The organism is Anaerostipes stercorihominis, from assembly GCF_057535655.1.
The window spans coordinates 1-80,999 of record NZ_BAAJCL010000013.1 but is presented as its reverse complement, the minus strand read 5'-3'; the positions used below and the strand labels follow the sequence as shown (position 1 = coordinate 80,999).

Annotated in this window: 85 protein-coding genes, 4 tRNA genes, 1 rRNA gene and 1 riboswitch; of the genes, 66 read left to right on the top strand and 24 right to left on the bottom strand. The window is 40.5% G+C overall.

The window, feature by feature from the left end; genetic code table 11:
• From AC27EF_RS11295 to AC27EF_RS11275, 5 genes are all read left to right on the top strand, one after another.
• Positions 1–156: ribosomal RNA gene (locus AC27EF_RS11295) — 23S ribosomal RNA — on the top strand; the annotation flags it as partial.
• 69 nt (positions 157–225) lie between these two features.
• Positions 226–298: transfer RNA gene (locus AC27EF_RS11290), tRNA-Asn, on the top strand.
• A 148-nt stretch (positions 299–446) separates the two neighbouring features.
• Positions 447–518, top strand: a tRNA-Glu gene (locus AC27EF_RS11285).
• Positions 519–552: 34 nt separating this feature from the next.
• A tRNA-Cys gene (locus tag AC27EF_RS11280) sits at positions 553–623 on the top strand.
• A gap of 43 nt (positions 624–666) precedes the next feature.
• Positions 667–740 (top strand) — tRNA-Met (locus AC27EF_RS11275).
• A 264-nt stretch (positions 741–1,004) separates the two neighbouring features.
• On the opposite strand, the gene gdhA is transcribed toward AC27EF_RS11275, so the two are convergent.
• On the bottom strand, positions 1,005–2,339 hold the full coding sequence (gene gdhA, locus AC27EF_RS11270; protein ID WP_487110866.1) for an NADP-specific glutamate dehydrogenase: 1,335 nt from the start codon (positions 2,337–2,339) through the stop codon (positions 1,005–1,007).
• 174 nt (positions 2,340–2,513) lie between these two features.
• Here gdhA and AC27EF_RS11265 point away from each other — a divergent pair, with 174 nt between their 5' ends.
• From AC27EF_RS11265 to AC27EF_RS11195, 15 genes are all read left to right on the top strand, one after another.
• Positions 2,514–3,221, top strand: coding sequence for a glycosyltransferase family 2 protein (locus AC27EF_RS11265; RefSeq protein ID WP_487110864.1), 708 nt, complete (start codon positions 2,514–2,516; stop codon positions 3,219–3,221).
• Between the two features lie 263 nt (positions 3,222–3,484).
• Positions 3,485–6,067: a YfhO family protein gene (locus tag AC27EF_RS11260; RefSeq protein ID WP_487110863.1), complete on the top strand. Its 2,583-nt coding sequence runs from the start codon at positions 3,485–3,487 to the stop codon at positions 6,065–6,067.
• Between the two features lie 130 nt (positions 6,068–6,197).
• Positions 6,198–7,055, top strand: a complete 858-nt coding sequence (locus AC27EF_RS11255; RefSeq protein WP_487110862.1) for a DUF1002 domain-containing protein — start codon at positions 6,198–6,200, stop codon at positions 7,053–7,055.
• 70 nt (positions 7,056–7,125) lie between these two features.
• Complete coding sequence (locus AC27EF_RS11250; protein WP_487110860.1) at positions 7,126–7,392, top strand: pro-sigmaK processing inhibitor BofA family protein; 267 nt, start codon at positions 7,126–7,128, stop codon at positions 7,390–7,392.
• A gap of 85 nt (positions 7,393–7,477) precedes the next feature.
• The gene (locus tag AC27EF_RS11245; protein WP_487110859.1) at positions 7,478–7,981 is read left to right on the top strand and encodes an A24 family peptidase; all 504 of its coding nucleotides are present in this window, start codon (positions 7,478–7,480) and stop codon (positions 7,979–7,981) included.
• The gene (locus AC27EF_RS11240) at positions 7,978–8,811 is read left to right on the top strand and encodes a hypothetical protein (RefSeq protein ID WP_487110858.1); all 834 of its coding nucleotides are present in this window, start codon (positions 7,978–7,980) and stop codon (positions 8,809–8,811) included. The genes AC27EF_RS11245 and AC27EF_RS11240 overlap by 4 nt, the downstream gene beginning before the upstream one ends.
• Positions 8,812–8,816: 5 nt before the next feature.
• Positions 8,817–10,052, top strand: a complete 1,236-nt coding sequence (locus AC27EF_RS11235) for a TadA family conjugal transfer-associated ATPase (protein ID WP_487110857.1) — start codon at positions 8,817–8,819, stop codon at positions 10,050–10,052.
• Positions 9,991–10,749, top strand: a complete 759-nt coding sequence (locus tag AC27EF_RS11230) for a type II secretion system F family protein (protein WP_487110856.1) — start codon at positions 9,991–9,993, stop codon at positions 10,747–10,749. Before AC27EF_RS11235 ends, AC27EF_RS11230 begins: the two co-directional genes overlap by 62 nt.
• Positions 10,739–12,067: a type II secretion system F family protein gene (locus AC27EF_RS11225; protein ID WP_487110855.1), complete on the top strand. Its 1,329-nt coding sequence runs from the start codon at positions 10,739–10,741 to the stop codon at positions 12,065–12,067. Before AC27EF_RS11230 ends, AC27EF_RS11225 begins: the two co-directional genes overlap by 11 nt.
• A gap of 15 nt (positions 12,068–12,082) precedes the next feature.
• Entirely contained in the window at positions 12,083–12,244 is a 162-nt protein-coding gene (locus AC27EF_RS11220) for a Flp1 family type IVb pilin (protein WP_487110854.1), read from the top strand.
• A complete protein-coding gene (locus AC27EF_RS11215) occupies positions 12,241–13,710 on the top strand; it encodes a DUF5702 domain-containing protein (protein ID WP_487110852.1) in 1,470 nt (489 codons plus the stop codon). The genes AC27EF_RS11220 and AC27EF_RS11215 overlap by 4 nt, the downstream gene beginning before the upstream one ends.
• Positions 13,711–13,814: 104 nt before the next feature.
• Positions 13,815–14,579, top strand: a complete 765-nt coding sequence (locus tag AC27EF_RS11210; protein WP_487110851.1) for a TadE/TadG family type IV pilus assembly protein — start codon at positions 13,815–13,817, stop codon at positions 14,577–14,579.
• Positions 14,558–15,082 carry a hypothetical protein gene (locus AC27EF_RS11205; protein WP_487110850.1) on the top strand — a complete coding sequence of 175 codons (525 nt, stop codon included), beginning with the start codon at positions 14,558–14,560 and terminating at the stop codon, positions 15,080–15,082. The genes AC27EF_RS11210 and AC27EF_RS11205 overlap by 22 nt, the downstream gene beginning before the upstream one ends.
• Positions 15,063–16,253, top strand: a complete 1,191-nt coding sequence (locus AC27EF_RS11200; protein WP_487110849.1) for a DUF6382 and FHA domain-containing protein — start codon at positions 15,063–15,065, stop codon at positions 16,251–16,253. The genes AC27EF_RS11205 and AC27EF_RS11200 overlap by 20 nt, the downstream gene beginning before the upstream one ends.
• Positions 16,254–16,305: 52 nt before the next feature.
• On the top strand, positions 16,306–17,253 hold the full coding sequence (locus tag AC27EF_RS11195; protein WP_487110848.1) for a rhomboid family intramembrane serine protease: 948 nt from the start codon (positions 16,306–16,308) through the stop codon (positions 17,251–17,253).
• On the opposite strand, the gene AC27EF_RS11190 is transcribed toward AC27EF_RS11195, so the two are convergent.
• Positions 17,204–17,893 carry a sensor histidine kinase gene (locus AC27EF_RS11190; protein WP_487110846.1) on the bottom strand — a complete coding sequence of 230 codons (690 nt, stop codon included), beginning with the start codon at positions 17,891–17,893 and terminating at the stop codon, positions 17,204–17,206. The genes AC27EF_RS11195 and AC27EF_RS11190 overlap by 50 nt on opposite strands.
• Positions 17,894–18,073: 180 nt before the next feature.
• Here AC27EF_RS11190 and dnaX point away from each other — a divergent pair, with 180 nt between their 5' ends.
• The 14 genes from dnaX to dinD all read left to right on the top strand — a co-directional run bounded on the left by dnaX (position 18,074) and on the right by dinD (position 32,520).
• Positions 18,074–19,675, top strand: coding sequence for a DNA polymerase III subunit gamma/tau (gene dnaX / locus AC27EF_RS11185; RefSeq protein WP_487110845.1), 1,602 nt, complete (start codon positions 18,074–18,076; stop codon positions 19,673–19,675).
• 50 nt (positions 19,676–19,725) lie between these two features.
• Complete coding sequence (locus tag AC27EF_RS11180; RefSeq protein ID WP_487110844.1) at positions 19,726–20,079, top strand: YbaB/EbfC family nucleoid-associated protein; 354 nt, start codon at positions 19,726–19,728, stop codon at positions 20,077–20,079.
• 9 nt (positions 20,080–20,088) lie between these two features.
• Positions 20,089–20,685: a recombination mediator RecR gene (gene recR / locus AC27EF_RS11175; protein WP_487110843.1), complete on the top strand. Its 597-nt coding sequence runs from the start codon at positions 20,089–20,091 to the stop codon at positions 20,683–20,685.
• Between the two features lie 336 nt (positions 20,686–21,021).
• The gene (locus AC27EF_RS11170) at positions 21,022–21,438 is read left to right on the top strand and encodes an HIT family protein (RefSeq protein ID WP_487110842.1); all 417 of its coding nucleotides are present in this window, start codon (positions 21,022–21,024) and stop codon (positions 21,436–21,438) included.
• 9 nt (positions 21,439–21,447) lie between these two features.
• Positions 21,448–22,044 (top strand): flavin reductase family protein, encoded by a 597-nt coding sequence (locus tag AC27EF_RS11165; protein WP_487110840.1) that lies wholly within the window; start codon positions 21,448–21,450, stop codon positions 22,042–22,044.
• Positions 22,025–22,528: a shikimate kinase gene (locus tag AC27EF_RS11160; RefSeq protein ID WP_487110839.1), complete on the top strand. Its 504-nt coding sequence runs from the start codon at positions 22,025–22,027 to the stop codon at positions 22,526–22,528. The genes AC27EF_RS11165 and AC27EF_RS11160 overlap by 20 nt, the downstream gene beginning before the upstream one ends.
• Positions 22,529–22,626: 98 nt before the next feature.
• Positions 22,627–23,922 (top strand): UDP-N-acetylglucosamine 1-carboxyvinyltransferase, encoded by a 1,296-nt coding sequence (gene murA, locus AC27EF_RS11155; protein ID WP_487110869.1) that lies wholly within the window; start codon positions 22,627–22,629, stop codon positions 23,920–23,922.
• A 20-nt stretch (positions 23,923–23,942) separates the two neighbouring features.
• Complete coding sequence (locus AC27EF_RS11150) at positions 23,943–24,581, top strand: phosphate-starvation-inducible PsiE family protein (protein ID WP_487110838.1); 639 nt, start codon at positions 23,943–23,945, stop codon at positions 24,579–24,581.
• A 111-nt stretch (positions 24,582–24,692) separates the two neighbouring features.
• Positions 24,693–25,877: a methionine adenosyltransferase gene (gene metK, locus AC27EF_RS11145; RefSeq protein WP_487110837.1), complete on the top strand. Its 1,185-nt coding sequence runs from the start codon at positions 24,693–24,695 to the stop codon at positions 25,875–25,877.
• An 87-nt stretch (positions 25,878–25,964) separates the two neighbouring features.
• Entirely contained in the window at positions 25,965–27,512 is a 1,548-nt protein-coding gene (gene guaA, locus AC27EF_RS11140; protein WP_487110836.1) for a glutamine-hydrolyzing GMP synthase, read from the top strand.
• Between the two features lie 216 nt (positions 27,513–27,728).
• Entirely contained in the window at positions 27,729–27,881 is a 153-nt protein-coding gene (locus tag AC27EF_RS11135; protein ID WP_487110835.1) for a DUF6591 domain-containing protein, read from the top strand.
• Positions 27,882–28,064: 183 nt separating this feature from the next.
• Positions 28,065–29,369, top strand: a complete 1,305-nt coding sequence (locus AC27EF_RS11130) for an RNA-dependent RNA polymerase family protein (protein ID WP_487110834.1) — start codon at positions 28,065–28,067, stop codon at positions 29,367–29,369.
• A gap of 146 nt (positions 29,370–29,515) precedes the next feature.
• Complete coding sequence (locus tag AC27EF_RS11125; RefSeq protein ID WP_487110833.1) at positions 29,516–31,561, top strand: RNA-directed DNA polymerase; 2,046 nt, start codon at positions 29,516–29,518, stop codon at positions 31,559–31,561.
• A gap of 98 nt (positions 31,562–31,659) precedes the next feature.
• Entirely contained in the window at positions 31,660–32,520 is an 861-nt protein-coding gene (dinD, locus tag AC27EF_RS11120) for a DNA damage-inducible protein D (RefSeq protein WP_487110832.1), read from the top strand.
• Between the two features lie 50 nt (positions 32,521–32,570).
• Here dinD and AC27EF_RS11115 read toward each other — a convergent pair whose 3' ends face one another.
• Both AC27EF_RS11115 and AC27EF_RS11110 read right to left on the bottom strand, forming a co-directional pair.
• Positions 32,571–32,948, bottom strand: a complete 378-nt coding sequence (locus AC27EF_RS11115) for a TnpV protein (protein ID WP_487110831.1) — start codon at positions 32,946–32,948, stop codon at positions 32,571–32,573.
• A gap of 440 nt (positions 32,949–33,388) precedes the next feature.
• A complete protein-coding gene (locus AC27EF_RS11110; RefSeq protein ID WP_487110830.1) occupies positions 33,389–33,838 on the bottom strand; it encodes a helix-turn-helix domain-containing protein in 450 nt (149 codons plus the stop codon).
• 327 nt (positions 33,839–34,165) lie between these two features.
• Between AC27EF_RS11110 and AC27EF_RS11105 the strand changes: the two genes are divergently transcribed.
• The 7 genes from AC27EF_RS11105 to AC27EF_RS11075 all read left to right on the top strand — a co-directional run bounded on the left by AC27EF_RS11105 (position 34,166) and on the right by AC27EF_RS11075 (position 41,172).
• A complete protein-coding gene (locus AC27EF_RS11105) occupies positions 34,166–36,055 on the top strand; it encodes a BglG family transcription antiterminator (RefSeq protein ID WP_487110829.1) in 1,890 nt (629 codons plus the stop codon).
• A 260-nt stretch (positions 36,056–36,315) separates the two neighbouring features.
• Positions 36,316–37,236: a phosphotriesterase family protein gene (locus tag AC27EF_RS11100; RefSeq protein WP_487110828.1), complete on the top strand. Its 921-nt coding sequence runs from the start codon at positions 36,316–36,318 to the stop codon at positions 37,234–37,236.
• A gap of 55 nt (positions 37,237–37,291) precedes the next feature.
• The gene (locus AC27EF_RS11095; protein WP_487110827.1) at positions 37,292–37,744 is read left to right on the top strand and encodes a PTS sugar transporter subunit IIA; all 453 of its coding nucleotides are present in this window, start codon (positions 37,292–37,294) and stop codon (positions 37,742–37,744) included.
• Between the two features lie 12 nt (positions 37,745–37,756).
• Positions 37,757–38,047 carry a PTS sugar transporter subunit IIB gene (locus tag AC27EF_RS11090; RefSeq protein WP_487110826.1) on the top strand — a complete coding sequence of 97 codons (291 nt, stop codon included), beginning with the start codon at positions 37,757–37,759 and terminating at the stop codon, positions 38,045–38,047.
• A 16-nt stretch (positions 38,048–38,063) separates the two neighbouring features.
• Positions 38,064–39,329, top strand: coding sequence for a PTS galactitol transporter subunit IIC (locus AC27EF_RS11085; RefSeq protein WP_487110825.1), 1,266 nt, complete (start codon positions 38,064–38,066; stop codon positions 39,327–39,329).
• A gap of 50 nt (positions 39,330–39,379) precedes the next feature.
• The gene (gene dgoD, locus AC27EF_RS11080; RefSeq protein WP_487110824.1) at positions 39,380–40,525 is read left to right on the top strand and encodes a galactonate dehydratase; all 1,146 of its coding nucleotides are present in this window, start codon (positions 39,380–39,382) and stop codon (positions 40,523–40,525) included.
• A 14-nt stretch (positions 40,526–40,539) separates the two neighbouring features.
• Positions 40,540–41,172, top strand: coding sequence for a bifunctional 4-hydroxy-2-oxoglutarate aldolase/2-dehydro-3-deoxy-phosphogluconate aldolase (locus AC27EF_RS11075; RefSeq protein WP_487110823.1), 633 nt, complete (start codon positions 40,540–40,542; stop codon positions 41,170–41,172).
• Between the two features lie 7 nt (positions 41,173–41,179).
• On the opposite strand, the gene AC27EF_RS11070 is transcribed toward AC27EF_RS11075, so the two are convergent.
• From AC27EF_RS11070 to AC27EF_RS11055, 4 genes are all read right to left on the bottom strand, one after another.
• Entirely contained in the window at positions 41,180–42,064 is an 885-nt protein-coding gene (locus AC27EF_RS11070; RefSeq protein WP_487110822.1) for a metallophosphoesterase, read from the bottom strand.
• Positions 42,061–42,969 carry a DUF4474 domain-containing protein gene (locus AC27EF_RS11065; protein WP_487110821.1) on the bottom strand — a complete coding sequence of 303 codons (909 nt, stop codon included), beginning with the start codon at positions 42,967–42,969 and terminating at the stop codon, positions 42,061–42,063. The genes AC27EF_RS11070 and AC27EF_RS11065 overlap by 4 nt, the downstream gene beginning before the upstream one ends.
• A gap of 127 nt (positions 42,970–43,096) precedes the next feature.
• A complete protein-coding gene (locus AC27EF_RS11060; protein WP_487110820.1) occupies positions 43,097–43,837 on the bottom strand; it encodes a peptidylprolyl isomerase in 741 nt (246 codons plus the stop codon).
• Between the two features lie 77 nt (positions 43,838–43,914).
• A complete protein-coding gene (locus AC27EF_RS11055; RefSeq protein WP_487110819.1) occupies positions 43,915–44,484 on the bottom strand; it encodes a uracil-DNA glycosylase in 570 nt (189 codons plus the stop codon).
• 144 nt (positions 44,485–44,628) lie between these two features.
• On the opposite strand from AC27EF_RS11055, the gene AC27EF_RS11050 reads away from it, so the two are divergent.
• Positions 44,629–45,054, top strand: a complete 426-nt coding sequence (locus AC27EF_RS11050; RefSeq protein ID WP_487110818.1) for a 2-thiouracil desulfurase family protein — start codon at positions 44,629–44,631, stop codon at positions 45,052–45,054.
• Positions 45,055–45,091: 37 nt separating this feature from the next.
• Here the strand turns inward: AC27EF_RS11050 and AC27EF_RS11045 are convergent, their stop codons facing one another.
• From AC27EF_RS11045 to AC27EF_RS11035, 3 genes are all read right to left on the bottom strand, one after another.
• Entirely contained in the window at positions 45,092–45,274 is a 183-nt protein-coding gene (locus tag AC27EF_RS11045) for a hypothetical protein (RefSeq protein WP_487110817.1), read from the bottom strand.
• 75 nt (positions 45,275–45,349) lie between these two features.
• Positions 45,350–45,823, bottom strand: a complete 474-nt coding sequence (locus AC27EF_RS11040; RefSeq protein ID WP_487110816.1) for a diguanylate cyclase domain-containing protein — start codon at positions 45,821–45,823, stop codon at positions 45,350–45,352.
• 183 nt (positions 45,824–46,006) lie between these two features.
• The gene (locus AC27EF_RS11035) at positions 46,007–46,258 is read right to left on the bottom strand and encodes a hypothetical protein (protein ID WP_487110815.1); all 252 of its coding nucleotides are present in this window, start codon (positions 46,256–46,258) and stop codon (positions 46,007–46,009) included.
• Between the two features lie 300 nt (positions 46,259–46,558).
• On the opposite strand from AC27EF_RS11035, the gene AC27EF_RS11030 reads away from it, so the two are divergent.
• From AC27EF_RS11030 to AC27EF_RS11020, 3 genes are read left to right on the top strand one after another with little or no spacing between them, the layout of a single operon-like run.
• Entirely contained in the window at positions 46,559–47,386 is an 828-nt protein-coding gene (locus tag AC27EF_RS11030) for a flavodoxin family protein (protein WP_487110814.1), read from the top strand.
• Between the two features lie 21 nt (positions 47,387–47,407).
• On the top strand, positions 47,408–47,845 hold the full coding sequence (locus tag AC27EF_RS11025; protein ID WP_487110813.1) for an allophanate hydrolase-related protein: 438 nt from the start codon (positions 47,408–47,410) through the stop codon (positions 47,843–47,845).
• Entirely contained in the window at positions 47,829–48,248 is a 420-nt protein-coding gene (locus tag AC27EF_RS11020; protein WP_487110812.1) for a GNAT family N-acetyltransferase, read from the top strand. The genes AC27EF_RS11025 and AC27EF_RS11020 overlap by 17 nt, the downstream gene beginning before the upstream one ends.
• 7 nt (positions 48,249–48,255) lie before the next feature.
• On the opposite strand, the gene bioB is transcribed toward AC27EF_RS11020, so the two are convergent.
• Positions 48,256–49,230 carry a biotin synthase BioB gene (bioB, locus tag AC27EF_RS11015; protein ID WP_487110811.1) on the bottom strand — a complete coding sequence of 325 codons (975 nt, stop codon included), beginning with the start codon at positions 49,228–49,230 and terminating at the stop codon, positions 48,256–48,258.
• 209 nt (positions 49,231–49,439) lie between these two features.
• Between bioB and AC27EF_RS11010 the strand changes: the two genes are divergently transcribed.
• The 5 genes from AC27EF_RS11010 to AC27EF_RS10990 all read left to right on the top strand — a co-directional run bounded on the left by AC27EF_RS11010 (position 49,440) and on the right by AC27EF_RS10990 (position 52,349).
• Complete coding sequence (locus tag AC27EF_RS11010) at positions 49,440–49,880, top strand: Hsp20/alpha crystallin family protein (RefSeq protein WP_487110810.1); 441 nt, start codon at positions 49,440–49,442, stop codon at positions 49,878–49,880.
• 72 nt (positions 49,881–49,952) lie between these two features.
• On the top strand, positions 49,953–50,909 hold the full coding sequence (locus AC27EF_RS11005) for a DnaJ C-terminal domain-containing protein (protein WP_487110809.1): 957 nt from the start codon (positions 49,953–49,955) through the stop codon (positions 50,907–50,909).
• A 58-nt stretch (positions 50,910–50,967) separates the two neighbouring features.
• Positions 50,968–51,339, top strand: coding sequence for a fluoride efflux transporter CrcB (gene crcB, locus AC27EF_RS11000; RefSeq protein WP_487110808.1), 372 nt, complete (start codon positions 50,968–50,970; stop codon positions 51,337–51,339).
• Between the two features lie 44 nt (positions 51,340–51,383).
• Positions 51,384–51,767 (top strand): Rossmann-fold NAD(P)-binding domain-containing protein, encoded by a 384-nt coding sequence (locus tag AC27EF_RS10995; protein WP_487110807.1) that lies wholly within the window; start codon positions 51,384–51,386, stop codon positions 51,765–51,767.
• Between the two features lie 15 nt (positions 51,768–51,782).
• Positions 51,783–52,349, top strand: a complete 567-nt coding sequence (locus tag AC27EF_RS10990) for a D-2-hydroxyacid dehydrogenase (protein ID WP_487110806.1) — start codon at positions 51,783–51,785, stop codon at positions 52,347–52,349.
• Positions 52,350–52,367: 18 nt separating this feature from the next.
• On the opposite strand, the gene AC27EF_RS10985 is transcribed toward AC27EF_RS10990, so the two are convergent.
• The 3 genes from AC27EF_RS10985 to AC27EF_RS10975 form a co-directional block, all read right to left on the bottom strand.
• A complete protein-coding gene (locus tag AC27EF_RS10985; protein ID WP_487110805.1) occupies positions 52,368–53,405 on the bottom strand; it encodes a phosphatidylinositol-specific phospholipase C/glycerophosphodiester phosphodiesterase family protein in 1,038 nt (345 codons plus the stop codon).
• Positions 53,406–53,467: 62 nt separating this feature from the next.
• Positions 53,468–54,091, bottom strand: a complete 624-nt coding sequence (locus AC27EF_RS10980; protein ID WP_487110804.1) for a TIGR01906 family membrane protein — start codon at positions 54,089–54,091, stop codon at positions 53,468–53,470.
• A gap of 91 nt (positions 54,092–54,182) precedes the next feature.
• Positions 54,183–54,614, bottom strand: coding sequence for a TspO/MBR family protein (locus tag AC27EF_RS10975; protein WP_487110868.1), 432 nt, complete (start codon positions 54,612–54,614; stop codon positions 54,183–54,185).
• A gap of 86 nt (positions 54,615–54,700) precedes the next feature.
• Here AC27EF_RS10975 and AC27EF_RS10970 point away from each other — a divergent pair, with 86 nt between their 5' ends.
• Genes AC27EF_RS10970 through AC27EF_RS10960 form a run of 3 tightly spaced genes read left to right on the top strand, consistent with a single transcriptional unit; the run spans position 54,701 to position 57,854 of the window.
• Entirely contained in the window at positions 54,701–55,324 is a 624-nt protein-coding gene (locus tag AC27EF_RS10970; protein ID WP_487110803.1) for a hypothetical protein, read from the top strand.
• Positions 55,324–56,979, top strand: a complete 1,656-nt coding sequence (ade, locus tag AC27EF_RS10965; protein ID WP_487110867.1) for an adenine deaminase — start codon at positions 55,324–55,326, stop codon at positions 56,977–56,979. The genes AC27EF_RS10970 and ade overlap by 1 nt, the downstream gene beginning before the upstream one ends.
• A gap of 29 nt (positions 56,980–57,008) precedes the next feature.
• Entirely contained in the window at positions 57,009–57,854 is an 846-nt protein-coding gene (locus AC27EF_RS10960; RefSeq protein WP_487110802.1) for a polysaccharide deacetylase family protein, read from the top strand.
• Positions 57,855–57,951: 97 nt separating this feature from the next.
• Here AC27EF_RS10960 and AC27EF_RS10955 read toward each other — a convergent pair whose 3' ends face one another.
• The 4 genes from AC27EF_RS10955 to AC27EF_RS10940 all read right to left on the bottom strand — a co-directional run bounded on the left by AC27EF_RS10955 (position 57,952) and on the right by AC27EF_RS10940 (position 64,072).
• Positions 57,952–59,685, bottom strand: a complete 1,734-nt coding sequence (locus AC27EF_RS10955; protein ID WP_487110801.1) for an ABC transporter ATP-binding protein — start codon at positions 59,683–59,685, stop codon at positions 57,952–57,954.
• 101 nt (positions 59,686–59,786) lie between these two features.
• A complete protein-coding gene (gene pflB / locus AC27EF_RS10950) occupies positions 59,787–62,018 on the bottom strand; it encodes a formate C-acetyltransferase (protein WP_487110800.1) in 2,232 nt (743 codons plus the stop codon).
• The gene (gene pflA / locus AC27EF_RS10945; protein WP_487110799.1) at positions 62,012–62,731 is read right to left on the bottom strand and encodes a pyruvate formate-lyase-activating protein; all 720 of its coding nucleotides are present in this window, start codon (positions 62,729–62,731) and stop codon (positions 62,012–62,014) included. The genes pflB and pflA overlap by 7 nt, the downstream gene beginning before the upstream one ends.
• A 173-nt stretch (positions 62,732–62,904) precedes the next feature.
• Positions 62,905–62,987, bottom strand: a riboswitch (ZMP/ZTP riboswitch).
• Between the two features lie 110 nt (positions 62,988–63,097).
• The gene (locus tag AC27EF_RS10940; protein ID WP_487110798.1) at positions 63,098–64,072 is read right to left on the bottom strand and encodes a diguanylate cyclase; all 975 of its coding nucleotides are present in this window, start codon (positions 64,070–64,072) and stop codon (positions 63,098–63,100) included.
• 174 nt (positions 64,073–64,246) lie between these two features.
• On the opposite strand from AC27EF_RS10940, the gene AC27EF_RS10935 reads away from it, so the two are divergent.
• Both AC27EF_RS10935 and spoIIR read left to right on the top strand, forming a co-directional pair.
• Complete coding sequence (locus AC27EF_RS10935) at positions 64,247–65,746, top strand: Na+/H+ antiporter NhaC family protein (RefSeq protein ID WP_487110797.1); 1,500 nt, start codon at positions 64,247–64,249, stop codon at positions 65,744–65,746.
• 93 nt (positions 65,747–65,839) lie between these two features.
• Entirely contained in the window at positions 65,840–66,427 is a 588-nt protein-coding gene (gene spoIIR, locus AC27EF_RS10930) for a stage II sporulation protein R (RefSeq protein WP_487110796.1), read from the top strand.
• Positions 66,428–66,487: 60 nt separating this feature from the next.
• Here the strand turns inward: spoIIR and AC27EF_RS10925 are convergent, their stop codons facing one another.
• The 3 genes from AC27EF_RS10925 to AC27EF_RS10915 form a co-directional block, all read right to left on the bottom strand.
• Positions 66,488–67,033: a class I SAM-dependent methyltransferase gene (locus AC27EF_RS10925; protein WP_487110795.1), complete on the bottom strand. Its 546-nt coding sequence runs from the start codon at positions 67,031–67,033 to the stop codon at positions 66,488–66,490.
• A 116-nt stretch (positions 67,034–67,149) separates the two neighbouring features.
• The gene (locus AC27EF_RS10920) at positions 67,150–68,481 is read right to left on the bottom strand and encodes an MATE family efflux transporter (RefSeq protein WP_487110794.1); all 1,332 of its coding nucleotides are present in this window, start codon (positions 68,479–68,481) and stop codon (positions 67,150–67,152) included.
• Positions 68,471–68,932, bottom strand: a complete 462-nt coding sequence (locus AC27EF_RS10915; RefSeq protein WP_487110793.1) for a MarR family winged helix-turn-helix transcriptional regulator — start codon at positions 68,930–68,932, stop codon at positions 68,471–68,473. Before AC27EF_RS10915 ends, AC27EF_RS10920 begins: the two co-directional genes overlap by 11 nt.
• 173 nt (positions 68,933–69,105) lie before the next feature.
• Here AC27EF_RS10915 and AC27EF_RS10910 point away from each other — a divergent pair, with 173 nt between their 5' ends.
• On the top strand, positions 69,106–69,999 hold the full coding sequence (locus AC27EF_RS10910; RefSeq protein WP_487110792.1) for a DMT family transporter: 894 nt from the start codon (positions 69,106–69,108) through the stop codon (positions 69,997–69,999).
• Positions 70,000–70,011: 12 nt separating this feature from the next.
• On the opposite strand, the gene AC27EF_RS10905 is transcribed toward AC27EF_RS10910, so the two are convergent.
• Positions 70,012–72,333: a transcriptional regulator gene (locus AC27EF_RS10905; RefSeq protein WP_487110791.1), complete on the bottom strand. Its 2,322-nt coding sequence runs from the start codon at positions 72,331–72,333 to the stop codon at positions 70,012–70,014.
• Between the two features lie 280 nt (positions 72,334–72,613).
• Between AC27EF_RS10905 and AC27EF_RS10900 the strand changes: the two genes are divergently transcribed.
• The 10 genes from AC27EF_RS10900 (at position 72,614) to AC27EF_RS10855 (ending at position 79,321) form a co-directional block, all read left to right on the top strand.
• Complete coding sequence (locus AC27EF_RS10900) at positions 72,614–73,009, top strand: PTS sugar transporter subunit IIA (protein WP_487110790.1); 396 nt, start codon at positions 72,614–72,616, stop codon at positions 73,007–73,009.
• A gap of 30 nt (positions 73,010–73,039) precedes the next feature.
• Entirely contained in the window at positions 73,040–73,519 is a 480-nt protein-coding gene (locus AC27EF_RS10895; RefSeq protein ID WP_487110789.1) for a PTS sugar transporter subunit IIB, read from the top strand.
• Between the two features lie 16 nt (positions 73,520–73,535).
• Positions 73,536–74,300 carry a PTS mannose/fructose/sorbose/N-acetylgalactosamine transporter subunit IIC gene (locus AC27EF_RS10890; RefSeq protein ID WP_487110788.1) on the top strand — a complete coding sequence of 255 codons (765 nt, stop codon included), beginning with the start codon at positions 73,536–73,538 and terminating at the stop codon, positions 74,298–74,300.
• Between the two features lie 9 nt (positions 74,301–74,309).
• Positions 74,310–75,134: a PTS system mannose/fructose/sorbose family transporter subunit IID gene (locus tag AC27EF_RS10885; protein WP_487110787.1), complete on the top strand. Its 825-nt coding sequence runs from the start codon at positions 74,310–74,312 to the stop codon at positions 75,132–75,134.
• Positions 75,135–75,148: 14 nt separating this feature from the next.
• A complete protein-coding gene (locus tag AC27EF_RS10880) occupies positions 75,149–76,021 on the top strand; it encodes a ChbG/HpnK family deacetylase (RefSeq protein ID WP_487110786.1) in 873 nt (290 codons plus the stop codon).
• Positions 75,936–76,568, top strand: a complete 633-nt coding sequence (locus AC27EF_RS10875; RefSeq protein ID WP_487110785.1) for a beta/alpha barrel domain-containing protein — start codon at positions 75,936–75,938, stop codon at positions 76,566–76,568. Before AC27EF_RS10880 ends, AC27EF_RS10875 begins: the two co-directional genes overlap by 86 nt.
• A 5-nt stretch (positions 76,569–76,573) precedes the next feature.
• Complete coding sequence (locus AC27EF_RS10870) at positions 76,574–77,512, top strand: phosphoglycerate dehydrogenase (RefSeq protein WP_487110784.1); 939 nt, start codon at positions 76,574–76,576, stop codon at positions 77,510–77,512.
• Between the two features lie 200 nt (positions 77,513–77,712).
• Positions 77,713–78,141, top strand: coding sequence for a RelA/SpoT-related domain-containing protein (locus AC27EF_RS10865; protein WP_487110783.1), 429 nt, complete (start codon positions 77,713–77,715; stop codon positions 78,139–78,141).
• A complete protein-coding gene (locus tag AC27EF_RS10860; RefSeq protein ID WP_487110782.1) occupies positions 78,087–78,206 on the top strand; it encodes a RelA/SpoT-related domain-containing protein in 120 nt (39 codons plus the stop codon). The genes AC27EF_RS10865 and AC27EF_RS10860 overlap by 55 nt, the downstream gene beginning before the upstream one ends.
• 212 nt (positions 78,207–78,418) lie before the next feature.
• On the top strand, positions 78,419–79,321 hold the full coding sequence (locus tag AC27EF_RS10855) for an NlpC/P60 family protein (RefSeq protein ID WP_487110781.1): 903 nt from the start codon (positions 78,419–78,421) through the stop codon (positions 79,319–79,321).
• Positions 79,322–79,512: 191 nt separating this feature from the next.
• Here AC27EF_RS10855 and AC27EF_RS10850 read toward each other — a convergent pair whose 3' ends face one another.
• Entirely contained in the window at positions 79,513–80,877 is a 1,365-nt protein-coding gene (locus AC27EF_RS10850) for an NCS2 family permease (RefSeq protein WP_487110780.1), read from the bottom strand.
• Positions 80,878–80,999: the final 122 nt, after the last annotated feature.

Here is an 80,999-nt window from a genome sequence, read left to right as displayed (position 1 = left end):
GCTGAAGGCATCTAAGCGTGAAGCCCCCCTAAAGATAAGATTTCCCATAGAGTAATCTAGTAAGACCCCTTGAAGACGACGAGGTAGATAGGGCAGAGGTGGAAGTACAGTAATGTATGGAGCTGACTGTTACTAATCGGTCGAGGCTTTAACCAAAGAAGGTTTGTGAAGGAGAGAGATGTAGGAAAGATTTTGTATGATGTTTTGAAGGTACACAGGAAATAATCCTCGATAGCTCAGTTGGTAGAGCACACGGCTGTTAACCGTGCTGTCGCTGGTTCGAGCCCGGCTCGGGGAGCTTGGAAGCACTTAGTGAGAAGGAACAGGATGTGAACTTCGAGGTGAGTGCGAAAGCCACACGGAACCTTAACGAGTATGAGCGGAAGCGAAGTATGAGTTTAGTTGACGGGTGTATGGCGGAGCAGAAGCCTCCGTTAATGAAAGAAGGCTCCATGGTCAAGTGGTTAAGACACCGCCCTTTCACGGCGGTAACACGGGTTCAAATCCCGTTGGAGTCATATTTTTTTAGAAATGGCATATAATAAACTATGTGGCGCCGTAGCCAAGTGGTAAGGCATGGGACTGCAACTCCCTGATCACCAGTTCAAATCTGGTCGGCGCCTTAAAAGAAACACGTATTTAGTGTTTCCTTTTATAATTTTATAGCGCGGGGTGGAGCAGTCTGGTAGCTCGTCGGGCTCATAACCCGAAGGTCGTTGGTTCAAATCCGGCCCCCGCAATGAAAGAAGACTTTAGGTGAAATATCTAAAGTCTTTTTATAATATAGGAAGTTTGTACTGGAGTTGGGGGGGGGAGCAATCTGTGCGGCACTGGATGTAAACTCATCTGTACCTCGCTGATAAGAATCAAGAACTCTTGATTAGATTCCAATCAATGAGAGTAATTCAGAAAGCGGAGAATCTCAAAAGAGATATCTCCGCTCTTACTACATACACATGACATTATTTTAAGATTCCGTCCCGAAGGAAGAAAATTTTTAAGGATTAAACAATACCCTGAGCTGTCATTGCGTCAACAACTTTTTCAAATCCTGCAATGTTTGCACCGGCTACATAATTTCCTTCCATTCCATAGCGTTTTGCAGCATCATCAAGGTTATGGAAAATATTTACCATAATGTTTTGTAATTTTCCGTCAACTTCTTCAAAAGTCCAGCTTAATCTTTCACTGTTCTGAGACATTTCCAAAGCGGATGTAGCAACACCTCCGGCATTTGCAGCTTTACCAGGGGCAAATAAGATATTGTTTGCCTGTAAGTATTCAGTAGCATCCAAGGTTGTCGGCATATTCGCTCCTTCTGCAACTGCGTAGCATCCGTTTGCTACCAATGTCTTAGCATCTTCCAGATTTAATTCGTTCTGTGTAGCACATGGAAGTGCAACATCAACAGGAACGGTCCATACACCTTTTCCTTCATGGTATTCAGCACTTGGACGTGCAGCTGCATATTCTGTTAAGCGTGCACGTTTTACTTCTTTTACTTCTTTTAATAAATCAACGTCAATTCCGTCTTTGTCATAAATCCATCCTGTGGAATCAGAAACGGTTACAACTTTTGCACCAAGCTGCTGAGCTTTTTGTGTTGCATAGATTGCAACATTACCGGAACCTGACACGGCAACAGTAGCTCCGTTTAGGCTCTTTCCATTGCATTTTAACATCTCATCGGTTAAATAGAGAAGACCGTATCCGGTAGCTTCAGTACGGGCTAAAGATCCGCCGTAAGATAATCCCTTTCCGGTTAAGACTCCTTCATAAAGACCGCGGATTCTCTTATATTGACCGAACATATAACCAATTTCTCTTGCACCTGTTCCGATGTCACCAGCTGGTACGTCTGTGTCGGCGCCAATGTATTTACAAAGTTCTGTCATAAAACTCTGGCAGAATGCCATGATTTCACGGTCGGATTTTCCTTTCGGATCAAAATCAGATCCACCTTTTCCACCGCCAATCGGGAGACCTGTTAATGAATTTTTAAAGATTTGTTCAAAACCAAGGAATTTAATAATTCCGAGATTTACAGAAGGGTGAAGTCTTAAACCACCTTTGTATGGTCCGATAGCGCTGTTAAATTGCACACGATATCCGGTATTAACATGAACCTGTCCTTGATCATCAACCCAAGGTACGCGGAATTTGAACTGACGCTCTGGATTTACAAGGCGTTCCAGCAAAGCATCTTTTCTGAAAGCATCCTCATTTGCTTCCACAACAACTCTTAATGATTCTAAAACTTCTTTCACAGCCTGATGGAATTCAGGCTCAGCAGGATTCTGGGCAACCACTGCATCAATGACTTCATCTACGTATGACATTCTTATTTCCTCCTTAAGTCATATAAATATGTAATAATATAGCAGACCGCAGAAAAAATTCTACGAAAAAAAGGCGCAAAAAGGGTACGGGAAATACACTTTTGTAGACGCCTTTGTCTTAGCATTATTATATAGGATATGTTATAATATTACAAGTATGAAAGGAAAGAAATTATGATATCAGTGGCACTTGCTTTTTATAATGGGAAAAAATATATCGAAGAACAAGTAAATTCTATTTTAAAAAATTTGAGAGATGATGATGAGTTGGTAATTTCGATTGATGATGACAGTGATGGCTCCAGAGAAATATTAAGGAATTTAGCGCGGGAAGATTACAGAATTCATCTAATCAAGGGTCCAGGAACCGGAGTCGTGGAAAATTTTCAGAATGCATTGTCACATTGCCGGGGAGAGATTGTTTTTTTAGCGGATCAAGACGATGTGTGGAAAGAGAACAAGGCAGAAACGGTAAAAAAGATGTTTCAAGATCCGAGGGTGACGGCAGTTGTTCATAATGCGGAAATTGTAGATGAGAATTTGTACTCTATGGGACAGACGACGTTTCAGTGGAGAGACAGCGGCGCAGGTTTCTGGAAAAATATAAAGAAAAATTCTTATATTGGCTGCTGTATGGCGATTCGCAAAAGCATATTGAAGAAGCTTTTGCCGATTCCGGAAAATGTCTGGATTCACGATCAATGGATGGGACTTTTGGCAGAACAGCTTGGCAGTGTTGTATTTTTGGAGGATAAGCTGCTTCTCTACCGGAGACATGGGGAAAATGTGACGGGATTAAGACGGGGGTCCCTGCTCTCCATGATAAACAAGAGGTACCATATGGTGACTGAAATTAAAAAAAGAGTGCGGGAGTGGAGATAGATTTTCAATGGCACTTAACATCTCATGCAGTTTTGGAAAGAAAAATGTCTGCATGGGATGTTTTTTATAATATTGGGAAAGTTCTGACTTTCCTATGTTATAAAACGCTCCGCGGGATGTATACGATGTGCAGAGAAGAGCCCTTAAACATTGACAGTGGACTTGTCTATTTTGTTCTGGTAAGATAGACCATAATTCGATATATTATGAAATAATAAAATGCTATGATAAATCTGATATTTTGTATAAAGGAGTAAAATTTAATGTTAGATCATATAAAAAATCTCTGCCGTACTCATAAATTTTTGATTGGCGCATTTCTCCTTCCAATGTTGGTGATGGAGTTGATTGCGTTTATGATGAAAGTAGAACCGTTTGGAAGTCAGTCATTTTTGATTGTGGACGCACTGCATCAATATCTTCCGTTCTTTGCAGATTATCAGGAAAAACTTCAGTCTGCGGACTCTCTTTTTTATTCTTTTCACGGAGGTCTTGGCTATAATTTCTGGGGGCTGTGGGCATATTATCTGGCAAGCCCAATGAACTTAATCATTGCATTTTGTTCCAAAGAAATGCTGAATATGGTACTGAGCCATCTTTTTATTATGAAAATTGCACTTTGCTGCTTTACGGCGGCATTCTATTTTAGAAAAAAACGGGGTAAAGATGAATTTTCCGTCATTGCTTTTGGAATGGCTTATGGATTCAGCAGTTATATTGTTGGCTACAGCTGGAACATTATGTGGATGGAAGTCATGATTTTGCTGCCGGTGATTTTGTACGGTTTTGAGAAGTTGATGAGGGAGCGGGATGGAAGGGTATATTGTTTGGCATTATTTTTGTCTCTCTGGTGCAATTTCTATATGTCGTATATGACCTGTCTTTTCCTCATCCTATGGTACATATTCTATGAGCATGAGACGAAACTTGACTTTGTAAAAAATGGAATTCGGTTTGCAGCGTATTCGCTGCTGTCCGCAGCGATGGCAGCTGTAGTGCTGATTTCTGCTTATCTTGGAATTATGCAGACATCCTCCGCAAAACTTGAGTTTCCGAAAGAAGTGTGGTATGGAACTTTTGGAGATTTGTTTTCCCGGCATTTCTTAGGGACAACCCCTCTGGCAATGTCTGTAGACGATGGAGAAATTAATCTATACTGCGGAGTGTTAACTGTGATGCTGGCTGTGTTTTATTTTACACTGCGGGAAATTCGATGGTCTGTAAAAATTCGCAGATTGCTGCTTTTGGCATTTTTGTTTTTAAGTTTCAATATGCCGGTATTGGGATATATCTGGCATGGTTTTCATAATCAATATGGAATTCCCAATCGATATGCCTATTTGTATATTTTTTTTCTATTAATGACGGCATATGAGGGATATTGTATTCTTGTACGAAAAGGGAGAACCTATGCATGGAAGTTTTATGCAAGCTGCGCAATCATGTGCATCTTTATGATTGGTACAGTTCTCACTTCGCAAGAGAAATTGGAGACGTATACAATCTGCGCAACAGCAGCGGCAATTGCAATTTATACGGGAATTTTTTTACTGTACAGCAAAAAGGTACTTGGGAAAAAAATGTTTACAAGGATGTTATGCATCTTCTTGTCAGGAGAAATGATAATTATGGCCGCGGCGGGCTTTAAAGAAAATGATACGGTGGATGTGGACGAGTATTTTCAGGATACGAAATCCATTGCCAGATTAAAAGAGCTCTATCAGAAAGATATCTCCGACCGTTCAGAGCTGGTAAGTGGTCGAATGTTGGATGAAAGTATCTGGCATACTTTAAATTGTATGACTTTGTTTGGATCTACAGCTCAGGGAACGGTTGTGGATATGATGGATCAGTTAGGTTTCTATACCGGTGTGAATGAGTATCTATACGAAGGGGCAACTCCTCTTACAAATCAGCTATTCTCTGTAAAATACCAGATTTATCGTCCGCAGGATTCCAGGCTTACGCCATTTCGTCCGTTGGATACGGCGGGCAATGTAACAATATATAAAAATCCATACCAGGCTGGAGTTGGCTATGGCGTGAGCTCTGAAATTGAACACTGGAATTATCAGGATTATAACCCTTTTTATGTACAAAATGATTTTGTTCAAAAAGCATATGGAATTGATGGATTGTTCCGTATGATTCAGACAAAACGACCGGAATTATCAGATTGTAAGATAACATCAGATAATGGAGACGGGGAATATGTTTTTGAAAATACATCGGCTCGTGCGGATAATATGGTTTTTACAATCAAATCCACAAAGGAGCGGGAAATGTATCTGCATTTTGATGGGAGTCAGGTAGAGAATACAGTCATTGAAAAAAATGGCGAACAAATGCTGACAGGGCGTTTAAACTCTCAAATTTTGTATTTGGGAAGACTGAAAAAAGGGGATGAAATTCAAATAAAATTGCAGCTTAAGCAAGACGATGTAATGTCGGGGGTAGTTCGACTCACTGCGGCAGAGTTAAATGAAGATGTCATGGCAGATCTTGTGGGAGCGATGGAAGCTCAGGTTTTCCGGCTTAAAAAAAGTGAGAGTTCCAAAATTCAGGGGACGATTTCAATGAAAAGGAGCGGCACACTGTTTTTCGGAATTCCTTATGATAAAGGATGGGAAGTTTTTGTAGATGGAAAAAAAGTTACGACTCACGCTTTGGGAAATGCTTTTTTAACAGTAAAGCTTACCAAAGGAAACCATGACGTGAGGCTTTCTTATACTCCCCCAGGCTTTTGGGAAGGCGCTGCAATCAGTTTTGTAGGATTTGTGATTTTTTTGTTGCTTTTGTATTTTTTCCGTAAGAAAAAAATAAGGAAATTGCAGAGAAATCCTTAGAAAAAATATGATACACTGATCAGAGAGTCACTCAAAAAAATGAACAGGATGATCGGAGAAGCTCGTTCCGTTCAAAGAGCTATACACTTGTGAGTGTCTCAGAAAGTATAAAAAATCGGAGGAAATGAACATGAGAAAAATATGGGCAAGAGTCATGGCGCTGGGATTATGTGCCGCAATGACCTTATCAGCAGTGACGGTCAAAGCGGACAGCGTTCAGGAAAAGTATCTGGCATTGGGCGCTGATCTAAAAAGTTCTGAAAAACAGAAGGTGTTGGAATTGTTGGGTGTGGAGGATACTGACAGTTATCATGTAATTAAAGTAACAAATAAAGAAGAACATGAATATCTGGATGATTATTTGTCAAAGAGTGTGATCGGCTCCAGAGCGCTTTCTTCTGTGACAGTAGAAAAGACCAGTGAGGGAAGTGGGGTGGATGTTTCGACAGAAAACATTACATACTGCACTTCCGGAATGTATCGCAATGCACTGGTAACAGCCGGAATTGAAAATGCGGATGTAAAGGTTGCGGGACCATTTAATATATCCGGTACGGCTGCATTGGTCGGAGTGATGAAAGCATATGAAGAAATGACCGGAAAAGAGATTCCTGAAAAAAGTAAGGATGCGGCGACAGACGAGTTGATTACAACCGGAGAAGTCGCAGAAAACATTGGTTCGGAAGATGCAGAGAAATTAATTGCAGATGTGAAACAGAAAGTTGCAGAAGAAAATTTGACAACACCTGCGGAAATTCAAGGTGCCATTGAAGAATCTGCCAAGGACCTGAACATTAAATTATCCGATGAAGATCGCGAGAAAATTCAAAGCTTGATGGATAAGATTTCAGAATTGGATTTAAATGTAGATCAGCTCAAGGAGCAGGCGAAGGCCATCTATGATAAATTGGGCGGGTCCGAAGGAATTATGGATAAGATCGGAAAATTTTTCCAAGGCATTTTTGACTGGTTTTCAAATTTATTTTAGTTGACGAGATTAATCTAATAAGAATATCCCTTTTTATGAATCATAAGATTACATAAGGAGGGATTTTTTTATGGAACAAAATCAAATGCTGTTTTATATTATGGCAATTGGCTGTACGGTGTGTATTATGATTGGAATTGTAAAGAAACCGGCGTATTTGATGGTACTTGCTGTAAGAGGATTTTTATGTTCTCTGATCATTTATGGAATTCATATTTTTTGTGCGAGGAATGGAGTGAATGCCCCGGTAGATTTAAATTTTCTTTCCATTGGAACAGGAGCGCTTTTAGGAATGCCCGGTGTGATTGTTCTATATGTAGTGAGTATTTTTGTATAGTGTATTATTTTAATAAATTTAGAAAAATAACTAGACAAAAGAAGAAAATAATTGTAAAATAATGTAAGAAAAGGGAGGGAGATACATGAAATTATGGATCATGTTGTATTTAACAGCTGCAGTTTTCTATGACTGGCGAGACTTTAGAATTCCCAACAAGCTCAATGGGGTTGGTGCGGTTTTTACATTTTTCCTTGGAATTTTAAATGGAATGGATGTTGTAGAGATGGCAGTTGGGGGAGGAATCCCCCTTATAATCTGCGGGTTCTTATTTTATATCGGATGTCTCGGAGGCGGTGATGTAAAGCTGCTGATGGTTTGCGGTATTTCTGTAGGATGGAAGATTTTCCATCTTCTGTTTTTATCTTTTATGTGGAATGGCATATACGCCATCCTTTTCTTATGGAAGCGGAAAAGCTTTCGTCTTCGATTCACTCGTTTTTTTCACTATGTAACCAATTGTGTTTATAAGAAAAAGCTTTTGTCCTATGAGTCGTTGGAAAAAGATTTTTCCAAGGAAGCAATGATTCATTTTTCGCTGGGAATCTGGCTTGCTTATGGGACATGCATATGGGAGAGAGTATTATGAGGGATATATCCGTTGGAATTTTTCATAAAGACTACCAGTATGGAAAGCGATTGATGGAGTATTTAAATCATCAAAAAGAATTTCCGATGACTGCATGGTTTGCCTCAGATGAGAAACAATTTTTTGATACAGAGAAAGAAAGGCAGTTTCATTGTTTGGTTTTGGCGGAGGGCGTGGATGATCAGGGAAGATCCCCGGTTTGCAGAATTGGCAGAAATGCAGGATCTGTGAACGGGCATTGTCAAAGCGGCAGAGACATTGCGAAGAAAATCTATGACTGTCTCCAGATTAAAAGAGAGGGGAAGGATATGATCGTAGGAGTATACTCTCCGCTGAGCAGGTATCAGGTTTCCCAGTTTGCACAACGGTTTGCGGGAGAGCGCGGGTTTGCTTATTTTGGAATGCAGGCGTATGGACATTGGACGGAAATCTGTACTGCGGATGAGTTGCTGTTGCTTTACATAAAAGAGCGGAATGAGACGGTGATACAATATTTTCTGGATCATCAGAGCGCAATGGGAGAATGCAGCGGATACCCGGCAGTTGGATGCTATTTGGACTATCGGGCAGTGTCATTGGAGGATTATCGGTGGTTTTTTGAGCGGCTGAAAGAGGAGCAAATTTCTGTGTTGTTCGATATAGGAGCAGCCTGCCCGCCAAAACTTGGGTTTTTAGGGCTATTTGATAAAATATACATTCCTCTGATGAAAGGAGACAGAGCATCGTCGGAATATGTACAATTTAAAGATCAGATGAAACGGCATGGAATCTGGTATCAGACGACGTGGGAGGAGGTAATACTTGCAGCAAAAGAAACAGGAAAGGAATAGGAAGAATGAAAAAAGAGCTGATAAAACAAAGAGTAATGCAGCGGCTGGATTTCTCCAGAGAGATAACAGATGACCAGCTGAAAGAAATTATTCAAGATGAAGTCATAAAGCTTTCTCATAGTCAGCCTTTGCTGCTGGCAGACAAAATTCAGCTGAATCAGGAAGTTTTTTATGCGCTGCGCAGGCTTGATATTTTGCAGGATCTTTTGGAGGACGATTCGATTACAGAGATTATGATCAATGGCTATCAGAATATTTTTGTGGAGAGAGGAGGGAAACTTTTTCGGTATCCCGGAAAGTTTTCAGATAGTGAAAAGCTCTATCAGGTAATTCAGCAGGTGGCATCGGGGGCCAATCGGATGGTAAATGAACGAAATCCGATTGTTGATTCCAGATTGGAAGATGGTTCAAGGGTCAATATCATTTTGCCTCCGATTTCGATTGATGGGGCGACAATGACAATCCGCAAATTTGCCAAAGAACCAATGACGCTGGAATGGCTGTATCAGCGGCAGGCATTTCAAAAGGAAATTGGGGAATATTTAAAGATTCTGGTCAAAGGAAGATATAATATTTTCATTTCAGGAGGGACCGGGAGCGGTAAGACGACCTTGCTGAACGGACTGTCCAACTGTATTCCGAAGGATGAAAGAATCATTACCATTGAAGATTCCGCAGAGCTGAAATTAAATGGGATAGATAATTTGGTGCGTTTAGAAATGCGCAGTGCCAATGCGGCAGGAGAGAATCAGATCGATATGAAAGATCTGATCAAAGCAGCGCTTCGCTCCAGACCGGATCGAATTATCGTTGGAGAAGTGCGGGGAGAGGAAGCATTGTCAATGCTAAATGCCATGAATACCGGACATGACGGCAGTATTTCCACCGGACATGCCAACAGCAGTCTGGATATGTTAAAACGAATTGAGACCATGGTGTTCATGGGCGCTGATATGCCGGTGGACGCTATTCGCGGTCAAATGGCGTCTGCCATTGATATTATTGTACATTTGGGAAGGACCGCCGACGGCAGCAGAAAGCTCATGGAAATTACTGAAATTACGGGAATGTCCGGAAAACAAATAGCAGTGCATCCGTTGTTTGCAATGGATGAAAATGAGGAACTTCAAATGAAGGGGACCTTGACACATCAAAAAAAATTAAAGGAGTATGGTCAATATGAGGCATATCAAAAGCTTATGGGGAAAATTAAGATGGGAAGTGAAGCATTGGGTCAATGAGAAAAAAGATTTGTTTCTGGGACTGCTCTACGGATGGGGAATTTGCTGGCTGTTTTTCGATCGAATATGGCTTCTTCCATTTATGCTACCGATTCTGGTACCATGGATGAAGCATAGAAGAAGGAAGAGAAGACAAAAAGAACAAGAGCAGCTTCGCAGGGAATTTCGTGAAATGATGATATCTGTGAGAAACAGTCTTTCGGCAGGATATTCTCTTGAAAATGCTTTAAAAACATCCAGAGAAGATTTAAAGGTGTTTCAGGGGGAAGGACTTCTGGAAAAAGAACTGAATGTGTTGATTGTTTCGTTGAAAATAAATGAACCTGTGGAACAATTACTTCAAAATATGGCAGAAAGAATTGATTTAGAAGAATTGTATCAATTTGCCGAAATTGTGTCGATTGTGAAAAAAACAGGGGGGAATTTAATCGAGATCATTGGAAAAACTGTCGATCATCTGAATCAGGCAATGCAGATAAAGGAGGAAATTCAGACGATGATAGCGGCAAAACAGATGGAGAAAAGGATAATGTCTGTTATGCCGTACATGATATTAGCTTATGTAAGAATCGCCAATCCGGAATATTTTCAGGTGCTTTATGAAAGTCTTTTTGGGATTGTGCTGGCAGCTGCGGCGTTGGTTTGTTTGTGCGGTGCCAACCTGTGGGCAGAAAGGGTGGTTGAAATTGAAATTTAGCTGGATGAAAAAAATTGTGGACAGGCTTCCAGAAGAAATTAAGCGGAATCGTGAAAAACAAATTGCCAGCAGCTTTCTTGGAACAAGAGAGGAATTAAGAAAGAAGACAGAGGATAGTTTGTTGGCACAAGTAAAACTGGTGTTGGCAGCGACAGTGATTTTTCTGATCTTGTTGGCAGCGCTGCTGATCTTTCATTTTACGAGAGACCGCAGTATTGTCATTACCAGAAACCAAAGGGGAGAAGGAGAGAAGGAAGAGCAGGTGAAGATTCAGACCGATGATGGGGAACAAACCTATCAATTGCGTGTGCGGCCAAGAGGATATTCTGAGAGTGAAATTTCTACTGCTTTAAAAAAGGCAGAAAACTATATAACAACACATTTAAAAGGTGAAAATCAGTCCTTAAATCAAGTAAAAGAGAAGCTCTATATGCCGGAATCAATTCCAAAAGAGAATATTACGGTACGGTGGGGGAGTGAAGACCCTACGGTGATAGATGAAACCGGAAATGTGTTTTCAAAAAACGTAAAGCGGCCAATGATTGTCTACGTCCATGCAAAAATGGAATGTCAGGGAAAAGAAAAAATTTTAAAGATGCCTGTTTGTGTGGTGCCGGGAGCAGCGAAAAAAGTAGTTTCAGAAAGGGAAAAAGTGATCCGGGAACTGAAAAAAATGGAACGTGAAAGTATTACAGAAGAAACATTTGTAATTTCTGAATCTGTCAAGGGCACAGCGGTTCATTCTGTCAAACAGGAGAATCAGATACCGGCGGTAGTTTTTATTGGAAGTTCTTTGATTGTGCTTCTTTGGTATCGAGAGAGCGAGAAATATAAAAAGCAGAGTCAAAAGGTATTGGAAGATTCCAGACAAGAATATCCGCATATTATTACGCAAATGATTTTATTTCTCGGAACAGGGATGAGTGTGCCGGCGGCTTTGTCAGCAATATACGAAGAATATCGGCGGAAATGCAGAAAGGGAAATCAAAGAAAAATGTTTGTCTATGAGGAACTTGAAAAAACCTGCCGACAGATTTCCTTTGGAGTTTCACAGACAGAAGCGTTTACACAGATGGGAAAAGCTCTTTCGCTTTCTTCTTATCAGAAGTTATCGGTTCTCTTGGTGCAGAGCATTACAAGAGGGGCCAAAGATCTTTTTTTACAGCTGGAGCAGGAGGAAGAAGGGGCATTTTTTCAGAGAAAGGAAGATGCAAAAAGAAAGGGGGAGGAGGCAAGCACAAAATTATTGGCGCCTATGATGATAATGCTGGTTGTTATTTTGGCATTATTAATGTTTCCGGCATTGTCTGCATTCTGACAGGGAGGTATTGCAATGATGAGATTTTTAAAAGATGAATCAGGGATGGGTGTTGTTGAAGTTATTTTAATTATTGTGGTGTTGATCGGCTTGGTAATTATTTTTCAGACACAGATTAAAACGGTAGTAAATAATATCTTTAAAACAATCACATCCAAGACGGGGCAGGTGAAATGATTCGGGATGAACGGGGCAGTATGACAGCATTTCTTTCCATGTTGTTTCTGGTATTTCTTCTTTTAATCAGTGTATGTATGGAAGGTATTTATCTGTATGTGGGAAGAGGGAAAGCTATGGGAGCCTGTATGGCCGGGCTTTCCCATACCAGAGGAAACTATCAAAAAGAATTGGAGAAACGCTATCATATTTATGCTTTGGATCCCAGATATCAAAAAAAGATGGCTGGTGACTTTCAGGAGAAAATAAAAGAAAGTCTGGAGGAAAGCAAAGATTCTTTTACTTTTCAGGTTGGAGCTTCCCAAGCTTCAAAATTTATAAATTTAACAGAGCAGAGGGGGGAAGTTTTAAAATATCAGATTGGACAGCTTATGAAATATGAGGCGGGAACCGACATCATGAAATTTTGGAAGTCAAAATTAACGGACGTTCAGAAAATGGGAGAGAATGTATCAGAGGTTCAGGATCAAATGAAAAAGAGCGAAATTCAGGCAGAGCAACAAAAGAAAGAAGAAAAGGACGCGTTAAAGCATAAAGAGGAGGCAAGCGCCGCCAAGACGAAAGGAAAGGACCCGAGGAAGGGCTTGATGTCAATGCTGAGGGAGGGATCGGTTTCGCTGGTGATGGGGGACCAAAAAGTATCCGATCAGAAAATCCGAATTGTGTATGGGAAAAGAGATACAACGAAAACAAAGCTATGGAACTTTATGAGCAGAAAAGAAACCGATCGCCAGATGCAAGAAGTAAAACAGGTATCCTCTGGAACAAGGCTTACAACGGAGCTACCTTCAATACTTTACAGTTTAAAATATTTTCATAATCTGACGGATGAGAAAGACAAAGAAGGACTCCGATATGAGGTGGAATACTTGATTGCGGGGAAGGATACGGAGAAAGAATGTCTGGGAATTGTATTCTGGAAAATGATTGGTTTGAGATTTTTAACGAATCTATCTTATGTGTACCAAAATCCGACGAAAGAAAAAGAGGCAGCACTTCTGGCGGCATCCATTCTTGGAGTTACCGGGATTCCGCCGCTGATCTCTCTGGCAAAAAATTTGCTTTTGGCAGCGCTGGCTTATGGAGAATCCATTATGGATGTACGGAATCTGGCAGAGGGGAAGAAGGTTCCGTTTCAAAAGAATGCTTCCACATGGCAAATGGAATTTTCCGGGCTGGCAACGCTGACCGGCAGACAAAAAACCGTGCAGCAAGGTATGGATTACGAAGATTATCTTTTTTTGCTTTTGATTATGCAGAGGGATAAAACCCAGAGATATTTTCGGATGCTGGATGTGATGGAACAAAATATCAGAATGCAGGTTTCGGACCTGAGACTGACACAATGTGCAGTATCTTATCAAATGACAATCAATATTGGGATCAGAAAGCTGGGATTCGGAGGACTTACCTTGCCGTTGGGAAACCATACCAACTGGAAGTTTCAAAGGACTGCATCATACTAAGAAGGAGGCAAAGAAAGATGTTCTCTTGTCAAAAATATTTCTCAATTAGGAAGGCAACCCAAGATGATACAAATGTGGCCGAAAATAAATTCAGGAGAGCATCTTTGTCTGCCTCTGAGGATGGAGCAATCACAATCGAAGCCAGCTTTATAACTCCGCTGTTTCTGATTGTTGTGTTGATGTTAACAACAGCAGGTGAAATTCTTATGATTCACGGACAGGTTGCACATGGCTTGGAAGAGGCAGCTAGACAGGCGGCTGTCAGTGAATATGGACGGAAAGCAAAAAAGTCGGGAGAGAAGGTTTTTGCTGAGATGAATGTGAAAACGGTATTTTTAGCATCAGTCAATCGAAACTTTCTTGACCGGTCTGCGTTATTAGGAGGAAGCAGGACCGCTGCTGCGGCAATAAAAATGACAAAAAATGCCAAGGATGAATATGTGGCGTCGGTAACCTATGTGATTAAAAAACAAATGCCGTTTTTATCCCCTTTGTCTGGAACATTTCAACAGAAGGTGCGCCAGAAATCAATGACGGGATATGTGCCGGATGGGGATGAGATAAAGGAAGGATCTGTTTATGTGACGCCACATCAAAGTGTATATCATAAAGATTTGGGCTGCACACATCTGGCATTGGATCTTTCTGTGGACCGGGAGGTTCAAAAATATTTAGAAGGAAAAAGTATTTACAGGGAATGTAAAAGGTGTGCACGCTATGAAAAGGATAAGATTACCTGTGTGTATGTTCCGAGGGAAGGAGATGCGTATCACACCGATCTTTCCTGCAGCGGTCTTAAGAGAACAGTGAGACAAGTGGATTTGAGTACATTAAAGGGGATGAAGCCATGCGAGAGATGCGGGAAATAGGCGGATATATGACGGTGGAAGTGAGTGCGGTTCTTCCTGTGGTTTTTATGGTACTCTGGCTGTTTTTAGGATATCTTTTTTATTTTATGAATTGTGGAATTACCCAGGGAATTATAGGAGAAATCATTCCAAAAGCGGCAGATGCAAAGATGAGCGGAGGAGATTATGAAACCGGAGAAATTTCTTACGGCGCTGTAAATAAGAAAAATATAGCCTCTCAGTTGCTTTCACAGCAGAAAAATGCAGATCAGAAAGCGGAAAAGGAAATCAGGCAATTACTTTCCAGACATTTATTTTTAGGAAGTGTCCGTGGGATTTCGGTAAAGTCGTCAGATTTCAAAGTGAAGGTTAAAATAGAAACGGAGCTTACAATTCCTGGAGCGGATTTTTTAAGTATGTTTGGGATTCAAATGTTTGTGTATGAAGGGGTATATCAGACAGAGGGACCATCAGAGATCGAAAAAATAAGGAGGTGGGCAGCCATTGAAGGAACAGTGGATTAGAGAGGGATTTTCTACCTATTACGTTGTAAAAAAAGAAAAGAGTTTAACATATGAGAAAGAAATTCTTTTGGAACACCCGCTGTCTTGTTTGCTGCCCTGCGAGTTCCGAATGGAAAATGAAGATGTTTTTTACTATTACGAAACGGGAATTTATACACTTTGGAAGGATAACATGAATCAGATGGATGGAAGGGAATTTTTTTATCAAATGATTTTGGCTTTTGAGCAGATGGAGTCCTATCTTCTGAATTTGGATCATGTAAAGTTGACAACAGATTTCGTATTTTTAAGAAAAAATGGGAAACCGGCGTTTTGTTATCTTCCGGAGTTTGAAGAAAATATTTTTGACCAGATGCGAAATTTTTTAGAAGACTCCATTAAATGCAATTCTCATAAAGAGCGGGCAGAGGTTCGCTTCTATTATGAATTTCATCAGTATCTGGTAAAAGAAAAACCAAATATGACGCAGTTAAAAGAATATTTGATGCCAAGGTTTGAGGAGGAATATGAAATTCAGGAAGAGAAAGCAGCAGAGTCATTGATGGAGTGCATCCCGCAGGAAGAAACCACGGTTTCACAAAGGTTTTGGAACAGAGATTTTGCCATCTGGGGTTTGTTCGGAATTGCCTTGATCATACTGGGGACGGCTGCCGGATATTTTTTAGGAAAAATTTTTGTTTATGGATGGTATTATCCTGTTATTGCAGGATTTTTTCTTTCTGTCACATTATTTTTTGTTGTGGGAGTGAATGGTGTCAGATGGTGGAAAAGAAAGAAGCGGTGCGAAGAGGAGATTCGAGATGCTTTTGGGGAAAGAGGGGATGTACAAACAGGGGAGAAAACCGTTCTTCTGGATCATCCTACGGTGTTATTGACAGAAAATGTGCTTGGAACGCTTGTTTTACAAAAAGATGGATCAGAGGAAACGATCAGTTTGGAAAATGAATTTGTGATCGGGAGTTCCAGGGAAGGAACCGATTATCAGTTGGATGAAATTGGGGTGAGCCGAAGGCATGTGAGGTTTTACCAGAAACAAGATGATGTGATCTGTGAAGATCTGCAGTCAACCAATGGGACCAGAGTGAATGGAAAGAAAATAAAAGAAGCAGTATTAAATGATGGAGATTGGATTCAGATCGGATTGGAACAATTCCAATTTCTGCGTCCATAGATTTTACTGGTTGTGGTATAATACTTTCAGGATCGAAAAACTGGAGGTTTGTATGTACCAAAAAATAGTGGAATTGCTTCGGATTCACGGATATGAAAAAATAGAAACCGCAATGGGTCCTTGTTATATAAAACATATGGGACATGAAACGAAGGGTGTATGGATGACGTTTGATCGACATCCTGACGGCAGCTTCGTAACGGAAGATGAAGTTTGGCAGGTGAAGCGAGGGATCAGAGCACAGATTGGCGGTCAGATTCCAATTCTGGTCTTGTTGCTGTCAGAGAAGAGACAGTCACAATTTTGGGATGAGGAAAATCAATTTGGGGAATTGTATGATCCCATTTCGACCATAATCTATCAAGAAAATTTCAGCGAAGGTTCCAAAGTGCTGAAAGAGAGAAAAAAACCTTCATGGTTTCAAAGGGCGGGGGCTTACAAGGCAACAATTTTTATATTTTTTGTCAATGCATTTGGATTTTTGTTATCCGAAATCTATGGGGATACAATTTATCATATGGGCGCCTGCGATGTATATCTGGTAAAAGAACTTCATGAGTACTATCGTCTTCTCACCTCTAATTATCTCCATTTTGGCTGGGATCATTTTTTTAATAATATGATAGCTTTCCTGCTGCTTGGTTCTGCTCTGGAGAAAATCATAGGGAGTTTTCGTTATATTGTTCTATATACCGGAGCTGGCATGATCGGAAGCGTCGTTTCCGTACTGTATTATGCCCGGGCGGGAGAATATGTTGTGTCGGCGGGCGCTTCCGGTGCCATTTTCGGAATTATGGGCGCATTGGCTGCGCTGCTTTTGTTCTGCCCCAAAGAGAGAAAAAATCTCAATAGCTCAGGAGTTTTTCTCTTGATTGCAGGAAGCTTCTATCATGGTCTGCAGAGTGCGGCAACGGATAATGCCGCACATGTTGGCGGGTGCATTGCCGGATTTATACTGGCAGTGGTTCTATACGTTCTCTGGCAGGGAAAACGAGAGTGAAAGTTGTTCCGTGATGGATGGCAGAATCCATATGAATTTTTACATGTAAATCGTCGGCAATTCTTTGGACCACAGATAATCCGACGCCATTGCCGCCGGGGGTAAAAGAAACGCCCTGGTAGAAAACTCTGGACTGTTGTTCCTTGGTCATTCCGATGCCGGTATCAGATAAATTCAGTACGACATGTCCTTGTTCTTTGCTTAAATGGATGGTAATATTTTTAGATGCCGAAGCGGTTTGCTTTCTCTGAATGGCATGAATCGCATTGGCAATTAAGTTGTGAAAAATTTGGAGAAGTTTTGGTTTTGCCCCGTAAACATAAAAAATACCAGGGGAATCGGCCTGAATTAGAAATTCGATATTTTCGTTTTGCAGGCGATGAGACCATGAAGACTGAATTTCTCCAATAAGCTCCATGAGATTGATCGGCTCCATTGCGGCAGACATGGTATCTTTTGGGGCAAGAAACTGATGGATCATCTCAAATAGGGAGGAGAAATCTTCTTTGACCTGAACCCAGTGAGGGTCTGTTTTTAAGAGATCATTGGTATTTTCTATATACTGAAGCTGTCCATAGATCAGCGTCAGTGAATTGTTTATCTCGTGTGAAAATGTGGAAAGTTCATAAGGCTTTTTCATTTTCTGCTCCTGTTCTGTGTGTTCAATATTTCATCTCGTTTATTTATTATGGAGAAAATATAAACAGACTGCAATAAAAATGGTGGGAAAAAGTTCGATGATTTTTTACAACGTTTTTTCTATACATTTCCCATGGAATTGTGTTACAATGAGACGATGAAATAGAAAGGGGTTTCTGTCATGTCTTATATGGCGTTGTACCGTAAGTTTCGACCGACAAATTTCGATGAAGTAAAAGGACAGGATCATATTGTCACGACACTGAAGAATCAGGTGCGAACCGGAAGAATCGGTCATGCTTATTTATTTTGCGGAACCAGAGGAACTGGAAAGACCACAGTGGCAAAGATTCTTGCCAAAGCAGTGAATTGTGAACATCCGGTAGATGGCGAACCGTGTGGGGAATGTGAAGTATGCAAATCAATTGCGGATGGCAGCTCAATGAATGTAATCGAAATTGATGCAGCCTCCAATAATGGTGTGGATAATATTCGCGAGATTAAGGAGCAGGTGCAGTATTCCCCGGCATCCGGGAAATATAAAGTATATATTATTGATGAGGTGCATATGCTTTCAATCGGAGCATTTAATGCATTGCTGAAGACCTTGGAAGAGCCGCCGGAATATGTTATTTTTATTTTGGCGACAACGGAAGTTCATAAGATTCCGATTACCATATTATCAAGGTGTCAGAGATACGATTTTCATCGTATTACCGCGGAGACAATCAAGAAACAGCTTTCAGATTTAATGGAACAGGAGCAGGTGACGGCACAGGAGAAGGCCCTGGAATATGTGGCAAGAATGGCAGATGGTTCCATGCGTGATGCGCTGAGTCTGTTAGATCAGTGTATTGCATTTTATCTTGGAGAAACACTGACCTATGATAATGTTTTGGAAGTTCTGGGAACTGTAGATATTCAGGTGTACAGTCATTTGCTGGATATGGTGCTGGAACAGGATATTATGGGAGTAATGGATTTGCTGGAAGAAGTGGCAAAACAGGGCAGAGAATGGTCGCAATTTGTCACTGACTTTTTGTGGTATTTGAGAAATCTTCTTTTGGCTGGGAAGGGAACTCGGGCAGAGGAAGCATTGGAGGTATCCACAGATCAGCTGAAGCTGCTTCAGGAAAAAGCAAAGACTGTGGAGGAAGCTTTGCTGATCCGATATATTAGAATTTTATCAGAGCTGTTGGAAAGGATTCGATATGCTACCTCAAAAAGAGTTTTAGTTGAAGTGGAACTTATGAAGCTCTGTAAACCACAAATGGAGACAGACTCCCATAGTCTTGCGGATCGGGTGCGCCAGTTAGAAAAGAAATTGGAACAGCTGGTTCAGACCGGAGTGCAAAGTCCCCAGCCTGTACAAGAAAGAGTTTCCAGGCAGCCGCGGACAGAAGATTCAGAGAAAAATACGATGGCTCAGCTTCATGAAAAATTTCCGCCAGCCAAGGTAGAAGAATTAACAAGTCTTGCAGAAAATTTTCGGGAAGTAAAAAGGAATTTATCGACTCAGATGAAGTGGTCTCTTCAAAAGGCCGTATTGACAGTCAATGAAGAGGGGACAGCGCTTCGCCTGATTTTCCCAAAAGAGATGAATATAGAGAGCGGATATTTTCTGGAGAAGCCGGAGCGTATTGAAATTCTGAAGCAGGAGTTGATGAGGCAGTCCGGAAGAGAAGTTGAACTGGAAGTTTGTGTTATGAATTCGGATCAGGAAGAACAGGATATGATCAATCTGGATTGCATTCATATGGAAGTGCAGATTGAAGATTCATAGAAGCATAGAGATATGAAATTTATAGTAAAAAGATTTAGGAGGAAAAGAAAATGGCAAAAAGAGGCGGCGGATTTCCGGGAATGGGCGGAAATATGAACCAGTTGATGAAGCAGGCACAGAAAATGCAGAAACAGATGGAAGACACAACAAAAGAATTGGAGGAAACGATGTACGAAGCTACAGCCGGAGGCGGTGTGGTAAAAGTTGTTGTTTCGGGCAAAAAAGAAGTGGTATCGGTTTCGCTGGAAGAAGAAGTTGTAGATCCTGATGATGTTGAGATGCTGGAAGATCTGATTGTGGCAGCAACCAACGAGGCTCTCCGCAAGATGGAGGAAGATTCCCAGGCAAAAATGGGCAAAATTACCGGAGGATTAGGAGGAATGGGCGGAGGATTCCCATTCTAGGGTAAAGGTATGGAGTATTACAGCAATCAAATAACCCAGTTAATTGAAGAATTGGGAAAGCTTCCGGGAATCGGGCCTAAGTCTGCCGGACGTCTGGCATTTCATATTATAAATTTGCCAAAAGATCAGGTAGAAAAACTATCCAATACAATTGTGAGCGCTAAAAATAATGTCCATTATTGTAAAGAATGCTGTACGCTGACAGATCAGGAAGTTTGTCCGATTTGTGCCAGCAGCAAGCGTGATCATAATACGATTATGGTTGTGGAAAATACCAGAGATTTAATGGCATATGAAAAGACAGGAAAATATGAAGGCGTCTATCATGTGCTGCATGGAGCGATATCCCCAATGCTTGGAATCGGACCGGATGATATTCGGCTGAAAGAACTGATGGCAAGACTTCAGGGAGATGTAAAGGAGCTGATCATTGCGACCAACTCAAGCCTGGAGGGGGAAACGACGGCGATGTATATTAGTAAGCTTGTAAAACCCACCGGGATTAAGGTCAGCAAGATTGCAAGCGGAGTTCCGGTTGGAGGAGATCTTGAGTACATTGATGAGGTGACTTTGCTGCGAGCATTGGAAGGAAGAACAGAAATATAAGAAACGCTCTGCAGGAATTTGCAGATAAAAAAGAAAGAACCGACTAGCTAGGTCGGTTCTTTCTTTTAAAACAATAAGGAGAGGATTTTCATCCTCAAGAGGGGTAGGATTTGAAAGTATTAACTACTTTACGAAAGATATTATAACACAAAAAATGTGTCTAAAATGTGAATTTTTTTAAAAAAGATAAAAAAATTTTAAAATTTCGCTAAGTTTATAAGAAGGAATGAAGGATTATGGGCATTTTCTTGAAAATAGCGAATAAATAAGATAAAATACTTCTAAACATCGGGCAAATGCTCCGGGAATCTAAGAATAGAAAGGAAGTTATCAGTTATGAAGAAAGAAGATTGTGTTTTTTGCAAAATTATAAATGAGGAAATACCGTCAAATACCATTTATGAAAATTCGGAATTTAAAGTGATTATGGATATTGCACCGGCAACAAAAGGGCATGTGCTGATCTTGCCAAAAGAGCATTTTAAAGATATTTATGAAATTGATGCAATCACTGCGGGGAAATTATTCCAACTGGCAACGGTTGTCGCAAGGGCATTGAAGGAGGTGCTTCATTGTGATGGAATGAATGTTCTTCAAAACAATGGACTGATTGCGGGACAGACAGTTTATCATTTTCATATGCATTTGATTCCGCGTTATGAAGGAGATACTGTCACTGTAAAATGGGAAGAGCATTCGATGGAAGATGTAGATATGGAACAGCTTCGTCAGGATATTCGGAAGGCACTTTAGGAGAATCAGATGGCAAAAATTTCATGGAAGCCAGGAAATATGATTTACCCGCTTCCGGCAGTGATGGTTACCTGTCGGGATCAGGGGACAGATAATATTATTACGATCGCCTGGACGGGAACCATTTGTACAAATCCGCCAATGACGTATATTTCAGTTCGTCCGGAAAGACATTCCTATGAGATGATCAAAAACAGCAGAGAATTTGTAATTAATCTGACCACAAAAGAGCTGGCCCGGGCTACAGATTTCTGCGGAGTGCGTTCCGGCAGAGATCTGGACAAATTTCAGGAAACGGGTCTCACCAGGGGAGAAGCACAGGTTGTCAATGCGCCGATTATTGCGGAAAGTCCTGTTCACATTGAATGCCGGGTGGATGAGATTCTTCCTCTTGGATCGCATCATATGTTTACGGCAAAAGTTGTGAATATCATGGTAGATGACATATATATGGAAGAGAACGGGAGATTTGCGCTGGAGAAAACAAATCCCTTGGTCTATTCTCACGGCGGTTATTTTGAAAGTGGAAAACAACTTGGTACATTCGGGTACTCGGTAAGGAAGAAAAAGAAGGGGAGACGGCAAAATGTCAGAAGGAAAAAATAACTATGTACTAATAGGAATGCCGGGAGCCGGAAAAAGTACGATAGGGGTGCTTCTTGCCAAAGCTCTCGGATATGAATTTATTGATACAGATCTGGTCATTCAGCAGAGAGAAGGAAAGCTGCTAAAAGAAATTATAGCGGAAAAAGGAAATGATGGCTTTAAAAAAATTGAGGAAACCGTAAATGCATCCGTTGAGGCGTATCAGTCGGTCATTGCGCCTGGAGGCAGCGCAATTTACAGTGAAAAAGCGATGAGACATTTCAAAGAAATCGGTAAGGTCATTTATTTAAAACTTAGTTTTGGATCTGTGAAGCATCGTCTTGGAAATTTGAAGGCAAGAGGAGTTGTCTTAAAGCAGGGGCAGACGTTGCGCGATCTGTATGATGAGCGTGTGCCGATTTATGAAGAATATGCGGATATTACAGTGGAACTGGACGATTTATCCATTGGAGACTCTCTAGAAAAAGTATTGGAAAACCTATAATCTTATGTTATAATGTAATCTGTATGATTTTAAATAATTGTTGATAATTTCAAAAGAAAATAAGGTTTTTTAATAATATAGATAAATTGAGGTGTATGATGGAACAATATGTCATTAAAGGTGGAACCCCGTTAGTAGGTGAAGTAGTCATCGGCGGAGCAAAGAATGCAGCATTGCCGATTTTGGCAGCAGCAGTTATGACAGATGGAAAGTGTATGATCGATAACATGCCGAATGTAAGAGATATTAATGTATTGCTTCAGGCAATGGAGGGAATTGGAGCAGAAATTGACAGAACCGGGACACATGAAGTCACAATCAGCGGAAAAGGAATTCATCCCGAATGTGATGTAGATAATGAGTTTATCCGAAAGATACGGGCATCCTATTATTTAATCGGAGCTTTACTTGGAAAATATAAAAGAGCAAGAGTTGCATTGCCGGGTGGATGTGAGATTGGAAGCCGCCCGATTGACCAGCATATCAAGGGATTTAAGATGCTGGGAGCAGAGATTGAGATTGAAAACGGAATGATCAGCGCAACTGCAGTGGAGCTTCATGGAAGTCATATTTACATGGATGTTGTGTCAGTAGGTGCGACGATCAATGTAATGATGGCAGCATCTCTGGCAAAAGGAAGTACGATTATTGAAAATGCGGCAAAAGAACCTCATGTGGTAGATGTTGCAAACTTTTTAAACAGTATGGGAGCTAAAATCCGAGGTGCCGGAACAGATGTGATTAAAATTAAAGGAGTAGAGCGGTTTGGAGACTGTCAATATTCTATTATTCCGGATCAGATTGAAGCAGGGACCTTTATGACTGCGGCAGTGGCAACAAAAGGTGATATTACCATTAAAAATGTAATTCCGAAGCATCTGGAGGCGATCAGCGCCAAACTTATGGAAATCGGCGCAGAAGTTGTGGAATTTGATGATGCTGTTCGAGTATCCGCAACAAAACGTCTGGAGTCTACAAATATTAAGACGCTGCCGTATCCGGGATTTCCGACAGATATGCAGCCGCAGATGGCGGTTACCCTGGCTCTTTCCAATGGGACCAGTGTGATATCTGAAAGTATTTTTGAAAATCGTTTCCGCTATGTAGATGAGCTCACCAAAATGGGGGCAACAATTCAGGTTGACGGAAGAACTGCGATTATTACAGGAGTCGAAGGTTTTACGGGAGCTGATGTTCATGCCCCGGATTTAAGAGCCGGAGCTGCTTTGGTCATTGCGGGATTATCGGCAAAAGGATATACGACAGTCAGTGAAATCGGATATATTTATCGTGGCTATGAAGAGTTTGAAAGGAAATTAAAACAACTGGGCGGAGAAATTCAGTTGATGAATGATGAAAAAGAGATTGCAAAATTTAAATTAAAAATAGGATGATACTAAGGAGAAATGCCTGAATGAGACAGTACTTGAAAAATGAAGTATTCAAAGTTTCCAAGTGGGTGGAATTGGTTTTATCAGTGATTATTACGATCGCAGTTATTGCCGGAACCATTTATTTATTAGAGGATTTGTTTGAACTCATTATGAACCACCCGGACTCAAAGGATATTTATCAATTTGTCGGTGTGGCATTTAATCTGGTGATTTGTATCGAATTTATTAAAATGCTTTGCAAGCACACGCCGGAAACTTTAATTGAGGTATTGATGTTTGCCATTGCCCGCCAGATGGTTGTAGAACACACAACACCTGTGGAAAATCTTCTGGTGATTTCAGCAATTGCAATTCTGTTTGCCATTAAAAAGTTTTTGTTTGGAAAGTTTGATGATGTCGACAAGACAATCTTTTTGCCTCATCAAAAAATTTCCAGCATTAACGAACTGGTTCATGTCAATATTCCGGAAGCATTTCCGGGGCAGACAATCGGAGATTTAATGTCAAAATGGGTTGAGGGACAGAATGAGCAGATTCAAGTGGGACTTTGCTACTTCTTTTTAGGGGGCGCTCTGAGGGTTGACAAAGTAAAAAATGAGAAAATCATGCAGATTGAAGTGATTCGGAGCAAACATGCACCGTTGATGCCAAAAGAGTAAAATTGGCCCGGAGGTCTTCGGGCTTCTTTTCGTCTCGTTAAGAAATTTCTTATTTTGATTTGCAATATAAATTCAAATCTAACGAAAGATATTTATGGAAAGGATAGCAAAATGGATAAGTTACTTTTTACATCAGAGTCTGTTACAGAAGGACATCCGGACAAAATTTGTGATCAGATTTCTGACGCGATCTTAGATGCATTGTTGGAACAAGATCCTATGAGCCGAGTAGCATGTGAGACGTGCACTACGACCGGAATTGTTATGGTTATGGGTGAGATTTCCACCAAAGCATACGTAGATATACAAAAAATTGTGCGTGACACGGTAAGAGAAATTGGTTATACAAGAGGAAAATATGGGTTTGACGCAGATACCTGTGGAGTTATGATTGCAATTGATGAACAGTCGGATGATATTGCCTTAGGCGTGGATCAGGCGCTGGAAGCTAAGGAAAATCAAATGACAGATGATGAAATTGAAGCCATTGGAGCTGGAGATCAGGGCATGATGTTTGGGTACGCAACCAATGAGACGGAAGAGTACATGCCATATCCGATTTCTTTAGCGCACAAATTGGCAAGGCAGTTAACAAAAGTCCGCAAAAATGCAACACTTCCTTATTTAAGACCGGATGGTAAAACTCAAGTAACCGTGGAATATGATGAAAACGGAAAACCAAGACGTCTGGATGCAGTTGTGCTGTCAACGCAGCATGATCCTGATGTGCAGCAGGATCAGATTCATGAGGATATTCAGCGGGAAGTATTTGACAAAATTCTTCCGGCACACATGGTAGATGAAAAAACGAAGTTTTTCATTAACCCGACAGGAAGATTTGTGATCGGAGGACCTCATGGCGACGCAGGATTAACGGGAAGAAAAATTATTGTAGATACGTATGGCGGGTATGCACGCCATGGCGGCGGAGCATTTTCCGGAAAAGACTGTACGAAGGTGGATCGTTCTGCAGCCTATGCAGCCCGCTATGTTGCCAAGAATATTGTGGCGGCAGGATTGGCAGAAAAATGTGAGATTCAGCTTTCTTATGCGATTGGCGTCGCTGAGCCGACATCTATTATGGTTGATACGTTTGGAACCGGAACGAAATCAAATCCGGAATTGGTTGATTTAATTCGCAGACATTTTGATTTAAGACCGGCAGGAATTATTAAGATGCTGGATCTTCGTAGACCGATTTACAAGCAGACTGCTGCTTATGGTCACTTTGGAAGAAATGATTTAGATCTTCCGTGGGAACGGTTGGATAAGGTTGCTTTGTTGAAAGAGTCATAAAATCAAAGGAAACCGAAATATTTTCGGCGGGATGAAAACCGCTGTTTAGAAAGACTCTAATATTACAAATGCTTAGGAGGAAAACGAGTGAAAAATGAGTTAGTGATTGTCATTGATTTTGGCGGGCAGTATAACCAGCTTGTTGCACGCCGTGTGCGTGAATGCAATGTATATTGTGAGATTTATTCATATAAGATTGATATTGAAAAAATTAAAGCTTTGAATCCAAAAGGAATTATTTTAACAGGAGGACCCAACAGCTGCTATGAAGCGGAATCTCCAACCTATTCCAGAGAATTATTTGAACTGGGAATTCCAGTTCTCGGCTTATGCTACGGCGCGCAGCTGATGCAGCATATTCTTGGCGGAAAAGTGGAAAAAGCAGATGTCCGGGAATATGGTAAAACAGAAGTTTTGATTGATAAGAAGGAATCACCGATTTTTACGGAGGTTTCTGAGAAAACAATCTGTTGGATGAGTCATTTTGATTATATCTCAAAGGTGGCACCCGGCTTTGAAATTACAGCACATACGGCAGATTGTCCGGTAGCATCAGCGGAGAATAGAAACGAAAACCTCTATGCAATTCAATTTCATCCGGAGGTTCTTCATACCGAAGAGGGAACAAAAATGTTGTCTAATTTTGTGATGAATGTCTGCGGATGCAAAGGGGATTGGCGAATGGATTCTTTTGTGGAAGAATCTATCAAAGCAATCCGAGAAAAAGTTGGAGATGGGAAAGTATTATGTGCATTGTCCGGAGGGGTTGATTCCTCAGTTGCAGCGGTTATGCTTTCTAAGGCAATTGGAAAACAGCTAACTTGTGTGTTTGTAGATCATGGGCTGCTTCGAAAAGATGAGGGAGACGAGGTGGAAGCTGTTTTTGGACCGGAGGGATCTTACGATTTGAACTTTATCCGCGTCAATGCCCAGCAGAGATATTATGATAAATTAAAAGGGGCAGAAGAACCGGAACAGAAACGAAAAATCATCGGAGAAGAGTTTATTCGTGTGTTTGAAGAAGAGGCCAAGAAAATCGGTGCAGTAGATTTCCTTGTACAGGGAACTATTTATCCGGACGTTGTGGAAAGTGGACTGGGCGGTGAATCTGCGGTGATTAAATCTCATCACAACGTGGGAGGATTACCGGAACATGTAGATTTTAAGGAAATTATTGAGCCTTTGCGTGATCTGTTTAAAGATGAGGTAAGAAAAGCCGGCTTGGAAATGGGATTGCCGGAGTATCTTGTATTTCGTCAGCCATTCCCGGGACCGGGCTTAGGAATCCGAATTATTGGAGAAGTGACGGAAGAGAAAGTAAAAATTGTTCAGGAAGCGGATGCAATTTATCGTGAAGAAATCGCCAATGCCGGTTTGGACCGAAGCATCGGACAATATTTTGCCGGACTAACAAATATGAGATCTGTCGGGGTTATGGGAGATGAGAGAACCTATGACTATGCAGTAGCGCTGCGGGCTGTGAATACGATTGACTTTATGACAGCTGAAGCGGCGGAAATACCATATGAAGTGCTGAACAAGGTTATGAGCAGAATCATAAATGAAGTCAGAGGAGTTAATCGGGTAATGTATGATCTGACCAGTAAGCCGCCAGGGACGATAGAGTTTGAATAATATATTAGAGCCAAGAAATGCCTATTTTACGGGCTTTCTTGGCTCTTTCTATGTCTGCTGACAATCAAATGACAATACTTTTTATTGCGCGTTGGATTGTTCTAAATTATTTAAATTGTTTTGTGCATCTGAATGATACTGAAGCCAATCCCATATACTGATACATTTTCTAAATGCAGAATCAGAGGTATTTTTAATTGTTTTATCGGTATTTAATTGGCTGATTATGCAAGTTATATGAGTAAATATGCTGATGTGGTAGAAGATTTTGAAGCGTGGGATGATGGAGAAATGAATACAGCGGAAACAGCATATTATTTGGATGTTCAGACACGAGTTAGCAAGAAACTTCTTGAAGTGGCAGAATGATTAATGGTTACGAATAACGATATATGATAGAATATTTTTTGCAAAAGCATCGGCGTACCGGTGCTTTTGTTCGTATTTGGATAAACGGACACTTGATTTTGTAAAAATTAGTAGAAATATATAAAAAGTGGTTGTAGAATAAGAAGTGAAATATTGGGATTGGAATAATACAGGGAAATACAGATGAAGAAAATATATGGCATAGTAAGGCGATTGGATTACACTTTGAGTGATGATGATGTCGCATTGATTTCAGAAGACTACACAGAGAAGATAAAGAAAGGTGAGTATGATTTTTCTTTATATAATAGTAGTTTGTTTACTCAAGGGAAGAAGAAGAGACAAATATATAGTTTTGATAGATTATCGTTGGAGAACGTAATCTGTCATTATTTGAAAAGAGAAATAGATAGAATTTTTGGAATTAAGTATGCCAGCAGAGGAAAGATAATTAATTTGCTTTTTAATACTATTCCTGTTATAAAGAATTTGAATGATTTTGTGATTATTCGGGCAGATTTCAAAAGTTTTTTTGATAGTGTATTAACACAGCATGTGTATGAGAGATATATTAAGAATTCGCTCATGGAAAGAAGAGATAAAGAGATTCTTCTGGATTATATAGAGGAGTTTAAATATTGCTATGCCGGTTTGTGTTTGTCAAATGGGATGACAGAAATCATATGTAGGGATTTTGATAAACATTTAAAGGCCAAACTTGAAAGATATGGCATGTTCTATTATGAACGTTATGTTGATGATATGCTTGTAATGCTAAATAGTTTTGTTTCAAAAGATATATTTATTAGGGTTGTTAATGAAGTTATTGCTGAAGTGTTTGGAAATTGTCCGGTTAGGTTAAGTACTGATCCAAATAAATTTACATATATTTCCAAAAGGAATTTAGTTCCATTTCAAAAATTTAATTTTTTGGGTTATGAATATGGAATAAAGTATGGAAATAATAAGTATAAATTTTGTTTCGGAATTACTGACAAAAAGAGAAAAAAGTATACAAATATTATAGAGAGAGCATTTGTTGAGTTTAAGAAAGATGGTAATGAGGAACTTTTTAGACAAAGATTAAAAATACATTCGTCAAGAGTTGTAATAGCTAGGAGTCTTGGAGGAAATACTTTTGAATGGCTGACAAAAGGCGTTGTTGCTAATTATAATGAATTGCGCTTTCATATGTTAGATTTGGATGGGCAAACTAAGAATTTTTTACAGAATACGTATATGAATCTGGTGGCAAAATACGGAATCGCATGTCCATATTTTTTAATAAATTCAAATACGGAATCTAGTATTTATAATATGTATTCGACAATGGAACGGAATCGAAGCATTGTGTTTGAAGAAAGTATAGGTGTTTCTAGAAGAGATCTTATAAAGTGGATTAAAAAAATTAATCCAAGTTATTCAGATGTCAACAAAAATTACTATCGGATAGTAGTTGAATATTTGAATATGCTAAAAGTAGAATAGCACCATTCTGGATAGAATGATGCTATTCCCATACAACGTAAAAACATAAGCTTTTACTTTGCACTGCTGACGTGTGTAATCCTTGCGGATTACGTGAACTCTATAAATGTTCAAAATAATTATGAATTATGATGGAGAAAATGTCAATGGATTTAAATAATATAAAACGGAATCAGTTGGATTATATTTTAACAGATATTTTACCAAATGAGCTATCTGAATTATTCTCTTTTAAATATTTTTATGATTTTTTATTAAACAAACGAAAAGATGTAAAAGAAATGATAGACAAAGTTATCAAAGCGAAGAACAAGAGTGCATCAGAACAAGTTTTGTTTTTAGGATCAATAAATTGGGCAACAATGCCGCTGAAATATACCATCATGAAGGGATTACATAGCAGTAGGGAGATTAGTCTGTTGCAACCAATGGCTGCAGTACAAATTTTTTTGTTTATCACAGCGTATCAAAAAGAACTGCTAAATATTTTAGAGCATAATTCGGTTTATTCGTTGAGATATCATCAGAGAAACAATGAATTGTATTATAAGAATAAAAATAAATCTGTAATTAAATATTTTGAGGAAGAAAGTAAAAAGGTGGGTAAAGATATAATTGAACAGACCGGAATGTTTTTTGATATCAAACCGTATAAATCTATTGCCTTATTTACATCTTCAGAGGAATGGTTTGTACTTAATAGTAAATATAAGTATTTTATTAGAACAGATTATAAGGCTTGCTTTGACAGCATATATACGCATACTTATACATGGTTGATAGGCAAGAATGTGAATGATACAAAAGAATTTAAAAATGTCAATATGTACGCTGCTATAGATAGAATATTGCAAAATATTAATGCGAGAACTTCTAATGGGATAGTAGTAGGGCCAGAGTTTTCGAGAATGATTGCAGAAATTATGCTACAAAGAATAGATATGAGTGTACATAGTATGCTTTTGAACATGGGAATTGTGGATGGTGAAAATTATAATGTGTATAGATATGTAGATGATATTTTTATTTTTGCCGAATCGGAAAAATTGGCAGAATTAGTTTTGGAAAAATACTCGGAGGTGTCAAGAAAATATTTATTAAGATTAAATGAAAGTAAACTAACCAAAAATCGAGTGCCATTTATTTTGGAAAATTGGTTGAACGAAACAAACTTATTTACAACTAGGGTAAGTAGTATCTTGTTTAATTCTAAGGATGAACAAAGGGAGATTATAGAAAGGATAGAAAAAGAGAAAATAGGAGATGAAAGTGAGCAAGTAGTTAAAGCATACATATTTAAGGATAACACATTTTATCTTACTAAGCGATCGTTAATGAATCAATTTAATGAATTGATATGTAAGCATGAAGAGAAAATTAAGACTATTGTTGCTTATTTAATGGGAATGTTTCTAAATAAAGTTAGTAAAAATAAAGAAAGTGTGAATATATTTCGGGGGAATGTTTCTTCGGGAACGATATTCAGTTTTTTGGATTTTTTGTTTTATATATACTCATTTTATCCAGATTATAATAACACACAGAGATTTTTATCAATATTAAGTTATATTAGAGATGAATACGATATCTTTGACGAAAGTAGTAAGTTACAGATGTTGATTAATAAGTATTCATTCATTTTTGAAAAAGCTAATATGAATGATATTGTTAATTTGATTTTGTTTTGTAAACAGGCGAAGATTGAAATTCCGTACACACAAGAATGTTTATTGGTAGAAGAATTAAGGGAAAAAGATGATCCTATTTTATGGGCTTCCTACTTAGTTTATGCGAGTTATAGTAAACGTTATTTTGAAGAAATACTTTTGGAAATTGAGAATTATATCAAAGAAAATATTGAAGCAATAATAGCTAAAGAAAATATTTATACATATAGAGAAGTTTGGTGGATTATTGTTTTTAACAAATCTCCTTATATAACAAGTGGTACGCAGGGATTGATAAATAATATCATAAGTGATTTACAAGTCAATATATCTGGAAATAAGCGGGCAGGCGATATTTGTGGCAATCTATTTGTTGAATTTTTGAAAACAAATTCAAAACAATTTTTCGAATGGAACATACAGGAGAAGGATTTTTTAAGACAAATTACTTTTAAAACTTACGAAAGGAGCATATTTAAAAATTACAAGGAAACATTAAATTTTATGGACTGGAATAGTATTTGATTCTTATTTTCTTTGAAAAAGATTCAAAATAATACATATGTTTAAAAAGGTGAATATTATTTTAGGTGTTTTGAAAAATGCTGTGAAAGGAGCTTGCAGTGAGACAATTAAAAGATAAAGAATATAAAAGGTTTGAAGACATAAAGCATATCAGAAATGACGGAACTGAATTTTGGTCAGCCAGAGAACTTGCTCCTGCATTAGAATATAATAAATGGGAAAATTTTCATAAGGTAATCAATCGAGCCATGATTGCCTGTGAAAACAGTGGTCATATTATTGCAGACGATTTTCCTGAGGTCAGGAAAATCGTAAGTGCCGGTGCAACAAGTAAACCGGTTAAGGATTATGAGCTTACTCGGTATGCGTGCTATTTGATTGTACAAAACGGAGATCCTCGCAAAGAAGTGATTGCTTTGGGACAGACATATTTTGCCATTCAAACATATCGGCAGGAGGTGGCAGATCATTTTAATGAACTGGATGAAGATAGAAGGCGTTTAGTTGTGCGTGGAGATATCAAACAGTGGAATCAGCTTCTAGCCGAAACAGCACATGATGCAGGAGTTATTACAAATGAGGAATTTGCGATTTTTCAAAATGCTGGATATATGGGACTGTACGGTGGTCTGGATGTTGACGATATACACAAGAGAAAAGGTTTAGATGTAGGGCAGAAAATTCTTGATTATATGGGAAGTACGGAACTTATTGCTAATCTGTTTAGAATATCGCAGACGGAAGAAAAATTGCGGAAAGATGAGATTACTGGTGCCAAAGCAGCGACAGCCACTCATTATAAGGTTGGTAAGGAAGTTCGAGGAGCTATCGAAAAAATAGGTGGCACAATGCCGGAAGATTTACCAACACCAGAAAAAAGCATTCAGCAGGTTGAAAAAGAACAGTTTGCTCGATTAAAGGCGAAAGCAAAGGCGGGAAAACTAATGCTGGATGAATAATTGTAGACCGGCACTAGGACTCTGCCAGTGCCGGTAATAAAAGAAAGTAGTTATGCGTATACGATTTCAGAAAGTACTATTTCTCTTGCTGAGGCTTGAATGTTATTCATAGCTTGAAGCCATTTAAGCCAGTCGGAAGATTTTAGCTGCTCAGTAATCCCTTGCTGTTCTGCCATTTGTTTTACGATTAAATCCATGCGATTAAGGGCGGCTTCATTTATATCAGCGAGGTGCTTTGTCAGAGTACCAGATAGGATCAAGTCCATATATAAAACGGGGTGATACTCCTTTAGATATGTTTTGCGGAGTGAACCGTATAATCCAATGGGATGAGTTTTGTTATCTTCTGGTAATTGCAAATTTGGGTAGTACATGCCATCTTCGGCAAGAATGTATTCAATGTTGTTTTCGATAAATCTTTCTTTCATAGAGTACCTCCATGGTTTACTTGTAAGCCACCAGAAAGGACTCACAATGAGTCATAAAAATCTGGCGGCAGTGAAAAGATTTCTGCGAGGGGAACAAAAAATTGTGGCTACATTTTGGCTACAAAAATATTATGAACGAAGAGGATTGTGCGTATAAATCATCATAAAACGGATAAAAAGCGCACTAACGATACACTTTAACGGCAATCATACAAATATAAAAGACGAGTTTGAATAGTGAAAAAATCTGAGAACTCGCATAAACAGGGCGTTTGAGGGGCGTCAAGGTTCTATTTGATAACAAAATGATAACACTGGCAATCATGCATGTATTCTTATGTGAGCCGGAGGTTATCAGGTAAATATTATTTTTGACCAACATAAAAAGGTCTTACCGAATTGAGTGAAATCAGTTTGGTAAGGTCTTTTTTGCTGGTTTTTTATTTTTTCATGTTGGGATAATTATACCGCCATTGGTCGTATTCTTCTTTCGTGATCTCCCCGGATTCCAGTTTTGCAGACTGTTCCTGCCATTCGTGGAACATATCAAACATAGAAAGGAAGGTGGTACCCTTGGTTTTATCAAGCCGCAGGCAGACTTCTCCGTCAATTTCTTCGATATACAGACCGTAGAGGTCTTCCAGTGCAAACAGCGTGTGCATGAGTCCTACATAGCTGTCAATATCCGGGACAGCCAGTGCATGGGGAGATACCTCGAAAATATCAGCCAGTGCATTGAGATATTTTTCTTTCGGGCTGCGTGCCCCTTTTTCGTACTGTGTAATACGGACATCTGCCTGCATATTGCTGGAGCCAAGCTGCTGTCCAAGGTACTCCTGCGTGAACCCATGTAGAAGTCTGAAATGATGGCTTCTTTCACCAATCGCCATAACTATCGCTCCTATCTGTTGTTGATAGAAAAAGTATAGAATTTTTATTTGCGGATGCTTGACTAATACAGAAATGTATAGTAAATACAAAGGAGGATTTATCAATGGAAAAGATGTGGACTATAGTCCACGTTTCAAATTGTAATAGTAATATCAAATATGTTATACAGGGTTACAGATCATACAGAGTATGGTGTGTAACCTTATTTCTTTTTTACCGGGCGTCCAAATAAATATTACCAATTGTTCTTCGTTCCAGGAATTGCTATAATAAAAACAGTGTACAATAGCTTTGTAAAGAGAGATATAGTGATGTTGGATGATAGAATGAAAAAAATTATCAGGGAATTATCGGATAAAGAATATGTAACGGCAGGAAATCTTGCAGAAATTTTGCGCTTGAATGAAAAGACCGTGCGCACGACAATTGGCAAAATGCGTAGTTCTTTAGAAGAATATGGGGTAAGAATTGAATCCAAAACCCGCAAAGGCTATCGTCTGGCAATCATTGATCAAAAGAAGTATCAAAGCTTTTTGAACGATAAAACATTTTTTGCAAAAACAGAGGTTCCAAACAGCTCACAGGAAAGAGAAATGTGGCTGCTGAACTATTTATTAAGCCAGAATAAATTTGTGCGAATTGATGACTTGTGCGAAATGCTGTATATTTCCAGATCTACTATGACCAATGATTTACGAAAGGTTGAAGATATTTTAAAAGTATATCACATGACACTGATACGACGCCCGAATTATGGGCTTCGTATTCAGGGAAATGAATTTGATATTCGCAATTGTATGATAGCACAATTAAAAGAGAATAAGTGGACCCGCAGAATAATGGATGCGGAAACTGGAAAATTGGAGTTGATACAGGAAATTCTTTTAAAAAGCATTCAGAATAAAAAGGTTTTCTTATCTACATCCATGATGCAGGAAATTGTCTATTGCATTTATATTTCAATGATGCGCTATGGGGAAAATTGTCAGATTCCCATTGGAAAGAATGAAGTCATTCATCGTATTTATGGGCCCTGTGTAGATGTGGCGGAGCATGTGGGGAAAGCATTGTCGGAAAAGTTAAAGACAGAGCTTTCCTATTCAGAAATATATTATCTTGCAATTCATATTGCGGCAAGAAGTGATTACAATGTATTAGAGGGAGAATTGGAATCCGGGATTATTAATCAGGCGAGAAAACAGGCAATGCAAATGTTGGATTGTGTCTATGATATCATGCATTTGGACATGCGTCAGGATTTATCGCTGCTTTATGACCTGATGATTTTTTTAATTCCAATGGATATACGCATGAGGTATGGAATCATTGCAAAAAATCCATTTGCAGAGGAAACAAAAAGAAAGTATTTTTTTGCATATAATGTTGCTTCTCAGGCAGTCATACCGTTAAAGAAAATGTATTTTCATGAAATTCCTGAAAATGAGATTGCTTATCTGACCAGTATTTTTGCGCTGTTCCTGGAGCAGAAAAACGATAAAAGGAAAAAGTATAATATCTTAGTGGTATGTGCAGAGAATATGAGCACATCAAAGCTGCTGGCATACCAGTACAAGAAAAAATTTAAAAAGTACGTGGATGAAGTGTATACTTGTGAAATGTATCATTTAGATTCTTTTGATTTCTCGAAAATTGATTATATTTTTTCCACCGTAGAGATCGACCGGATTTTGCCCAAACCGGTTCTGGGAGTGTCGGTGTTTTTAGAAGATGAAGAAGTGGATAAAATCAGTTCAATTTTAAAATTTAAGTCATCGGACACTTTGGTGAATGTGTACCATGAGGAATTATTTTTTGAGAATATAAAAGGAGAAACTAAAGAAGAGGTCTTATATGAAATTTGTCAAAGAATTCCGCGAAAGTATGGGATACCGGAAGATTTTTATGAGGGACTTCTGAGGAGAGAAGAAATTACGGGAACAGACCTGGCAAAATACGTGGCATTGCCGCATCCCTATGGAACAACTGCGCAGATCAGCCTTGCCTGTGTGGCAGTGTTGGATCATCCGATTCGATGGACCAGACAAGATGTACAGGTGGTGATTTTGATGGCAATTGCAGAGAATGAGCAGAGAGATATGACAAATTTTTTCCAGTTAATTTCAGAGTTTATTGCAAATGAAGAGGCAGTTTTGCAGTTAGTGGAGGAAAGAAATTTCACAGCTTTTGTGAATCTGCTATCTCAAATTGAAATGTAAAAAGGGGAAGAATCAATTACGGTAATGATTGATATGTCCTTAATTCAGAAATTTTTATTTCAACATGTCCGCAATGATAACGGGAATTCCTGTTGTGGTGTCGGAGGTGAAAACGCTGTATATTGAAAACATGAAACGGCTGAAACATGTTTTCAATATACAGCGTTTTTTGTTTAGTGTGACAGATCGTTTTTTATTATCTCAGACCATAAAACGATTCACAGGAGATAGAGATGTGCAAAAAAAGAGGGGGTGTATGAATGAAAAAAGGTCAGGTAATGACCGTTAATGGAATTGTAAATGCAGAACAGCTGGGGGTTGTGTACTCTCATGAACATCTCATAGTACAGCCTCAGCATTCATCTGACCAATATCTTGCGTATACTTTAAAAGATGAGAGGGTTTCTGCAAAGGAGGCGAAGCTGTTTTCGCAATGTGGAGGGAAGACAATTGTAGAAATGACGCCCATTTATTATGGAAGGGATGTGAGAGCCTATCAAAGAATTGCCTATGAGGCAGGGATTCATGTTGTATGCTGTACGGGATTTCATAAGGAGTTGTTTATGCCGCCCTGGTTTCGAGAGAAAACACAGTATCAGTTATATCAATTAATTTTAGAGGAAATTCAGCGGGGGATTGGCGGAACTTCGATACGGCCGGGGGTTCTGAAAATAGGAACGAGTTTTTGTGAAATTACGAATCAGGAAGCCAAAGCAATCGAAGTTGCTGCAAGAGTACAGCGGGATACCGGAATTCCCATTAGTACCCACTGTGATCAGGGGACTATGGGAATGGAGCAATTAGATTTTTTGGAGCGATTAGGGGTGTCGCCGGATAACGTAATGTTATGCCATATTGATTGTCGGCATGATATTCAGTATGCAAAAGAATTATGCAAAAGAGGAGCGACGATCTGCATAGATCATGTCGGGCGCAGTTTGGAAGATAAGGACCAATTTTGTGTTGAGATGATCAGAGAGTTAGCAGAAGCAGGGTTTGCGGACCGCGTCGTATTGGCAGGGGATATGGGAAAAACAGACTATCTGATCTCCTATGGTGGAAAGCCTGGTTTTCCCTATATATTAACAGAGCTGAAGGACACGCTCTTAAAATATATAGCAGAAGCAGATTTTTGGGCAATGCTCATTGGAAATCCTCAGAAATTTTTAGGCAGTCATTAGAACTTCACAATCACTTTTGACACCAAAATCAACTTAGGAAAAGGAGCCAGATAAAATGCAGTTAAAAGATATGTTATTTCCAGAATGTGTTTTAATTCATGTAAAAGCTGGAACAAAGGAGGAGGTTATTGGAAAGCTTTATGAAAAATTATTGCAAAACGGTAAAGTAAAAGAAAGCTTTTATGATGCTGTTTTGGAGAGAGAGGAAATGTATCCCACAGGTTTAAAATTCGAGTCATGGGAGGTGGCTATTCCGCATGTTTCGCCGGAGCATGTAATATCTTCTGCCATAGCGATTGCTGTTTTGGATGATCCGGTGGAATTTAAACGTATGGATGATAATTCGTCTGTTGATGTGAAGGTGGTATTTAATATTGCGTTAGATAAAAACGGAAAGCAGATTGAAATTCTTCAGGATATTATGACGATTTTTGCAGATTCAGAAAAAATGCAGCGTATTGTAAATGCTCAGGCATCTGAAGAAGTTGTTGCAATCATGAAAGGTTAGGAGGAAAAGATAATGAAAAAAATAATGGTATGTTGCGGGTCTTCAATGATTACTTCTACAATGGCAATTAATAAACTAAAGCAGGCAATGCAGGACGCAGGAATTGACGCAAAATTTGTCCAGTGCAAATTTGCAGAAGTTCAGGGGATGGTAAAACAGGAACGGCCGGATGTGATTGTCCCTACAGGGGTGTTAAAGGATACTTTAACAGAGAATGTTCCGGTGGTTGTGGGGACGTGTTTTGTGACTGGCGTTGGTGAAAAGGCAACCATTGAGAAAATTATAGAGGTATTAAAAAAATAGGAAAGGATGAGGAAAAATGAAATTGCAGATTGTGATTGATGCTTTGAATTGGATCAGTGGTCTGGGTCCGATGTGTATGATGCCGATCATTATGTTTGTCATCGGCATATGTTTGAGAGTGCAGCTGGGCAAATTAATAAAGTGTTGTGTTACAACCGGAGTTGGATTTTGTGGAGTGAACTTAATTATTAATACATTTATTGCACAGGTTGGCCCAAGTGTACAAAATATGGTAAAAACTTTTGGACTGCATACGGATATTATGGATGTGGGATGGCCTGCAAGAGCGGCGGCAACGTGGGCGTATCCAATGGCAGCAGTGGTCGTGTTTGTAGTATTGGGACTGAATATTCTGATGCTGGTATTAAAATTAACCAACTGTGTGATGGTTGATTTTTGGAGTTATAATCATTTCATTTTCTGTGCGGCAATTTGTTATTATGCTTCCGGAAGCGTTGTAATCGGGCTGATCTGCGGAGCAATTTGCGCCATTGTTACATTTAAACTGGCAGATTGGACGCAGCCTGTCGTAGAGGAAGCTTTTGGGCTTCCGGGAGTATCGTTTCCAACATCCAATAGTATCAGTTGGGCGCCGTTGGCATACATACTAAATAAAATATACGATAAAATTCCGGGATTCAAAAATTTAAAGGCAGATCCTGAGTCTATTCAGAAGAAATTTGGCATTTTAGGAGAACCATTGATCATTGGACTGATTTTAGGTGTAATTTTTGGAATTCTCGGAGGAAATGATGCTGCAGGTGTCATGAGTGTTGCAATGTATACTGCGGCGACGATGCTGCTGACGCCGAAAATGATGCAGGTATTAATGGAAGGTTTAATCCCCTTTGCAGATGCAGTAAAAGAATTATTAAATAAAAAGTTTGAAGGAAATAATTTTCATATCGGAATAGATGCGGCGTTAACCATCGCAAATCCAAGCTGTATTGCAGTTGGTATTTTAATGGTTCCCACAACGATTTTACTGGCTATGATCCTTCCGTTTAACCGTTTGCTTCCAATTTCTGATATTGCGTATCAGGCAATGTGGTTATCCGCGTATCCGGTTGCTTTCAGTAAAGGTAATGTGGTAAGAGCATATATTTCGTGCATTATTTTTACAACGATTATGCTGGGAATTGCAACAGCTTTGGCGCCGGTTCATACATCTTTGGCAGTTGCAGGAGGATACGAGCTGGGAAATGCAGTGCTGGTTTCAACTGAAGATGCAGGAACGCATCTGTTGTCTTATCTGCTGTCTTTGATTGCAGGCATTTTCTAACGGAACATTTGAATCATAGGTGATACAGCAGTAAGTAAAGGAGACTGAACATGAAAATTACGGATGTTATAGTATATGAAGTAAAACCAAGGTGGATTTTTGTAAAGGTCTGTACGGACGAAGGAATTGAGGGATGGGGGGAAATGATTTCTGGAACCAAAACCAGAACCGTTGTAGCAGGCGCTAAGGAAATGGGAGAGTATCTCATTGGGAGAGATCCCTTTGAAATCGAACGCCTGTGGCAGGAATTATATAAATCATTTTTCAGAGGCGGCCCGATCAATGGAACCGTAGTATCCGGTCTTGAAATGGCATTGTGGGATATCAAAGGAAAATATTATGGAATTCCGGTATATGAATTTTTAGGAGGGAGGGCAAGAGATCGGATCAAGGTCTATTCATGGATCGGAGGAGACCGCCCGGATGATGTGGTAAAGGCGGCGCTGGAGAGAAAGCATATGGGATTTGATGCGGTCAAAATGAATGCCACAGAAGAATTGCATTACGTAGATTCCTTTGCAAAAGTACAGGCAGTTGTAGGCCGGGTTGCATCCATTCGTGAAGTTTTGGGTAATGATTTTGGGATTGCGGTAGATTTTCATGGCAGAGTTCACAAACCGATGGCAAAAGTGCTGGCGCATGAGCTGGAGCCATATAAGTTGATGTTTATGGAAGAGGTTCTTCTTCCGGAGAATGAGGAGAGTTTCAGTGTGATTGCCAATCAAGTATCGACTCCGCTGGCTACAGGGGAGCGGCTCATCAGTCGTTGGGAGTACAAAAGATTGTGGAAAGAAGGAATTGTGGATATTATCCAACCGGATGTTGCTTTGTGCGGAGGGATTTTAGAAACGAAAAAGATTCTCTCTGCGGCAGAGGCTTTTGATATGGCGGCAGCGCCTCATGCACCATATGGACCGATTGCTCTCGCGGCTACACTGCAGGTAGATGTTTGTTCACCAAATGTATTTATTCAGGAGCAAAGTCTGGGAATTCATTATAACAAAGGATTTGATTTGTTGGACTTTGTAAAAAACAAAGAGATTTTTCAATACAAAGACGGATACGTGGATGTACCGAAAAAACCGGGATTAGGCTTGGAAATTGATGAGTATATGGTGAAAGCAGTTTCTGAGGAAGGACTTCATTGGACAAATCCGAAATGGAGAAATTATGACGGCACCATGGCGGAATGGTAAGAGGAGGAGCCGAAATGTCAAAATTATTAGAGTATAAAATACTTGCGATTGCAAGGGGAATTGATGACGCGCATATTATTCCGACCGTTCAGGCATTGATGGACGGCGGCATCAGAGCCATAGAACTGCCGCTGAGTCATTCATCGGAAGAGGAACAGGAAAAGACGCTGCAGATCATAAAGAAACTTCATAATACATTTGGAGATCAGATTTACTTAGGCGCCGGTACCGTGCTGAGCCCTCAGGAAGTGAAGCGAGCGGCAGAAATGGGCGCTGAGTATATGATTTCTCCCAATATGGACATCGAGGTGATAAAACAGACAAAAGAATTGGGAAAGGAATCCATGCCGGGGGCATTTACGGCAACAGAGGCTTTGGCGGCGTATCGTGCGGGAGCCGATGTTGTGAAAATTTTTCCGGCAGGGAATTTTGGGGAGGAGTACATTCAGGCGCTTCGAGGTCCGTGTGATTTTATTGCCTATGCGGCAGTTGGGGGAGTCAATGTAAAGAATATCAGACCATTGCTGGACGCAGGGTATCGTATGGCGGCAGTTGGCGGAAACTTGGTGGATAAGAATCTGGTCATGAAAGAAGAGTACGGTCAGCTTACAAAGCTCGCAAAGCAATATATGGAGATGATAAAGTAAAAGTTTTTTAATATTCATCAATGCAGATGCGTTGGCCCAGCGTACTTCTGCCTGCGTAGACAATTTGGTGATCGTTTGTTTTTAAGCTCCATTTTATAAGAGAGAGACAGCGGTCTGTGATTTCAATACAGGTGATTCCGGAGGGGGAAACACAGCTTCCGGTATTGAAATAAGGTGATTTTACAGTTCCGATCATGGGATGATGCGTATGCCCTGTGATTAAAATGTGCCCTTGCTGTTCGGCCCACGAAGTTAAATGCTGTTCGGAGCGTTTCTTTCGGCGATGATTTTTGGCGGCACTGGTTGGATCTGGAACACCAAGAGATTCCAGCGGCCGCCAAATGTAGCGGACCAGAAAACGAGAAAGAGGCCAGAGAGTGCTGTTTAGGAAGTCAGCCTGATGGCCGTGAGTTAAATAAAGATCTTTTCTTTTTTCGCAGTCCTGTAAAATAATAGAAGGATAAAAGATAATATCCGGAAATAATGGGCAGTTACATAGGGTTTGTTCATAGTAATAGCTTTGGCAGGATGTCTTTTGGAAATCGGGTTGTTTTTTCACAATATCATGATTTCCGTAAACGGAAAAAAATTTCCCCTGGTGATAAAATTTTGACAGCCATTGGAAAGACTCTGGATATGTTTGAGTAATTGCAAAAAAGGAGCGATTTTCCCAAAGTTCATCTCCGTCCCCTAATTCCAGATAGGTGAAATCATTTTGATAATAATGTTTTAAGGCTGCCAGATACAGAAGTTCATTTTTTAAAAAATTATCATTTGTTTTTCCGGTACCGCGGTGGCAGTCGCTGAAAATGACATACTTGGAATCAGAATTCAGCGGTAGGCAAAGTGGATGTTCAAATGCTTTCAAGATGCGTTGATAAGAGTTCATCATTTGCTTCGATGCTTTCTTTGAAATTTTGGATGAGGCTTTTTCCGGAGATGAACCATATGACGAAATGCAGCAGGAAGAAAAAAGTACAAATACAGCATTCTGTCCAGCGTGCATGAAAAAGGTTGTGTTATAAATCTGTAGAATTTGGAGAATTTTTCATTTTCCCACTGTGACAATGCTGAGTGAAACCGATGAAGATGGCGGGGCTGTCTGGTGTGTGGGAGTGAAAAAGAAAAAGAAACCATAAGGCAGTCTATACATATTTCACAAGGATGATAACCACATGCTCTCAGGCTGTTTGTAAAGGTGAAAAGCATTTCTTCTTTTGGGAAAACAATGGAGATATCCATTGTAAGATTTTCTGGTTCGCAGAAACATCCCATTTTAAAACCTGTCAGCCACCAATGGGAACGGCAGATTGAAAAAAGAGGAGTTCCTTTGTGGTTTAATGAGGTGGATACAGGGAGAAGTTCGGAATCGGATACGCCGCAGAAATTAGCTTGCTGATATTGACCGGGTTCTAAGCGTGTTTCTGCTTTATAAATGCCGACTTCTCCGCCAAGATTGATCCCATATTGTCCTTTCCAAAATTCAATCAGCCAGGTATGATTGCCGTAATCAAAATAGATGGGCTCACAATCAAATACCATGTTGAAGCGAGGAGCGCTCTGGTCATAAAGAGAGCGATATCCCAATTTTTTCTGCCATGGGTGTAAAGTGGAGGTTATCATATCCTGGTCGGGAAGATAGCAAAAGCCAAAGGGCTCGACGAGATCGTTGAGCAAATTGAGCTTTTCGCAGTCACTCATACAGCAGATTTTTCTGATGATGAACGTGCGGCGATAAAAATAAATGATAAAGAATAAAATACATACGGCAAAAAGAATGCCGAAGAGTAAATACATAAGAAAGTCTCCATAACCGTTTGTTTTATTATATGAGGAAAATCATAAAAAGCACCAGAGAGGGGAACTTATAGACAGGATAAAAAATTTCCGTATATCAGGTTAGAATTTGATATACGGAAGTTTTTTATTGCATATATTTTGCTTTTAATTGAGCAATTTTTTCTGCATATACATCATTTCGTTTTTGCTGAATCAATATATTTTTGATTGAGTCGGACACATCTTCAAAAACGGAAGTCTGGGCATCATTTTTTTGTTCTACTTGAATCAGATGGTAACCAAATTGGGTTTTTACAGGTCCGACAACATGACCGATTTGAGCGGAAAATGCGGCGTCCTCAAATTCCTTTACCATCTGTCCTTTCCCGAAAGAACCAAGGTCTCCGCCTTTTTCACTGGAAGGGCAGGTGGAATACTCTTTTGCGGCCTCCTCAAAGGATTTCTCACCTGAAGCAATCATTTCGAGAATTTTTTGACATGCATCTTCCTCATCCACAAGGATATGTTTTGCATGAACTGTTTCACCGCTTAGAAATTGATCTTCATTGGCAGTGTAATAAGCTTTTGCTTCTTCCTCAGTCACGGAAATGTCCTTCATAGATTCTCCCACAGCCATTTGAGCAAGAACCTCTCTTTTGGCATGTGCCATGTTCTCCTGAAAAGCATCCGTATTTTCAAGATCCATTTCTTCTCCTAATTTTGCAAACAGATGGATGGTTATGATCTGTTCTAAACACTGCTGACGAAATTGTTCGTTTCCCGCGTATGCCTGCTGTTCTTTTGGCAGAGCATGCAAAAGTGCATCCAGATCTTTTTGAGTGATCTCTTCCCCGGCAACCACTGCCAGTACGTCTTGGTTATCCATAATAATTCTCCTTTATGTATACGATATAACAAAAATCATTATAGCATATATGAAATGAAATTTCTTCCATAAGCATTTTAATTTGGAAGGTCTTCCCCCAGAGACGTCCGCATTTTTACAATTTCCTGAAAGTCATGCAGGGTATCTTCTTTTTTTGAGGGATCGCGGAGAATCGCAGAAGGATGATAAACGGCAGTTAAGGCGCAGCCTTTTCGGTGAATCCATGTCCCGTGCTGTCTGGTGATCCGAAAGTCCGCAGAAAGAATTCGCTGAGCGGCAACACGACCGAGGCAGACAATAATTTTCGGTTTTAAAAGATAGGTTTCATATTGGAGAAACGGAAAACACTGTTCTTTTTCTTCTTCTTTAGGATTGCGATTGCCCGGAGGATGACATTTTAAAATATTGGTCATATAGATTTCTTCACGAGATAATCCACAGGAATTGAGTAGTTCATCAAATAATTTCCCGGCAGGACCAACAAAAGGAATTCCCTGCTGATCTTCTGTGGCTCCCGGCGCTTCTGCAATAAACATAAGATCTGCATGGTGGCTGCCGCGTCCCATGACCGGATGTTGTCTGGTATGACAAAGACCGCATCGGGTACAGTGACGGACATAATGTTCAATTTCTTTCCATGTGTACATAAGCTGACTCCTTTCCTGAGAGTTATTATAACATGAGAAGAGACATAAAAATATCATGACATTTTAAAAAGCAGAGAGAGATGAAGTTTGGATTCGTGGTATGATAGAAATATCAATATATTTGAAGCTATGGAGGATAGAGCGATGAAAATTTTAGTCAGTGCATGTCTGTTGGGAGTGGATTGTAAATACAATCAGGACCATAATGATTGTCCCCGGGTCCATAAATTGATGAAAGAGCATGATCTTATCCCGGTTTGCCCCGAGATTCTTGGAGGTCTTTCGACTCCGAGATGCCCTGCGGAAATCTATGGGGACAGAGTCATAACGAAAAATGGACAGGATGTAACGGCACAATATAAAAAGGGCGCAGAAGAAACGTTAAAATTGGCGAAATTATATAATTGTAAGTATGCTGTGTTAAAAGAGAGAAGCCCGTCTTGCGGATGCGGACTAATCTATGACGGAACATTTACAAAATCTTTAAGGAAGGGGGATGGAGTGACTGCAAAGCTATTAAAAGAACACGGTGTGAAAGTAACAGGAGAAAGCGAGATAAGTCTTTCCTGAGAGAGATTTGTCCCGCTTTGTGGAAAGCACTATGAATTTATAGTGGTTTCAGAGGGTATTGTTTTTCAAATTCAAAAATGGTGATTGGAGGACTATAAAAATATCCTTGTGAATAATCACTTCCCGGCTCCCGAATAAAATCTTCATGCTCGTCAGTTTCAACGCCTTCTACAATGGTGTTGATATGCAGCTGCTTTGGAATATGAAAAATTTGTTTCATGATAATGCGAAATCCATTTTCCTCAAAAAAAGGGATCAACTGATCTGGAAAAATTAAAGTTCCATCTTTCCGTATTCAGCGGACCAATGCTTCCGCACCTGCAATTTTGCCTGTTTTCAAATCAGTTTTCGGCTGTAAAAGCATTTTAAATTCATTGTTTTCCAGAGCATGATGCATATGGGTTTCTATATAGTTTTCCAGCTCTTCATGGACATGACTGTCTTTATTGTAAAAGGCTATTTTACCGGAGATTGAGGTCTTTGCAGTCAGGAGAGCAAAATGAGAAGAAGTAATCAGGTTATGTGCATTGAGGTTTCCGTGTTGTTCAAAATCTTTGCACATGACAATGCCAATGTACACAGAAATTCGATAATTATGATGATGATTAATAAATTCAATATTAATCTTGTCCATAATTCGTTCAAAGCGTTTTTGAACATTTTTTCGATTGGATTTCTGCAGAAAAATATAAAACAGGTCAGCGCTGTCACGACAGAAAAATTCGTCCGAGCTTAACTCCTCATCCAATATTTTTTTGATATGGCACAAAAGCGAGTTGGCAGATTCTTTTTCAGTGTTTTTTGGATAGACGCATCTTCTTCTTTAGAAAAATAATTTTGAGAGAAAATAGTGTGAATCTTCTTTTTCACAACAGCATGGGAAGAACGAATTAAAAATTCTCCGTCAGAATTTAAAAGAATGCCCGTTTTAGTGTATTTTGCGCTTCAATATTTAAGCTTTTGGATCAATGTTGGTTTCAATCCCTTTATTTAAGATTGCAATGGTTCCATTTTGACCTTTTGGAAAATATCCCATAACTTCAAAATCATTTTTCTGATTGGAGTTGTATAAGTTTTGTGTAAAGTGTTTGGAGTCCAAAAGATTATCATTTTCAAAAAACGCACCAACCGTACGCAAAGTTTGAAAAATATGGTCCACCTGTTCCGGAAGACGGTTTTTGTATTTCTGAGTTTCCCGGTGCATCTGTTCAAATGTTACTTTATTTAAAGAGTTTGTTAAGAAAAAAGGATAATAACGGAAATTGCGAAAAGCAAGAGCCCCAGCAAGGATGTAAAAAAGATGCCTTTTCAAAGGCTTCTTTTTATTAAATGTTCACTCATATATTCACCTGAATCTATTGTATAATTTCTTTTCGTTTACCATAAATTCTATTTTGTGTAAATGAAGCTATTGCTCCCAAATCGAAAGTCAATTATACTAAAATTATGGACTAAACGAAAACAGAAGGATGCGTTGCCGGCAAAGAAAGATAGGAGTGATGATGTGGCAGAGATCAAAGAGGTGAAGGCTGTGTATTTCAGTCCGACGGGACATACAAAAAAAGTAGTGGAAGCCATTGCAGAGCAGCTGGCACAGCGGCTTCAAGTCAAAATAGACAGAGTTGATTTCACATTGCCCAAAGGGCGGCAGGAAGTGTATGAATTTGAAAAGCATCAACTGGTTGTATTTGGAGTTCCGGTTTATGCGGGCAGAGTACCGAATAAAATACTTCCGGTCATCCGATCCGTTTTTCATGGAAACGGAGCGTGGGGAGTACCGATTGTTACCTTTGGAAATCGCAGTTTTGATCATGCATTAATGGAACTGCGCAATGAACTGGAACAGTGTAGCATTCATACCATTGCTGCCGGAGCGTTTGCTGCACAGCATGCTTTTTGTGAATCACTGGCGCAGGGACGCCCCGACGATGAGGATATGTCGGATATAATGTTTCTGGCAAACCGGACAGCCGATAAAATGAAAGCAGAGGCGGAGCCGGCCTATCCGGTTCGAGTGAAGGGGATTGAGCCAATTCCGCCGTATTATGTACCACTGAAAACGGACGGAACTCCGGCGGTCTTTTTAAAGGCGAAGCCTAAAACGAAACCGGGATGTACAGACTGTAAAATCTGTGCAAATGGATGTCCGATGGGGTCAATTGATTTGAAAGATCCGAAAACGATTTCGGGAATTTGCATCAAATGTCAGGCGTGTGTAAAAAATTGCCCCGAGCATCTAAAATATTTTGATGATCCGGAGTTTTTATCTCATGTGGAGATGCTGAAAATCAACTATCAAAGAAAAGCAGAAAATGAAGTTTTTATTGTTTGAAATAAGGAAGGAGCTGACCATATGAAGGGTGTAAAATTAGCGGTTAACGGAACTTTAATGAGGGGATTGGAACTGGAAAAAAATCTGCTGGCGGTCAATGCAGTATTTTTGAAAGAGGCAAAAACCCAGAAGAGCTATCGGCTTTGGAGCATCAATGATAAAAATCCGGCAATGATTCGTGTCAGTCCAAAGGAGAAACATGCCGTAAGCGTGCATGTAGAAATCTGGGAAGTTCCATATGAAGGTCTGGCAAAAGTTCTGGAGCAGGAACCGGAAGGATTGTCCATCGGAAAGGTCAAATTAGAAGATGGAGAGGTTGTTCTCGGAGTGATCGGGGAACCGGAGCTGGTTCAGGGCATGAAAGAAATATCAGAGTATGGAGGATGGAGAAATTATATGGCTCAGAAAACAGAGAAAAATGAAACAGGAGGAATACACATTGGTGATAAAAGTCAGTGAAAACGGATTGCCGCAGGATGCATGGAAGATTCGGGAGAGTGTGTTTATCAAAGAGCAGGGATTTCAAAATGAATTGGACGAGTTGGATCATACAGCGGTTCATATTGTGTTATATGATGATCAAGATCATCCGGCGGGAGTGTGCCGGATCTTAAAAGACAGGAAACCGGATACATTGATTCTGGGGAGATTGGCGGTAGTAAAAAACCAAAGAGGAAAGCATCTGGGAGAAAAAGTGGTTCGGGCAGCAGAACAATATGCCGTTTCAAGGGGAGCAAGAACGATGAAACTGCATGCCCAGTGTCGGGCAGCGCAATTTTATGAGAAACTGGGATATTGCGCATACGGAGAAGTTGAGGAGGAAGAGGGCTGTCCTCATATCTGGATGAGAACAGCTCTGTGAGTGGAGCCTAGTCTGATTCAATCTCAAAGGTAAAGCCGGCGTTTGTAATCATCTGAATGGTGTCGTCAATCCCCTGACCCTGAGCAGTCAGATATCCGGAGGCAAAAATGGAGTTTACAACTGTCAGTAATTCTTTTTCCTTTCCTTTAAAATAGATTTCCCGTCCGGCTGCGCATCGAAGGTCTGCCTGTGGAATCATAAGGCGCGCAAGACATACCACTTTCAGGCAGTATTCCGGTGTAAGAGCGGAAGTATCGGCGTGTTCCAGTGCCGTTCCGGCAATTGGCAGCAGGAAGTTGATCGGAACGGCTTCCGGCTGGACGCCTTGCAGGTCAAAGAATAAATCTACAAGATCTTCCTTTGTTTCTCCCATGCCAACAATGCCTCCACTGCAAATTTCATATCCAAGGTTTCTGAGCATACGAATATTTTCAAGTCTTTGTTCGTAGGTATGGGTAGAGCAAATGTTAGGATAGTAAGAGCGGCTGGTATTTAGATTGTGATTGATGCGATCCAGACCGGCTTTTTTTAAAATCAGCGCTTGTTTTTCTGTTAAAAAGCCAATGGAGCAGCAAAGGTGCGTTCCGTCGGTTTTCATTCTCTGAATCTTTTCTGCTAAAATTTCAATCTCTTCATCGGTAAATTTCATACCGCTGAATCCAATACAATGTCTGGATAAATGGGAATTATGTACAAAGGCATGATTGTCGTATAGTTTTTGGTCGTCAATCCAGGAATAAGTTTTAATATCTGCATGAGAATGACAGGATTGCGCACAATAAGAACAGTCCTGAGAACAATTGCCGCTTCTGGCATTGGTTAAAAGGTGAATGCCCACCTGTCTTCCTTTATATTTTCGACGAAGGTTTCCGGCAAATTGGATCAGGGAGTCAAGCTCCTGATCCGGGGTATTTAAAATATCCATAGCATCTTGTCGGGAGAGCAATGGATCTTGATTGGTAGCAGGAATGTAAAAATTCATAGAATCACCTCATTAAAATTCTCAAATAGTATTTATGATTACAAAAAACTTTATCAAAAAAATGTTTGAATGTCAACCTAATAAAAATAATGGTTGACTATAGAGGATTTTAAAAAAATTAGCACTCAAGTATTGACAGTGCTGATAATAAGTGATATATTACAACTAGAACAAGAGGAACAAATAGAACAGAAAAGGAGAGATGACTTATGATGATGCCAAGTATTTTTGGAGAAAGTTTATTAAATGATTGGATGGATTTTTCTTTCCCTGATTTTGACAAAAAATTGTACGGAAAGAATCATGCCAATCTGATGAAAACAGATGTGAAGGAAAAAGACGGAAGCTATGAAGTGTCCATAGACCTTCCCGGCTTTACAAAGGATGAGGTGAAAGCAGAGCTGAAAGACGGATATCTGCTGATCCGTGCGGCAAAAGACATCAGCAGCGATAAAACAGATAAAGATGGAAAATATCTTCGCCGCGAACGTTATACAGGAAATATGAGCCGGAGTTTTTATGTCGGTAAAGGTGTGACAGAACATGATATTCATGGAAAATTTGAAAATGGTATTCTGACACTGGACATTCCGAAGAAAGATGAAACGAAAAAGGCAGAAGAAAAACGTTATGTAACCATTGAGGGATAAAAATCTTTAAGAGGAATGTGCTCGGCACATTCCTTTTGTTTGGAAAATAAGGAATGTAAAGAAGGTGAGAAGATGGCAGCAAAAAAAGATTGTTATGAGATTCTTGGAGTCCGTCGGGATGCTGATGATTTTTCAATAAAAAAGGCATATCGAAGGCTGGCAAAAAAATATCATCCGGATATGAATTCCGGAAATCGGCAGGCAGAACAAAAATTTAAAGAAATAACAGACGCATATCAGATTTTAAGTGATCCGGAGAAAAGGAAACTATACGACCGCTATGGCTATGCTGCCTTTGACGGCACCGGTACAGAATCTGATTTTTATAAAAATCAAAATCAGGGATTTCAGGAGTTTCATTTTACCGGAGAAGATGCCGGGGATATTTTCGGGGACATCTTTGGAGATATTTTTGGAAACCGTGGATTTCACCGGGCGGAAGCTTATGGAAATGGATTTGGGGAATCCTATTTTCGGCAGAGAGGCGCAGACATCACGGCGGATATTACAGTGAGTTTTGATGAGGCAGTTTCCGGTGGTGAGAAATTGCTTCATTTTGAAGATGAAACAGGCAGGACTCAATCGCTGAAAGTCCATATCCCCGCGGGAATTGATACAGGAAAAAGCATACGGCTTCGGGGCAAAGGACATAGAGGAATCGGAGGGGGAGAGCCAGGCGATCTTTTGCTTCGGGTCACCGTTGGAGAGAACCCCGGATTTGAGCGCAGAGGAATGGATGTGTATACAACTGTAAATATTCCATTTACCACAGCCGTATTCGGCGGGGAGGTTCCGATTCAAACTTTGTATGGAAATGTTCTTTGCAAGATTCGGGAAGGGACGCAGTCCGGAACAAAAATCAGGCTTCGAGGCAAAGGAATTGTTTCCATGAACAATCATGGGCAGAAAGGGGACCAGTATGCGACGGTGCAAATCCAGGTGCCGACCAAGCTGGAGCCCAAGGCAGCGAGAAAATTAAAGGAATATGAAACGATTATGAACCAAAACAAAAACGGTAGCGCCGCATAATAAAATTGCAAAAATCTTCCCAGTGATATAAAATAAAATCATTTGGGAGGTTTTTTTTATGATCTGGAATTGTTTTTGCGTAGGTGCGGGCGGCTTTGTAGGAGCTGTTCTTCGATATATTATGAGCTGGATTCATATTTCCGAGCGGACTCAGTTTCCGCTGGTGACCTTTATCATTAATGTCACTGGCGCGTTGGTCATTGGAATTGTCAGCCAAATGGCAGTAAAGTACGGATTGGGAGATTCCAGATGGATCTTATTTCTGAAAACCGGAGTGTGCGGAGGATTTACGACATTTTCTGCATTTGCCCTGGAGAGTTCCAATCTGATAAGTTCGGGGAGGGCTGCGACGGCAGTCTGTTATATGGTATGCAGTGTGACAACGTGTTTAGGTGCGGTATTTGCCGGGCAAATGATGGTTCGGGCATAGTAGAATCGCAGGTTTTGTTGTATGTTGGAAAGGGGAATGGAAAGATGAAGACAGGAAAAAATATTTTAGTTGTAATGCCGGTGGATGAAGGACACAAAAAGACATTGGAAGCCAGCGCTCCGGGAAATACCTTTGTTTACTCATCTTACGAAAAAGTGTCAAAAGACTTGGTTCAGAAAGCCAATATTATTCTGGGAAATGTTGATCCGTTTTTATTATATGAAGCAGAGCGTTTGGAATGGCTGCAGTTGAATTCTGCGGGGGCAGATGCCTATGTCAAGAGAGGCGTCTTGGGAGATCATATTTTATTGACCAACGCCACGGGGGCATATGGTCCGGCAGTAGCGGAACATATGCTGGCAGTGCTGTTTTCGATTCAGAAAAAGCTGCATTTGTATCGGGATAATCAAAACCAGTGCGAGTGGTAGGATGAGGGAGACGTCATGTCATTGCGAGGGGGAACCTTATTAATTGTAGGACTTGGAGATATCGGATTATATTTTGCAAGGCTGATGAAAAATTTTGGATATCGTGTGATTGGAATTAAGAGAAGACCCGGAGAAGTGCCTCAGGATGTGGATGAGATTTATAGTATGGAGAAGCTAGATCAACTGCTCCCGGAGGCAGATGTTGTTCTGTCTGTGCTTCCGGATTCCAAGGGGACTCGCAATATTTTCTGTAAACAAAGATTTGAGGCGATGAAGTCTACTGCTATTTTATTAAACGCGGGAAGAGGAAGTGCTGTGAACACAGAAGATCTCTGCCAGGCTTTGATTTCCGGAGAAATTTATGGAGCGGGACTGGATGTGACCGATCCGGAGCCGTTGCAAAGCCAGCACAAATTATGGAACGTTCAAAATGCGGTAATCACCCCTCATATTTCCGGAGATTTTCATCATCCGGCAACCCTGTACCGCATTGTGGATATTGCAGCAGGCAATTTAAGGCGCTATATGGCAGGGGAAGCTTTGGTAAACGTGGTGGACCGGGCCACTGGATATAAGAAATAAGATTGCGCAGCAAAGCTCCTAATTTTGTAAAGCGGGGATTCGTGCCTTGAGGTAGTTCCATATAAAGTCTGGACAGTTTACTGCAAGCCAGCTTTTCTGAATCTGTACCGGGGAAAGAAAGTCAGAATAAATTCCGTAAACGCCCAACCGCATATATTCTTTTGCATAGTAAGAGTTATTGACGGAGTGGGTGTAGGAATAAATCCCTTCTTTTTTTAAAAGCTCCATTCGGTAATCATTGACGTCGCTCTGAGGACAGGTGACGCCCTGAATGCCATTTGCCTTACAGAATTTGATCATTCGATAAAAGGCCGCATCACGCTGCTGGTAAGTTGTATATATGAAATTTTTAAAGGGATATACGCTTTTTACGGCATAGTACATATCTTGGTTATAGACTTGTACGATGATGCGGTCCAGAAGGTCTTCTTTTCCCACTTTTTTGGCAGTTTGGACTAAAATACGGAAGTCTTCTCTTACGGCATTGGGTTTGGTACTCTTGGAGTCTGTCATTAAATAGAAGTCTGGATATTTTTCCATGAGATTCAACACATCTAAGAAAGAGGTGGGAGTATATTTTCCATAAATTTTTGTATTTTTGAACTCCTGATAAGAAGCAGGGGTTCCTTTTTTTGTGGTGGGATCGGAAAGGTTCCATCCCCAGCGGTGTTTTCCGACAGCAACGTGGTCGGAAGTGAAAAGGATGTCCATCTCAAAAATCCGGTAACCTTTTTCATAAGCAGGGTAAAATCCATCGATGGAATTTAAGTAATCTTTTCCGTCCAGTCCGCCCATCGCGTGGGCAACACTGTGATATGTATACCAGGGTTTTAATTGAGCGGAGCTGCTGTTTTTTTTGGAAGGGGACGCTGTTTGCTTTGATGCGTCAGATTTCTCTTTTTGCGGTGTGGTCTTTTTTTGAGAAGAGTGAAAATACTGGGCTGTGAAAAGTCCGATCCCGCAGAAAATAAACAGTACAGGAAGAAAACGACGAATCCATCGTTTTCTTAAAATTTTTCGGATTTCTTTTGTCTTGATTTTTGTATTTCTTATCATAAAAGTCAACTCCAGACTTAAATAAAATGTAACATTTGTAATAAAAAATTAATATTAAAACATTATAACATAAATTTATGTCGAAAAAAAGAGTGAAATCCAAGACATAAAACGGCTCCAAGGAAAGTCAAGGAAAGAATCATCAGAGCACAGTGTAAGAAAAATTCATCGGGAAGTATCGTGATGATTGGATCTAAGGCTTCATCAAATAGCCAATAATTATTTCGGAACATGATTTTATGAAAGAGAATGAAGGTTTGTTCCCAGTTGAACAGCATAAAAATGCCGCAAATCAAAGGTAAAAGCAAGGTCGTTATGGCGCCGGTTTTAAGAAATTGATAATTGCGGCGCTGAAATTCAAAGATGCCAAGAAGGACAGCCGCGCAAAGAGACAACGGGCAGAGAATCTGAATGACGGTAAAGATTCGTTTGACCTCTGCAAAATGAATCCTGCCTTCCTCAGACATGGGCAAGGTCAGCTTTAGATCATCATGGAAGAAAATAGAATTATACGTAATCAGAGCGTCATAATTATTTCGGATGATTGTTTTGGAAAATCCGGAAGTTTGTTCTATTTTCAAAGCGTTAATATCGTGGTAATATAGAGGTCGGAAGTTTAAAGTTGTAATCACAGCGCCGGTGAGAATGAATACCGCAATCAAAAGTGAAAGAATCATCTTCTTCATTGTTGTATGCCTTTCTTTTGTTGGTTATCAAATCGTTCTGCAAGTATTATATAGGAAACAGACCGGATATGATAGGCGGATTTGCTATTTTTTAATTTAAAATCAGGAAATTGAGTGTGAAACAGCATAAAAACAGGCACCATAACAAATACGGAATCAGTGATATTGTAGATTTTAAGTTTAAAGCGCATAACATGAAGAATAAATAAAAGTTGATCAGATTCAGCATGATGGTCCAGACAAATGCGAAAAATAGAAGCTGATATTCAAATAGAAGGATTGGCCAGAAAAACAGGAAAAAGCAGGACGCCGCATAAAATTTTAAAATATGAGCAGTGTACCTGCCGGATGAAAGGATGACGTAATAAGCAGAGATGCCAAAAAAGATGGAAAATACAAGCATAAAGAAAAAGAGTGAATGAATGTCAGGCATAAAGGAAGGTGTCCGAAACTCAGAAATCATATCATATATATGGGGAGAAAGTATAAAAGAACACAGAGATATTACGGCGGGAAGAACCATGCAGAGCTTAAAAATATGATGATTCGATAAATGTTTCATAGGATCCAACTTCTTTTTTTCTAGTTTATGCAGGAAAGGAATACAATATGAGAAAAGAACTTTGCTGTCCTTTGATTCAGAGGGATGGAGAAACCATAGGATATGGAGGGAATCAGGAATGGTTTTCGGGAAGTTTTCAAAGACTGGCAGGGTGCGGAAGTGTTACGGGGAGTAATATCGCTGCAATCTACGCTAAAACAAAACCGAAAATGAAAGCATTGTATCAATGGGAATTAAATGCAGATAACTATGATGTTTATTTAAAATTAATGGAAACCATGTACGGTTATATGAAACCAGGATTTATGGGATATCCATTGATTGGAAGGTTTGCAAAAGATTTTAAGGCGTATGCGGCGGACCGGGGAATTGTTTTGGAATCAAAAAGTTTATTTTTGCCAAAAGAAAAAAATCAGGCATTGGAATTTATATTTCAGGGAATTTGTAATGGAGATCCTGTTGCCTTTTTGATTTTAAGACATCCTGCAAAAGAACTGCGGGAAGATAATTGGCATTGGGTAACAGTTACGGGATTTGATGAAGAACAAGAGAAGTTAATCTGGTCCAATTGCGGGGAACGGGAAGAAATTGACTGGAATATGTTATTCAATCCCGGTTCAAAATACTATGTAGGAATTGTACGTTTTTATGAAAGGAAAAAAGAGTGCTGATGGATACAAGAGAGTTGGTTTTAAAAAACGGAAACATCGTAGATGTTGTGAATCTATGCATCCGGAAGGCGGACCTTTTGATTCGGAATGGCAAGATTGCAGGAATTGGAAGCTTCTCCGGGAAGAAAGAAGTGGATTGTGCCGGTAAATATTTGACTCCGGGATTTATTGACAGCCATGTACATATTGAGTCCGGCATGGCGGTCCCAATGGAATTTGCCAAAACGGTGATGCCCAAAGGAACAACAACGGTGATTGCAGATCCTCATGAGCTGGTAAATGTTAAGGGAAATGATGCTATGGAATATATTCTTCATGCTGCCGAGGATGTCCCGATGACAATTTATGTAATGATGCCTTCGTCCATACCGGCGACTCCATTTGAAACCAATGGCGCCGATTTTACCGCACAGGATATGAAGCGCTGGAAAGATCATCCGCTGGTCTTGGGACTGGGAGAGGTTATGTGTTATCCGGCGGTTTTGGCCAGAGATCCGGAGATCATGGAGAAATTAGATTTATGCAAAGGAATGGTTATTGACGGACATGCACCGGGACTGACGGGAGAGGATTTGAAAGCCTATGTACAAGCCGGAGTTATGACAGATCATGAATGTACCTCTTATGAAGAGGCGAGAGAAAAATGTCTCGCGGGGATGAAAATTCTGGTGCGGGAGGGAAGTGCTGCAAGAAATGTTGCAAATATTATTCCCGGATTGCTGCGGGAACCGGAATTGATCTCAAACTTTATGTTTTGTACAGATGATAAACATTTGGATACTATTGAAAATGAAGGTCATATTGGGTACAATATAAGGAAGAGCATCCAGCTGGGGATGGATCCGGTACAGGCGATTGCGATGGCAACGTATTACGCATCGGAAACTTATGGTCTGACCAATGTGGGAGCGCTTTGCGAAGGCAGAGACGCGGATGTTGTGGTACTGGATTCTCTGGAAGAAATTCAAATTCATTCCGTGTATAAACAGGGAAAGCTTGTGGATGAGACTTTGTTTTCGGGGAAGCCAAGAGCTGTCAGGGAGTCAATGCTTCATACGGTGATTTTAAAGGACGTTGCAAAAGAAAAAATTCAAGTGAAAGCACAGGGAGAGATTCCGGCGATCGGTATGATTCCGGGACAGATTGTGACAGAATTTTTACGGGAAGAGGTCCCGCAGGAAGCCGGATGGTTTCAGCCGGATCATGAATATTCTAAGTTGTGTGTCTTTGAGCGGCACAGAGGAACCGGAAACGCAGCGGCGGCGCCTTTAAAAGGATATGGGATTACAAATGGTGCGATTGCAACATCGGTAGCACACGACTCTCATAATATCATTGCAGCCGGTGATAACGATGATGATATTCTGACTGCGGTAAAAGCAATTGAGGATATTCAGGGAGGATATGCGATAGTATCTGAAGGAAACCTTGTGGATGCGCTTCCGCTTCCGATTGCGGGGCTGTTGAGTCAGGAACCTGCCCGAAAGATTCAGGAACGAATTGACAGAATGTTAGAGAAAGCCTGGGAAATGGGGGTTTCCAAGGGTGTTGATCCGTTTATTACCTTGTCTTTTATGGCATTGCCGGTGATTCCGTCATTGCGTCTGACGGATCTTGGGCTTGTGGATGTGGATGCATTTCAACTGTTGTTGTAAAAATTATGTAAGGAAAGAAGAAGGGTATTATGTCTAGAGGAAGAAGAAGAAAATGGAATACAAAAAGAATCTCCGTGATTCTTGGAGTGGTTGTGGTGATAATTTTGGGAACGGTAATCTTTTCAAAGGTCAGCCGTACCAGCTACCAGAAGGTGAATCGCTCGATGGGCGAGTATATGGTAAAGGCCAATGAGGAGATTCTGGCCAAAGATACTGGAAAACAGTTGAAAAATGCGCTGTATGTTCCAAGAAAAATTGATAAAAGTAAAAAATTAATAGCGTTTACTTTTGATGATGGTCCGAAGCGCGGAAATACAGAGCGGGTGATCAATGCGCTGGAACGAAATGACGCACGGGCAACATTTTTTATGTTGGGACAGAATGCAAAATTATATCCGGAGTCAGTAAAGAAAGTGTTAGAATCTGGAAATGAAGTGTCCGGGCATTCTTACAACCATCCCCAGCTGACGAAAATCGGGGCTGCCGGAGTAAGGAAGCAGATGAAAATGATGAATCAGGCGCTCAAGGCTGCCTGCGGAAGCAAAGCGGTCAGTGTCCGCCCGCCGTATGGAGCCATTGATCAGACGGTTAAGAACAATGTGGACGGACCGTTGATTCTTTGGAATATTGACACGCTGGACTGGAAAACCAGAAATACAAACGCCACAGTTCAAGCGATTTTGAAAAATGCGAAAGATGGTGATATTGTATTGATGCACGACATTCATCTTCAGACAGTAGAGGCGGTAGAGAAAGTTCTTCCAAAGCTGAAAGAAAGGGGATTTGAGGTCTGCACAGTTTCTGAATTATTGGAAGCAAAGGGAGTGAAAGCTAGCAAAGGAAATGTTGTGATTAGTGCAAATCAGATTCGGTAATACATAAAAAGTCTTCACAAGGGATTCCCCTGTGAAGGCTTTTCTTTGTGATAGCAATGAGCCAAAGTCCGGGCTTGCCTGAGACCTTGGCGACCGCCTACAATCCTTCAAACTGCATGTTATAGTATTTTGCATAAATACCGCCTTTTTGAAGCAGCTGGGTATGAGTTCCTCGTTCTTGTATGGTATGATTGTCAATAACAAGGATTTCATCGGCATGTTGGATGGTCGAGAGCCGATGTGCGATTGTAATGGTTGTTCTGTTTTTGGACAAGGCCTCCAGACTTTTTTGAATATGACGTTCACTTTCATTATCCAGTGCGCTGGTCGCTTCATCGAGAATCAGAATCGGCGGATTTTTAAGAAAAACTCGGGCAATGGATATTCTTTGTTTTTGTCCGCCGGATAATCGGGTTCCGCGTTCCCCGACAAAAGTATCATAACCATCGGGAAGTTCCATGATAAATTCATGGATGTTTGCGTTCTTTGCAGCGGATACAATTTCTTCCATGGAGGCGTCAGGCTTTCCGTAGGCAATATTTTCTTTGACAGTACCGCCGAACAGATAAACATCCTGCTGAACAATACCAATAGAATTTCGCAGACTTTCCAGAGTGATATCCTGTATCTTTTGTCCTCCAATTGTAATCTGACCTTTCGCAGGATTATAAAATCTTGGAAGAAGAGAGCAGATGGTTGTTTTTCCGCCTCCGGATGGTCCCACAAGAGCAACGGATTTTCCTGACGGAATATCAAAGTCAATATGGTTTAAAACAATTTCATGATCCTCGTAGCAAAAGGATACGTCATGATAATGAATTGTTCCGTTCGGGCATTGAATCGGCACGGCATTTGGGGAATCGGTAATGTCCGGTTCGATTTCCATAACGGTCTGAAAGCGGCGGAATCCGGACAGTCCTTTTTGAATCATTTCAGTTAACTCTACAAGAATTTGAATCGGGCTGATGAAAATTCCGATATACAATGCATACATTGCAAGATCACCGGCTGTCATTTCTCCGGAAGCAATAAAATAGCCTCCGGCAATTAAGGTAATCAGATACATCATCCCTTGAAAAAAGGTATTGCCGCCCTGAAATGTTCCCATTGCATGGTAGTTCTCTCGTTTGGAGGCTAAAAAGGCTTCATTGCCATTGTGAAATTTCTCGCGCTCAATGTTTTCGTTGGCAAAAGACTGAACGATGCGAATTCCGGCCAGAGAGTCTTGAAGCGACGCATTGACGTCTCCGATTTTACGGCGGTTATCCAGAAAGGTTGCCTGCATTCTGCGGTTCTGGGATGCGGAAAAAAAGATCATAAAAAAAACTACAGTCAAGAGAATCAGCGCCAGTTTCCACTGTATCATAAATAGGAAAAGAAAGGAGCCGATAATTTTTACAAGAGAAATAAAAAGATTTTCCGGTCCGTGATGAGCGAATTCAGAGATATCAAATAAATCTGAAACCAGACGGCTCATCATCTGACCGGTATTATTTTGATCGTAATAGGAAAAAGAAAGTTTTTCATAGTGATCAAAGAGCTGTTGGCGCATATCCCGCTCCATTTGGGCGCCCATAATATGGCCCTGACAGCTGACGTAATATTTGCACAGCGCCTGCAGGATGTAGCAGAGCAAAAGCGTCATGCCGATGAGCGGAAGCTTCTGTAAAATCACGGAGCTATCCTCCAGAAATAAAGTATTTGTGAGTGTTCGCAGAATTTGAGGAAATGCCAGGTCAATGATGCTGATAAAAGCAGCACATGCCAAATCCAAAAAAAATACGTTTTTGTATGGTTTATAATATTGTATAAAGTTTTGAAAGGTACGCATCGTTTGGTCTCCTGTTTTCAATCGTTTTCGTAAGAGTTAAAAAAATCTTTCCGTCCAGCCGGAATAGCCGGATACGGAAAGATTTTTCTGCTGAATTTGTTTTACATACTTTGATGGAAGGTTCTGCTGATCACTTCTTCCTGCTGCTCTCTGGACAGACGATGGAAGTTCACAGCATATCCGGAAACGCGAATGGTAAGCGTCGGATATTTCTGTGGATGCTCCATTGCGTCTATGAGTGTCTCTCTGTGGAGAACATTGACATTTAAGTGATGTGCCCCCTGAACAAAGTATCCATCTAAAATAGAAGTTAAGTTGTCTTCCTGCTGTGCGGAATCCTTTCCAAGAGCATCCGGCACAATGGAGAATGTATTGGATACACCGTCCTGGCATACATCGCGATAAGGAATCTTAGCAACAGAGTTTAAAGAAGCCAGAGCACCGTTAACATCCCTGCCGTGCATTGGATTAGCGCCCGGAGCTAAAGGTTCTCCGAGTTTTCTTCCGTCTGGTGTAGATCCGGTTTTCTTTCCGTACATGACATTGGATGTGATGGTCAGAGCGGACAAAGTGTGTATTCCATTGCGGTAAATCGGATGTTTCTTTAGCTCATTGGAGAAGAACGTTACAGTGTTTACTGCAAGATCGTCAGCACGGTCGTCATCGTTTCCGTACTTTGGAAATTCTCCGACAGTTTCAAAGTCAACCGCTACGCCGTGTTCATTGCGGATTGGTTTTACCGTTGCATATTTGATTGCAGATAACGAGTCGGCGGCAATGGAAATTCCGGCAATTCCGTAAGCGGCAATTCGCTCGAGGTTTGTATCATGCAGAGCAAACTGACTTGCTTCATAAGCATATTTGTCGTGCATGTAATGAATAATATTTACTGTATCCACATATAATTCGGCAACATAAGCCATAACTTTTTTGTAGTTGTCCCATACTTTCTCAAACTCGAGGACATCGTCAGTAATAGGCTCGATTCCCGGAACAACCTGAATGCCTTTTTTCTCATCGACTCCGCCATTGATAGCATAGAGCAGAGCTTTTGCAAGATTGCATCTTGCGCCAAATAGCTGTGTCTGTTTTCCGACTTTCATGGCAGAGACACAGCAGGCAATGGCGTAATCGTCGCCGTAAACCGGACGCATCACATCATCATTTTCATACTGAATAGAATCAGTATCAATGGAAACCTTAGAGCAGTAACGCTTAAAGTTTGAAGGAAGCTTCTCAGACCATAATACCGTCAAGTTTGGCTCAGGAGAAGTTCCGAGATTATATAATGTGTGCAGGTAGCGGAAAGAATTCTTTGTAACGAGAGGTTTTCCGTTGACACTGACACCGCCGATGGATTCTGTTACCCAAGTCGGATCTCCTCCGAAGAGTTCATCATATTCCGGGGTTCTTAAATGTCTGGTCAGACGCAGTTTGATAATAAACTGATCAATCAGCTCCTGAGCTTCTTCTTCTGTGATAACACCGTTTTCCAGATCTCGCTGAAGATAGATATCCAAAAAAGTAGAGGTGCGGCCAAGAGAAGTTGCAGCTCCGTTATTTTCTTTGGTTCCTGCTAAATACCCCATGTAAACTGCCTGAACCGCTTCTTTGGCATTGGAAGCAGGTTTGGATAGATCAATTCCGTAGGAAGCTGCCATTTCTTTTATTTTTCCAAGAGCACGGATTTGTTCAGAAAGTTCTTCACGCAGACGGATCCGGTCCTCGGTCATTGGTCCATCAGCGAGATCCAGATCTTTTTGTTTTTCTTCTATTAAATAGTCAATTCCATAGAGGGCAACGCGGCGATAATCACCGATAATGCGTCCGCGGCCATATGCGTCAGGAAGTCCGGTTAAAAGTCCGGCAGTTCTGGCGAGACGGGTACGTTTCGGATAGGCATCAAAAACTCCCTCATTATGTGTTTTGCGGTATTCGTTGAAATGTCGGTCAATTTCCGGATTTAATTTATAACCATATTGTTCCAGAGACTGATGAGCCATTCGCTTTCCGCCATACAAATTGACAATTCGTTTTAATGGGGCATCGGTCTGAAGACCAACAATTACTTCGTTTTCCTGGTCGATGTATCCTGGGGCAAAATTTGTAATACCGGATACAATCTCTGTTTCGACATCAAGTACGCCGCCATTTTTCAATTCCTGGGCAAGAAGCTCTTCACACTTGCTCCATACTTTTTTGGTTTTATCGGATGCTTCTGCAAGGAAAGAGTCATCCCCCTCATAAAGAGTATAGTTTTTCTGAATAAAGTCTCTGACATTTGTTTCTTTGGTCCATTCACCATCGTGAAAGCCCATCCATTCTTTTAACATAACCTTCCTCCATTAAAATAGGTTTCCTGTAATTTGCGTGTTATTTCCCGATCCATAGCGGGAACTCCCTCCAAAGAGTAAGGGAGATTCATAACTTCATATTTATTTGTACCGAGAAGATGATAAGGAAGCAGTTCAACTTTTTGCACATTGGGAATTGTGTCAATATAGCTTTTTAAAGCTTCCATATGAGACTGGCTGTCTGTGAGCCCCGGAACGACCACATGACGAATCCAGAGTTTTGTTTGATGTTCCTTTAGGGCATCTAAAAACTGTAAAAAATGGTTCATCGGTTTTCCGGTCATCTTCTGATAATCTGTTTCGTAAATGTGTTTTAGGTCCAGCAGTACGAGATCTGTATGAGATAAAATTTCATCATAACAGCCCATTCCATAACCGGCAGTGTCAATGCAGGTATGGATTTGTTCCTGCTTGCAGAGCTTTAAAACTTCTGTGAGAAATTCTGGTTGCATAAGTGGTTCTCCACCAGAAAAAGTAACGCCGCCGTTGTCTTTAAAATATGGTTTAAACCGACTGATTTTTTTGACAAGCTGTGTCGGAGTGTAGGTGTCACCGCCGGAAAAATCCCAGGTATCGGGATTATGGCAAAATCGGCACCGAAGGGCGCAGCCCTGAAAAAAAATCACAGTCCGGATTCCCGGTCCATCCACCAGTCCCATGGATTCTATGGAATGGACTCTGCCAACTTTCATAAAGGTTCCTCCTTGTAAAATGTATCATCCTAAGATCAGAACAGCACGGGTAAGTCTGCTTAAGTTTCCATTGCTCTCCCCTGTACATCGTGTACATTCTCACAGAGCATTTTCCCTCTCCAGAAAACTCAGAAGGATTTTCTGACAGAGAAGAAAAAACGCCGCACGTCCAGGCAAATTGCCCAGACGGTCGGCGTTAAATGATCATACTTCCATGTGGTTTATTCCACGTACTCCGTCAGTCATATGACCTTGTAGCTTTAAAATACTACAGGAAATCTGATTCGTCAACCCTTTCTTTTAAATTTCACAGGAAAAAATCTGGAAAATCTTTATCAAAAAGCAGGGATGAAATATCAAAATTAGTTAGCGGCGGTCTCTTTTTTCGACGCTGTAAAATTTTACTTTTTCTTTGTACATCCGCTGATCTGCAATATCAAACTGTTCCCAAATGCTGCATTGAGAAGAACGCCAGCAAAAACCAACCGATGTACTGATATTTTCTTCTTCCATGCAATTTTGGGCGGAAGTGATAGCAGTAAGAAAGTCATGTTCGGAGGATGCTTCATCAATGACTGCAAATTCGTCGCCGCCAATACGGTAAGCTTTCTTATAAAAAAAGTGTTTCAGGTGATGTGCGGTGCGGCGTAGGATGTCATCGCCTGCACAGTGTCCTTTTGCGTCATTGACTGTTTTCAGCCCATTGAGATCAAAGCATGCGACGCCTAACCGATTTTTCCCTTCTCCCTGATATTCATCTGCCCTCTGGTTAAATTTATTGCGGTTATACAAACCGGTCATGGAGTCCTCATAGCTCATCCGCTCCAGCATGGCGGTTTGTTCCTGAATTTTCATTTTCTGCTCCGCAATGCATTTTTGCAGATACTCAAAAGACTGCTGTCCCATTTGTTTCGGAAATCCCACATCAGTTTCCATCATTTCACTGTAAGGATTGGAAATATGAATGTGGCAGCATCGGATGGCTGTTTCTGTCCGGCGAAACACCGTCGTGATTCTCTGATGGACGCGAAGATACATTTGAGTAGAAGGATCGGTGGTAATCCACATTCGTCCGGTACACAGGAAGATATCCGGAGTAATTTCAAGGACATGATATTCCTCGTCGGAAATATTACAGCGGGGAACCATTCCATGAAACTGCTGAAAAATATGTGTGACAGTTTCTTTTCCTAATGCATATTCTTCTTCTCCGGAGCCAAACCAGCTGAAAGTATCATCAAACAAGGCGGTTACGGCATCAGGATCGTTTTCACAATAATGTTTGTGTACCATATAGCTGGTTAGCTCTATAATTGTTTGTTTTTTAGAATGAAAACTCATAGTTGATTCCTTTATTGAACAACAGATTGCTTCGTAGTTGTATTCATATAAATACACAATTTTATTATACAAGAGTTGCAGTGGGGATGCAAATTTTTGTTTGTTTTCATGAAAATATTGAACTTGGTATGAAATGATGGTATGATCTCATAAAAATGAAGGGAACAAAGAATTATGAAATTGAGTATTCTACGAAGAATCATTTTCTATATGAATCCAAAAAGAATAGATGCAAAACGATTCAAACTTTGGGTCTTTTGGATCATATTTCAGGGAGTTCTTTGGGTCACGCCAAAGAGTTGGATTGAAGGAAGCGTTTTGATTATGCTGCCGCTGGCGGGATTGTTCATTTATGCACTGGTCAGCAAAGACGTCATGGAAAGTTTGATTATGGGAACTCTGTCCATGTATATCATGTGGCATAAGCAGGGAGCTTTTTTGGGTTTTTTAAAGGATATTTCACTGAATCTGCAGGATCAGGAAACCATTAGTATGTATATGTCATTTATGCTGTGCGGAGGAATGATTCTTGCGCTTGAGCGAAGCGGCACGATGAAAAGCTTTACGACAATGGTAACCAAAAAGTTTGGGAAAAATGAACGGCTGATTCTGGGGACCTGTGCAGTGTATGCGGGAGCAATGTCCATTGATGATTACGTATCTGCGCTGACATCGGGGGCGGCATTTTCTGGTTTGATTGAGAGTATCAAACGACCAAGAGTGGCTTTGGCATTTGTCGTGCGGACATTCAGCACCTGTATATCACAGATTCTTCCTTTTGGCGCATGGGGATATTTTGTAATTTATCAGATTGCGGAGGCGAAGAATGTTAAAAATGTGGCGGAAGCAGCGGATATTTTTGTGCAGACCATTCCATACATGTTTTTTGCATTTATTGCGTGTATGATTGCGTTTTTATTTGCCATCGGTTTTTTTCCGAAGATCGGAATGATGAAAAAGGCATATGCCATGGCGGAGAAAGGAATTCAGATGGGAGATGCTCAGGATGGAGAAGAGGACGAGGAGGAAGAATGGATCAACGATCCAAGACATCAGAATATCAGCCTGTTAAATTTGATTCTCCCGATGCTCTCGATTGCATTTTTTCTTGTCTATTTTGAATATGATGCGTTTCTTGCTTTTGGAGCGGCAACATTTATTACAGGAATCTTATTTGTAATTCAGGGAATCTTCACCATTGGAGAATATACAAAATGTGTGGTGGACGGGTGTATGGACATGGTAGAAATGACAATCATTTTAATTATTGGGTATGCTATGCAGACGGTAATGTACGATATGGGAATGGAAGCCTTTGTAGGACAGGTGTGCCGGGCAATTCCTTATGTTAGTCTGATCCCATTTATCTTTTTTGTCTTTTTTAGCTGTACAGAATATTTATATAGTTTGAATTATACCTTGTACCAGATCGCAATTCCGATTCTTATGGTGGTTCTGCCGACGATTGGAGCGAACATTCCACTGACACTGGGAGCAATTATTTCTGCCAGTTTATTTGGAGCAAATGCCTGTGTTGTTTCAGATGCCGGAGTAGTTTCTGCGAAAGGAACCAATGTAAAACCATATGCCCAATATATTACGTCACAGCCGTATTTTGTCATTGCGGCAATAATTACGGCTCCCCTTTATCTGCTTGCGGGATTTCTGCTGTGAGATAAAAACCTTGCAGGGAGTATACGACGGTGATACTCACACAATTTTGCATGGAATTGGAATAAAAAATTAAAAACAGGACATCCTCTGAATATGAAAAAGAAAATCATAGTTGGGGGATGTTTTTTTCTTGCAGTAATTTTTATATGTATTGCAGTGAGAAAGAAAAATTCAGAGAATATAGGAAAAAATTTAAAAGGAAATATCATTCGATTTCATGTGCGGGCAAACAGTGACAGGCAGAGCGATCAGAGATATAAACTGAAAGTTCGGGATGCCGTCATTGATTATATAAGTCCCTGGATGGAATCGGTCAATACAAAGGAACAGGCATGGAAGATACTAAAACAACGGAAGGAGGAAATCAGGAAGACAGCGGAGCATACCCTCAATCAATACGGGGTGCGGCAAACTGTGACAGTTCGTTTTACGGAGGAAAATTTCCCGGAAAAAACTTATGGAAATTATACATTTCCTGCCGGAAGATATGATGCGGTGAGAGTAGATTTGGGGAAGGCACAGGGGCATAATTGGTGGTGTGTAATGTTTCCGAATTTGTGTGCAACAAAGGATGATGAAATCAAAATTAATGAAAAGGCAAAAAAGAAGATGGAGAAGATTCTTGGAAGCGATACTGTAGAGAAATTACAAAACAGTCGTTATTTTGACTGGCTTTTGTAAAGAACAAGAATGTTTCAGAAAAGATGATCGGCAGATCTTTTGATCTGCCGTAAATGGCTTCTATTCTTGGTTCTGAGAATCAGGATTTTTTTTTGCTGAAACTAAAAGCAGTCTTTTTTTCTTGTAGACTCGAAATTTTGTGAGACCTGCATTTTTAAAGTAGTTTAGCAGTTCATAGGTAGAGTGGCGTCGGTTATCTCCCGAAGTGAGATAAGAGGGGAGATTGGAGACAATGCGCAGAGGCTCTGGAAGTGCAGCTTCTCCGATATACAGGCGGCCGCCCGGAGCGAGAACTCTGGCAGCTTCATAAATAAATGTTTCCGGGTTTTTGAAAGTGTGAAAATCATCGCAGACCGTAATAATTCGGAAACTGTTATCATCAAAGGCGAGAAAATCACTGTATCCGGTTTCAAAATGAAGCTCCGGCCAACTGGCTTTGGCAGTGTCAATCAGAGCTTCGGATTTATCAATTCCATAACCTTTCACGTCTTTCCATCGAGTTAGTTCGTGTAAAAAAGTCCCGTTGCCGCATCCGACGTCTAAAATATTATCTCCATCTCTGACGCATATTTTTTTTATCATTTCATCCCGTAAAGCATCTCTCATAGGAAACTCCTTTCATACGCTTCGTCATACGTCGTACTTAGTTTCTATTATATCAAAAATTTCACAAAAGTTAAATATAGATGAAAACAGAAGGTATGTCAAGTTGGCGATGGTTTTTATGCGTAATGGTATTGTTTTTTTCTGCTTTTTAAGAAGTAGATACTAATTGACAGCGTGAAGAGTTCTGCGGTCACAACTGCCAGCCAGATGCCGTTAATTCCAAGGAAGAGAGGTAGCAGCATAATAGCGCCAATCTGGAATAGAAGGGTTCTGAGGAAAGCAATTAGCCCCGACACCAGCCCGTTGTTGAGGGCGGTAAAAAAGGAGGATGCCCAAATGTTAAACCCATTCATCAGGAAGGCGAGAGCATAAAGGCGAAAGCCGCTTAGCGTCATGAAAAATAAATCATGATCGTATCCGACAAACAGGTGAATCAGAGGATATGCAAAAACTTCGGAGAGAAGGGTCAGGACACATCCGGTTACGGCAATCAAAGAAAGACTCTTTTTTAAGATGTTTTGGAGCTCAGGATGATTTCCGGCGCCGTAATGATAGCTGGTAATTGGTGCACTTCCCATGGAGTATCCGAGAAAAATGGCTGAGAATATAAAGTTTGCATACATAATTACACCATAGGCTGCTACCCCGTTTTCTCCTGCAATTGCCATTAACTGATGGTTATAGAGCATATTAACAACCGAAGAAGAGGCGTTGGTCATAAATTCGGAGGAGCCGTTCAGGCAGGTATACAGTAAAATTTTGGGATAGAAGACAGGATTTACAAGACGAAGGCGGCTTGTATTTTTTCTTGAAAAATAAAACAGAGGAAAGAAGCCGCCTGCAAATTCTCCCATGGCGGTGGCCACCGCAGCTCCGGTGACCCCATAGTTTAAAATTCCAATGAACAGGTAATCAAAGACAATATTGACCAGTCCTGAGGTTAAAGAAAGCCTTAAACTGTAGGAAGGTTTTTCTGCTGCAATAAAAAAGTTATAAAAAATGGTCTGCATCATAAAAGCCGGCTGAGAAAGAAACATAATTCTCCCATAGGCGCTGCTAAGCTTCAAAAGCTCTCCGGAAGCACCGAAAGCCCTGCAAATATGTTCAATAGAGAAAAATCCGAGAATTGACAAAACGGTACTTAAAATCAAGGAAGTATAGATTAGCATAGAAAAATATTCGTTGGCTTTCTTCTCCTTCTTTTCTCCCAGTGTTTTGGCAACAATAGCACTTCCTCCAGAGCCGATCATAAATCCGACGGCGCCGATCCCCATAGAAACAGGGAAGACCAGATTGATTGCCGCAAAAGCAGTTTTTCCTGCATAGTTTGAGACAAACAATCCGTCAATAATGCTGTACATAGATGTACAGATCATCATAATTATGGAAGGCAGAACAAATCGAAGCAGTCTTTGATAACTAAAATGATCGGATAATCTAATTTTCATCTGAAGTCTCCTTTAAAAATAATTGAACATGTTCTCTTAAAATTTGCGAATATTTTCTTGTGAGCCGCAGCAGCTCTTTACGTTCTTCTTTGGGCATACAGGCAAATGTGTGATTTTCCATCTCGATCACCGGACCGATGCTGCGGTTGGCAAAGTCTCGTCCAAACTCTGTAAAGAACAAATGTTTATCCCTTCCTTTGCCGGCAACTTTTTTTAAGAAGCCTTTGGATTCCAAGGCTTTCACAGAGGAATTTACAGTCTGTTTGCTGATGCAGTACATTTCGCAGATATTTTTTTGCAGACAACCGTCACCCAATTCTACGAGAGAATATAAAACAAGAAATGCGGTATCTGTAAGTCCGAGAGCAAGAGCAATATTATGGTAACTTTCATCAATTTCTTTATATAAAGAATCAAATTCTTTCATTTCACGTCCTTGTTTGTAATTCATGAAAATAATCTCCTTATTCAATAAGTCCGAAATCATACTTTGACAATAAACCATATTAGTATGAAATCGTACTTAAGTCAAGAAAAATTTTAAGAAAATCTTCGGTCTGGACGAGCTCTGCCTGATAAGGTATTATGATAACATATGAAAGAACAAGATGGAGGAAAAGGAAGATGGATCGTGGCAAGAAAGGTGTTTTCTTTACCATTGCCGGAGGCTCGTGCTGGGGCTTGTCTGGAGTTATGGGAAAATATTTGTTTGATATGAGAGGACTAAATGCAGAATGGCTGGTAACTGTGAGGCTGTTGGGAGCGGGGGTGATGATGCTTGCCCTCGCGTATCGGGCAGAGGGAAAACAAATCTTTGAAGTTTGGAAGGAACGAAGAACTGCAATCGGTCAATTAATTTTTAGTCTGATTGGTATGGCGGCATGTCAAATGACATATTTTTTGGCGATCGAATATTCAAATCCGGGAACAGCAACCGTACTTCAATACATATTCCCGGTAATTGTGATGATATTTTATGCGATTGTAGAAAAGAGAAAGCCGAAGCTTTTAGAAATTTTGGTTCTGATTGCTGTTATGGCAGGCGTTTTTTTAATGGCGACGCATGGAGATATAGGAAATCTTGCAATTACCAGACAGGCTTTATTTTGGGGGCTGACCTCGGCAGCTGCCTGTACGGTATATAATATTCAGCCAAAAAAACTTTTGGAAAAGTTTGGAACCATGACAACGGTCGGATGGGGAATGCTGATCGGCGGGCTGTTTGTGACGCCTTTTACAAAGGTTTGGATGGTTCCCGGGAGATGGGATGTCTGGACACTTCTACTAACAGCGGGTGTTGTGCTGGTGGGAACCGTCATTGCTTTTGGCTGTTATCTCCATGGAATCTCTTTGCTGGGACCGGTGCGGGGCAGTATGTTTGGATGCGTGGAGCCATTGGTAGCTACCATATTATCTGTGGTAGTCTTAAATGAGGTTTTTGGAAGGATGGACCTTCTTGGAATTGCATGTATCGTCATAGGTGTAACGGCGCTGGCAATCTTTGACAGAGAAGGCTAGTCATATCCCCATTTAAACAGAAATTGTGCTGTATACCAGCGCTTCATACAGCACAAGATATTCTGTTTCTGTGAACTGAAATTCTTTTAGTTCGCAAGTCATTTCAATACAGGTCTTTAGAATTTCCATCAGACCGGGGTCTGTTGGAAACGTACGGGTTTCAAACTGTTCGTAAAAATTCATCTGATATTTTCTTTGGAACAGAATGCAATTGCCGTGAAACAAAAAATTAAGAATCCGGTGATTTGTAATTTCAATTTCTAATTTTTTCGTGATTTGCTTTAAAACTTTATAAAAATACTCGCCATACCTGATTGCAGACAGCCCCGGCATCAGCTTTCCGGCAAACAGAAGATTCTGATCAGCAGCGCGTAAGGTGTGGCTGGTCAGATGATGATCTTTCAGGACGGATAACTCTTTTTGCTGGCAGATCAGCAGGTTTGGAATGATGGAAAATATACTGGAAGGATGGTCCGATATCAATTCACCGATTTCTTTGAAAATCAGGAAAGAATGAAGGGGGATACAGTAGGTAATTAATTTTGTTTTTGGAAATAAATAGTTGGAAATTGTATTTTTTATTTCGTGGTCGGATAAAATGAAAACCCCTTGTCCGCGATTACATTTTAGTGCAAATTGATATAATTGGTTGAGCCATGTGGTCTGCTGTTCTTTTGAAAACTTCATTGGAACTCTAAAAAAATAAAGCCAGCGCCGATTATAATGAAGATTGAACAGATGAATATAATTCCTTGTCGTCAGACTATGCCTGGATACAACAATCACAGGAATCGGAATGCTGCTCAGAAGATTTTCGCAGTAATGTAACAACACGGCAAGGTATTTTTTCTGACGATTGGAGACGCTTAAATTTTGGGATTCTGCAATGGCTTTCATTTTAGAAGGAAAAGGCGAGTCCGGGAAATTTTCCGGAAGCGGCATTTTTTGTACGGGAAAGTCACCCTTCAGAACATTGGCAACGTGAATGCATAAAGCGTCAAGCAAAATCGGATCAGATGAGAAGAGCGTTTTTTGAAATAATTGTTTGAAACTGGAAACTAGAAAATCCTTGGAAAATGATCCGGTAGGATCGGAAGGATATTTTGTGTCGCATAAGGTAAAGTTTCGGATAAAATAATCAGAGAGTCCAATATCAGGAAGAGCCTGATCGGTAAAAGCGGTCTGAAATTGTGAAAGATCCTTGGAAAAATCAGCGGGTTCCGAGAAGTTTAAAGTAATGGTTTCTGGAAAGTGGCGAAGGGTGTAGGAATCTGCAGATTTGGAAAGCTGTCTGCAGGATTCGGACAGATGGCTTGTTTCCAGATACAGCGCATGGAGATTTCCCTGTTGATAAGAGGAAAACAGGCTCTGGCTTACGGCGTAGACAATTTCCTGTTTGAGATGGTGGCAATTGCGGCAATTTGAGCAGAGAACCCGCAGAAAATCAGCGGTTACGGAGATATTTTTTGAGAGACGGACGGCTTCTTGCTGAATGATGGAGAGTGTAAGCTGCACGATCTCGATATCCGGGCGCTCGAAAAGATCTGGAAAATTTAGAATCATCGGTGTGACGGAGGCTAAAGTTTCCGGATCATAGTCAGAGGGTATGGTCAGGGCAAAGATTGGAGAATGGGCCTTATTTTCATAGAAAAGTTCCAGAGACCGTAAAAAAGAAAGAAGTTCTTTGGAGGTCGGGGCGTGGATGGTCATATCAACATTGAAAAGATAAACGTCTTTGTGTTCTTGAATTCGAGTCAAAATGTCAGAAAAATTTTCAAATGGTTTCTGGTATTCCATAAAATATACTTCTGCTGTTTTTTCAGCCCGCTGCATATTTTTGGCGCGCTCCAGCAATTTCTTTAAAAAGTATTTCTTTCCAGTTCCAAAGTTCCCTTTTAATATTAAGATTTTAAAAAAATTTTCAGGAAGATAAAAGATCGGAAGCGCCTGATTGACCAGTTCATGAAGAGAGCCGTTTTTTTGACTCCCGATGATGGAAAGAGATTTTGTAGCGCTTTGCCGGGAAAGAATCGGCTGACTCAGATAATTTTCAATATCTTCGTTTTTTTCCAGAGTATCAGGAAACGAGGCGAAAGGAAAGGTATGGTTGAGGACCTCTTTGGACAGATACGTGGTCGGCCGGCCGCTTTTTTTGATAAGAATTCCGGCGCGGTGCAATTCATTTAAGGTTCTTGAGACGTTGGAGCGATCGAGAAATAGTTCCATCGAAATAATTAAAGCATTGCATTTTTCAAAGGTATAAAGATTTTCTGAGAGACCGGCGGCGGTTTCTTTTTTTATAAACTGAATAATGTTTTCTTTATTGGTAGACATTGTATCCTCCCTGCGTGCTGTTTTTGGTGCGTAATGTATGAATTTATTATACACAAAAAGTAGAAAAGGATCTAGGAAAAACAGGCACAGAAAATACACAAAAGAAAAAGAGTGTGTTAAAACGCTGTTTTTCAACAAAGAAAAGTGTACTCTAAAAGAAAATTAGTGTGTATAGTGAAAATTTGCGAAAAGAAAATTCATGGGTTAGGATTGGGGCAAGTGATGTAGGCGCATACAAAACGAGTGGTCAATGAAAAACTGAAAATGAAGGAGGATATTCATGGTTGATATTGTGATTGCTACGCATGGCAGCCTTGCAGAAGGACTAAAGGATGCAGTGAATCTGGTTGCAGGGGAGCAGGATGGACTGCAGTGTATAGGACTTCGGCATGAGGACAGTATTGAGGAATTTATAGAAAAAATCAGGATCATGGCTCAAAGTTCAGAAAATGACGTCTTATTTTTCACAGATCTGCTGGGTGCCAGTCCGTATAATGCAGCGGCACAGGCCATAAGTCAGATCCGAGAGAAGAAAATTGCCTGTGTATCCGGGGTCAATCTTGGAATGGTTATTGAGGCGGTTTTTCAGAAAGAAACGGAGGATGTCTATGCCTTGGCAGAGAAGTTGGTGGAGTCTGGAAATCAGGGAATTGCAAAGTTAACTTTGGAATTATGATTGGAGAAAGAAGAAAAGGAGAAACTAAAAATGAGTAATATTGTGTTAGCCAGAATTGATGATCGTCTGATTCATGGACAGGTTATGACAGCATGGGTACAGTACACTGGAGGAAATGAAATTATAATTGCAGATGATAAGGTGGCGAAAGATCCTTTTTTAAGCGCTGTGATTACAGGAGCTGTGCCCAAACATTTAAAAGCAGAAGCCATGACAATAGAAGCGGCAGCAAAGTATTTAAAGAAAGAAAAAAACAATCAGGAGAAAAAATTTATTGTATTGGCAAAGGGACCGGAAAGCTACGAGAGTCTTTTGGAAAAGGGAGTGGAGATTACAGAAATTAATCTTGGCGGAATGGGTTCCAAACAGGAGCGCAGAAAGCTTTATAAAAATATTTCTGCCAGTGATGAAGAGAGAGAAATCTTTGCAGGACTTCTCAAACAACAGGTACATGTGTATATTCAGGTGGTTCCCAATATGGAGAAGGTGGAACTGGAAAAAACGTTATAGAAAGTGAGGAAAATTTATGGAAGTATCAATGATTCAGGCAATTCTGATCGGATTGGTTTATTATCTTGGAGCAAATGGAACTCCCTGGTTGACTGTAAATATGAGCTGGGCGCTGCGCAGACCGCTGATCTCCGGTATTATGGTCGGATTGATTTTGGGGGATCCTGTCAAGGGGTGTATAGTGGGAGCGGCAATTAATGTTACGTATTTGGCACAGATTACTGCCGGAGGCGCACAGACGATGGACGAAGGGCTGGCGGGAACCGTGGGAACGGCGCTGGCAATCATCTCAAATACATCTGCAGGTGTAGCCGTTACGCTGGCGGTGCCGATTTCTTTGCTTGGAAATCTGTTGTGGATGGTATATATGACTGGAGATATTTTCATTGTCCATCGGATGGATAAGATTGCAGCCACGGGAGATGTGAAGAAAATTATTTTTTATAATATTGTTCCTTCACAAATCTTTAAATGCATTATTTATACCGTACCGGTTGCCATTGTGGTATTTAGCGGCTCCGGGGCGGTGACCGAAATGCTGCATGCGTTGTCGGGAACACCAGTGGTTGATATTTTAAGTACCATCGGAACCATCCTTCCGGCGCTGGGAATTGCTATGAACTTTAAAGCGATTCTGGCAAATACCGGATCAAAGGCATATTTATATTTGCTGTTGGGATTTATTTTGTCCATTTATTTGGAGCTTCCGATGGTTGTCATTGGCGTGTTGGCCGTGATTTTGGCTCTTTTACAGAAGGATGAAAACCCACAGGCGGTATAGGAGGATATTATGGGAGAAACAATACAGAAAAAATTAAGTAAAAAAGATATTATAAAGTCCTATTTCATTTGGACCTTTTTCAGTCACTCAACCTATAACTATGAGAGAATGCAGGCATCTGGAGTTCTCCATGCCATTGCTCCTGGGTTGGAGAAACTTTACGGCAGAGGAACTCAGGAAATGAAGGAAGCCTGTGAACGGCATATGGAATTCTTTAATACAGAGCCGAATGTGGGCGGATGTATTCTTGGAATTACCCTGGCATTGGAGGAGCAGAGAGCCAATGGGGAGGACGTAGATCCTGAAATGATTTCCAGCATTAAAACCGGTCTGATGGGACCGCTGGCGGGAATCGGAGATACCATCTGGCAGGGAACCTTGTCTCCGATTGCATTGGGAATTATTCTCGGAATGGCAAAAGCAGGGAACTTTTTGGGACCGGTCATTTATTTGCTGACCATCGGAATTGTTTTGTTCGGTCTTGGATATGTTTCTTACACCAAAGGATATTATATGGGGCGTGAGGGAATTGGAAAAATTATCGGAAGCGGGCTGCTGAACCGTGTAACAGAAAAGGCAACCATTGTGGGAGCAACGGTTCTTGGGGGCTTGACGGCTTCTTATGTAACGATCGAATCTGGATTAAAGTTAAAATTAAGTACCGGAACACTGGATGTGCAGACTGCTGTATTAGACAGCATTTTTAAAGGAATTCTGCCTCTGGCAATTACCTTGCTTACGGTATATTTACTGAAGAAAAAAGTGAATGTGAATATGATTCTACTAATATTAATTGTGATAGGCGCCGCAGGAACTTTGATCGGTTTCTTTTAAAAGAGGGAGATTTTATGAAAATCATATTAAATGCAGATGATTTCGGAATGACGCATGAGGCAAATCTTGGCATTGAAAAGGCAATGAAAGAAGGCTATTGTTCTCAAACCTCGATTGTAACAAATACCAATTATTTTGATGAGGCAGCTGAAATCGCGCATAGGTACGGATTTGCAGAGAAGGTTGGTCTGCATATCAATTTGTTTGAGGGAACTCCTTTAACCGGGGGAATCAAAAAACTAAAACAATATGCCAGATCAGATTTGTTTCAGTATCAGCCCGGAAAAATTTTCAGCCGGCTTCCCATATATAAAGACACAATCGGGGAGGAACTGGAAGCGCAGATTTTAAAATATAAAGAAGCCGGATTTTCGCTGATGAATATTGATTCACATCATTGTGCTTTTTATGATATTCCGGTGCTGTTTGCAATAATACCGCTATTGAAAAAACATAAGTTTCAAACGATGCGCTGTATCGGAGCAAGCTATTTTAATGGCAGTACACTGAGAAATTGTTATGGAGACTACTGGATGAAAACAATGCAAAAGACAGGGATTGGGTACGTAAATTATTCCAGCAGTGTTGCAACGTATAAAAAAAATCTGGACAGCAAAAATCCAAAGCTAATCGGGGAGGATTATGCGGAGGTTTATGTGCATCCGGTGTTGGTGGAAGGATACTTTATTGATAATTATACTGGGGGTACACATTTAAAAGATAGTCTTATTCAAACAGGATTAAAGCGCAAAATGTTTATAACTTCCAGAGAAATACGAAGAAACAGGAAAGGGGAAGAATATGACAAAAGAAGAAGTGATTCTAAAATTAAAAGAAATCGGACTGCTGGGAGTCGTCCGTGTGGAGACTATAGAACGAGGATATGAGATTGCAGAAGGATGTTTGCAGGGAGGTGTTGGGGCTCTGGAAATCAGTTATACGAACTCCAATGCGGGAACAGTGATTGCAGCATTGAAAGAAAGGTTTGGAGATCAATTAATCGTAGGTGCAGGGACCGTTCTGGAAGCGACAACAGCGCGCCTTGCCGTTATGAGCGGCGCGCAGTTTATCATTGCTCCTGCCTATGACCAGGGCGTACAGGAAATCTGCAACTTGTATGGAATTCCGTATGCGCCGGGGTGCACAGGCTATACAGAGATGATCACAGCATTGAAAGCAGGTGCATCTTTTGTGAAAGCGTTTCCGATTTCCAATTTTTATGGACCGAGTCTGGCAAAGGTATTGAAAGTGCCTTGTCCGAATCTGCCGATCATGGCTTCCGGAGGAGCCAGCTTTGAAAATCTTGCAGAATGGATGGAAAACGGAGTAGACTGCGTAGGAGTGGGAGGTCTTTTGACCCAGGGAACGGTACAGGAGATTGCAGCCAATGCAAAACGTCTTCGTGAAATTGTGTTGAAGGTAAGAAAAGGGTGAGAGAAATGAGTACGATTTTAATTACGCCCAGAGGATATGCCAAATATGGAAGGGAAGCTGCCAAACAGCTGGAAGACCTTGGATATGAGCTGGATATAAACTGTACCGGGAAACCGCTTCCCAGAGATGTCTTCATGGAAAAAGCAAAGAAAGCAGCAGGAATCATTGTAGGCGTAGATCAATTAGACAGAGCGCTGCTTCAGGAGTGTGAAAATCTTCGAGGCATTGTAAAATTTGGGGTTGGTACAGATAATATTGATTTGGAGACATGCAGAGAGCTTGGGATTTTGGTGGAGCGGTGTTTGGGAACCAATTCCAATGCGGTAGCAGAGCTGACGGTGGGACTGATGTTTGCCTGTGCAAGAGGTCTGGTGGGAAATGCAGCCGGAGTAAAATGCGGAGGCTGGGATAAGCCAACCGGATATGAGTTAAAAGGGAAAAAACTTGGAATTGCAGGTTTTGGGGCGATTGGAAAAAATGTTGCAAGAATGGCAAGAGGCATCGGAATGAAACTTATGGTATATGATATTTTTGAACTCCCAAAAGAAGTTCTGAAAGAATACGATGCGGTACAGGCGGATTTAGCCCAGATTTTAGAAGAATGTGACGTGATTACACTTCATGTACCTCTTACCAATGATACCAGACATATGATTTCAGAGAAAGAATTTGAACAAATGAAGTCCAATGCAATCTTAATTAACGCATCAAGAGGCGGAATTGTGGATGAGAGAGCATTATATGAGGCGCTCAGGCAGAGGAAACTATATGCTGCAGCTTCCGACGTATTTACGACAGAACCGCCGTCAGGAAAGTCGTGGGTGCAGGAGTTGCTTGCTATGGAGCAGTTTATTTTAACAGCACATATTGGGTCAAGATCCCGGGAAGCAGAAATCAATACGGTGAATGCAGCAACCCAACATATGATTCGATTACTTTCCTGAGCTTTCATAAGACGTGCAAATTTCTGAGAGGAGATTTGCACGTTTTACTGATAATTTAAAGTTCATTTAAGGCTTTCCTGTTAGGATCAATGTATATTGGTGATAAAGGAGGATGACAAAATGAGATTGCTGCTTGCAGAAGATGAAAAATCTCTGTTAATAACGGTCATTTTATCTTGAGAAGGAGAAGGGAACGTTCTATGAGATTTGAACAATTTTATGGGAAGGATTATAAAAAACTCATAGAGGCAAAAAAACAATTGGAGGCGCTGATTGATGATTTTCAAAAAAGAGATCCGGGTTCAAACAATGAAAATATCATCGCATATTTTAAGTCCAGAATTAAGACGCCTCAGAGTATGATGAAAAAATTAAAAAAGAAACACCTTTCCATCTGTGCAGACGCAGCATTGCATCAAGTGAATGATGCGGTTGGGATATGGATCATCTGTTCTTTTTTTGATGATATCTATCGAATCTCCCAATGGATTCAGGAGCAGGAGTGGCTGGAAATCGTAAAAATAAAGGATTATATTGCATACCCGAAAAAACGGTTATCGCAGTTATCATATGATTGTTTTTTTTGCCGCATCTGGATGTTACGGCAGAGATTCAGATTCGGACCATAGCGTTAGACTTCTGGGCAAGTCTGGAACAGCAGATGAAATATAAACACAAAATTGAAAATGAGTAATTAATTCGGTCAGAATTGAAACGATGTGCAGATGAAATTGCGTCGGTGGATTTGTGGATGCAGACAATCAAAGATCTGATACAAAAAGAGTGTTAAGACATCTGTATAAATTCATTAAAGTTGTTAAAAAGATGTTACAAAACTGTTTACAATAAAGCTGAAAAAAGGTAATATAAAAGTGTTAGAATAAAATAGATGGTAAGGGAGGAAACATGAAAAAGAAACTGTTTGGAATTATCCTTTCCTGCGCCTTGACAATGTGCTGTATGTTTGCCTTTTCAGCAGATCGTAAGCTCCACGATGTTTATGCGTCCTACACAAGATATGTTACGGCAAGTAACCTGAAGGTTCGGAAAAAAGCATCTTCCAAAGGAAAGGTTGTGGGTTCCTATAAAAAGGGAGCGAAGGTTCGTTGTTATAAAAAGAAAGGCGGCTGGACAAAAGTTCGTTATGGAAAGAAATACCGTTATGTTGCCACCAGATATTTGTCAAAGAAAAAACCGAAAGTTCAGAAAAAAGTAAAAAAAGCAGCAAGTACATATGTAAGATATGTTACGGCCGGTTCTTTGACAATTCGTAAGAAGGCAACTACAAAATCAGCAGCAGCCGGATATTATACACGCGGGACAAGCGTTACCTGTTATGGTGCAGCCGGAGGGTGGACCAAAGTAAAACACGGCGGAGCTTACTGTTATGTCAGCTCTCAGTATTTGTCCCAGAGCAAACCGTCACAGTATACACCGTCAGACGGTCAGACCGCCGGAACACAGGTTGCAAATTACGCAATGCAGTTTATCGGGAATCCATATAAATGGGGAGGAGAAAGTCTGACCAACGGGGCGGACTGTTCTGGATTTACCAAAGCGGTCTATGCACACTTTGGATATTCTCTGCCTCACAGCTCAACCGATCAGAGAAATTACGGAACAGCAGTCAGCTGGAATGATAAGCGGCCCGGAGATTTGATTTGTTACAATGTTGTGAATGGCGTGGGGCATGTAGGAATCTATGTTGGGAACAACACCGTAGTTCATGCCGGAAGTACGGCAACCGGAATTCACACCTCTTCCGCAGATTATCGAAGTGTCTGGGGTGTCCGAAGAATTGTAAAATAATAATTTGGCGTTATAGGATGGCAGATCATGTTATGAAGCCTTTTCCGCGGAGATCAGATATGATACGATATCAAATGGACGGATATTTGACACTGTAATAACCATAAAAAAACCATAGCCTGTCGGCTATGGTTTTTTTGTGTTATCGGAAAGCCCTCAAGCTTGAGCAACAAAAATCCGAAGTGTATTTTTTATAAAAGTGCATATTTCAAAATAAATAAGATTGCCAGAATAAACATCAGAGGCTTAATCTTTTTTGCGTTTCCGCAGATGCAGTTTAATAAAACATAAGAGATGATACCAATGGAAATTCCTTCGGAAATACTGTAAAACAGCGGCATTGCAATAATGCAAAGGTATGCAGGGACTGCTTCGGTCATATTATCATCTGTAAATTTAATGTCGGTAATTGCACCAAACATAAGAAATCCTACCATAATAAGTGCAGGTGCAGTTGCAAAGGAAGGAATTGCGGTAAAAAGCGGTGCGAACAGCATGGAGACTAAAAATAAAATACTGGTTACAACGCCTGTTAATCCGGTACGTCCTCCGGCAGCAACACCGGCGGAAGATTCTACGAAAGTTGTGACGGTAGAAGTTCCCAAAACGGCTCCGGCAGTTGTTGCGATGGCGTCTGATAATAATGCAGGTTTGATTCCAGGCAATTTTCCGTTTTCATCCAGCATATTTGCTTTTGTGCTGACACCGACTAAAGTTCCAAGTGTGTCAAAGAGATCCACAAATAAAAAGGAAAAGACAACAACAATAAAGTTTAAAATGCCGACCTGATCAAAGTCGAAGCGGAAACACTGTCCAAACGTTTCGCCTATTTTTGAAAAATCTGTCATGGCAAAGGATGGAAACAGGCTGTAGTATCCATTCTGAACGTCCGGAACATAGAAGCCGGCAACCTGACAAATCATTCCGAGAATCCAAGTTCCCAGAATTCCGATTAAGATGGAACCGGGTACTTTTTTAATGTACAGGACAACGGTGAAAAACAGTCCAATCACAGCCAGCAGAGAACAAATTCCGGCAGAACTGAAGTTTTCCGTAAAGTTAGTAATAGAAACTAATGTGGAATCGTTGGGAATTACCAACTTCGCGTTCTGCAAACCGATAAAAGCAATAAAAATACCGATACCCACAGAGACACCGCGTTTTAAATTCAATGGAATTGCATCAAAAATGGCTTCTCTCACATTGGTCAGAGACAGAGCAATAAAGATCAGCCCTTCGATGAACACTGCCAGAAGTGCAACCTGCCAGTGGTATCCCATAACACCGACGACAGTGTATGCCATGTAGGCATTTAATCCCATTCCTGCAGACAGCGCAAATGGAAGGTTGGCAAACAGCGCCATACAGACAGTTCCGATAAAAGATGCGATACAGGTTGCAAGTAAAACAGCGGTTGGGTCCATGCCCGCATCAGAGAGGATACTTGGATTGACGGCTAAAATATAAGCCATTGTCATAAAGGTAGTAATACCTGCCACGACCTCTGTTTTCACATTGGTGTGATGTTCTTTTAACTTAAATAATCTTTCTAACATAGTTTTTCCGTATAATAAAGACTATACGCTCCTTTCTTTTCTTGAGTTTTCATTACAAACAACGTAATATTATACCTTATCGAGCGAAGCTCGTCCAGTGCGAAGCGCAATGGGCAAGAGGA

Bases quoted from the DNA above. Each gene is read 5' to 3' on its own strand.
- AC27EF_RS10980 (WP_487110804.1), bottom strand. From the start codon at position 54,091: ATGAAGAAGATGATTCTTTCACTTTTGATTGCGGTATTCATTCTCACC.
- AC27EF_RS11105 (WP_487110829.1), top strand. From the start codon at position 34,166: ATGAAAAAAATTATCAGGGAATTATCGGATAAAGAATATGTAACGGCA.
- AC27EF_RS10855 (WP_487110781.1), top strand. From the start codon at position 78,419: ATGAAAAAGAAACTGTTTGGAATTATCCTTTCCTGCGCCTTGACAATG.
- AC27EF_RS11125 (WP_487110833.1), top strand. From the start codon at position 29,516: ATGGATTTAAATAATATAAAACGGAATCAGTTGGATTATATTTTAACA.
- AC27EF_RS10885 (WP_487110787.1), top strand. From the start codon at position 74,310: ATGGGAGAAACAATACAGAAAAAATTAAGTAAAAAAGATATTATAAAG.
- crcB (WP_487110808.1), top strand. From the start codon at position 50,968: ATGATCTGGAATTGTTTTTGCGTAGGTGCGGGCGGCTTTGTAGGAGCT.
- dnaX (WP_487110845.1), top strand. From the start codon at position 18,074: ATGTCTTATATGGCGTTGTACCGTAAGTTTCGACCGACAAATTTCGAT.
- AC27EF_RS11195 (WP_487110848.1), top strand. From the start codon at position 16,306: ATGTACCAAAAAATAGTGGAATTGCTTCGGATTCACGGATATGAAAAA.
- AC27EF_RS11095 (WP_487110827.1), top strand. From the start codon at position 37,292: ATGCAGTTAAAAGATATGTTATTTCCAGAATGTGTTTTAATTCATGTA.
- bioB (WP_487110811.1), bottom strand. From the start codon at position 49,230: ATGAATTTTTACATTCCTGCTACCAATCAAGATCCATTGCTCTCCCGA.
- AC27EF_RS11035 (WP_487110815.1), bottom strand. From the start codon at position 46,258: ATGCACCGGGAAACTCAGAAATACAAAAACCGTCTTCCGGAACAGGTG.
- AC27EF_RS11245 (WP_487110859.1), top strand. From the start codon at position 7,478: ATGAAATTATGGATCATGTTGTATTTAACAGCTGCAGTTTTCTATGAC.
- AC27EF_RS10895 (WP_487110789.1), top strand. From the start codon at position 73,040: ATGAGTAATATTGTGTTAGCCAGAATTGATGATCGTCTGATTCATGGA.
- AC27EF_RS11180 (WP_487110844.1), top strand. From the start codon at position 19,726: ATGGCAAAAAGAGGCGGCGGATTTCCGGGAATGGGCGGAAATATGAAC.
- AC27EF_RS10920 (WP_487110794.1), bottom strand. From the start codon at position 68,481: ATGAAAATTAGATTATCCGATCATTTTAGTTATCAAAGACTGCTTCGA.
- AC27EF_RS10915 (WP_487110793.1), bottom strand. From the start codon at position 68,932: ATGAATTACAAACAAGGACGTGAAATGAAAGAATTTGATTCTTTATAT.
- AC27EF_RS11060 (WP_487110820.1), bottom strand. From the start codon at position 43,837: ATGGATAACCAAGACGTACTGGCAGTGGTTGCCGGGGAAGAGATCACT.
- AC27EF_RS11025 (WP_487110813.1), top strand. From the start codon at position 47,408: ATGAAGGGTGTAAAATTAGCGGTTAACGGAACTTTAATGAGGGGATTG.
- AC27EF_RS11230 (WP_487110856.1), top strand. From the start codon at position 9,991: ATGAGGCATATCAAAAGCTTATGGGGAAAATTAAGATGGGAAGTGAAG.
- AC27EF_RS11205 (WP_487110850.1), top strand. From the start codon at position 14,558: ATGCGAGAGATGCGGGAAATAGGCGGATATATGACGGTGGAAGTGAGT.
- spoIIR (WP_487110796.1), top strand. From the start codon at position 65,840: ATGAAAAAGAAAATCATAGTTGGGGGATGTTTTTTTCTTGCAGTAATT.
- gdhA (WP_487110866.1), bottom strand. From the start codon at position 2,339: ATGTCATACGTAGATGAAGTCATTGATGCAGTGGTTGCCCAGAATCCT.
- AC27EF_RS11260 (WP_487110863.1), top strand. From the start codon at position 3,485: ATGTTAGATCATATAAAAAATCTCTGCCGTACTCATAAATTTTTGATT.
- pflA (WP_487110799.1), bottom strand. From the start codon at position 62,731: ATGAAAGTTGGCAGAGTCCATTCCATAGAATCCATGGGACTGGTGGAT.
- AC27EF_RS11110 (WP_487110830.1), bottom strand. From the start codon at position 33,838: ATGGCGATTGGTGAAAGAAGCCATCATTTCAGACTTCTACATGGGTTC.
- AC27EF_RS10935 (WP_487110797.1), top strand. From the start codon at position 64,247: ATGAAATTGAGTATTCTACGAAGAATCATTTTCTATATGAATCCAAAA.
- AC27EF_RS11005 (WP_487110809.1), top strand. From the start codon at position 49,953: ATGGCAGCAAAAAAAGATTGTTATGAGATTCTTGGAGTCCGTCGGGAT.
- AC27EF_RS11265 (WP_487110864.1), top strand. From the start codon at position 2,514: ATGATATCAGTGGCACTTGCTTTTTATAATGGGAAAAAATATATCGAA.
- AC27EF_RS11240 (WP_487110858.1), top strand. From the start codon at position 7,978: ATGAGGGATATATCCGTTGGAATTTTTCATAAAGACTACCAGTATGGA.
- AC27EF_RS10890 (WP_487110788.1), top strand. From the start codon at position 73,536: ATGGAAGTATCAATGATTCAGGCAATTCTGATCGGATTGGTTTATTAT.
- AC27EF_RS11150 (WP_487110838.1), top strand. From the start codon at position 23,943: ATGAGACAGTACTTGAAAAATGAAGTATTCAAAGTTTCCAAGTGGGTG.
- AC27EF_RS10975 (WP_487110868.1), bottom strand. From the start codon at position 54,614: ATGGTTCTTCCCGCCGTAATATCTCTGTGTTCTTTTATACTTTCTCCC.
- AC27EF_RS11085 (WP_487110825.1), top strand. From the start codon at position 38,064: ATGAAATTGCAGATTGTGATTGATGCTTTGAATTGGATCAGTGGTCTG.
- AC27EF_RS11050 (WP_487110818.1), top strand. From the start codon at position 44,629: ATGAAAATTTTAGTCAGTGCATGTCTGTTGGGAGTGGATTGTAAATAC.
- AC27EF_RS11250 (WP_487110860.1), top strand. From the start codon at position 7,126: ATGGAACAAAATCAAATGCTGTTTTATATTATGGCAATTGGCTGTACG.
- ade (WP_487110867.1), top strand. From the start codon at position 55,324: ATGGATACAAGAGAGTTGGTTTTAAAAAACGGAAACATCGTAGATGTT.
- AC27EF_RS10940 (WP_487110798.1), bottom strand. From the start codon at position 64,072: ATGAGTTTTCATTCTAAAAAACAAACAATTATAGAGCTAACCAGCTAT.
- AC27EF_RS10870 (WP_487110784.1), top strand. From the start codon at position 76,574: ATGAGTACGATTTTAATTACGCCCAGAGGATATGCCAAATATGGAAGG.
- AC27EF_RS11045 (WP_487110817.1), bottom strand. From the start codon at position 45,274: ATGAAACAAATTTTTCATATTCCAAAGCAGCTGCATATCAACACCATT.
- AC27EF_RS10990 (WP_487110806.1), top strand. From the start codon at position 51,783: ATGTCATTGCGAGGGGGAACCTTATTAATTGTAGGACTTGGAGATATC.
- AC27EF_RS11255 (WP_487110862.1), top strand. From the start codon at position 6,198: ATGAGAAAAATATGGGCAAGAGTCATGGCGCTGGGATTATGTGCCGCA.
- pflB (WP_487110800.1), bottom strand. From the start codon at position 62,018: ATGTTAAAAGAATGGATGGGCTTTCACGATGGTGAATGGACCAAAGAA.
- murA (WP_487110869.1), top strand. From the start codon at position 22,627: ATGGAACAATATGTCATTAAAGGTGGAACCCCGTTAGTAGGTGAAGTA.
- AC27EF_RS10960 (WP_487110802.1), top strand. From the start codon at position 57,009: ATGTCTAGAGGAAGAAGAAGAAAATGGAATACAAAAAGAATCTCCGTG.
- AC27EF_RS11115 (WP_487110831.1), bottom strand. From the start codon at position 32,948: ATGAAAGAAAGATTTATCGAAAACAACATTGAATACATTCTTGCCGAA.
- AC27EF_RS11065 (WP_487110821.1), bottom strand. From the start codon at position 42,969: ATGTATTTACTCTTCGGCATTCTTTTTGCCGTATGTATTTTATTCTTT.
- AC27EF_RS11235 (WP_487110857.1), top strand. From the start codon at position 8,817: ATGAAAAAAGAGCTGATAAAACAAAGAGTAATGCAGCGGCTGGATTTC.
- AC27EF_RS10880 (WP_487110786.1), top strand. From the start codon at position 75,149: ATGAAAATCATATTAAATGCAGATGATTTCGGAATGACGCATGAGGCA.
- recR (WP_487110843.1), top strand. From the start codon at position 20,089: ATGGAGTATTACAGCAATCAAATAACCCAGTTAATTGAAGAATTGGGA.
- AC27EF_RS10910 (WP_487110792.1), top strand. From the start codon at position 69,106: ATGGATCGTGGCAAGAAAGGTGTTTTCTTTACCATTGCCGGAGGCTCG.
- metK (WP_487110837.1), top strand. From the start codon at position 24,693: ATGGATAAGTTACTTTTTACATCAGAGTCTGTTACAGAAGGACATCCG.
- AC27EF_RS10865 (WP_487110783.1), top strand. From the start codon at position 77,713: ATGAGATTTGAACAATTTTATGGGAAGGATTATAAAAAACTCATAGAG.
- AC27EF_RS11090 (WP_487110826.1), top strand. From the start codon at position 37,757: ATGAAAAAAATAATGGTATGTTGCGGGTCTTCAATGATTACTTCTACA.
- AC27EF_RS11220 (WP_487110854.1), top strand. From the start codon at position 12,083: ATGATGAGATTTTTAAAAGATGAATCAGGGATGGGTGTTGTTGAAGTT.
- AC27EF_RS11130 (WP_487110834.1), top strand. From the start codon at position 28,065: ATGAAGAAAATATATGGCATAGTAAGGCGATTGGATTACACTTTGAGT.
- AC27EF_RS10875 (WP_487110785.1), top strand. From the start codon at position 75,936: ATGACAAAAGAAGAAGTGATTCTAAAATTAAAAGAAATCGGACTGCTG.
- AC27EF_RS11190 (WP_487110846.1), bottom strand. From the start codon at position 17,893: ATGAAAAAGCCTTATGAACTTTCCACATTTTCACACGAGATAAACAAT.
- AC27EF_RS10970 (WP_487110803.1), top strand. From the start codon at position 54,701: ATGAGAAAAGAACTTTGCTGTCCTTTGATTCAGAGGGATGGAGAAACC.
- AC27EF_RS10955 (WP_487110801.1), bottom strand. From the start codon at position 59,685: ATGCGTACCTTTCAAAACTTTATACAATATTATAAACCATACAAAAAC.
- AC27EF_RS10905 (WP_487110791.1), bottom strand. From the start codon at position 72,333: ATGTCTACCAATAAAGAAAACATTATTCAGTTTATAAAAAAAGAAACC.
- AC27EF_RS10900 (WP_487110790.1), top strand. From the start codon at position 72,614: ATGGTTGATATTGTGATTGCTACGCATGGCAGCCTTGCAGAAGGACTA.
- AC27EF_RS10850 (WP_487110780.1), bottom strand. From the start codon at position 80,877: ATGTTAGAAAGATTATTTAAGTTAAAAGAACATCACACCAATGTGAAA.
- AC27EF_RS11160 (WP_487110839.1), top strand. From the start codon at position 22,025: ATGTCAGAAGGAAAAAATAACTATGTACTAATAGGAATGCCGGGAGCC.
- dgoD (WP_487110824.1), top strand. From the start codon at position 39,380: ATGAAAATTACGGATGTTATAGTATATGAAGTAAAACCAAGGTGGATT.
- AC27EF_RS11170 (WP_487110842.1), top strand. From the start codon at position 21,022: ATGAAGAAAGAAGATTGTGTTTTTTGCAAAATTATAAATGAGGAAATA.
- AC27EF_RS11055 (WP_487110819.1), bottom strand. From the start codon at position 44,484: ATGTACACATGGAAAGAAATTGAACATTATGTCCGTCACTGTACCCGA.
- AC27EF_RS11010 (WP_487110810.1), top strand. From the start codon at position 49,440: ATGATGATGCCAAGTATTTTTGGAGAAAGTTTATTAAATGATTGGATG.
- AC27EF_RS11070 (WP_487110822.1), bottom strand. From the start codon at position 42,064: ATGATGAACTCTTATCAACGCATCTTGAAAGCATTTGAACATCCACTT.
- AC27EF_RS10925 (WP_487110795.1), bottom strand. From the start codon at position 67,033: ATGAGAGATGCTTTACGGGATGAAATGATAAAAAAAATATGCGTCAGA.
- AC27EF_RS11075 (WP_487110823.1), top strand. From the start codon at position 40,540: ATGTCAAAATTATTAGAGTATAAAATACTTGCGATTGCAAGGGGAATT.
- AC27EF_RS11215 (WP_487110852.1), top strand. From the start codon at position 12,241: ATGATTCGGGATGAACGGGGCAGTATGACAGCATTTCTTTCCATGTTG.
- AC27EF_RS11100 (WP_487110828.1), top strand. From the start codon at position 36,316: ATGAAAAAAGGTCAGGTAATGACCGTTAATGGAATTGTAAATGCAGAA.
- AC27EF_RS10985 (WP_487110805.1), bottom strand. From the start codon at position 53,405: ATGATAAGAAATACAAAAATCAAGACAAAAGAAATCCGAAAAATTTTA.
- AC27EF_RS11165 (WP_487110840.1), top strand. From the start codon at position 21,448: ATGGCAAAAATTTCATGGAAGCCAGGAAATATGATTTACCCGCTTCCG.
- AC27EF_RS10995 (WP_487110807.1), top strand. From the start codon at position 51,384: ATGAAGACAGGAAAAAATATTTTAGTTGTAATGCCGGTGGATGAAGGA.